Source organism: Streptomyces composti (genome assembly GCF_012034205.1).
In the GTDB taxonomy this organism is placed as follows: Bacteria; Actinomycetota; Actinomycetes; order Streptomycetales; family Streptomycetaceae; genus Streptomyces; species Streptomyces composti.
Window position 1 is genome coordinate 1 of record NZ_JAATEM010000018.1, and the last position, 115343, is coordinate 115343.

Genomic DNA, 115343 nt, shown 5'->3' on the forward strand with positions numbered 1-115343 from the left:
CGGCCGTCCTCGCCGACCAGCGGATCTCGCAGTCGGGCCGGCTCGCCGTCGCCATCAGCGGCGGCTCCGGTGCCCGGCTGCGGGAGCGGGTGGCGCCCTCGCTGCCCGGCGCGACCTGGTTCGAGGTGGGCGGCGGCACCATCGACGACGCCGTCCGGCTCGCCGACGAGATGAAGTCCGGGCGCTACGACGCGGTCGTGGGGCTCGGCGGCGGCAAGGTCATCGACTGCGCCAAGTACTCGGCGGCCCGCATCGGGCTGCCGATGGTCGCGGTGGCCACCAACCTCTCGCACGACGGCATCTGCTCGCCCGTGTCCATCCTGGACAACGACGCGGGCCGCGGCTCCTACGGGGTGCCGACGCCGATCGCGCTGCTCATCGACCTGGACGTGATCCGTGAGGCGCCGGTGCGCTTCGTGCGCTCCGGGATCGGCGACGCCATCTCCAACATCTCCGCGGTCGCCGACTGGGAGCTGTCCCACCGGGTCAACGGCGAGAAGGTCGACGGTCTGGCCGCGGCGATGGCCCGTCAGGCGGGCGAGGCGGTGCTGCGGCACCCCGGCGGCGCGGGCGACGACGGCTTCCTCACCGTGCTGTCCGAGGGCCTGGTGATGTCGGGCATCGCCATGTCCATCGCGGGGCACACCCGGCCGTCCTCCGGCGCCTGCCACGAGATCAGCCACGCGCTCGACCTGCTGTACCCCAGGCGGGCGGCGAGCCACGGCGAGCAGGTGGGCCTCGGCGCGGCGTTCGCCATGCATCTGCGCGGCGACCAGCAGGGCTCGCGGCTGATGGCCGGGACCCTGCGCCGGCACGGGCTTCCGGTGCTGGCGGAGGAGATCGGGTTCAGCGACGAGGAGTTCGTGAGGGCCGTGGAGTTCGCGCCGGAGACCCGGCCGGGCCGCTACACGATCCTGGAGCACCTCCAGCTGTCACCGGAGCAGATCAAGGGCGCCTACGCCGACTACCGGACGTCCCTCCTGGACGGCGCGGGCCCGGTTTGACCCCTCGGGTGCGGGCCCCGTACCCTTGACCGTCGGCGTGTCCATCGGGACCGCCACATCCCCGTAAACCTCTTCCTTCCGGGCACCGAGGTGTCCGGGAGAGGCCGTTCGCGTTTCCGCCGAGCGGCTGGCCTGCGGGGGTGCCGTTCTTCGAGCGAAAGAGAGATCGCGTGTACGCCATCGTGCGCAGCGGTGGTCGCCAGCACAAGGTTGCAGTGGGCGACATCGTCGAGGTTGACAAGATTTCCACCGCCAAGGTGGGCGACACGGTCGAGCTCTCGACCCTGCTCGTCGTCGACGGCGACTCCGTGACCAGTGACCCGTGGGTGCTGGCCGGCATCAAGGTCCGCGCAGAGGTCGTGGACCACCACAAGGGCCAGAAGATCGACATTCTGCGCTACAAGAACAAGACCGGCTACCGCCGCCGGCAGGGCCACCGCCAGCAGTACACGGCGATCAAGGTCACTGAGATCCCCACGGCTGCGAAGTAAGGGACTGAGGAGAGATGGCACACAAGAAGGGCGCATCGTCCACCCGTAACGGTCGCGACTCGAACGCCCAGCGGCTCGGCGTGAAGCGCTTCGGCGGTCAGGTCGTCAACGCGGGTGAGATCCTGGTCCGTCAGCGCGGCACCCACTTCCACCCGGGTGCCGGTGTCGGCCGTGGCGGCGACGACACTCTGTTCGCGCTTCAGGCCGGTGCGGTGCAGTTCGGCACCAGCCGTGGCCGCAAGGTCGTGAACATCGTCCCGGTCGCCTGATTCGCCTGATTCAGCGCCGGAACACCTCGCGAGGCGGACCTCACTTCCCGGGCGGGAAGGCGGGTCCGCCTTTCGCGTGTTAGGACGCGTAGGACGCGTCATGAGCTGCTGCGTGCGGGGGCGCGCGGCACGAGCCGCGTGCAAGGACGCGTGGCACGGATCAAGAATCTTCTGAACGTCTCTGGAGGCACCCCACCATGACCACCTTCGTGGACCGCGTCGAACTGCATGTCGCCGCGGGTAACGGAGGTCACGGCTGTGCCTCCGTCCACCGTGAGAAGTTCAAGCCGCTCGGCGGACCCGACGGCGGCAACGGCGGGCGCGGCGGCGATGTGATCCTCACCGTCGACCAGTCCGTGACCACCCTGCTCGACTACCACCACTCGCCGCACCGCAAGGCCACCAACGGCAAGCCCGGCGAGGGCGGCAACCGCAGCGGCAAGGACGGCCAGGACCTGGTCCTGCCCGTGCCGGACGGCACCGTGGTGCTGGACAAGGCCGGCAACGTGCTCGCCGACCTCGTCGGGCACGGCACCTCCTACGTCGCCGCCCAGGGCGGACGCGGCGGGCTCGGCAACGCCGCTCTCGCCTCCGCGCGCCGCAAGGCGCCCGGCTTCGCCCTGCTGGGCGAGCCGGGGGACGTGCGGGACATCGTCCTGGAGCTGAAGACCGTTGCCGATGTGGCGCTGGTCGGCTACCCGAGCGCCGGCAAGTCCTCGCTGATCTCCGTGCTCTCCGCCGCCAAGCCGAAGATCGCGGACTACCCCTTCACCACGCTGGTGCCGAATCTCGGCGTGGTCACCGCCGGGTCGACCGTCTACACCATCGCGGACGTCCCCGGCCTGATCCCGGGGGCCAGCCAGGGCCGCGGCCTCGGGCTGGAGTTCCTGCGGCACGTGGAGCGGTGCAGCGTGCTGGTGCACGTCCTGGACACCGCCACCCTCGAGTCGGACCGCGACCCGGTCTCCGACCTCGACGTCATCGAGGCGGAGCTGCGCGCGTACGGCGGGCTCGACGACCGTCCCCGCGTGGTCGTCCTCAACAAGATCGACGTGCCGGACGGCAAGGACCTCGCCGAGATGGTGCGGCCGGATCTCGAGGCGCGCGGCTACCGCGTCTTCGAGGTGTCCGCCGTCGCGCACATCGGGCTGAAGGAGCTGTCGTACGCGCTCGCCGAGCTGGTCGCGCAGGCGCGGGCGGCCAGGCCCAAGGAGGAGTCGACCCGCATCGTCATCCGGCCCAAGGCCGTGGACGACGCCGGCTTCACCGTCACCCGCGAGGCCGACGGCCTGTTCCGGGTGCGCGGCGAGAAGCCCGAACGCTGGGTGCGCCAGACCGACTTCAACAACGACGAGGCCGTCGGCTACCTCGCCGACCGGCTCAACCGCCTCGGCGTCGAGGAGGAGCTGGTGAAGGCCGGTGCCCGCGCCGGTGACGGCGTGGCCATCGGTCCCGAGGAGAACGCGGTCGTCTTCGACTGGGAGCCGTCCCTGTCCGCCGGTGCCGAGATGCTCGGCCGGCGCGGCGAGGACCACCGCTTCGAGGCACCCCGCCCGGCCGCCCAGCGCCGCCGCGACCGCCAGGCCGAACGCGACGAGGCCGAGCGGCAGTTCGACGACTTCGACCCCTTCTAGTCCGGCCCGGGCGCCCGCTCTCCCCGCCGCCGGCGCGGAAATGGCCGGAACGTGATCTTTGACTGGTGCAACCTTTGACCGCCTGAACCGATCAGAGCAGGTGCAAGCATCTGCGGGGCGGCGACCGGGGAGGGTCGCGCCCAGGGGAGGGGCTCGTTGTGAAGATCGCATTTCTGGTGCGCGACCTGTGCCACATGGGCGGGGTGGTCAGCGCCACGCAGAACCTCGCGGGCGCGCTGGCCGCGCGGCACGAGGTGGAGATCGTGGCGCTGCGCAAGGTCCGGGACGCCTCGTACTTCGCGCTCGACAGCCGGGTGACGGTCCGGTCGCTGACCGACTTGCGGCCCCACTCCCCGGCCTACGACGGGGACGATCCGCTCGCCCACGAGTTCCCGCTGCGCTACCCGTACCCGGAGGGCGAGAAGAAGCCGGTGGTCAGCCGCCTGGCCGAGAAGCGCCTGCTGGCCTACCTGGCCGGCACCGACGCGGATGTGGTGGTCAGCTCCAACCCGCGCATCACCACGCTGCTCGCCACGGCCTCGGGCCGGTACCTCAAGGTCGCCCAGGAGCACTCCATGCCGGGGATCTACCCGGCGTCCGTCAGGAAGATCCTGTTCGGCGAGTCGTACCCGAGGCTCGACGCCATCACCGTGCTCACCCCCGAGGAGCGCACCTCGCTCAGCGGTCTGGTCCCGGACGTGCAGGGCCGCATCCACGTGATGCCGAACTGCATCCCCGACCCCGGGGGCCGGCTCTCCGAGGGCAGCAGCAAGGTGGTCGTCGCCGCGGGCGTGTTCAAGCCGCACAAGAATTTCGACGGGCTGATCGACGCCTTCGCCACCGTGGCCGCGCGCCACCCCGACTGGCGGCTGCGCATCTACGGCAGCGGCCCCGAGGAGTCCGCCCTGCGCCGGCGCATCCAGGAGCGGGGGCTGTACAACCACGTGCATCTGATGGGGCCCGCGTTCCCGGTCACCGCCGAGTTCGCCAAGGGCTCGGTCTTCGTCCTGCCGTCGCTGCGCGAGCCGTTCGGCAACGTGACCGTGGAGGCGATGACCCGGAGGCTGCCGGTGGTCGCGCTGGACTGCGACCACGGGCCGCGCAACATCCTCACGCACGGCGAGGACGGACTGCTGGTCCCGCCCGGGGACACCGAGGCTCTGGCACAGGCGGTCATCGACCTGATCGAGGACGACGACCGGCGCAGGGCCATGGCCGAGAAGGCCCGGCGGACCTCCGAGCGGTACGGCCCCGGCCCCAGCGCCGATCGGTTCGAGGCGATCCTCACCCTGGCCGCGGCCGCCCGTGAACTGCCCGGCGCGGCCGACTGCACCGTACTGGCCGGCGGGGATCTCCAGGTACGTCTCCGCCCGCGGCAGCAGGCCGGCGCGGTCCCTGACGGGCTGTCGCTGCTCTGCCGCGACGTACAGGGCAGAAACGATCCGGTGACCCTCTCCTTCGTCGGCGGCACGGCGATCGTCCCGCGCCGCGGCACCCTGGCCGAGGGCACCTGGGAACTGGTGGTCGTCTCGGACCAGGGCCCGGAGAAGGTGCTGCGGGCCGGGCACTGCGACGCCGGGCATCTGGTCGCCCCCGACTGGGAGCCCGGCCCCGAGGGCCTCCACGTGCTGCTGCCCCACGCGGAGGAGGACGGCCGGCTCCGGGTGCGCAGCCGGGTCCGCGCGGAGCACGCCGAGGTCACCCGGCTCGAGGTGGGCGAGGACAGCGTCCTGGTGGAGTGCCGCTTCTGGGGCGCGGGCACGGTCGCCGCGGGCGATGTCGTCACCGCGGTCAACCGCGGGGACCGCGGCCGGGAACTGTCCTTCCCCGTGGTCCGGGCGGAGGGGACCCGGTTCCGGTTCGAGACCCCGCTGGACACCCTGGTCGCCGAGCACGCCGGCGAGGAGCAGATCTGGGACGTCTGGGTGCGGCCCGGAACCGCGGGCCGGGCCCGGGTCGGCATGCTGCTCACCGACATCCTGCATCCGTACAAGGTCTTCCGGTATCCGCGCCCGGTGCGCCGGCGCCCCGTCGTACGGACGGCGGGCGCCGGCCGCCCCCAGGGCCGCCGCTTCCTGCGCGCCGCCCGCGGCGACCTTGCGGTGGCGGTCCGGGAGCAGACCGGGGTCGAGATCCGGCCGTACTACACCACGGCCGCGCAACTGGCGTTCAAGACGGTCGCCGTCTAGGGGCCCGGCGTCGAAGGACACGGCGTCGGTCACATCCGGCGGTCGAAGCAACCGATCCGCGTGAAACCCCGTCAACTGGTGCAGCGGGGTCATCCACTGATGAATCACCGGAATCCGATCGCGGGCATCGCGCTGAACGGTGACCGGCCCGCCCGGCGCACAGGGCCCGACCAGCCCGTGCGCCGAGTCGAACGCCACCTTCTGCTCCGTGGGGGAAACACATGGGCGCCGAGCCCGTATCGGATCCGGCCGTGTCGGTGATCGTCCCGGTCTACAACGCCCGGGACCACCTGGAGGAATGCCTGGAGTCGATCGCCGGTCAGTCGATCGGTTTCGGCCAGGTCGAGATCATCGCCGTGGACGACGGGTCCACGGACGGCAGCGGGGCCCTGCTGGACGAGTGGGCCCGCCGGCACCCCGGACGCGTCCAGGTCGTGCACCAGGAGAACTCCGGCGCGCCGGGCGGCCCGCGCAACCGGGCCGTCGAGATGGCCACCGGGGAGTTCCTCTTCTTCGCCGACCCCGACGACTACCTCGGCGAGCAGGCCCTGGAGCGGCTGGTGGCCGCCGCCCGCCGCGACGGGGCCGATGTGGTGCTCGGCAGGATCAAGGGGGTGGGCCGCAAGGCACCCGTCACCCCGTTCCGCAGGAACGTGCGGGGCGGCGACATCCACAGCACGCGCGCGGTGTGGAGCCTCACCGCGCACAAGCTCTTCCGGCGCTCGCTCGTCACCGGTCACGAGCTGCGCTTCGCCGAGGGGCTGCGGCTGGCGGAGGAGCAGCCCTTCGTGGTGGCGGCCTATCTGTTCGCCCGGTCGATCTCCGTGGTGGCCGACTACGACTGCTACTACCTGGTCCGCCGCGAGGGCGCCGCGCATCTGACGCGGCAGGAGCCCGAGCCCGGTCCCTTCTACGCCAACGTCCGCGCCGTGCTGGACCTGGTGACGCGGCACGTGCCGCCCGGCCGCAAGCGCGACGACCTGGTCCACCGCTGGGTCGCCCTGGAGATCCTCGGCCGCTTCAACGAGCCCTTCGCCGGCCTGCCCGAGGACACCCAGGCGCTGCACGTGCGGCTCGCCGGGCGGCTCCTGGACGATTACGCCTCCGACGAGCTCGTCGCCCGGCTGCCGCCGCTGGCCCGGCTGCGCTGCCTGCTGATCCGCCAGGGGCTGGTGGAGGAGCTCGCCGCCCTCGCCACGCTCGCGCCCCGGCCGAAGGCCAGGTCGGCGAAGCCGCAGCCCAGGTCCGAGCACCAGGTGAGGGCGACGCCCGCGCCGCAGACGCACGGTTCGTCCCGCCCCGCGCCCCGGCGCGGAAGGACGACCGCGGCCACGCTGCGCCGGATGCGCAGGTGGCTGCGCCGCTGAAGCAACGTCCGGACGAGTACCCACGGCAACGACGGAGGGCCGGCCGGGAGAACCCGGCCGGCCCCTGTCATGCACGCCCCTCGAGCGGGCTCAGACCTCCTTGGCCTGCTCCAGCATCCGGTCCACGACCCGCTTGGCGGCGTGACCGTCGTCGAGGTCGCAGAACAGGTTCTGGAAGCGCTCGAAGCGCTCCTTGTACTGCTCGGACACCTCGTCGATGTTCCGGATCGCCGTGATCAGCTCCTCGGAGGTGGAGATCAGCGGCCCGGGGGAGTCGGCCTCGAAGTCGAAGTAGAAGCCGCGCAGCGTGTCCCGGTAGTGCTCCAGGTCGTAGGTGAAGAAGAGCATCGGCCGCCGCAGGTGGGCGTAGTCGAACATCACGGACGAGTAGTCCGTGATCATCATGTCCGCCACCAGGTAGAGCTCGGCGATGTCCGGGTACTCCGAGACGTCCCACACGAAGCCGTTGCCGGCGCCGGGAACCGCGTCCACCACGTTGGAGTGGCGGCGGATCAGCAGCACATGGTCCTCGCCCAGCCGCCTGCGCGCGTCCTCGAGGTCGATGCGCAGGTCGAACAGGTACTGGCCGGCGCTGTGCGACTGGTCGTCGCGCCAGGTCGGCGCGTAGAGCACGACCTTCTTGCCCTTGGGGATGCCGAGTGTCTCGCGCACCTTGTCCGCGATCTTGTCGCGGTCCGGCGAGTACAGGTAGTCGTTGCGCGGGTAGCCCGCCTCGAGGATCTCGCCGTCGTAGGAGAAGGCCCGCTTGAGGATCGGCGTGGAGAACCGGTTGGAGGACACGAGCAGGCTCCAGTTCTTCGCCTCGAGCTCCAGGCGGTTCTGGTACTCGCGGTCGAAGTGCAGCGTCTCGATGTCGTGGCCGATCTTCTTCAGCATGGTGCCGTGCCAGGTCTGCACGATCACCTGCCCCGGCCGGCGCTCCACCCACTCGGGCAGATGCCCGTTGGTGACGATGTACCGGGAGGTGGCGAGCGCCTCGAACCACTCGCGGCCCCACATGCGCACCTTCTCGGCGGTGGGCGGCAGCACCACCTGACCGTCGCGCACGGCCCACAGGAACTTCAGGTCGCTGCCCCGGCGCAGCAGCTCCTCGTGCATGGCGCGGGGGCTGTCGGAGTACTGCTTGCCGTTGTAGCTGAGGAAGAACACCTGGTCGCGCAGCGGCTGCCGGCGGCGGGGGTAGTACACCTCGCGGCGCAGCTGCAGCTGGCGGTACGGGCCGCGCTCCAGGTCGCTCAGCTCGGAGCGGCAGTTGAGCTGCGGGAAGTCGCTCCAGCGGTTCTCGAACCAGTAGCGGCGCCCGCCCAGCTCGGCGTGGAGCGGGAACTGGGGCAGGGCCAGCCGGTCGATGACGAACTTGGCGTCGGGCACCTCGGGGTCGGCGGAGCGCAGCACCAGGTTCCAGCGTCCGGCGCGCAGCGGCACCTGCCCGTTGCCGCCCATCACCGACGGGTCGAAGGCCACGGTGAAGGTGCCGTCCTCGCTCCAGTCGACGCTCGCCTTGCGTTCGTCGAAGCGGTTGGTCGCCTTCAGGATCAGGTCGGCGCCCTTGAGGGCCTCGGCGGCGCGGCCCCGCACGACGATCTTGCCGTTCTCCAGGCCGGTCCCGGTGAGCACGGCGTGGCGCACCCGGCCGATGATCTTCAGATAGCCGTTGTGGCCGGACATCACCGCGATCTCGCGGTGGGCGCCCGCCTCGCCGAAGGACTCGGGCAGGCCGAAGGAGAGGTCCTCGAGGCCCTCCCGGACCACGCTGCTGAACTGGCGTTCGCTGCCGTCCGCGGCGGTGGCCAGCAGCGCCGTGCTCCAGCGGCGTCGGTCGGGCTGCGCCTGGTCGTCCACGGCGGCGGTGCCGAGCAGTGCCACGTCCGCGATCGGCACCCGGGCGCGGAAGGTGGTCCGGCCGCCCTGCTGCGCCAGCTCGGTCGGGTACTTGCGCACCTCGCCGCTCTTGGCGTTGCTCAGCCGGAAGGTGAGCGTCTCACCGGGCTTGAGCGGCACCCGCAACTCGCCGCTGATCTCCAGCGCGTCGCCGTCGAGCCGGCGGTCGGTGATCAGGGCGCGGACCTTCTCCACGCGCAGCTTCAGCGCGCCGCGCTCCACGGAGGGCAGCAGCCGGAAGTCCTGATCGAGCCACTGGTAGGGCGGGAAGTTGGCGGCCGAGCCGCCGCGGGCCCAGATGCCGCTGCGCCGCACCAGGCCGGAGGCGTAGACGTTGATGCCGACGTGCCACAGACCCTCCTGCCAGCTGCCGCCCTTGCGCAGCTTGGCGGGGTCCAGCGTCAGCTCCCAGCCGGCCCAGTCGTAGTTGTAGCGCTGCTGGCCCGAGTCGGTGGTGCACTCCGGGCGGTGGACGTTCTTCGCCGGCAGGAACATGCGGCGCCGGGAGCCGTCCCGCTTCAGCTGGACGATCTTGACGCTGCTCCGCTTGGCCGACATGTCGATCTTGTCGATGTAGGCGTCGCCGGACAGGTGCAGCTTGCCGTCGCGCCACTCCACCGAGCGCAGCGGGGCGCGCAGGTCCAGGTCGTGGTCGATGCGCAGCGCCTGCTTGGGCAGTTCGAAGCCGCTCTCCTCGAGGGTGCGGAAGCTGGCGTACTTGCGGAACGTGCCGGAGACCTCGATCGGCTCCCTGCGGCGCTGCGAGGCCAGCAGGGCGATCAGCTCGGGCATGGCGTGCTTGCGCACCAGCAGCCACTGGACGCGCAGATCGGCCGGCAGCGCCATGACGATCTTCGGGTCCACCATGTCGAGGTAGCGGTTGGCGGCCTCCAGGAACGCCTCGTGGAACTCGGCGGTGGCGTCCGGCACCACCCGCAGGAACAGCCGCAGGTCGTCGCGGAGCACCCGGTCGTCGTACTGGCGCTTGTACTCTGCGAACTCCTCGCCGGGCTGCTGGGCGAGGAAGTCGCTGACCATGCTGACCGCGGTGACCCGGTCGCGGATGGCCTGCGGCTCCTTGCGGCGCTGGGTGATCGAGGGGGCCGACTCGCCCTCGCGCAGCCGCCAGTAGTAGGTGGGCTCGCCGATGATGTCGATGGCCTGCGCGCGGTAGTGCGCGGGCACCACCACGGGGATGTCCTCGTGCAGGATCCCCTCGGGGAAGGAGAAGCCCTCGCCTTCCCAGAAGGTGCGCCGGAACACCTTGTTGCAGGCGATGCGGTCGGCGATCAGCTTCGGGTTCCTCGAGATGTGGGTGCGCTTGCGGGCCTCACCGGCCAGCATCTTCAGCAGCGGCACCTGCCAGGACTTCTCGCCCTTGAGGTGGTGGACGTTGCCGGTGCAGAAGTCCGAGCCGGACTCGTCCAGGCTGGCGATCATCTGCCGGTAGGCGTCCGGAGGGATCACGTCGTCGCTGTCGACGAAGGTCAGGTACTCGGAGTCCGGGGACATGTGCGCGATGCCGGTGTTGCGGGCGGCTCCGAGCCCCGCGTTCTCCTTGCGTATGAGCCTGAAGCGCGCGTCGCGGCGTTCGTACTCGGCGGCTATGGAGGCGGAGTCGTCCGGTGAGCCGTCGTCGACCATCAGGACCTCGATGTCCTGGAACGTCTGCGCGGCGAGCGAGTCGAGACACGCGGGCAGGTAGCGCTCGACGTTGTAGATGGGGACGACGACACTGAGCCGAGGGGCCATGTGCGTGCGGTCTCCTTTCGGGGGTTCAGGCCCGCTCGACCAGTTCGAGCGCCTGGGCGGGAGTCGGTGCGTGGGGTCGTTCGGCGAACGGGACGAACGGCAGCATGTCCTTCTCACCCAGGAAGACGCGCCGGACCACCCTCTCGGATGCACGACCGTCGTCGAACTCACAGAACCGACGCCGGAACGCCGAGCGGCGCTCGGCGGCGTCCGGCCCGTCGTACTCACGCGAGCCGAGCAGCCTGATCAGTTCCGCCTGCGAGGTCGCCACCACGCCGGGCGGCTCCTGCAGCAGATCGAAGTACGTTCCGCGGACCGCGGAGTAGACGTCCCAGTCGGGTGCGTAGGTGATGATCGGCCGGTCCAGGACCGCGTAGTCGAACATCGCCGAGGAGTAGTCCGTGATCAGGGCGTCCGCGGCCAGGTACAGCTCCTCCACGGGGTGGTGCCCGGAGACGTCGACGATGCGGCCGCTGCGGCGCAGCTCGGCCACGTGCGGCGAGCTGCCGTAGAAGTAGTGGCCGCGCACCATCAGCGTGACGTCGGGACCGAGCTCGTCGGCGAGACGGCCGAGGTCGAGGCTCGGCACGAAGCCGGGCTGGTACTCGCGGTGGGTCGGCATGTACAGGAACGCCCGGGTGCCCGCGCCGAGGCCCAGCGCGGCCCGCGCCTTGCGGACGTCGGCGGCGGTGGCGTTCACCAGCACATCGTTGCGGGGGTAGCCGGTCTCCAGGGAGGTGTACGAGCACGGGTACACCCGCTCCCAGATCGCGGTGGAGAAGCGGTTGGAGCTGAGGCTGTAGTCCCAGCGGTCGCACCGCTCGAGGAGCTTGGCGAAGTCCATGTGGGTGGAGGCCGGGTACTTCTGCTGGTCCAGGCCCATGGTCTTCAGCGGCGTGCCGTGGTGGGTCTGCACATGGACCTGGCCCTCGCGCTTGACCACGGCGTCCGCGAAGTTGACGTTGTTGACCAGGTACTTGGCGCGGGCCAGCGCCGCCCAGTACTCGCGCGAGCCGACCCGGACGAACTCCACGCCCTCCGGCACCTGGTCCACGGCGTCCGGCCGGATGGCCCACACCCGGCGGATGTGCGGGGCGCGCCGGCCCAGCTCGGCGGCGATCGCCGCGGGGTTGCAGGAGACGCTGCGGCTCCAGTAGGCGGAGAACACGGCGAGGTTCTCGTCGATCGGCAGCCGCAGCTGCGACTGGTAGAAGGCGGCCACGGCGCTGCGCCGGGACCGGGTGACCGCGGTGCGGGCCCGCTTCTTCACCGCGCGCCGCACCTTGATCGCCGCGCTCGCTCCCACCCAGGCCGCGTACGCGTCCCGCTCGAGGAGCGCGTACTTGCGGCCGCGGCCGCCCTCCGGGCGGCGGAAGCCGGCGGGCAGGTAGGCGCGGTAGTCGGCGGCGGCGCGGTGGAAGAACTCCGCCCGCGCGTCCTGCGGCAGCCTGCCCGGACGCTCGAGGACGGTGAGGTAGTGGTCGACCATCTTGCGGAACAAGGGCTCCCGCCAGACGTCGAGTTGCTCACGCTCGGCGATGAAGTCGAAGACGCGGCGGTACTGGTCGAAGACGTCGAAGTGCTTGCGGCTGACCGTCTTGAGGATGTTGCCGCCCTGCCGGCGCTGCCGGTAGTGCACGCAGACCCGGTCGAGCACGGCGATGCGCTCGGCGCTGATCAGCGAGCAGTACGTCCAGGGGGCGTCCTCGTAGTACCCGGGCGGGAAGGTGAGGCCGGTACGGGTGATGAATTCGCGGCGGTAGGCCTTGTTCCAGACGATCTGGAGCAGCTCGAGCAGCTCCGGGCGGTCGGCGAGACGGAAGACGTCGGGGCCCTGCTGCTTCAGCAGATGCGCACGCTGATTGGCCAGAATCCGGTTGTCCCAGTAGGTGCGCGCATAGTCGAAGACAAGGATGTCGGGGTCCCCGGTGGCCTCCAGGCGTTCGGCCACCGCCTGCAGAGCGCCCTCCGACAACGTGTCGTCGCTGTCCAGAAAGAGGACGTAATCCCCTTGTGTCTTCTCCAGCCCCGCATTGCGCGCGCGCCCCAGACCCACATTTTCCGTGAGGTGAATCACATGTATTCGGGCGTCGTGCTCCGCGTACCGGTCGAGTATGGAACCGGAGTCGTCCGGTGAGCAGTCGTCGACCGCTATGACCTCGAAGTCCGTGTAGCTCTGCCCGAGGATGGAGTCCAGGCACTCGGACAGGTAGCCCTGCACCTTGTACACGGGAACAACGAGAGAGAGTCTGGGCATCCTTACAACCTGTTCCGAGAACGACCACGTGCGCACGGGCGGGGAGGGCCGAACGGGCTCCGGGCGTGCAACTGCCAGGAGGAATCGGCCACGTCAGTCCATCAGCGTAAAGGATTCGCGTGAACATTCTGTGGGCGAGGTGGCCGACCTGCGACGGGCCGGCCGGTGGCTGACCCACCCGAATCGGGGCGCCTTACGGGTGGTGCCATACCGCCCCTCACGAGTGGTTGATCTGGTGGCATTTCCTGAGGTGTGTACCATCTGCCGGACTCGATTTTCCACGGCCCGCACAAGAGGCTGCACGCAGTCAAGACGACCCTGGAGGCATGACAATGAGCTGGCTGGTCACGGGTGGGGCGGGCTACATCGGTGCGCATGTGGTGCGTGCTCTGACCGCCGGCGGCGAGTCCGTGGTCGTCTACGACGACCTGTCCACCGGAAGCGCGGACCGGGTGCCCCAGGGGGTGCCTTTCATTCAGGGCAGCGTCCTGGACCGGGAACTGCTGGAGCAGTCGATCCGTGACAAGGCTGTGACAGGCGTGGTGCATATCGCGGCCAAGAAACAGGTCGGCGAGTCCGTCGAGCGGCCGCTGCACTACTACCGCGAGAACGTCACCGGATTGCAGACGCTGCTCGAGGCGATGGCCGCGGCCGGCGCCGGCGAGCTCGTCTTCTCCTCGTCCGCGGCCGTGTACGGCATGCCCGATGTGGATCTCGTCACGGAGGACACCCCGTGCGCCCCGGTCAGCCCCTACGGCGAGACCAAGCTCGTGGGGGAGTGGCTCATCAAGGCGGCGGCCAGGGCCCACGGGCTGCGCACGGCGAGCCTGCGCTACTTCAACGTGGCCGGAGCCGCCTCGCCGGAGCTGTCCGACACCGGTGTGTTCAATCTGATCCCCATGGTCTTCGAGCGGCTCGAGGAGGGCCGGCCGCCGCGCATCTTCGGCGCCGACTACCCGACCCCGGACGGCACCTGCGTGCGCGACTACATCCACGTCGAGGACATCGCCTCCGCCCACCTGGCCGCCGCTCGGCGTCTTGCGGACGTCCCCGAGGGCACGGCGCTCACCCTCAACATCGGGCGCGGCGAGGGCAGTTCGGTCCGCGAGATGGTGGACCGCATCCTCAAGCTCACCGGCCACGAGCAGATGGAGCCCGAGATCACGGACCGCCGCCCCGGCGACCCGGCCCGCGTGGTGGCCGCCGCGGAGCGCATCCGGAGGGAACTGAACTGGACCGCGCGGTACGGCCTGGACGAGATGATCGAGTCGGCCTGGCGCGGCTGGCGCCACCGGCATCAGTGACGGTGAGAATCCGGTAAGAGCCGGCCGTGGCCGTCGGGAACTTGAGGAAACGGTAGGAGAAGCGAAACGGGTGAGGGCCCGCTCCGGACCACGGGGCGGGCCCTCACCCGTGGGCGAAGGCATTCCCGGAGGACCGGGAATGCCTTCCTGTATTCCGCGGGGATTGCCCGTCCGATCTCCCGGGCTGCTTTCCTGGATCGTCCCGTCGGGTGAGTTCACGAAAACCGCCCTGACTTCCCGCAGATCATGTGGTCCGTATGAAAGTTCCCGGTGTGCGGCGGCCCCGCCCGGCACATGCGCCCAGGATGCGGGTGACCTGGGGCTCGGCCTCTCGTTGGACCCGGTATGTTGCCGTCGCCGAGCCGCCCGCCGTGCGGTCGACCGGGTGCGCGGCCGGGGTTCCCCAGGAGCGGCCGGCGGTGCGTGGCGGTGCCGGATGCCCGGCCCGGCCGGGGGCGGCGGGGTGCGGGCGGCGAGCGGCCGGACCGCCGCGGGCGACCCGGACCGCGCGACACCTGTGAATGGCGGAGTGGTAGTTGAAGATCTCCCTCTGCTGATACACCCTGAAAGGCACAAACGCTGCCATCCGCTCGTGCTCGTCAAGTTCGGAATTTCCCGACCCATTGTCGTTGTTCATGGCAGCCCTGAGGGAGGTCGCCTGTGTCCCGCACGGACAAGCCCCGTACCACCGCAGTGATCCTGGCCGGCGGTACCGGACAGCGGGTGGGGCTGTCGATTCCCAAACAGCTGCTGAAGATCGCCGGTAAGGCGGTCATCGAGCACACCCTGAACACCTTTGAGAAAGCCGACTCGGTCGACGACATCCTGGTCCTGATGGCACCGGGCTACGTGCCCGAGGTCGAGAAGATCGTCGCCAGGGCCGGCTTCACCAAGGTCACCAAGGTCATCGAGGGCGGCGCCACCCGCAACGAGACCACCGAACGGGCCATCGCGGAGCTGAGCGCCTCCCTCGCCGAGGGCGAGGACCTCAACGTCCTCTTCCACGACGCCGTACGCCCCCTGCTGTCGCAGCGGGTCATCGACGACTGCGTGGCCGCCCTGGAGCGCTACCAGGCCGTCGACGTGGCCATCCCCTCCGCCGACACCATCATCGTCACCCGCACCCACGGCGACGACGGCGAGTTCATCACCGAGATCCCGGACCGCTCCCGGCTGCGCCGCGGCCAGACCCCCCAGGCCTTCAAGCTGTCCACCATCCGCCGGGCCTACGAGATCGCCGCCGAGGACCCCAACTTCCAGGCCACGGACGACTGCACCGTGGTGCTCAGATACCTGCCGAACGTGCCGATCCACGTCGTCGCGGGCGACGAGTACAACATGAAGGTCACCCAGCCCGTCGACGTCTTCATCGCCGACAAGCTGTTCCAGCTCGCCTCCACCGCGGCCCCCGAGCAGAACGACGAGCACGTCTACCGGGAGCTGCTCACCGGCCGCACCCTGGTCGTCTTCGGCGGCTCCTACGGCATCGGCCGGGACATCGCCGACCTCGCCCGCTCCTACGGCGCCACCGTGTACGCGCTGGGCCGCTCCACCACCGGCACTCATGTGGAGAACCCCCAGGACGTCGACGAGGCCCTCGCCAAGGCCTACGCCGACACCGGTCGCATCGACTACGTCGTCAACACCGCCGGAGTGCTGCGCATCGGAAGGCTCGCCGAGACCGACAACGCCACCATCGAGGAGGCGCTGAAGGTCAACTACCTCGCCCCCGTGCAGATCGCCCGCTCCGCCCACCGCTACCTGGCCAGGACCAAGGGGCAGCTGCTGCTCTACACCTCCAGCAGCTACACCCGAGGCCGCGCCGAGTACAGCCTGTACTCCTCGACCAAGGCCGCCATCGTCAACCTCACCCAGGCCCTGTCCGACGAGTGGGCCGCCGACGGCGTCCGCGTCAACTGCATCAACCCCGAACGCACGGCCACGCCGATGCGCACCAAGGCCTTCGGGCAGGAGCCCGCGGGCACCCTGCTGTCCTCCGAGGCGGTGGCCCGCACCTCGCTGGACGTGCTGCTGTCGGAACTCACCGGCCACGTCATCGACGTGCGCCAGCAGGACCCGACGGCGGGCGCCGCCCGCGCCTCCGGCTTCGAACAGGCGCTGGCCTCGGTACTGGACCGGCAGGACGGAGTGTGATTCTTGTCTTGAACAAGCTCCGGCAACCATCCATCCCAGAGCAGGTTTATCCGTGCTGACCACTGCAATTCGTGTCGCCCGGGTGGGCACCGCCGCCGAACTCGCCGCCGCGGTCCTCATGATGCTGGGCTTCGGCTGCCTGATGCCGGCCGCGCTGCTGCCGAGCGTCCCCGCCTTCGCCGCGGCGGCCGCCGTCACCTACCTCGCGGACCACTATCTGCACCGCAAGGGCAGCTATCTCATCAGCCGGCTCAGCAAGGTCAGGGCCGGCCTGTCCATCCGCTTCCTGATCCGCCAGCTGCTGCTGATCCTGCTGCTGGCCCGGCTCTCCCTCGCGGACGACCTGCTCTACTACGGCTCCATCGCCTGCTTCATCGCCTTCTACGGCCTCCAGGCCCCGCACGGCGCGCTCACCGTGCTGATCCGCAACCGGCGCCGCATGCCGGTCGTCGCCCGCAACGTGGATCTGGCCTCGCGCATCCGCATCCCGGACGCCCCGCCGCGCTTCCTGATGCACCGCGCGGCCGAGAAGATGCTCCATCTGGACGTCCCGGCGGTCGCCGGGATACTGCTGGCCGCGGCCACCGACGAGCCGCTGATCGGCTTCGTCTGCATGGCCGTCACGATACTGCTGGGCACCCTCTACGTCGCCGTCCTGATGCCCTGCCTGCGCCCCAGCAACATCCCGCCGAAGGCCGAGAAGGTCCTGGAGGCCGTCGACGACTGGCTGCGCGAGTACCGGCCCGAGACGGTGCTGTACTTCTCCGGCTCCAAGGAGTCCGCCTACCAGGTCAACATGTGGCTGGAGACCATGGAGCGGCTGGACACCCGCCCGCTGATCATCCTGCGCGAGCGGGTCATCCTGCAGAACCTCGCGCCCACCACGGTGCCCGTCCTCTGCGTGCCCGGCGGGGTGCACCTGATGAACCTGGACCTGTCCACGGTCCGGGTCGCGCTCTACGCGGCGAACGTCGGCAAGAACATCCACCTGCTGCGCGTGCCCACCATGAAGCACGTCTTCATCGGTCACGGCGACAGCGACAAGCTGGCCAGCGTCAACCCGTTCAGCAAGGTCTACGACGAGGTGTGGACCGCCGGCCGGGCCGGCCGCGACCGCTACGCCGTCGCCGACGTCGGCGTCCGCGACGAGGACATCGTCGAGGTCGGCCGCCCCCAGCTGGCCGCCATCCGGCCCTGGGAGGGCGTGTCGGAGGGCCGCATGCCCACCGTCCTGTACGCGCCCACCTGGGAGGGCTGGGACGACAACCCGGGCAACACCTCCATCCTGCGGGCCGGCGAGAACATCGTGCGGCGGCTGGTCACCGCCGAGCCCGCGGTGCGCGTCCTGTACAAGCCGCACCCCTTCACGGGCACCCGCAGCCCCGAGGCGAAGGCCGCCCACGAGCGGATCGCCGCCCTGGTCGAGCAGGCCGCCGCGGAGCGCGCCGCCGACCCGCGCTTCTCCGCCGACGAGGAGGCCCAGGCGCGGGCCCGGGCGGAACTGGCCCGGATCGAGGCGCGGCTGGCGGAGCTGACCGGGGACGACGAGAACGGCGACGAGGCGGAGGCGACCCGCGACGGGCTGGTCGACGTGGCCCGGCACGAGGAGATCGCCCGGCTGCGCGCCGAGTGGAACTCCGCGTACTGGCGTTCCTTCCCCGACTGGGAGCACCGGGTGATCACGGGCCCCGAACCGCCGCTGTACGACTGCTTCAACGTCTCCGACGCGCTGGTCTCCGACATCTCCAGCGTGGTCTCCGACTTCATCGCGAGCGGCAAGCCGTACGCGGTGACCGACTCCGCGGAGCTGGGCGCCGAGGAGTTCAAGCGGCAGAACACCGCGGTCCGCGCGGCGGTGATCCTCACCAACAGCGCGGCCGGCCTCGACGAGCTGCTGGACGCGGTCCGCTCCCCGGAGGCCGACCCGCTGGCCGCCGACCGGCGGGAGCTCAAGCGCTATCTGCTCGGCCCCGACGAGCCGCCGTCCATCGAGCAGTTCAACCACGCCGTGAAGCAGCTCGCGCTGCGGGCCGAGTCCCGCAACATCCGCCAGCGCTCCCAGTCGGCCGCCGCCGCACCGGAGGCCGAACTGGCGGAGGCGGTGCCGGTGCAGCGCGTCGCGGCGGCGGGGGACTCCGGCACGGACGGCGGCTGAGGCGGCCGGCAGCCCCGTAGAACGACACTGCCCGCCCCCGACGAAGGGGGGCGGGCAGACGCGTGTTCCAGGGCGCCTCGGTCAGCACCGGCCGACCGTGGCGGTCGCCTCGGTCACGGGGTCGCGCCGGTCACCTCGGTCACCGTCTCGCGGCGCTGGCTCGGCACCGCGTTGAGCCGCCGGGCCATGCGGGTGCGGTGCGCCTCCGCGGCCTCGTACAGGTTCTGCACGGCCGCGTTGAAGCGCTCCTGGGAGGGCGGCTCGGCGGGGCCCAGCAGGCGCAGCTTCAGCTCCCTGCGGGCCTCGGCCAGTTCGTCCTTCTCCGGGTCGCGGACGGCGGCGAGCAGACCGGGCACACCGGAGGCGTCCGGGGTGAGCACCGTCGCCGCCGTCACCGTCGGGAAGGCGGCCCGGAACTCCGGCTCGGACAGCCCGCTGGTGTTGACCACCGCATACGGCTTCTCGCTGGCCAGGAAGTCGCTGACCACGCTGGACACGTCGCTGATCAGCAGGTCGGACACGTTGAAGCAGGAGTACAGCGCCGGCCGGACGTCGGTGACGATCTGGTGCTCCCACTCCGGAAGCGACGCCCAGTACAGCTCCTCCCAGGCGGCCGTGGTCCGCTCCACCGCCTCGGCGCGGCCGGGCTCGGGGGCGGACTGCACCTGCATCCGCTCCACCTGGTCGGCGCTCGGCCGGAACACCGACGTGGTGAGCCGGTCCAGCTCGGTGGTGAGCCGGTCCAGCTCGGTGGTGAGCCGGTCCAGGTCCGCCGAGGGTGCCGGACGCGCCCCGGAGCGCTCACGGTTCGCGGCGCGGATCAGCTCCCGGATGCGGCGGTCCGCGGCCCCCGCCCGCGGGTCCACCGAACCGGTCAGCGGGTGCGGCTTGTACAGCAGGCGCACCCCCGGGTCGGCGAGCAGCGCGCGCACCACGTTCTCGCCGGCCTCGATCACCGAGGTGTTGCCCGGGTTGCCGTCCCAGCCCTCCCAGGTCGGTGCGTACAGCACGGTGGTGTAGTCACCGGCGGGCGGACCGGCGTACGGGCGCACGGCGTCCAGCTGCGGACGCCCGATCTCCACCACGTCCTTGTCCTCGACGCCCACGTCGGCGAGCGCGTACCGCTCCCGCGCGGCGGGACCGGCCACCCACACCTCGTCGTACGCCTTGGCGTACGGGTTGCAGGAGGACAGCTTGTCGGACTCGCCGTGGTTGACGAACGTGTGCTTGATCGTGGGGATCCGCAGGACCTGCGAGGTCTTGCCGGAGTTTGAGGGGTGGATGAGGACCCGCAGCGTGGAGTGCTCCAGGCGCATCAGCGTGGCGACCTTCGGCAGGCACACGATCGGGATGTCGGTCGCCGCGATCTTCGGCACCATGAAGCGCTCGCGCAGGATGATGACCGGCCGGCCGTCGAGCCTGGCGAGCGGCTCGAGCCACATGTTCGCCTGGTAGGCGGAGGAGACGCCGCCGGAGAAGTACAGGCCGACCGTGGGCCGGTACTCGGCCAGCCAGGCGTCGAACCAGTCGAGGACCGCCTGCTCGTCGACGGGCCGCCGAGAAGGCAGCAGCCGCGAGGTCAGCACGCCGAGGCCCACCAGGGCGACCACCGCCGAGAGCGCCACACCGGCCACCGCGGGGACGACGGAGCCGGTCGCAGCCGACGCGGCGAGACCGGCCGTCGCCGGCAGACCGAAGACCAGCAGCCGGTGGCCGGGGCGGCGCAGCAGCATGTGCGGGGCAGGGGAGAGCCGCAGTGCCGAGGCGTCGATGTTCCGGGTCACCACCGGCAGCGTCCGGGTGCGGCGGACCAGCACCGACACCGCCTGGATCGCGAAGTGCAGCGCGTAGAAGCCGAGCAGACCCACCAGAACCGGGGCGTACTGCGCCTCACCGTCCTGCTCGGCCGTCCGCAGCACGCCCGCCACCAGCAGCAGGTCCCGCAGCACATGCCGGACCGTGAGGTCGGCCTGTGACTTGGCGAACACCGACAGCAGCTCGGGCTGCCACCGGTACAGCACCCCTTCGACCACCAGCGACACGGCCGTCGCGGCGATCAGCAGCGGGACGTTGGGAGCGAGGGCGGCTAGCGCCTGGACGACGAAAGCGGCGGCCAGTAGCGCTGTGACGAGCGCTCGCGCCGGCATCCGGGACAGGGACGTGGGCACTGCGGTGACTCCAGGGTCGGGGGGAATTCGTGCGACCGGTTATAACGTGCGGCGGCCACCGTACGACACGCGGGTTCCCCGGACCCTCGCACAACCGTCGGAGCCCCGGCAGTCCCGCCCGACTGTGACGTATTCGTGCCAGCAGATCGGTCAGACGTTCGAGGCGGGGCTCGGACGTCCGGGGACTGGACCGGTGCGCCGCACGCCATCCGCTTCGCGTAGATTGCCAGGCGAGCGACGTATCGACAATGACGTGACCCGAGGGGACGGACCGCAAGGTGGCAGGGGCAAGGCAGGCCGTGCGAGAGGCGCGCAGGATCGTCGTCAAGGTCGGCTCCTCCTCGCTGACCACCGCCAGCGGCGGCCTGGACGCGGACCGCGTCGACGCGCTCGTCGACGTGCTCGCCAAGGTGCGCAGCCAGGGTGTGCCCCGCGCCACCCCCGCCGAGGGCGGCGAGAGGGGGCGCAACGGCGGACGCAACGGTGCATCGGAGCGGGAGATCGTGCTGGTCTCCTCCGGCGCCATCGCCGCCGGCCTCGCCCCGCTGGGCCTGCGCCGGCGCCCGAGGGACCTGGCCCGCCAGCAGGCCGCCGCCAGTGTCGGCCAGGGGCTGCTGGTCGCCCGCTACACCGCCTCCTTCGCCCGCTACGGGGTGCGGGTCGGGCAGGTGCTGCTCACCTCCGACGACATGAGCCGCCGCGCCCACCACCGCAACGCCTCCCGCACGCTGGACAAGCTGCTGGCGATGGGCGCGTTCCCGATCGTCAACGAGAACGACACGGTCGCCACCGACGAGATCCGCTTCGGCGACAACGACCGGCTCGCCGCCCTGGTCGCCCACCTGGTCCGCGCCGACCTGCTGGTGCTGCTCTCCGACGTCGACGGCGTCTACGACGGCGACCCGGGCAGGCCCGGCACCTCCCGGATAGCCGAGGTGCGCAGCCCGGCCGACCTCGCGCATGTCGAGATCGGCAGCGCCGGGAAGGCCGGCGTCGGCACCGGCGGCATGGTCACCAAGGTCGAGGCCGCCAGGATCGCCGCCGCGGCCGGCATCCCGGTGGTGCTGACCAGCGCGATCCACGCGGCCGACGCCCTCGGCGGCGAGGACACCGGCACCTACTTCCACCCCACCGGGCGCCGCTCCGCCGACCGGCTGCTGTGGCTGCAGCACGCCTCCACCCCGCAGGGCGCGCTCACCCTCGACGACGGGGCGGTGCGCGCGGTGGTGCACGGCCGCAAGTCGTTGCTGCCGGCCGGCATCGCCGGCGTCGAGGGCGACTTCAGCGCCGGCGACCCGGTGGAGCTGCGGGACGGCGAGGGACGCGCGGTGGCGCGCGGGCTCGTCAACTTCGACGCCAAGGAGATCCCCCTTCTGATAGGCCGCTCCACCCGCGAACTGGCCCGCGATCTCGGTCCTGCGTACGAACGTGAGGTCGTACACAGGGACGACCTGGTGGTCCTGCATCCGTAATGAGGGGAAACGTCCGCCCCCGGTGGTGGACGTTCCGCAAAATCGCCCCACGATCCCCCTGCGGCCTGCTGCACTTTGACCCGGGGACCCGCCCGGGCGAGGGCGTGTCCCGCTACGGCACGGGCAGCGTGAGAAGGAGGCCGACGTGAGGCGAGTGCGCCCGGGGACGACGTCCCGCGGTGGTGCCGGCTCCCGGGCGGCCGGCGCGGAACGGGGGCTCACCAGCGTCGCGACCGGCGACGCCGTCGCCGGAGGCGAGAGCGAGGACCTGCCCCGCCTGTGGCACATCACCCTCAGCGTCTCCGGCGAGCAGGCGCCGCTGAAGGAGGTCCGCAGGGCGCTGGAGCAGCTCGCCCACGACCACCCCTTCCTGCTGACCAGCCGCTACGCCGACGACCACGCGGAGATCCGCTACTGGGAGGAGGCCCGCGATCTGCACGACGCGGCGGCGGTGGCACTGCGCCTGTGGGGCGAGCACCGTCAGTCGGCGGGCCTGCCGCCCTGGGAGATCGTCGGCCTGGAGGTCATCGACCGGGCCACCTACCACCAGCGCATCGCCGAGGGGTACGGTCCGCCGCCGGCCAGTCCGGTCGGGGTGCACCCCTTCTGAGACCCCACCGCGTGCTGCCGCCGCGCGGAAGGCGGTGCCGGACGGTTTCCGGAATGTCTCGGTGTGCGGGACGGACGCCACCACCGGGGCCGGCCGCACTACCCTTCCCTCATGACCACGCTCTCGCCGTTCGACTCGATGTCCCCGGTCAACCAGGCCGCCTACCGCGCCAAGGCCGCCGCCGCGACCCTCGCGCCGCTGCCTCGCGCCGCCAAGGACGACGCGCTGCTCGCCATCGCCGACGCGCTGGAGGTCCGTACCGCCGAGATCGTCGAGGCCAACGCCCAGGACGTGGCCAAGGCGCGCGAGGCCGGCACCAGCGAGGGCATGATCGACCGGCTCACCCTCACCCCCGAGCGGGTCCGCGCCATCGCCTCCGACGTGCGCGACGTGGCCGCGCTGCCCGACCCGGTCGGCGAGGTCGTCCGCGGCTCCACCCTGCCCAACGGCATCGACCTGCGGCAGGTCAGGGTGCCGCTCGGCGTCGTCGGGATCATCTACGAGGGCCGGCCCAATGTCACCGTGGACGCCGCCGCCCTGTGCCTGAAGTCCGGCAACGCCGTCCTGCTGCGCGGCTCCTCCTCGGCGTACCAGTCGAACACCGCGCTGGTGAGGGTGCTGCGGGACGCCGTGGGCGGGGCCGGGCTGCCCGCCGACGCCGTGCAGCTGGTGCCCGGCGAGAGCCGCGACAGCGTGCGCGAGCTGATGCGCGCCCGCGGCCTGGTCGACGTGCTCATCCCGCGCGGCGGCGCCTCGCTGATCAACACCGTGGTGCAGGAGTCCACCGTCCCGGTGATCGAGACCGGCACCGGCAACTGCCACGTCTACGTCGACGCCCAGGCCGACCTCGACATGGCCGTGGAGATCCTGGTCAACTCCAAGGCCCAGCGGGTCGGCGTCTGCAACGCCGCGGAGACCCTCCTGGTCCACCAGGACATCGCGCCCGCCTTCCTGCCGCGCGCCCTGGACGCGCTGGCCGAGGCCGGGGTCACCGTGCACGCCGACGAGCGGGTCATGGCGTACGCCGAGGACTCCAAGGCCACCGTCGTCGAGGCCACGGCCGAGGACTGGGAGACCGAGTACCTCTCCTACGACATCGCCGCCGCGGTGGTCGACTCGCTCGACAAGGCCGTGGAGCACATCCGGCTGTGGACCTCCGGGCACACCGAGGCCATCGTCACCAGCTCCCAGGCCGCCGCCCGCCGGTTCACCCAGTTGGTGGATTCCACCACCGTCGCCGTGAACGCCTCCACCCGCTTCACCGACGGCGGCCAGTTCGGTTTCGGCGCGGAGATCGGCATCTCCACCCAGAAGCTGCACGCCCGTGGCCCCATGGGCCTGCCCGAGCTGACCAGCACCAAGTACATCGTGACCGGCGACGGGCACACCCGGCGCTGACCGGCCCCGGCACCTTGCCGGGGCGCCGGACGAATTTCCATACCGTCTGCCCAAATTGACCCCCCAGGTCTACTCTGGATCCGTGCCGGAGGACGTGGGGGGCACGCCGTTCCCTGACGGCTGGGAGCCCGACGACGACCACGACCGCGGGGTGTCGGACGAAGAGTTCGCCTCCGTGGTCTTCGACGAGGCCTTCGTACGTGCGGCCACGGTGCACGAGCCGACCGCCGTCGAGCGCCTCCTGGCCGCGGCGCAGGCCAGAGCCGAGGCCTCCGAGGCGGAGGCCCACCGCGCCCGCTCCGGAGGCGAGCGCTACGACGACGGCTACGGCCGCTACCGGGCCGACCCCGACCCCGACGACGAGGACGAGGACCTCGACGTCCTGGAGGACGGCTACGGCCACGCCGGCCCGTACGGCAGACAGGTGCGCTGGCACCGGCCGGTCGCCTGGGTGCTCGCCCTGGTCATGGGCATCGGCATGGTGGCGCTCGCCTTCACGGCGGTCTACCGCGGCGCCTCCTCGGGCCGCGAGGAGCAGGTGCCGCCGCCCGTCACCACCGAGCCGGCCCAGGGCGGCACGGCGGTGCCGTCGGCGTCCGCGGACCACTCCCCGCCGACCGTGCCGGTGCTCCCGCCCAGCCCCTGACGCAGGCCCGCGTGTACGCGCCGGACGCGTGCCGCGCAGCGCGCCGGACAGGGCCGGACGGAGGGTGCGTTCCGGGTGCCGTTCCGGGTGCGGTCCCGGGTGCATTTCTTGGTGAGAACCTGTCAGAACTTGTCGCCCGGCGGGGCGTTTACCCGGCGTCCCGCGGACCTACCCTGAAGATATGGAAGGGCCTGCGGACCCACCCGAGGGGAACCCCGAGGGCACCCCGAGAGGTGGCGAGGACGAGTACCGGTCCGTCGTCTTCGACGAGTCCTTCGTCCGTGCTGCCCGCCTTCAGGAGTACTCCGCCCAGGAACGCATCACCGACCACGCTCCCGCGGTCCGGCGCCGCCCGCCACTGCGCAGGGCGGGGCTCTCCCGGCAGGCGCTGGTCCTGGTCGTGCTGATCGCCCTCGCCTTCGGCACCGCCCTCTACATGGGCATACGCCACCCCTACCAGAGCCCCGCCGCGCGGGAGCCGGCCGAGCCGCTGCGGATGACGGTGGTGCCGCTCGCTCCCGAGGGCAAGGTGCCGGGACACACCGACGTCGAGCACCTCTACACCAGCAGCCCCGCGGCCCAGTTCCGGATCGGCGCCGAGGGCGTACCGCTGCCGGCCTCCCGGCGCACCGCGCACTTCTCCGAGAGCCAGGTGGTCTCCGCGCTGACCACGGCGAAGGACTACATCGTCCGCTCCTCGCTCGACCCCGAGGTGCTCACCGGCCGAGCGACCCGCTCGGTGCGGGTGCTGCTCGACCCCGACCAGCTGGACCAGTTCGACCGGAGCCTGGCCCGGCCCGCCGCGGACGGCCGGCACGCGCTCACCGGGTGGCTGGTCCGCCTCGACCCGGCCCAGGCCCAGCTGGCCGACCGCAAGGTGCGCGTCCAGGGCACCCTCCAGGCCACCGAGGCCGACTCCTCCACCCTGGAGGTCCTCTCCGACCACACCTTCGTCTACGCGCTGCGCCCGGCCGGCGCCGACCGTGACGCGCGGGCGTCGCTGTTCACCGTCCGGCGCGAGCTGCACTTCCGCTTCGACCGCGAGGACCTGCGGCTGCACCAGGCCGAGCTGGTCGTCTCGCACGTCCAGGCCGGCCCGATGTCCTGCGCCGAGGACTCCGCCGCCCGGCTGCGCCCGCTGCTCGCCGGGCAGACGGCCGACCAGCGCGGCCCGGCCGGCACCGACCCGTACGCAACCGGCGGCACGCCCGCCCTGTGCGGCGCCCTGGCACCGGCGGCGCAGCCGAAGCTCTAGCTCCGACGGACCCGGTCGCGACGGGCGACGGGCTCAGTCCTCGTCGCGGGGCGGCTGCTCGTCCTCGGGCCGGGGCGGCTGCTCGTCCTTGGGCCGGGGCGGCTTGGGCGAGGCGAACCCGCTGAACCCGCGCCAGACCCGTTCGCCCAGGTCACCGGCGCCGCCCGCGATGTCGTTGACCAGCTTCATCAGCGGGTCCTTGGAGGTCTTCACCTCGTCCGCGTAGGAGCCTGCCGACTCCCGCCAGGAGTCCCGCACCGAGGCGTCCTTGTCCTCGTCCCGGCGCGGGTAGTGGCCGTCCATGAGCCGCTGGTAGTCGCGGGAGGCCGCCCACTTCTTCAGCTCCGCCGCCCGCACGGTGGTGAACGGGTGGGAGCGGGGCAGCACATTGAGGATCTTCAGCACGGAGTCGCGCAGGTCGCCGCCCGCCTCGTACTCCTCGGCCTGTTCCAGGAAGGCGTCCACGTTCATCTCGTGCAGGTGGTTGCCGCCGGCGATCTTCATCAGGCCGCGCATCGAGGCGTGCACGTCCTGGCCGACCAGCAGCCCGGCGCGGTCCGCGGACAGCTCCGACTTGCGGAACCACTCCCGCAGCGCCGTCACGATCGCCATGATCGCGAAGTTGCCGAGCGGGATCCACGCCACCCGGACCGCGAGCGAGGTCAGGAACAGCAGGATCGTGCGGTAGACCGCGTGCCCGGACAGCGCGTGCCCGACCTCGTGGCCGACGACCGCCCGCATCTCCTCCTCGTCCAGCAGCTCCACCAGGCCCGTGGTGACCACGATGATCGGCTCGTCCATGCCGATGCACATGGCGTTCGGGACGGGGTCCTGCTTGACGTACATCGGCGGGACCTTCTCCAGGTCCAGGATGTAGCACGCGTCCCGCAGCATGTCGTTCAGATGGGCGAACTGGCGGTCGGAGACGCGCACCGAGTCCGACAGGAACAGCAGCCGCAGGCTGCGCTCCGGCAGCAGGCCGCTCAGCGCCTTGAAGACCGTGTCGAAGCCGCTGAGCTTGCGCAGCGCCACCAGGGCGGAGCGGTCGGCCGGATGCTCGTAGGCGCGCGAGGAGATCCCGGGGAAGCGCCTGCGCTGCCTGCCCGGCACGTGCTCGTGCCCGCTGTGCTGGTGGCCGTCGGACATGTTTCCCCCAAGTGCGTCGGGTGGTCCCGGGTCCCTGCGTGCCTCGGCCGTGCTCCCGGGGCCGAGGCCCAGCCTAGGCGGGTTTACCGTGGACGGGCAGTACGGCGCCGGACCCGCCAAGGAGACCCAGGTGATCAGGATCGCCCTCGTCGTGATGGTGGTGGGCTGTGCGCTCACCGCGTGGTTCCTGCTCCGCGGTTACAGGCAGAAGGACGACTGAGAGCACGCGAAGGTTGCCGCAAGCGCGGAGTCGGCGTGATCGTCACGAAGGCGCCCGCTTACGATGAGCCGACGTCTTTATCCCGCCCACACGCGATAGGTCCTGCCGAAGATGAGCTTCCACAGCACCGCTGCCCAGTTGGTCACCCTCGCTTCCGAAGGCGGAGAGGGCGGCAACCACGAGAGCCTCAGCCCCTACCTCACCGGTGGCGGCGCCCTGTTCGCGCTGCTGCTCCTGCTGTGGATCACCACCCGCTTCAACCGCGACCGCTGAGCCCCTCACGGGCGACCAGGGGAACTGGTGACCGAGACCCGCGGGCCGGGCCGGTAGGGTCTGCACGCATGGGACAGCAGGACATGCCTACCGGCCCCGGCTGCGGCCCCGTGAGGTCGGGCAAGCGCCGCCTCGGTGTCATGGGCGGCACCTTCGACCCGATCCACCACGGGCACCTGGTGGCGGCCAGCGAGGTCGCCGCCCAGTTCCACCTGGACGAGGTGGTCTTCGTCCCCACCGGGCAGCCGTGGCAGAAGAGCCACCGCTCGGTCTCCCCGGCCGAGGACCGCTACCTGATGACGGTCATCGCCACCGCCGAGAACCCGCAGTTCTCGGTGAGCCGCATCGACATCGACCGCGGCGGCCCCACCTACACCGTGGACACGCTGCGCGACCTGCGCGCACTCAACCCGGACACCGACCTGTTCTTCATCACCGGCGCCGACGCCCTCGCCCAGATCCTGACCTGGCGCGACAGCGAGGAGCTGTTCTCCCTGGCGCACTTCATCGGCGTCACCCGGCCCGGCCATCACCTCAGTGACCCCGGGCTGCCCGAGGGCGGGGTCACCCTGGTCGAGGTTCCGGCCCTCGCCATCTCCTCCACGGACTGCCGTGCGAGAGTCGCCAAGGGAGCACCCGTCTGGTATCTGGTGCCGGACGGAGTCGTGCGCTACATCGCCAAGCGAGCGCTGTACCGCGGCGAGTGAGCCGAGAGGGGCACCGGTGAACGACCGATACGACGCGGGCTACGGGACCGACGGGTCCGCCCCGTACGAGCTCGTCGGCTACGACGAGTACGGCCGGCCTGTTTACCGGCAGGCCCCGCCCCAGCAGGTTCACGACCCCTACCAGCAGCACGGACAGCAGGAGTACGGCTACGACCCGTACACCACCGGAGCCGGTCAGCCCGGGACCGGCTACGAACCCCAGAGCGGCTACGACCCCTCGGCGTTCCCGCCCGACCCGTCGGGCCAGTCCTACGGCGGCTACGGCGGCTACGACCCCTACGGCGTCCCTGGTCAGCCGCAGCAGCCGCAGCAGCAGCCCCGGCAGCCGCACATCCCCGCCCAGGCCCCGCCGCACGCCGCCCAGCCCCCGCAGGGCCAGTACGACCCCTATGGCGGCGGCCCGCAGACCGCGCACATCCCGCAGCAGCCCGGGCCCGTCGACGGGGAGCACCCGGGCCCCGGCGAGCCGGACGGGGCCGGGGAGCCGGAGCGCGAGTACCGCACGGAGCAGTTCGCCTTCGTCGAGGACCCGGACGACGCCTCCGAGGACGTCATCGACTGGCTGAAGTTCACCGAGAACCGCACCGAGCGCCGCGAGGAGGCCCGCCGCCGCGCCCGCAGCCGGCTCATCGCCCTGGCCGTGGTCTTCGCCCTGGTCGCCACCGGCGGCGTCGGCTACCTCTGGTACGCCGGAAAGCTGCCCGGCCTGTCCGGCTCCGGCACCGGCACGGGCACCACGACCGCCGCGGCGGCGCAGAAGCGCGACGTGATCGTGGTGCATCTGCACGACACCAAGAAGGGCGGCACCTCCACCGCGCTGCTGGTGGACAACACCACCACCAAGCAGGGCACCACCGTGCTGGTGCCCAACTCGCTGGCGCTGACCGCCGAGGACGGCACCACCACCACACTCGCCAAGTCCGTCGAGGACGACGGCTCCGAGGCCACCCGGACCGCCCTGGACACGGTCCTGGGCACCGAGATCGAGGGCACCTGGCGGCTGGACACGCCGTTCCTGCTCACCCTGGTCGACCTGGTCGGCAACATCGAGATCGACACCGACGCCGACGTGCCCGACCCGGACGCCAAGAAGAAGGGCCAGAGCCCGCTGGTCCGCAAGGGGGAGAAGCAGACCCTCAGCGGCAAGATGGCCGTCGCCTACGCCACCTACCGCGCGCCCGGCGAGTCCTCCGACGCCCAGCTCAAGCGGTTCGGGCAGGTGATGCACGGGGTCCTGCGCAAGATGACCTCCGACCCGGACGCCGCCACCACCACCGTGCAGACGCTGGGGCAGATCATCGAGCCGCCCCTGACCGACGCCGACCTCGGATCCTTCCTCGCCCGGCTCTCCGACCTCGCCAAGGGCGGCGACCACACGACCACGATGCTGCCGGTGCAGCAGGACGGCACGATCAGCGCCCGGGCCGGCGACGGCGTGGTCAAGAAGATCCTCGGCGGCACCGCCAAGAGTCCCGACAAGGACGCCGCCGTCAGCGTCAGCGTGCGCAACGCCACAGGGGTGAAGGACAACACCGAGAAGGCCCGGGTCACGCTGCTCAACGGCGGCTTCACCTTCCTGGAGGGCGGCAGCACCGGCGCCGCGGCGACGTCCAGGGTCGTCTACGCCGAGGCCGCCGACAAGGAGCACGCCACCGAGGTCGCCAAGACGCTGGGCCTGCCGGCGGGCTCCGTCACCAAGGGCGAGGTCTCAGCGGGCGCCAGGGTGTCGGTCGTCCTGGGCCAGGACTACGACCCCGGTTCGTAGCGGCCGGGCCGGCTGCGCGCGTAAATGCGTCAGGTGGCCCGGCCGGTCCGTGAGACCCTGGAGGGCGTAGTGTCCGCCGACCGAAAGCCTTGTAGTGACCGCAACCGACCGTTCCCTCGAGCTCGTCACCACCGCCGCCCAGGCGGCCGCCGACAAGCTCGCGCACGACATCGTCGCCTACGACGTCAGTGACGTGCTGTCCATCACCGACGCCTTCCTGCTCGCCTCCGCGCCCAACGACCGCCAGGTCAAGTCCATCGTGGACGAGATCGAGGAGCGGTTGCAGAAGGAGCTGGGCGCCAAGCCGGTCCGCCGTGAGGGCGACCGGGAGGCCCGCTGGGTCCTGCTCGACTACGTCGACATCGTCGTCCACGTCCAGCACAGCGAGGAGCGCGTCTTCTACGCCCTGGAACGGCTGTGGAAGGACTGCCCCGAGCTGGAGCTGCCCGAGGACGCCAAGGCGACCCGCGGCAAGGCCGCCGAGCACGCCCGGCAGCAGGAGGCCGAGGCCGCAGCGGAGACGGGCGGTGAGTGGCGGTGAGCACCACCGGAGAGGTGGGCGGCTCCCGGACGAAGGGCCGCCGCATCATCCTGTGGCGCCACGGCCAGACCCGCTGGAACGTGGAGCGCCGCTTCCAGGGCAGCACGGACGTGGAGCTCACCGAGACCGGCCGCGCCCAGGCCCGCCGGGCCGCCCGGCTGCTGGCCGGTCTGCGCCCGGACGCCATCATCGCCTCCGACCTCCGGCGCGCCGCGGACACCGCCGCGGAGCTGGCCGCGCTCACCGGCCTGGAGGTGACCCTCGACGAGGCCCTGCGGGAGACCTACGCGGGAGTCTGGCAGGGCCTGACGCACGACGAGATCATCGCCCGGTACGGCGACGAGTACGCCGCCTGGAAGCGCGGCGAGCCGGTGCGCCGGGGCGGCGGTGAGCTGGAGACCGAGGTCGCCGACCGGGCCGCCCCCGTGGTGCTCCGGCACGTGGAGAAGCTGCCGGAGGACGGCACTCTGGTCGTCGTCAGCCACGGTGGCACCATTCGTACGACCATCGGCCGGTTGCTGGGTCTCGATCCGCGCGACTGGGAGAGCCTCGGCGGTCTCACCAACTGCTGCTGGTCCGTCCTCGGCCAGGGCCTCCGCGGCTGGCGGCTGCTCGAGCACAACGCCGGCACGCTGCCCGAACCGGTGCTGGGCGACGACGACTGAGCGGCGACCGGCCAGGTCGCGCCGGGCCGGGACCCGGATTTCACTTTCCGGCAGGTCACAGGCTAAAGTTCTTCTTGTTCGCCCGCCGAGCGGGGGGCGGACAACATGCGGCTTGGCCGCGTGACCAAGCCAAGGGGCTATAGCTCAGTTGGTAGAGCGCCTGCATGGCATGCAGGAGGTCAGGAGTTCAATTCTCCTTAGCTCCACAGCTCGACAGAGAAGATCCCGTTCCCCTCAGGGGGGCGGGATTTTTTCGTTCCCCGGGTTGAGCAGACCGCGTCCGACAGGCGTATACCTCTACGAGGCGCCCATTCGTGTCCCGACCGGTACCACGGCGTCGCTGACCGTATTGGCCCGGTCGTGGCAGAATCAAACGGCCGGAAGGGGGCGCGGCCCGACGGGAGGGAGTTGCGATGCCTGTGAGCATCCGCGAGGAGGTCGGACACCTCCTCACAGCGGTGTTGACGCTACGGACCTCGACCCGCATCCACTGCCCTTCCTGCGGTTCCGCCCATGTCGCCCAGGTGCTCGGCGACAACGGTGGCATCTCGTACGTGTGCACGGCCTGCGGCCACAGCTGGAGCTGATCGATGGGTGCACACAGGCGGAAGTGCGACTGGTGCGGCAGCGGGACGCCGATCGTCCGCGACATGGAGCCGATCAACCCCGACTACCAGTACTGGTGCGAGGAATGCGCGCGGGCGCTGATCATAAAGGGCGACCCCATCGAGACGTACCGGGAACTCGAGGGGGAGCCGATCTACGGCCGGCTCCTGGAAGAGCACTGCACCCTCAAGCGGTTCTATTCCTTCGTGACCGCGTGACCGCGTGACCGCGGGGCCGCGGGGCCGTTCCAGGAGGCGTGACCTTCGAGGCGGCGGCCTCCTGCCCGCACGGCTCCTTGAGCGGGCCAGGCTCCCCGACCAAAGAACAAAGGCGCCAAATCGGGCACACCGGAAACGATTTGGTGTTGGGCCGGGGGGACCGTGTAATGTTGGCGTCGCCGCCGGGGAAACCCGGAAGGCGGACAACAAGGGGCTATAGCTCAGTTGGTAGAGCGCCTGCATGGCATGCAGGAGGTCAGGAGTTCAATTCTCCTTAGCTCCACAGAAAGATCCCCCGGTCCTGACGGACCGGGGGATCGTCGTTTGTGCGGGTGCGGGTGCGGGTGCGGGTGCGGGTGCGGGTGCGGGTGCGCGGGGCGCGTGGTGCGCAGTGGTCGTGTACGGGCCCTGGGCACCCGTCTGCGGGCCGGGGCGCGAGCCCCGGTGGCGTAACCGGGGCCCGCGCGCCGCAGGCGTGTCCTCAGCGCCCCAGGGCGCGCCGTCCGCGGCCCTGGGAGAGCACCGGCAGGTTCCGGCTCGGGGCCTTCGCCTGCGGCCCCTCCTCCTCGATGCGCAGGGCCAGCGCCGGGCAGCGGCGCACCGCCCGCATCGCCTTGGCCTCCGCATAGCGCGGCACCGGGGCCTGAGCCACCGTCGGGAAGCCGTCCGCGCCCAGCTGGAAGACCTCCGGCAGGATGTCCGCGCACAGGCCGTGACCCCGGCACAGCGTCCAGTCGACGAAGATCTTCTGACGGCTGGGGCCGTTCTCCTCCGACTGCCCGCCGCCCGGGATGCCCGTCGGTGCCCTGCCCCCCTCGAAGAGCGGCAGGACGCCGTGCACGGGCCGTCCGCAGCCGTTGCCGAGGACATGGGCGGCCAGGTCGTCGGTGAACGCCTTGACCGTCGACTCCAGGAACATCGCGGAGCCGTCCGGGTGCGAGCAGGCACCGCGGCGCTTCACGTTCTTGGCGACCTGCTTGAGCGCCTCGAGGGCGGCGGGACCGCCGCCGTTGAGGATGTCCTCCATGCCGCGCGCGGCGGCCGGCAGGCCCAGGTAGCAGGGGCCGCACTGGCCCGCGCTCTCCTCGGCCAGCCACTGCGCCACCCGCAGCGACTCGCCCAGCGGGCAGGTCTCCTGACTGATCGGCAGGATCGCGCCGGCGCCGAGCGAACCGCCCACCGCGTCCAGTGAGTTGCGGGAGACGATCGCCTCGTTGACGGTCGCCGCGTCGATCCACTTGCCGTGGTAGCCGCCGGTCAGCACGCCCTGCGGCACCGGCGGCGCCCCGGCGAGCTGCAGCACATAGCGCAGCGGCACGCCCGTCGGCACCTCGATCACCATGGGACGGGCCACCGCCCCGGACACCGTGAGCATCACGGTGCCCGGCTCGTCGTACAGGCCCGTGTTGCAGTAGCGCTCCGGGCCGATGCGGGCGGCGATGGCGAGCTGCGCGAACGTCTCGGCGTTGGAGAGCAGGGTGGGTGCGCCGCCGACGCCGCTCTTGGACGCGCTGATCTTGCGGCCGGGCGGGATCGCCGGGCCGCCGTCGATGGAGCGGATCAGGGAGGCGGCGGCGCCGGTCACCATGCGGACCGGGTTGCGCTGCACCCGTGCCCGCAGCGCCGAGCGGCGGCCGTTGCTCAGGCCGCGCTCGGCGAGCGCCTTCTCCATCGAGCGCTGGGTCGACTCACGGGTGACCCCCACCACGAGCGTGCGGGCTCCCATGGCCTCGGCGCACAGCAGCGCGCCGTCCAGGATCAGATGCGGGGCACGGTTGATCAGCACCGTGTCCTTGCGGCAGGCCGGTTCGTCCTCACTGCCGTTGACCACGACGACCGGCCGGACGCCGCGTTTGATCGCCGACTCGGCGACCGAGCGCAGCTTCTTGTGGAAGGGGAAGCCCGCGCCGCCGCGCCCCCTGAGATTGATGCGCTCGGCGAGCGACGCGAGTTGCTCGCCGCCCATCGGCTCGAGCGGCCCGTGCACCTTGAGGTGCATGGGCAGATCGAGCCGGTCCACAAGGTCGAAGCCCGACGTGAGCTGGGGAAGGCCGACGACGCGGACTTCGGGGACGTCGGGCAGGGCCTCGTTCACTTATAGCCTCCGGAAGGCATGTTCCAAGGTTCGCCCGAGCCCGGAGCGTCGAAGTCGTAGGACGAGGACGCACCGGGGAGTGTTTCAGTGGCGGGACCGCTGTTGTACGTGTCACTCGGGTTGTACGTCCCGGAGAGGGTGTTCGTCTCACCGGTGTCGTACACATCACTCGAGCCGTAGCCGGGTCCGCCCGGATTGTTGTAGGCCGGGATGGTGTATCCCGTGTCGTTGAGCGGGTCGTAGGCCGACGGCGGGGCCTCGCCGACCGGCGGCGGGGACGGGATCGGCCAGTTGCCCGAGGTGCTGGAGGGGGAGTCGACGCGCGGCATGCTCCCCGTGGAGTCCACCCGGGGCAGGCTGCCCGTGGAGTCCACCTGCGGGATGCCGCCCGTGGAGTCCATCCGCGGCATGCTCCCCGTGGAGTCCACCTGCGGCATGGTGCCGGTGGACTGCAGGTCCAGCGGGGACGTGGCGGTCTGGTCCGTGAACTGCGGCATCTGCTGGGTCTGGGGCGGCGCAGAGACCGCGCGGTAGGCGGCGGCGAACCCGTTCGCGGGCTCCGCCGCGGCCGGCCGCTCGGCCTTCTCGAAACGCGGGCCGTCGTCGCGCTTCGACCCGCCGGCGCGGCCCTCGTAGCCGGGCAGCGTGGCCTCCGCGGCCCGGGACCTGCTCTCCTCCAGCAGTTCCTCGCGCCGCGGCTGGTCCTCGGTGATGCCGAGGAAGCCGGTGATCCCGTCGGCGACCCTGCGCTTGACCGAGCGCGGGGAGGCGCGCAGCACCAGGGCCGCGGTGACGCCCAGCACCGACAGGCCGTAGAGGATCATGAAGATCGGCTTGGCCGCTCGACCCGCGTAGAGCCCGTGGACGAGCGCGGCGCACCAGGCCGGATAGGCCAGCATGTGCATGGCCCGCCAGCGGGCGGCGACGGGCGCCGGGGTGGCGAAGCGGTTGCGCAGGATGCCGGTGATGCCCACGAAGATCATCAGCATCGCGGCGATGGTGCCCAGGCCGATGAGAAAGGTCCGGCCCAGGACCACCTCGTCGTCGGTGAGGGCCAGGCCGAAGGGGATCACCGCGGCGATCCACGAGGTGTGGTCGAGGATCAGCTTGATGGCTATGTGCACCAGCAGGAACAGGATCGAGGCGACCGCCGTGGTGCGGTGCACCGCCTGCGCCATGATCCGCTGACGCACCCCGAGCAGCACCCGGTCCTGGGCGACCAGGCCCCAGATCACCGAGCAGCTCAGGCACACCAGCGACAGGACGCCCACGCCGAAGTTGAGGAACTCCAGGATCCAGTCGTCCGCCGTGCTGTCGTCCGGCCTCACTGCCTACCTCCCCGCGTCTCGGCGGCGGACGGGCACGGCGCATCGGCAGCCGGCCGGCCCCTCAGGGGCGGCGGGCTGCTGTGTGGAGGCAGGTTCATGGGGCAACTCCGAACGGTTCGGTAAAGCGGTCCCGCTGCCGCACTCTAAGCCCAGTGATACCGGTGGGTACGAGGTTTGAGTTATTGCGCTGTTATCAAAAGAGCATCTGGTCGTTGTAATGCCCCTTAGTGGCTGTTACGCGAAGTAACTTTTGAGCGGCGTTCAGGCGATACGCGCCGGGAAGTGCGTCGCGGGCGGCTCCGGCGCTGCGGTACCCTTGCGCCATGCGTGCCGTACGCCTTCTGCTTAGCGGGCCGCGCTGATCAGTCCCGGCCATCGCCCGAGAGCCGTTCGCATCGGGTGGCCGGAGTCGGCGCGGCGTCCCCTCCTGTGCGAGGGGATTTTTCATTTCCCGGAAGTCGCAGGTCGCAGGCAGAGACGATCGATGGAGCTTTGAGGACATGAGCGAGACGAACCCCGCTGCCGCCGCCGCGGAGGCCGCGCCGCACCGCTACACGGCCGCCCTGGCCGCCGAGATCGAGGCACGCTGGCAGGACTTCTGGGACGCCGAGGGCACCTACGCCGCCCCCAACCCCACCGGAGACCTGGCGGGCGACCCCGAGACGGTCGCCAAGCCCAAGAAGTTCATCATGGACATGTTCCCGTACCCCTCCGGTGCGGGCCTGCACGTCGGCCACCCCCTGGGCTACATCGCCACCGATGTCTACGCCCGGTTCCAGCGCATGACCGGCCACAACGTGCTGCACACCCTGGGCTTCGACGCCTTCGGCCTGCCCGCCGAGCAGTACGCGGTGCAGACCGGCACGCACCCGCGCGTGTCCACCGAGGCCAACATCGAGAATATGAAGACCCAGCTGCGCCGGCTGGGCCTGGGCCACGACAAGCGCCGGTCGTTCGCCACGATCGACCCCGACTACTACAAGTGGACCCAGTGGATCTTCCTGCAGATCTTCAACTCCTGGTACGACGACAAGGCCCGCAAGGCCCGCCCGATCTCCGAGCTGATCGCCGAGTTCGAGTCCGGTGAGCGCGAGGTACCGGGACACACCCGCCCCTGGAGCGAGCTGAGCGAGGCCGAGCGGGCCGACGTGCTGGGCGAGTTCCGCCTGGCCTACGCCTCCGACGCGCCGGTCAACTGGTGCCCCGGCCTGGGCACCGTGCTGGCCAACGAGGAGGTCACCGCCGAGGGCCGCTCCGAGCGCGGCAACTTCCCCGTCTTCAAGGCCAACCTGCGCCAGTGGAACATGCGCATCACCGCCTACGCGGACCGCCTGCTGGAGGACCTGGAGGCGCTGGACTGGCCCGAGGCCATCAAGCTGCAGCAGCGCAACTGGATCGGCCGCTCCGAGGGCGCCCGCGTCGACTTCCCGATCGACGGCGAGCGCATCACCGTCTTCACCACCCGCCCCGACACCCTGTTCGGCGCCACCTACATGGTGCTGGCGCCCGAGCACCCGCTGGTGGAGAAGTTCACCCCGCAGGAGTGGCCCGAGGGCACCCACCCGGCGTGGACCGGCGGCCACGCCGGCCCCGCCGAGGCCGTCGCCGCCTACCGCGCCCAGGCCGCCGCCAAGTCCGACGTCGAGCGGCAGGCCGAGGCCAAGGACAAGACCGGCGTCTTCATCGGCGCCTACGCCACCAACCCGGTCAACGGCGAGCAGGTGCCCGTCTTCATCGCCGACTACGTCCTGATGGGCTACGGCACCGGCGCCATCATGGCCGTCCCCGGCCACGACTCCCGCGACTTCGAGTTCGCCCGCGCCTTCGAACTGCCCGTCCGCTGCGTGGTCGAACCCACCGACGGCCGCGGCACCGACCCGGCCACGTGGGACGACGCCTTCGTCTCCCACGACGCCAAGATCGTGAACTCCTCGGGCGAGGACATCTCGCTGGACGGCCTGAACGTCACCGAGGCCAAGGCCCGCATCACCGAGTGGCTGGAGAGCAGGGGCTACGGCGAGGGCACCGTCAACTACCGGCTGCGTGACTGGCTGTTCAGCCGTCAGCGCTACTGGGGCGAGCCCTTCCCGATCGTCTACGACGAGGACGGCATCGCCCACGCCCTGCCCGAGTCGATGCTGCCGCTGGAACTGCCCGAGGTGGACGACTACTCGCCGCGCACCTTCGACCCGGACGACGCCGACACCCAGCCCGAGACGCCGCTGTCGCGCAACGAGGAGTGGGTCAACGTCACCCTGGACCTGGGCGACGGCAAGGGCCCGCGCCGCTTCCGGCGGGAGACCAACACCATGCCCAACTGGGCGGGTTCCTGCTGGTACGAGCTGCGCTACCTGGACCCGCACAACAGCGAGCAGCTGGTCGACCCGGAGATCGAGCGCTACTGGATGGGCCCGCGCGAGGGCATGCCGCACGGCGGCGTCGACCTGTACGTCGGCGGCTCCGAACACGCCGTGCTGCACCTGCTGTACGCGCGCTTCTGGTCCAAGGTCCTGCACGACCTGGGGCACATCTCCTCGGCGGAGCCGTTCCACAAGCTGTTCAACCAGGGCATGATCCAGGCCTACGTGTACCGCGACAGCCGCGGCATCGCGGTGCCGGCCGCCGAGGTGGAGGAGCGCGACGGCGCCTACTACTACCAGGGCGAGAAGGTCACCCGCCTGCTGGGCAAGATGGGCAAGTCCCTGAAGAACGCCGTCACCCCGGACGAGATCTGCGCCGAGTACGGCGCCGACACCCTGCGCCTGTACGAGATGGCGATGGGCCCGCTGGACGTCTCCCGGCCCTGGGACACGCGTGCGGTGGTCGGCCAGTTCCGGCTGCTGCAGCGCCTGTGGCGCAACATCGTCGACGAGGCCACCGGCGAGGTCACCGTCGTGGACGCCGAGCCCGACGAGGAGACGCTGCGCGCCCTGCACAAGGCGATCGACGGGGTCCGCCAGGACCTGGAGAACCTGCGCTTCAACACCGCCATCGCCAAGATCACCGAGCTGAACAACCACCTGACCAAGGCGGGCCGCCCGGTGCCGCGCTCGGTCGCCGAGCCGCTGGTGAAACTGATCGCGCCGCTGGCCCCGCACATCGCCGAGGAGCTGTGGCGCCGGCTGGGCCACGAGGAGACCGTGGTCTACCAGGACTTCCCGGTGGCCGACCCGGCCTACGTCGTCGACGAGACCGTCACCTGCGTGGTGCAGGTCAAGGGCAAGGTCAAGGCCCGCCTGGAGGTGTCGCCGGACATCTCCGAGCAGGAGCTGGAGCAGGCGGCCCTGGCCGACGAGAAGGTCGTCGCGGCGCTGGGCGGGGCCGGCATCCGCAAGGTGATCGTGCGGGCGCCGAAGCTGGTGAACATCGTTCCGGTCTGATCACCCCTGGCGGGGCCTGATCGTCCCTGGGGGCTGGTCCCCCAGGGACGGGCCGGTGTCCCCTACGGGTAGCCGGGCTCTCGTCTGCGGGCAGGTTCGGGGTTCCACCGGAACTCCGCCCCTGCCCGTTGCGTTTACCGTGGAAGAGCGGCGCGGAGCGTGCCGGTACAGGTGCTACGGCCCTCAGGAGGAGCCCCGTGGAGGCAGTGTTCGCAGTTGTCGCCCTGCTTTTCGTGCTCCTGATGGTGCTCGGCGTCTACGCCACGGTGAAGGTCGTCGGCGCCGCCAAGCGCACTGCCGACCGCCACATCACCCAGGCCCGCCGCACCGTCGAGGACCACACCCTGAAGGTCAAGTCCCTGGTCGCGCCCGGCCCCGCGGCCGAGGTCGCCCGACTCCGGCTCAAGCTGCGCACCTCCATGCGGGCCACCCAGGACACGCTCCAGGCGGCCGCCGCCGACGACGAGTCGGTCAAGGAGTCCCTCGCCCTCTTCGAGCGCCTCAGCGCCCACGGCCACGAGCTGGACGCGGAGCTGCGCCGCCTCGAGGCCGAGCCGGACCGGTCCGCCCTCGCCGGGCGGCTGCCCGGCCTGCGCGAGCGCACCGAGCGCATCACACAGTCGGCGGACTCCCTGCGCTGGGCCGCCCTCGACCGCGCCCGCCGCTTCGCCGAGGACGACCTGGAATCACTCAGCACACAGATCGACATGGAGGCCGGGGCCCTGCGGCACTGGATCACCGAGGAGCCGCCCGTGAGCGGGCAGACGCCGTCCGGGAGCGGGCCGGGCTCGTCGACCGCCGCGCCGTGGCCCGAGGCGCCCGCCCAGTCCCCGACAGCCGGTCAGACCTGGCCCGAGGAACCGGCCAAGGCACAGGAGCCGGAGGCCGGGCGGCAGCGGCCCGCCATCGCACCTTCCGCACCGCGCCCCGCCTACCCCTGGGAGAAGAAGCGCCGCCCCGAGAGCACCACATGATCCGGACACCGCAGCACTCCGCCCGCAGGGCCGGGCTGCCGTGCGGGCGGCGCGCCGGGTAACCTCCAGCTCATGTCCCGCCATGTCGCGATCGTCACCGATTCAACGGCCTACCTCCCGGCCCGGACGATGGAGCGGCACGGCATCACCTCGGTACCCCTGACCGTGGTCCTCGGCGACCGCGCGCTCGAGGAGGGCACCGAGATCTCCACCCGTTCCCTGGCCCAGGCGCTGCAGAAGCGCCGCCCGGTCACCACCTCACGGCCCGGCCCCGAGGTCTTCGCCGAGACCTACCGCAAGGTCGCCGAGGCCGGTGCCACCGGCATCGTCTCCCTGCACCTGTCCGCCGAGCTGTCCGGCACCCACGACGCGGCCGTCGTCGCCGCCCGGCAGGCGCCGGTGCCGGTGCGGGTCGTGGACACCGGCATGATCGCCATGGCGCTCGGCTTCTGCGCCCTGGCCGCGGCGCAAACCGCGGAGGCGGGCGGCACGGTGGACGAGGCGGTCACGGCAGCCGAGAAGCGCGCCGCGGGCACCTCCGCCTACTTCTACGTCGACACCCTGGACTATCTGCGCCGCGGCGGCCGGATCGGGGCGGCGCAGGCGCTGCTGGGCTCGGCCCTCGCCGTGAAACCGCTGCTGCAGCTGGCCGACGGGCGGATCGAGCCGCTGGAGAAGGTGCGCACGGCGTCGAAGGCGATCGCCCGTCTGGAGGAGATCGCGGCCGAGCGGGCGGGCGGCGCGGAGGTCGACATCGCCGTGCACCATCTGGCGGCGCCGGAACGGGCGGCGGCGCTCGCGGAGCGGCTGCGGGACCGGATCCCCGGGCTGGCGGATCTGCATGTCAGCGAGGTGGGGGCGGTGATCGGGGCGCACACCGGGCCCGGGCTGCTGGGGGTCGTGGTCTCGGCGCGGTGAGATGGCGCGCCGTGAGGGGCGTGGTGAGGTGGCGCCGTGAGACGACTGTCACCCTGCGGGTGACGGAGTTGTCCACAACCCGCGGGTAGTCCACGGAAACCGAGCAAGATCATCGCGGTTCCGGCGAGGCCCCCGATCCTCGTCGCATGGCACTTCGATCACGTACACGCACAGCCACTGCGAGCAGCGGTCCGGGCCGCGGTCCCGCCTCCGACGGCCGCGTCCGTCACCGGCGGCCCCGTCACGGTCTCCGGCACCGGCACGAGGACCGCGAAGCCCCGGCGGACGAACTCCGGCGGCGCGCTGAGGCGTTGTTCGGGGCGCGGGGCGGGCGCCGGGTGCCGAGCTGGGCAGACGCGCCAGGCGTCCCAGGCGTGCCGGTGACGCCGCCCGCCGCGACCGACGACGAGCGGGCGGACTCGGAGGAGGCCCCCGGCCCCGCGCCCGGTCCGCCCGGTCCCCCCAGCCGCCGGGAGCGCTGGGGTCTCGCTCTTCGCGAGCGGTTACCGCTGTGGATCCAGTCGCGGTGCGGGATGGAGCGCCGGAGCCTGATCGCTCTGTCGGTGGTGCTGGTGGTCGCGGTGGGCTTCGCCGTCCAGCACTTCTGGGCGGGACGGACTCAGCCGGTGGAGCCCCCCGAGGTGCTGCGCGCAGCCGCCTCACCGAGCGTTCCCGAGCCGGCCCCGCGCGCCGCGGCGGAGGTCCCGGCCTCCGCCGCGGCGGAGATCGTCGTGGACGTCAGCGGCAAGGTGCGAGACCCGGGCGTCCACCGCCTGCCGGCAGGCTCCCGCGTGGAGGACGCCCTGCGAGCGGCGGGCGGAGTACGCCCCGGGACGAAGACCGACGGCCTCAACCGGGCCCGCTTCCTGGTCGACGGGGAGCAGGTCGTCGTCGGAGGCCCGGCGCCCGGCGGGAACGGCACGACGGGCATGACGGCCGCCAACGGGACCGGGACGGCAGGTGCCGGGCCGACCGCTCCCGTCTCGCTGAGCACCGCCACACCCGAGCAACTGGACACCCTGCCCGGAGTCGGCCCCGTGCTGGCCCAGCACATCATCGAGTACCGCACCCGCAACGGAGGCTTCCGCTCGGTGGACGAACTGCGCGAGGTGAGCGGCATCGGTGACCGCCGCTTCGCGGAGCTGCGGGATCTCGTCCGGCCATGAACGCCGCGCTGGACACCCCCGGCCCCCGGTCTCCGGTGCACGCCCGCTCCGGGCACCGGCTGGGAGCCGCCCGGCCGCGCCAGGAAGGGCCGGCGGACCTCCGGCTGGTGCCACCGGCGCTGGCGGCCTGGGCCACGGCGGCGCTGCTGCTGCCCGCACCCTCCGGCGTCAGCGCAGGGGTGGTGCTCGTCGCCCTGCTCGCCGCGGGCGGGCTGCTCGCCCTCCGGCGGAGGAGCCGGCGCCCCGCACCGACACGGGTCTCCGCCTCGGCCGTGCTGGTGTGCGTCGCCGCGGCGGCTGCCTCGGCCGGACTCCACGGCGCGGATCTGCGCCGGGGCCCGGTACCGGCGCTGGCACGGGAGTTCGTGACCGTGACGGCCGAGGTCGAGGTCACCTCCGACCCCCGGCTCAGCCGCCCGCGCGTCAGCGGCGCCCACATGACCCCGCCGGTGGTGCTGATCGAGGGCGAGGTGCGCCGGCTCCGGCGAGCGGACGGCGGGCCCGAGCAGCTGACCCGGACCCCGGTCCTGCTGATCGTCGACCCCCGGGCGGGCAAGACCGGCGGGAGCAGAACCGGGACTTCGACGCCACCAACCCCGTCAACCTCACCGACTCCACCAGCCGGACGCCCACCTGACGCCCGCTCGGCCTGGCTGGGACTGCTGCCCTCCACCCGACTCGCGCTCGAGGGGCGGCTCGCGCCCGCGCTCGCGAGCGGGGACCGGTTCGCGGCCGTCCTGCGGGTCAAGGGCCGCAGCGGGCCTGTGGTCGCAGACGAACCGTCGGCCGTGCAGCGCTTCGCGGAACGGCTCCGTGCCGGTCTGCGCGAGGCGACCGACGGGCTCTCCGCCGACGCGCGAGCACTGCTGCCGGGGCTGGTGGTCGGGGACACCTCCCGGATCACGCCCGAGCTGGACGAGGCGTTCCGGGAGACCGACCTGACGCACACGCTCGCCGTCTCCGGCTCCAACTTCACCATCCTGCTCGCCCTGCTGCTCGGCCCTCCCGGTCTGGCCCAGCGCGCGGAGCGCCGCGGCCTGGCGCCCCGGCTCGGCATCCCCCTGCGGGCCACGGCGCTCCTGGGAGCCGTGCTCTGTCTCGGCTTCGTCGTGGTGTGCCGGCCGGACCCGAGCGTGCTGCGGGCGGCGGCCTGCGGATCCGTCGCCCTGCTGGCGCTCGCCACCGGGCGCCGCAGATCCCTGATCCCGGCGCTCGCCACGGCCGTCCTGCTGCTGGTCCTCCACGATCCCTGGCTCTCCCGCAGCTACGGCTTCCTGCTCTCCGTGCTCGCCACCGGCGCGCTGCTCACGCTGGCACCGCGCTGGAGCACGGCGCTGCAACGGCACGGGGTCCCGCCCCGGCTCGCGGAGGCGCTGGCCGCGGCCGGTGCGGCACAGGCCCTGTGCGCTCCGGTGGTCGCCGTGCTGTCCGCCCGGGTGAGCCTGGTCGCGGTGCCGTGCAATCTCCTCGCGGAATGCGCCCTGGCACCGGCCACCGTGCTGGGCTTCGGCGCACTGGCCACCGCACCCTGGGCCATGCCGGCCGCCAAGGCCTCGGCCTGGTGCGCGAGTTGGCCCGCCGAGTGGATCGCACAGATCGCCCGCACCGGTGCCGCCCTCCCCGGCGCGGGCGTGGACTGGCCCGGCAGCTGGACCGGCGCGGCCCTGCTCGGCGCGCTCACCCCGGCCGCGCTGCTCGCCGGCCGACGGCTGCTGCGGCACCCCTGGTGGTGCGGGGCGTGCGCGCTGCTGCTGGTGCTCGTGGTGCTGCGCCCGCCCCCGCTGACCCGGGCCGTCACCGGCTGGCCGCCACCGGACTGGCGGTTGGTGATGTGCGACGTGGGCCAGGGCGACGCACTGGTGCTGGCGGCGGGCGAGGGCACCGGCGTCGTCGTGGACACCGGCCCCGACCCCGAACCGATCGACCGCTGCCTGCACTCCCTCGGCATCACCACCATCCCCCTCGTCGTCCTCACCCACTTCCACGCCGACCACGTGGCAGGCCTGAGCGGAGTGCTGCGCGGGAGATCCGTGGGCGCCATCGAGACCACCGGCCTCCAGGAGCCCGAGGCGCAGGCGGCGTCGGTCCGCAGACTGGCGGCCGCCCGGGGCATCCCGCTGACCCGGGCCGCCGCCGGGGAGCAACGCCGCACGGGAGCACTGACCTGGGAGGTGCTGTGGCCGCCCCCGCCGGGAACCGCCCTCCCCGAACCCCTGGGCCCGAACGACGCCAGCGTGGCCCTCCTGGCCCGCACGGCCGGCCTGCGCATCCTCCTGCTCGGCGACCTGGAACCCCCCGCCCAGCGGGCCCTGGCCCGCTCACCGGCGGGCGCGGCCCTCGCCGGGGTGGACGTCCTGAAGGTCGCGCATCACGGCTCGGCCTACCAGGACCCCGACCTGCTGCGCCGTGCCGCACCCCGGCTGGCCCTGATCAGCGTCGGCGCGGACAACACCTACGGCCACCCCGCCCCCGGCACGGTCGCCGCCCTGCGCGCCCAGGGATCGATGGTGCTGCGCACCGACCACCACGGAGCCCTGGCGGTCACCGGCACACCCGGCGCCCTGCGCGTCGCCGAGGACTGAACGCACAGAACTGCCACGGCCCGGACCGAACACACCGGAGGGAGACTTGAAACGCATGGACGGGAGACTAAGTGCATGAACTCCGAAGAGATCGAGGCCTATCTCGGTCGGCTGGGCGTCGAGCGCCCCGCCCGGCCCACCGACGACGCCCTGCGCACGCTGCACCTGCGGCATCTGCAGACCGTGCCGTTCGAGAACCTCTCCATCCACCTCGGGGAGGAGATCGTGCTCGAGGAGAAGCCGCTGCTGGACAAGCTCGTGGGCGCGCGGCGGGGCGGCTTCTGCTACGAACTCAACGGTGCCTTCGGGGCGTTGCTCATGGCCCTGGGCTACGACGTCACCCTGCTCGCGGCGCGGGTCTACGGGGAGGGCGGCCGGCTGGGCATCCCGTACGACCATCTCGCGCTGCGGGTACGGACGGTGGACGGCGGCGACTGGCTGACCGACGTGGGCTTCGGCGCCCACAGCCACCACCCGCTGGCGCTGGAGGAGCGGGGCGACCAGGAGGACCCCGGAGGCACGTTCCGGATCGCCGAGGCCGGGCCGGACGCGGCCGGGGTGCGGGGCGGAGACGACGCCGGCGGGTCGGGGGACCTGGACGTGCTGCGCAACGGCAAGCCCGCGTACCGGCTGGAGCGGCGTCCGCGCGTGCTTGGGGACTTCGTGACCGGGGCCTGGTGGCACAGCACCTCGCCGAGCTCGCACTTCCGGCAGTCCCTGGTCTGCTCACGGGTCACCGAGGACGGCGGCCGGGTCACCCTCAGCGGCCGCAAGCTCGTCCTCACCAAAGCGGGCGCCGGCGAGCGCGAGGAGCGGCGACTGGGCACGGACGAGGAGGTGCTGACCGCCTACCGGGACCGTTTCGGCATCCGGCTCGACCGGGTGCCCGAGGTGCGGGAGGTGAGCCGGCCGTGAGGCGGCGTCCCGGGTGACCGGGACGCGCTGACCTGGCCTCTCGCGGCGGACCCGAGAATGGGTGCCGTGAGTGATGTGCGACATGTGCTGGTACTGCCGGACCGGGACGCCGCGGAGGAGGCCGTCGAGGCGCTCGCCGAGAGGTTCGGGGTGCACGAGGAGGTGCGGATCGTCCGTGACGCCCTGGCCGGGGAGGACGACGCGGAGGACGCCCAGTGGCTGGTGCCCCTGCGGGACGAGGACGAGCGCCTCGACCCCGAGGAGCTGGACCGGTTCGCGGGGGAGTGGGACGGCTGGCGCGAGGAGCCGTAGTTTTTGGAGGCCACCGGCCGGGCCGACGGTGGTGGTCTCCGGCCGGGCCGACGGTTGGTGGCCTCACGCCGGGCCGACGGTGGATCGGCGGGTGTGAGACAGCGGATCCAAGCCCCTTCTCCTCCGGCCGGCCCTCGCCGGTGGGACACACTCCGCCGGGACGGCGCCCCCGGTCGGAGCGCCCCCGGCCGGGACACCTCCCGGGCCAAGGCGCCCCCGGCCGGGACACCTCCCGGGCCAAGGCGCCCCCGGCCGGGACGGCGCACCGCCCTGTCAGTACCCCGTGTCATCCTTGTCGCGATGGCCAGGAAAGCTGCTCAAGACGATCCCCTCGCTCCGGTGACGCTCGCCGTCGGTCAGGAGGAACTGCTGCTCGACCGTGCCGTGCAGGAGGTCGTCGCCGCGGCGAAGGCCTCCGACGCCGACACGGACGTCCGTGACCTGACCCCGGACCAGCTCCAGCCGGGCACCCTCGCCGAGCTGACCAGTCCCTCGCTCTTCGCGGAGCGCAAGGTCGTGGTGGTGCGCAACGCCCAGGACCTGTCCGCGGACACCGTGAAGGACGTCAAGGCGTATCTCGCCTCGCCCGCCGAGGAGATCACGCTGGTGCTGCTGCACGCGGGCGGCGCCAAGGGCAAGGGCCTGCTGGACGCCGCGCGCAAGGCGGGTGCCCGCGAGGTGGCCTGCCCCAGGATGACCAAGCCGGCGGACCGGCTGGCGTTCGTGCGCGGCGAGTTCCGTGCCGCGGGCCGGTCGGCGACGCCGGAGGCGTGCCAGGCGCTGGTCGACGCCGTGGGCAGTGATCTGCGGGAGCTGGCCTCGGCGGTCTCCCAGCTGGTCGCGGACGTCGAGGGCACCATCGACGAGGCGATCGTCGGCCGGTACTACACCGGCCGCGCCGAGGCATCGAGCTTCACCGTCGCCGACCGGGCGGTGGAGGGGCGGGCCGCCGAGGCGCTGGAGGCGCTGCGCTGGTCGCTGGCGACCGGGGTCGTGCCGGTGCTGATCACCAGCGCGCTGGCGCAGGGTGTGCGGGCGATCGGGAAGCTGCAGTCGGCGCGTGGCGGCAGGCCCGGCGATCTGGCCCGTGAGCTGGGCATGCCGCCGTGGAAGATCGACCGGGTGCGGCAGCAGATGCGGGGCTGGACGCCGGACGGGGTGGCCGTGGCGCTGCGCGCGGTCGCCGAGGCGGACGCGGGGGTCAAGGGCGGCGGCGACGACCCGGAGTACGTGCTGGAGAAGGCGGTCGTCACCATCGCCCGCGCGGCCCGCTCCAGAGGCCGGGCATGAAACACCCGGCTGGCGCGCCGGCGAGGACCCTGAGGACCGGGGCTTCTGAGGACCGGGGCTCCTGGGAACCGGGGCTCCTGGGAACCGGGGCTTCTGAGGACCGGGGCTCCTGAGAACCGGGTCCCCTGAGACCCGAGGTCTCTGAGGAGCGAGAAGGGTCTGAAACACCGAGGACCCCGTCCATCACCCTGGGGAGGGGTGACGGACGGGGTCCTCGTTCACAGCTGATGAGCTCGTACCCGCGTGGCGAACGCAGGCCGCGTACGAACTCGGTGTGCCGGTCGGGGGCGGATGAGAGAGGGCCCGCCCTGGGTCCTTCCGGCGATCAGATCAGCAGATCGACCGGCTTCGGGAGCCGGTCAGCCCTTGAGGGCCGCGACCTTCTGAGCCAGGGCCGACTTCTTGTTGGCGGCCTGGTTCTTGTGAATGACGCCCTTGGAGGCGGCCTTGTCGAGCTGACGCGCGGCAGCGCGCTGGTACTCGACGGCCTTCTCGACGTCACCCGCGGCAACGGCCTCGCGAGTCTTGCGGATCGCGGTCTTCAGAGAGGACTTGACGGCCTTGTTGCGCAGCCGGGCCTTCTCGTTGGTCTTGTTCCGCTTGATCTGGGACTTGATGTTCGCCACGAATGAGCCTTTTCAGAGTTGTTCTGAGTTGTCTCAGGTGGTACCTGAGCCTTCTGGAGTGTCTCGTGCGAGAGGGCAGGAGACACAGCGCCCTAGACTACCAGCGGCTCTTTGCCCGGCCCAAACCGGTCGCCGCTCCCCACCCGTGGGACCATGGAGACTACGTATCGATCCGACCCGAGGCATAAGGCGCCTCAAGAGACAGGACCCTGCGTGCCCGCGACCCCTAACAATGTGCCCGAACCGAGCCGCACCGATCCGGCTCTGATCCGCAACTTCTGCATCATCGCGCACATCGACCACGGCAAGTCCACGCTCGCCGACCGGATGCTCCAGCTGACCGGGGTGGTCGAGCAGCGGCAGATGCGCGCTCAGTACCTCGACCGCATGGACATCGAGCGAGAGCGCGGCATCACGATCAAGTCCCAGGCCGTGCGGTTGCCGTGGGCGCCGACCCACGACAAGGGCAACACGCACATCCTCAACATGATCGACACCCCGGGGCACGTCGACTTCACCTACGAGGTGTCCAGGTCGCTCGCCGCGTGCGAGGGGACCATCCTCCTCGTCGACGCCGCCCAGGGCATCGAGGCGCAGACCCTCGCCAACCTCTACCTGGCGATGGAGAACGACCTCACGATCATCCCGGTGCTGAACAAGATCGACCTGCCGGCGGCGCAGCCCGAGAAGTTCGCCGAGGAGCTCGCCAACCTGGTCGGCTGCGAACCCGACGACGTGCTGAAGGTCTCCGCGAAGACCGGGCTCGGCGTCGAGGCGCTGCTGGACAGGGTGGTCGAGGAGATCCCCGCCCCGGTCGGCGTCAAGGACGCCCCGGCCCGCGCGATGATCTTCGACTCGGTGTACGACTCCTACCGCGGCGTGGTGACGTACGTCCGGGTCGTCGACGGCCAGCTCAACAAGCGCGAGCGGATCCGGATGATGTCCACCGGCGCCACCCACGAGCTGCTGGAGATCGGCACCAACTCCCCGGAGATGCTCCCGGCCGACGGCCTCGGCGTCGGCGAGGTGGGCTATCTGATCACCGGTGTGAAGGACGTCCGCCAGTCCAAGGTCGGTGACACCGTCACCACCCAGCAGAAGGGCGCCGAGGAGCCGCTGGGCGGCTACAAGGACCCCAAGCCGATGGTGTTCTCCGGCCTGTACCCGCTGGACGGCTCGGACTACCCGGAGCTGCGCGAGGCGCTGGACAAGCTCCAGCTCAACGACGCCGCCCTGGTCTACGAGCCGGAGACCTCCGCCGCACTGGGCTTCGGCTTCCGCGTCGGCTTCCTCGGCCTGCTGCACCTGGACGTGATCCGGGAGCGGCTGGAGCGCGAGTTCGGCCTCGCACTGATCGCCACCGCGCCCAACGTGGTCTACCGCGTGATCATGGAGGACGGCACCGAGCACACCGTCACCAACCCGAGCGAGTTCCCCGAGGGCAAGATCCACGAGGTGTACGAGCCGGTGGTGCGCGCCACCATCCTGGCGCCCTCGGAGTTCATCGGCGCGATCATGGAGCTGTGCCAGGCCCGCCGCGGCACGCTGCTCGGCATGGACTACCTCTCCGAGGACCGGGTCGAGATCCGCTACACCCTGCCGCTGGCGGAGATCGTCTTCGACTTCTTCGACCAGCTGAAGTCCAAGACGCGCGGCTACGCCTCCCTCGACTACGAGCCCACCGGCGAGCAGAGCAGCTCCCTGGTCAAGGTCGACATCCTGCTGCACGGCGACAAGGTGGACGCCTTCTCGGCGATCACCCACAAGGACCAGGCGTACGCGTACGGCGTACGGCTGGTCGCCAAGCTGAAGGAGCTGATCCCGCGGCAGAACTTCGAGGTGCCGGTGCAGGCCGCCATCGGCTCGCGGGTCATCGCCCGTGAGACCATCCGCGCCATCCGCAAGGACGTTCTCGCCAAGTGCTACGGCGGTGACATCTCCCGTAAGCGGAAGCTGCTGGAGAAGCAGAAGGAAGGCAAGAAGCGGATGAAGATGGTGGGTTCCGTGGAGGTTCCGCAGGAGGCCTTCATCGCTGTTCTGTCCAGTGACGACAGCGCGGGCACAGGTAAGGGCAAGAAGTAACCGGAAGCCGACCGAGGGTCACGGGCAAAGCGGGCGAAAACGGGGTCCGTCGCACGAAAGTGGGGCGGACCCTTTCGCGTCCACGGGGTACCTCTCTGTGCGAAGCGACAGGTCGCAAACCCTTACGCGCGGCCCTGTCGGCCTTTACTCTGTCCCTGCTCGTAGTTACTCGCGAGTTAAACAACGAATCGCGAGAGTAATCAGCCGCAATAGCCGCAATGAGCCAGCCGCACTGTCGCGGGCCCCGGAGGATGTCGTGAGCGACGCACAGACTTTGATCGAGAACCGTCCGCCGTCCGTGGCGGCCCTCTTCCTGGAGCGCGTGGCGGCCACACCGGACGCCGAGGCATACCGCTACCCCGTCCCGCCGGCCTCCGGCCAGGGACCGGACGAGTGGAAGTCCCTGACCTGGGCCCAGGCCGCCCAGCGGGTGAACGCCATCGCGGCGGGTCTGATCGAGCTCGGTGTGCGTCCGGAGGAGCGCGTCGCGCTGGCCTCGGCCACCCGGGTCGAATGGATCCTCGCCGACCTCGGCATCCTCTGTGCGGGCGCCGCCACCACCACGATCTACCCGCAGACCAACGCCGACGAGTCCGCGTACATCCTGGCCGACTCCGGCAGCAAGGTGCTCATCGCGGAGAACGCCGAGCAGGTCGCCAAGGCGGTCGAGAAGCGGGCCGAGCTGCCCGAGCTGACCCGGGTCGTGGTCATCGACCCGGCCGGCGTGCAGACCGACGACTGGGTGATCACCCTCACCGACCTGGAGACCCGCGGCGCCGCCCGGCTGGAGAAGGACACCGAGCTGATCAAGGAGCGGGTCTCCGCGATCACCAAGGACCAGCTCGCCACCCTGATCTACACCTCGGGCACCACCGGCCGCCCCAAGGGCGTGCGCCTGCCGCACGACAACTGGTCCTACATGGCCAAGGCGATCGCCGCCACCGGCCTGGTCCACAGCGACGACGTCCAGTACCTGTGGCTGCCGCTGGCGCACGTCTTCGGCAAGGTGCTCACCTCGGGCCAGATCGAGGTCGGCCACGTCACCGCCGTGGACGGCCGGGTCGACAAGATCGTCGAGAACCTCCCGGTGGTCCAGCCGACCTACATGGCGGCCGTGCCGCGCATCTTCGAGAAGGTCTACAACGGCGTCGCCGCCAAGGCGAAGGCCGGCGGCCCCGCCAAGTACAAGATCTTCCAGTGGGCCGCCGGCGTGGCCCGCGAGTACGCGCAGATCACCCAGGACAACTTCCGCCGCACCGGCACGGCCTCCGCGCCCACCGGCCTGAAGATCAAGCACGCCCTCGCCGACAAGCTCGTCTACGCCAAGATCCGCGAGGCCTTCGGCGGCCGGCTGCGCGCCTGCGTCTCCGGCTCGGCGGCCCTCGCCCCGGAGATCGGCTACTTCTTCTCCGGCGCCGGCATCCACATCCTCGAGGGCTACGGCCTCACCGAGTCCTCCGCGGCCTCCTTCGTCAACCCCGGCGAGGCCTACCGCACCGGCACGGTCGGCAAGCCGCTGCCCGGCACCGAGGTGCGCATCGCGGACGACGGCGAGATCCTGCTGCGCGGACCCGGCATCATGCAGGGCTACCACAACCTGCCGGACAAGACCGCCGAGGTGCTGGAGCCCGACGGCTGGCTGCACACCGGCGACATCGGCGAGCTGTCGCCCGACGGCTACCTGCGCATCACCGACCGCAAGAAGGACCTCATCAAGACCTCCGGCGGCAAGTACGTCGCCCCCGCCGAGGTCGAGGGCCAGTTCAAGGCCGTCTGCCCCTACGTCTCCAACATCCTGGTGCACGGCGCCGACCGGAACTACTGCACCGCCCTGATCGCCCTCGACGAGGCCGCCCTGCAGGGCTGGGCCGAGGAGAACGGCCTGGGCGGCAAGTCCTACGCGGAGATCGTGGCCGCCCCGGCCACCGTGGAGATGGTCCAGGGCTACGTCGACAAGCTCAACGAGAACCTCCAGCGCTGGCAGACCATCAAGAAGTTCCGCCTCCTGCCGCGCGACCTCGACGTCGAGCACGGCGAGATCACCCCGAGCCTGAAGCTCAAGCGCCCGGTGGTGGAGCGCGAGTACAAGCACCTCATCGAGGAGATGTACGAGGGCACCCGCGAGGCCTGACCCCCGCCCGCTCCGGCCCCGGAGACGACGTCCTGGTGATGTCGCTCCGGGGCCGTGGCGTGTCCGCGGCCGGACCGGGCGCGCGCGAGCACCGGGTGGCGCCCGGCGGGAGGCGGTCCTCGCGGGCGCCCGCGCGTGTGCACGCGTGCACGAAAACGACCGGTTGTGCAGTGGTTTCTGAGCGGTTGGGGAGCGGGGTTCCCACGGTTGGCGGGCTACTTCGGTAACTCGGTGCTTATGGGCGGGGTCGGTCTGTCACCCTGTCGGCAGCGATCGAGGTGCATTCGTACGACCTGCCCGGGGAGCTGCCCATGGGGGCCATTCCGACGCAACGGGAGACCGCCTCGCGTGCTGCCGAGGTACCGGAGTGCGCGCGGGCGCACGCCACCCTGTCCGGAAGCTCCCTCGCGCCGGGGTCCGCGCGCGCACTGGTACGGGCCGCGCTCGCCGAGTGGACCGAGCGGCGCCTGCCCGGCACCGAACACCTGACCGCGCGGGCCGCCGAGGACGCCACCCTGGTCGCCAGCGAACTCGTCACCAACGCCGTGGTGCACGCCGGCACGGACGTACAGCTGACCTGCCGGCTGGAGGGCGACACCGGCGCACTGGTGGTCGAGGTCACCGACCAGCACCCCGCCCGCGCCCCGCGCGAGGGCGCACCGGCGCTCGCGGCGGCGCAGGAGCCGGGCGAGGTCGGCCGCGGGCTGCGCCTGGTGGCCGCGCTCTCCGAGGCCTGGGGGATCACCTACCGCCCGGTCGCCAAGACGGTCTGGGCCCGCCTGCCCGCCGAGGGACGCACCCCGCTGGAGGAGAGCGGGGCGTACACCGGGGAGGCGGCTCATCTCCTCGCGTCCGCGCCGGGCAGGAGCGGGCAGAGCACCGCCGGGCCGGAGTGGGAGTCCGGGGCCGCGCAGAAGGGTGCGGGAGGTGCGGGACAGCGGCCGGAGACGCTGGACGCGGAAGGCGCGGAGGACTGGGCCGGGGCCTCCAAGGGGGTGCTCTTCGGGGACGACTGGCTGGAGGGACGGGCCCGGCGGGAGGGGGCCTGGCTGGGGCGGGGTGCGCTGTCCTTCCTGGCCGAGGCCTCCGATCTGCTGGCCGGGCAGCTGGACGAGGACCTGGTCGCCGCGCTCACCGGGCAGCTGATCGTGCCGCGCCTCGCGGACTGGTGCGCGGTCTGGCTGGAGGACGAGGCCGGCGGACACGGCGGCTGGAGCGCCACCGCCTGGAGCGGCGGCGCCCGTCTCGCCCGCGTCTGGCACGCCAGCGAGAACCGTATCGAGGGCCTGAGCCGCGCCCTGGAACAGCGGCCGCCCCACCCCGGCGACCCGTTACGCTCCGGCCCCGTGCCGTATCCGTGGCCGGGCGCAGCCCTGGACGGACCGGACGACGACGCGCCCGGTACACCGCCGGACGGCGGCGCCGGCACCGCTCTCGCCTACCGCCTCGTCGCGGGCGGGCGGCCGCTCGGGACGCTGGTGATCGGGCGGGGCGGGATCGACCGTTTCCCCGACGAGATCACCGGCCTCGTGGAGGACCTCGGCCGGCGGGTCGCCCTCGCCATCGGGGCCGCCCGGCAGTACGCCCGGCAGGCGACCATCAGCGCCGTGCTCCAGCGCGGTCTGCTGCCCGGCGCCGTCGCCGAGATCCCCGGCGTGCGCAGCGCCCTCGTCTACGAGCCCTGCGACAAGGGCGGCCCCAGCGGCGACTTCTACGACCTCTTCCCGGCCGGCCAGGGCCGCTGGTGCTTCGCCGTCGGTGACGTGCAGGGCAAGGGCCCGGAGGCGGCCGTCGTCATCGGCCTGGCCCGGCCCTGGCTGCGCCTGCTCGCCCGCGAGGGCTACCGCGTCGCCGACGTCCTCGACCGCCTCAACCAGCTCCTCCTCGACGACGCCACGGAGGCCGCCGACGCCGCCGCCCGCGCGCTGGTGGCCGCCGGCGCCCGCCCCACCGCCCCCGGCGACGGCCCTCAGACCCGCTTCCTGTCCCTCCTCTACGGCGAGCTCGTCCCCTTCCCCGGCGGCGTCCGCTGCACCCTCGCCTCCGCCGGACACCCCCTGCCCCTGCTGCTCGACCCCGACGGCGGCGTCCGCCCGGTGGCGCAGCCGCAGACCCTGCTCGGGGTGGTCGAGGATGCGGCGTACACCAGTGAGACCTTCGAGATGTACTCCGGCGACACCTTGCTCTGCGTCACCGACGGGGTCACCGAGCGGCGCTCGGGCTCCCGCCAGTTCGACGACGGCGACGGGCTCGCCACGGCCCTGGCGGGCTGCGCGGGGATGGAGGCCGAGCTGATAGCGGAACGGATCACCCAGCTCGTGCACGAGTTCGGCGCCCGGCCGCCCGCCGACGATCTCGCCCTGCTGGTGCTTCAGGCGGAGTGACCCGCCCGGTGCGGGACAATGGAACACATGCCTTCCGCACTCCCCGACGGCGAGCCCGTCCCCGCCGACGGCGCGCTGCCCGCGTCCGCGCTCGCCGGGGCCGCCGACCGCCCCCTCGGCTTCTACCTGCACGTCCCGTACTGCGCCACCCGCTGCGGCTACTGCGACTTCAACACCTACACCGCGACCGAGCTGCGCGGCACCGGCGGTGTGCTGGCCTCCCGCGACAACTACGCCGAGACCCTGATCGACGAGATCCGCCTGGCGCGCAAGGTGCTGGGCGACGACCCGCGGCCGGTCCGCACGGTGTTCGTCGGCGGCGGTACGCCGACCCTGCTCGCCGCCGGCGACCTGGTGCGGATGCTGGGGGCGATCCGGGAGGAGTTCGGGCTGGCGGCGGACGCGGAGGTGACGACGGAGGCGAACCCCGAGTCGGTCGACCCGGCGTATCTCGCGGCGCTGCGGGAGGGCGGCTTCAACCGGATCTCCTTCGGCATGCAGAGCGCCCGGCAGCACGTGCTGAAGGTGCTGGACCGCACCCACACCCCCGGGCGCCCGGAGGCGTGTGTCGCCGAGGCGCGGGCGGCGGGTTTCGAGCACGTCAACCTCGACCTGATCTACGGCACGCCGGGGGAGTCCGACGCGGACTGGCGGGCGTCCCTGGACGCGGCGGTCGGGGCCGGGCCGGACCACGTGAGCGCGTACGCGCTGATCGTGGAGGAGGGGACGCAGCTGGCGCGCCGGATCCGGCGGGGCGAGGTGCCGATGACGGACGACGACGTCCACGCCGACCGGTACCTGATCGCCGAGGAGATGCTGTCGGCGGCGGGTTTCCACTGGTACGAGGTGTCGAACTGGGCCACGTCGGACGCCGGCCGCTGTCTGCACAACGAGCTGTACTGGCGCGGCGCGGACTGGTGGGGCGCCGGCCCGGGCGCGCACTCGCACGTGGGCGGGGTGCGGTGGTGGAACGTCAAGCACCCGGGCGCGTACGCGGCGGCGCTGGCGGGCGGACGCTCGCCGGGAGCGGGCCGGGAGATCCTGTCGGACGAGGACCGGCGGGTCGAGCGGGTGCTGCTGGAGCTGCGGCTGGCGGAGGGGGTTCCGCTGTCGCTGCTGCGGCCGGAGGGGCTGAAGGCGGCCCGGCGGGCCCTGGACGAGGGGCTGCTGGCCGGGGGCCCCTACGGTGAGGGCCGCGCGGCCCTCACCCTGCGCGGGCGGCTGCTGGCGGACGCGGTGGTGCGGGACCTGGTCGACTGACCGGGGCGGGACGGGGCTCAGTCACCGGGGGCGAGGGCGCGCCAGCCGGACTCGAGCAGGTCGAAGGCGCGGACGACGGCCTCGCGGGGGTCGTCATGGCCGTGGGCGGCCCGGGGGGCTTCGAGCGCGAAGTGGGCGAGGGCGGTGCAGGCGGGGTCGTTGCCGGGCAGGCCGCTCTCCTCGGCGATGACCCGGGCCAGGGCGTCGGTGTGGCGCAGCCACATGGCCTGGGCGTAGTCGCGCAGGGCCGGCGTGCCGGCGACCAGCTCGCGGAACGCGGTGAAGCGGTCGTCGCCGTCCGCCGCCGCCATCCGGTGGCGCAGCGCGTGGTCGCGCAGCGCCGCGGGCACGGACCGGCCCTCGGGGCGGTCGCGCACGGCGGCGAGCAGGCTCGATTCCTGGTCGGCGTCCTCGTCGAAGACCAGGGCCTCCTTGACGGGGAAGTGCTTGAACAGCGTTGTCGTGGACACGTCGGCGGCGTCCGCGATCTCGCGGATGCCCACGGCGTCGTACCCCCGCTCCAGGAACAGGCGCAGCGCGGCGTCGGCGATGGCCCGGCGGGTGGCGGCCTTCTTGCGCTCACGGCGCCCCATCGGTGCGGGTGCGGCGCCGTTTCCGGTGTCGGTCATACCCGCGAGCCTAGCGCGTCGGTTGCTCAGCTTCAAAAGTGCATCCGTTGCACAAATTGAGTTGTTGTGCTCTTCTGGGGAGACGATGTGCCCCTCACGAACGGACAGCACCACCATGAACACCGCGACCACCCCCCGTGTCTCCGTCATCGGTGCCGGCCCCGGCGGGCTGACCTGCGCCCGCATCCTGCAGAAGCACGGCATCCCCGCCACCGTCTACGAGCGCGACCCGGCCCCCGACGCCCGCAACCAGGGCGGCAGCCTCGACCTGCACGCCGACGACGGCCAGCTCGCACTGCGCGAGGCGGGCCTGATCAAGCAGTTCTGGAAGGTGGCGCGCCCGGAAGGGCAGCAGATGCGCCGCTGGGACCCGGCCGGCAAGGTCCTCTTCGACCGGGTCCCGGACCCGGACGACCTCTACAAGCCGGAGATCGACCGAGGTCAGCTGCGCGACCTGCTCCTCGGCTCCCTCGCACCGGGCACGGTGCACTGGGGCCGCGCCCTCGCCTCGGTCGGCGGCCCCGCCGAAGGGCCGCGGATCCTGCGCTTCACCGACGGGACGAGCGTCGAGACCGATCTGGTCATCGGAGCGGACGGCGCGTTCTCCCGGGTCCGCCCGGCCGTCTCGGCGGCCCTCCCGCACTACTCCGGGGTCACCTTCACGGAAGCGTGGTTCGACGACGTCGAAGACCGCCACCCCGAGATCTCGGAGCTGGTCGGCAGCGGCAGCGGCACCGTGACCGACGGCGAGCGCGCCCTGTTCGCGCAGCGCAACAGCGGGGGGCACATCCGCGTCTACATCGTCCGGCGCGCCCCGGCCGACTGGATCACCGCGGCCGGACTGACCGCCGGGGACACCGCGGGCATCCGCGCCCACCTGCTGGACGAGTTCGCCGGATGGGCACCCGGCCTGCGGAGAATGATCAGCGACAACGACGGCCCCTACGCCGACCGGCCGCTGTACGTCCTGCCGGCACCGCACACCTGGGACCACGTGCCCACCGTGACGCTGCTCGGCGATGCCGCCCACCTCATGCCGCCGATCGGTGTGGGGGTCAATCTGGCCATGCTCGACGCCCATGACCTCGCGCTCGCCCTGGCCACGCACCCCACGGTCGGCGACGCCGTCCGTTCCTACGAGAAGACCATGCTGCCGCGCTCCAACGACCTCGCCGAAGCGCTCGCCGACGGCGCCGACTTCCTCCTGGAGGTGGACGAGCGGCCAGACGGCCGGGACGAGGCCCGCGCCCTGCAGCAAAGCCTCAAGGAGCACAGGGGCGTGGACGGAACCTGGGACCTCACCTTCCGCACCGGCGGCGGCGACGAGACCGGGGAACTCATTCTGGCCACTTCGGGCACGACCCTGGCCGGCACCTTCGGCGGCAGGCCGATCACCGACGGGCGCGTCGAGGGAACCACCGTGCGCTTCACCGCCGTCGTGACCTCACCGGTCAGGATGAAGATCAAGTGCACCGCCGAACTGGCCGGCGGCCGCCTGTCCGGCACGGCCAGGTCCCTGTTGCTGTCGCTCCCGTTCGAGGCCGTACGGCCTCCCGCGGACCCCTCGTCGGTCAGGCCGGCGCCGTGACGAAGTCGATCAGCTCTTCCACGCGGCCCAGGAGCTCCGGCTCCAGGTCCTTGTACGTGCGCACCGAGCCGAGGATCCGCTGCCACGCCTCGCCGGTGTGCGCCACGCGCCAGCCCAGCGCCGCGCACACCCCCGTCTTCCAGTCCTGCCCCCGCGGCACCCGGGGCCACGCCGGGATGCCGACCGACGCCGGCTTCACCGCCTCCCAGATATCGATGTAGGGGTGGCCCACCACCAGGGCGTGCTCGCTCGTCACCGACTCGGCGATGCGCCACTCCTTGGAGCCGGGGACCAGATGGTCCACCAGCACTCCCAGCCGCGCGTCCGGGCCCGGCGCGAAGTCCGCCACGATCGACGGCAGGTCGTCCACACCCTCCAGGTACTCCACGACCACCCCCTCGATCCGAAGGTCGTCGCCCCACACCTTCTCGACCAGCTCGGCGTCGTGCCGCCCCTCCACGTAGAGGCGCCCCGCGCGGGCCACCCGCGCCCGTGCGCCGGGAACGGCCACCGACCCCGACGCCGTACGGGCGGGCCGGGCCGGACCGGACGCCGGCCGCACCAGCGTCACCACGCGCCCCTCGAGCAGGAAACCCCGTGGCTCCAGCGGGAACACCCGGTGCTTGCCGAAGCGGTCCTCCAGGGTGACGGTGCCGGCCTCGCAGCGGATCACCGCGCCGCAGAAGCCGGTGGCGGGCTCCTCCACCACCAGGCCGGGGTCGGCGGGCACCTCGGGGACCGGCTGCGGCTTCTTCCACGGAGGGGTCAGATCGGCGGAGTACTGGCGCATTCTGATGACGATACGAGGAAGCGGGGCGCCGTGATCATCACGACACGCCGAACCTAGCCGCCAGCGCCTCGCGTTGGGCCCGTACGAACGCCGCGTCCACCACCGCCCCGTGACCGGGGACGTACGCCGCGTCCTCGCCGCCCAGCTCGAGGAGCCGGTCCAGCGCGGCGGGCCAGTGGGACGGCGCGGCGTCCGGCCCGGCCTGGGGCTCGCCCGACTCCTCCACCAGGTCGCCGCAGAAGACCACCTCGGGCTCGCCGGGCACCAGGACCACCAGGTCGTGGGCGGTGTGACCGGGGCCCACGTTCGCCAGCAGCACCTGCCGGCCGCCGCCCAGGTCGAGGGTCCGCTCGCCGCTCACCAGGTGCCTCGGGCGGATCAGCGCGTCCACGGCCTCCTCCGCCGCCCGCGGGTCGAGACCGTGCCGCACCGCGTCCGCGCGCAGCTCACCCCGGCCGTGCGCCAGCGCGGTGTCCAGGCCGACCGCGCCGAAGACCTCCGCGCCCGCGAAGGCGGCGGCGCCGAGGACATGGTCGAAGTGGGGGTGGGTGAGCGCGAGATGCGTCACACGGTGACCGGCGAGCGCCTGCGCCTCGGTGCGCAACCGCACGCCCTCGGCGAGACTCGAGCCCGCGTCGACCAGGAGCACCCCGTCCGCGCCGACCACGAGACCCGCCGTGCAGTCCCACACCGGCAGCCGGCACCGCCCCACCCCGGCCGCCACCCGCTCCCAGCCCGACTCTTCCCAAGTCACGGTCATACCGGCGACGCTAGCCGGGCGTGCCCGGCCTTGCCCGGGGTATACCTCCCGGCCGTACACTGGGCCGGGGAAGTCTGGCACTCGCGTGCGAAGAGTGCCAGAGACATGACCGGGCGGAAGGCTTCTGGAGGTGCGCCGTGCTCAGTGAACGCAGGCTCCAGGTGTTGCGCGCCATCGTCCAGGACTACGTCGGTACCGAGGAGCCCGTCGGCTCCAAGGCGCTCACCGAGCGGCACAATCTCGGCGTCTCCCCGGCCACCGTGCGCAACGACATGGCGGCTCTGGAGGAAGAGGGGTACATCGCCCAGCCGCACACCAGTGCGGGGCGCATCCCGACCGACAAGGGCTACCGGCTGTTCGTCGACAAGCTCGCCGGCGTCAAGCCGATGAGCCCGCCGGAGCGGCGGGCCATCCAGAACTTCCTCGAGGGAGCCGTCGACCTCGACGACGTGGTGGCGCGCACCGTCCGGCTGCTGGCCCAGCTCACCCGGCAGGTCGCCATCGTGCAGTACCCGTCGCTGACCCGGTCCACCGTGCGTCACGTGGAGCTGCTCTCGCTCGCGCCCGCCCGGGTGATGCTCGTCCTGATCACGGACACCGGCCGGGTGGAGCAGCGGGTGATCGACTGCCCGGCGCCCATCGGTGAGACATCGCTGGCGGACCTGCGCGCCCGGCTCAACAGCAGGGTCGCCGGCCGCCGCTTCACCGATGTGCCGAGCCTCGTCGAGGACCTCCCCGAGGCGTTCGAGGTCGAGGACCGCGGCACCGTCTCCACGGTGCTGTCCACCCTGCTGGAGACGCTCGTCGAGGAGAACGAGGAGCGGCTGATGATCGGCGGTACCGCCAATCTCACCCGCTTCGCCCACGACTTCCCCCTCACGATCCGGCCCGTCCTCGAGGCGCTGGAGGAGCAGGTGGTGCTCCTGAAGCTGCTCGGCGAGGCCAAGGATCCGGGCGTGACCGTCCGCATCGGTCATGAGAACGCCCATGAAGGACTCAACTCCACGTCCGTCGTGTCGGTGGGCTACGGTTCGGGCGGCGAGGCGGTTGCCAAGCTCGGCGTGGTCGGACCGACCCGCATGGACTACCCCGGAACGATGGGAGCGGTACGCGCAGTGGCACGGTACGTCGGACAGATCCTGGCGGAGTCGTAGTGGCCACGGACTACTACGCCGTACTCGGCGTGCGCCGCGACGCGTCGCAGGAAGAGATCAAGAAGGCCTTCCGGCGGCTCGCACGCGAGCTGCACCCGGACGTCAACCCCGACCCGAAGACCCAGGAGCGGTTCAAGGAGATCAACGCCGCCTACGAGGTGCTGTCGGACCCGCAGAAGAAGCAGGTCTACGACCTCGGCGGCGACCCGCTCTCGCAGTCCGCCGGCGGCGGCACGGGCGGCTTCGGTGCCGGTGGCTTCGGGAACTTCTCCGACATCATGGACGCGTTCTTCGGCACGGCGTCGCAGCGCGGCCCGCGCTCGCGCACCCGCCGGGGCCAGGACGCGATGATCCGCATCGACGTCGAGCTGGACGAGGCCGCGTTCGGCACGACCAAGGACATCCAGGTGGACACGGCCGTCGTGTGCACCACGTGCAACGGCGAGGGAGCCGCGCCCGGCACCAGCGCGCAGACCTGCGACATGTGCCGCGGCCGCGGTGAGGTCTCCCAGGTCACCCGGTCCTTCCTCGGCCAGGTCATGACCTCCCGCCCCTGCCCGCAGTGCCAGGGCTTCGGCACGGTCGTGCCGAACCCGTGCCCGGAGTGCGCGGGCGACGGCCGGGTCCGCTCGCGCCGCACGCTGACGGTGAAGATCCCCGCCGGCGTGGACAACGGCACCCGCATTCAGCTGGCCGGCGAGGGCGAGGTCGGCCCCGGTGGCGGTCCCCCCGGTGACCTGTACGTGGAGATCCACGAGCTGCCGCACCCCACCTTCCAGCGGCGCGGCGACGATCTGCACTGCACGGTCACCATCCCGATGACCGCGGCGGCGCTCGGCACCAAGGTGCCGCTGGAGACGCTGGACGGCATGGAGGAGGTCGACATCAGGCCCGGCACCCAGTCCGGCCAGTCGATCCCGCTGCGCGGCCGGGGCGTGACGCATCTGCGCGGCGGCGGCCGGGGCGACCTCATCGTGCACGTGGAGGTGCAGACGCCGACCAAGCTCGACCCGGAGCAGGAGCGGCTGCTGCGGGAGCTGGCCAAGCTGCGCGGCGAGGAGCGCCCGCAGGGGCAGTTCCAGCCGGGCCAGCAGGGGCTGTTCTCCCGGCTGAAGGACGCCTTCAACGGCCGCTGAACGAGCGTTCGGGACGGGCCGGCGCCACGGTGCCGGCCCGTCGCCGTGTCCGTCCGCGGGCATGAGGGCGGGACGGCCGAGTCCGGGCAAGCGGCGGTTTATGCCAGAGGAAAGGCTGATTCGGTGATGTTCCGAGGACATGGCACCATGCGGGCATGTCCTCCGCGCTGACCGGTCTTCTCCCGCACCCGATCGTGCAGGCCCCCATGGCGGGCGGCGTCTCCGTGCCGCAGCTCGCCGCGGCGGTCTGCGAGGCGGGCGGGCTCGGTTTCCTCGCCGCCGGGTACAAGACCGCGGACGGCATGTACCAGGAGATCAAGCAGCTGCGGGGACTGACCGGCCGCCCCTTCGGCGTCAACCTCTTCCTGCCGCAGCCGGAGACCGCCGACCCGGCCGCCGTGGACGTCTACGCCCACCAGCTGGCCGGCGAGGCCACCTGGTACGAGACCGAGCTGGGCGACCCGGACAGCGGCCGCGACGACGGCTACGACGCCAAGCTCGCCGTGCTCCTCGACGACCCGGTGCCGGTGGTGTCCTTCCACTTCGGCGTCCCGGCCCGGGAGGTCATCGACTCGCTGCACCGCGTCGGCACCTTCACCTTCGTCACCGCCACCACCGCCGAGGAGGCGCGGGCCGTGGAGCGCTGCGGCGCGGACGCGGTGATCGCACAGGGCATCGAGGCCGGCGGCCACCAGGGCACCCACCGCGACGTCCCCGAGGCGGACGGCGCCGGCGTCGGACTGCTCTCCCTGGTCGCCCAGGTACGGGAGGCCGTCAGCATCCCCGTCATCGCGGCCGGCGGCATCATGCGCGGCAGCCAGATAGCCGCCGTGCTCGCCGCCGGCGCCAGCGCCGCCCAGCTCGGGACCGCCTTCCTCGCCACCCACGAGTCCGGCGCCCACGCCCTGCACAAGCAGGCCCTCACCAACCCCCTCTTCGTCCGCACCGAGCTGACCCGCGCCTTCTCCGGCCGCCCGGCCCGCGGACTGGTCAACCGCTTCCTGCGCGAGCACGGCCCCTACGCGCCCGCCGCCTACCCCGACGTCCACCACCTCACCGCGCCGCTGCGCAAGGCCGCCGCCAAGGCGGGGGACGCCCAGGGGATGGCGCTCTGGGCGGGGCAGGGTCACCGGCTGGCGCGGGAGCTGCCCGCCGGGCAGCTGGTGGAGGTGCTGGCCGCCGAACTCGCCTCCGCCCGGACCGCGTTGTCGGCGGGAGGTGCCCTGTGACCGCGCCCGTGTTCGTCGTCGACCGCTTCGAGACCCTCGGCGGCGGCAGCTTCGTCCTGGACGGCCCCGAGGGCCGGCACGCCGTCTCCGTGAAGCGGCTGCGGCCCGGCGAGGCCGTCGTCCTCACCGACGGCGCCGGACGCTGGGCCGAGGGCGAGGTGGAGGCCGCCGAGGGCAAGGACCGGCTCGTGGTGCGCCTCGGCGAGGTCGAGGAGGAGCCCGCAGAGACCCCCACGATCACCGTGGTGCAGGCGCTGCCCAAGGGCGACCGGGGCGAGCTGGCCGTGGAGACCATGACCGAGGTCGGCGTCGACCGGATCGTCCCCTGGACGGCGTCCCGCTGCATCACCCAGTGGAAGGGCGAGCGCGGACTGAAGTCCCTCGGCAAGTGGCGGGCCACCGCCCGCGAGGCCGGCAAGCAGTCCCGCCGGGTGCGCTTCCCCGAGGTCGCCGACGCGGCGAGCACCAAGCAGGTTGCCTCACTTCTCGCCGAGGCCGGTTTCGCCGCCGTGCTGCACGAGAGCGGCACCGACCCGCTCGCCACCGCCGAACTCCCCGCCACCGGCGACATCGTGCTCGTCGTCGGTCCCGAGGGCGGCATCGCTCCCGACGAGCTGGCCCTCTTCGAGCAGTCCGGCGCCCGCGCCTACCGCCTGGGCCGCAGCGTGCTGCGCACCTCCACCGCCGGCACGGCGGCCGCGGCGCTGCTGCTGGGCCGCACCGGCCGCTGGTCCTGACCCGCGCCGGCACCCGCGGAGCACCAACCGCCGTAGGCGCACACCCGTAGAGCGCCAACCGCCGTGTGCGCAAGGGAGCATGACGGGGCGCACAGTGGCCGTATGCGCCCTACCGCCGCGCCGGTGACGGTGGCAGGCTGCCGTCCATGGGGGTGTGGCAGAAGCTGTGGGGCGCCACGCGGCTGCGGCGCACGGCCGTGGCGGCCGGTCTCGCCGTGGTGGCCGTGGGCGGTGTTGTGGCGTGCGAACCGGGGGCCGTGAGCTCCGCGACCGTGGCCTACACGGTCGACGAGACCGTCACCGACGAACTCAACCGGCAGAAGGCCGGGGTGCGCTGGCTCAGCTGCACCGCCTCCTTCGACGGCGACGGCGACGGGTCGGCCACCCGGTCGGCCCGGGAGCGGACCGTCGCCTCCGTCGACTGCCGGGGCGAGACGGAGGACGGCAAGGAGATCACCGTCACCGGCAAGGTCACCCACGCCCTCGACGGCGCCTGCGTGCGCGGCGACATCACCGCCAAGGTGGACGGGAAGCAGTGGTTCCGCGTCGACGGTCTGGGCGACTGCGACTCCGGCAGTCCGCCCCCGGTCGGCGGGCCCGCCCCGGACGGGCCCCGGCCCACCGTCACCGTGACCGTCACCACCACCGTCTGGTGCGACCGGTATCCCGACTGCCGCCCCGTCGAGGGCAAGTGATCGGAAGCCCTGGCCGGTCCGCCTCCCGCGTGCTTAGGGTGATCGGGTGACACAGCCTGCATCCGTCGCATCAGCCGCGTATCTCCGGTATCCGCACCCGCACGGCGATCTGGTCGCCTTCACCGCCGAGGACGATGTGTGGCTCGCCCCGCTCGACGGCGGCGGCCGGGCCTGGCGGGTCAGCGCCGACAACATGCCCGTCAACCACCCGCGCATCTCGCCCGACGGCACCACCGTCGCCTGGACCTCCACCCGCGACGGCGCACCCGAGGTGCACGTCGCGCCCGTCGACGGCGGCCCCGCCCGCCGCCTCACCTACTGGGGCAGTCCCAGAACACAGGTGCGCGGCTGGACCCCGGACGGCAGGGTCCTCGCGATCAGCGCGCACGGCCAGGCCAGCCTGCGCCGCACCTGGGCCCGCGCGGTCCCGCTCGACGGCGGACCCGCCGACACCCTGCCGTACGGGCCCGTCGGCGACGTCGCCCACGGCCCGCACACCGTGCTGCTGTCCGCCACCATGGGCCGCGAGGCGGCCACGTGGAAGCGCTACCGGGGCGGCACCGCCGGCAAGCTGTGGATCGACCGCGCCGGCCAGGACGGCCAGGACGGCCAGGACGGCCAGGACGGCCAGGACGGCGAGGACGGCGGAGAGTTCGTCCGGCTCCACGCCGACCTCGACGGCAACATCGAGTACCCGATGTGGGTCGGCGAGCGGATCGCGTTCCTCTCCGACCACGAGGGCACCGGAGCGCTCTACTCCTCCCTCGCCGACGGCTCCGACCTGCGCCGCCACACCCCGCTCGGCGGCTTCTACGCCCGCCACGCCGCCACCGACGGCACCCGCGTCGTCTACTCCAGCGCCGGCGAACTGTGGGTGCTGGACGACCTGGACGGCGCCGAACCGCGCCGGCTCGACATCCGGCTCGGCGGGCAGCGCGTCGACCTGCGGCCGTTCCCGCTGAACGCCGCCCGCTGGTTCGGCTCCGCCTCCCCCGACCACACCGCCCGCGGCAGCGCCGTCTGCGTCCGCGGCGCCGTCCACTGGGTCACCCACCGCTCGGGCCCCGCCCGAGCGCTCGCCGCCACCCCCGGGGTCCGGGCGCGCCGGCCCCGCACCTTCCGCGCCGACGGCGAGGAATGGGTGGTGTGGGTGACCGACGCCGAGGGTGACGACGCCCTGGAGTTCGCCCCGGCCACCGGACTCGCCCCCGGCGCCACCCCGCGCCGGATCGCCGCCGGGCGGCTCGGCCGGGTCCTCGACCTCGCCATGGCGCCCGACGGCAGCCGCGCCGCCGTCGCCTCGCACGACGGCCGGGTCCTGCTCGTCGAGCGCGAGACCGGGGAGGTCCGCGAGGTCGACCGCAGCGAGGACGGCGACGTCTCCGGGCTCACCTTCTCGCCCGACTCCGCCTGGCTGGCCTGGTCGCACCCCGGGCCGCGCCCGCTCAGCCAGATCCGCCTCGCCAGCACCACCGACCTGCAGGTCACCGAGGCGACCCCGCTGCGCTTCCAGGACTACGCGCCCGCCTTCACCCTCGATGGCAAGCACCTGGTGTTCCTGTCCACCCGCTCCTTCGACCCGGTCTACGACGAGCACGTCTTCGACCTGGCCTTCGTCGACAGCGTCCGGCCGTACCTGATCACGCTGGCGGCCACCACGCCGTCGCCGTTCGGCCCGCAGCGGCACGGGCGCGCCTTCGAGGCGGCCGACCGGGAGGAGACCCCCGACAGCGAGGGCACACCCACCACCCGCATCGACCTGGAGGGGTTCGCCGACCGGATCGTGCCGTTCCCGGTGGAGGCCGCCCGCTACTCCAACCTGCGCGCCGCCAAGGACGGCGTGCTCTGGCTGCGCCACCCGGTCACCGGCGTCCTCGGCGCCTCCCGGGCCACCCCGGACGACCCCGACCCGAAGACCGAGCTGGAGCGCTACGACCTCGCCCAGCAGCGCATCGAGCATCTCGCCGCCGACGCCGACCACTTCGAGGTCAGCGGCGACGGCAAGCGGGTGCTGCTGTGGACCGACGGGCGGCTGAAGGTGGTGCCCAGCGACCGGCGCGCCCCCGGCGACGACGACAGCGACTCCAACATCACCGTCGACCTGGGCCGGGTCCGCCAGATGATCGACCCGGCCGCGGAGTGGCGGCAGATGTTCGACGAGGCCGGGCGTCTGATGCGGGACAACTTCTGGCGCGCGGACATGAACGGCGTCGACTGGGACGGCGTGCTGGACCGCTACCGCCCGGTGCTCGACCGGCTCGCCACCCACGACGACCTGGTGGACCTGCTGTGGGAGGTGCAGGGCGAGCTGGGCACCTCGCACGCCTATGTCACCCCGCGCGGCGGCTGGGGCGACGGAGGCGCCCGGCAGGGGCTGCTCGGCGCCGACATCTCCCGGCACGAGGACGGCAGCTGGCGGGTCGACCGCATCCTGCCGTCGGAGACCTCCGACCCCGAGGCGCGCTCCCCGCTCGCCGCGCCGGGTGTGGCGATCCGGCCCGGGGACGCGATCGTGGCCGTGGCCGGGCAGCCGGTGGACCCGGTGACCGGACCCGCGCCCCTGCTCGTGGGGACGGCGGGCAAGCCGGTGGAGCTGACCGTGCTGCCCGCGGGCGGCGGGGAGCCGCGGCACGCGGTCGTGGTGCCGGTGGCCGACGAGGAGCCGCTGCGGTACCACGCCTGGGTCGGCGACCGGCGGGCGTACGTCCACGAGAAGTCCGGCGGACGCCTCGGGTATCTGCATGTGCCCGACATGATCGGCTCCGGGTGGGCCCAGCTGCACCGGGACCTGCGGGTGGAGGTCGCCCGGGAGGGGCTGGTGGTGGACGTCCGGGAGAACCGGGGCGGGCACACCTCGCAGCTGGTGGTGGAGAAGCTGGCGCGGCGGATCGTGGGATGGGACCTGCCGCGGGGCATGCGGCCGGAGAGCTATCCGCGGGACGCGCCCCGGGGGCCGGTGGTCACGGTGGCCAACGAGTTCTCCGGGTCGGACGGGGACATCGTCAACGCGGCGATCAAGGCGCTCGGCCTCGGCACGGTCGTCGGTACCCGGACGTGGGGCGGTGTCATCGGCATCGACAGCCGCTACCGGCTGGTGGACGGGACGTCCGTGACGCAGCCGAAGTACGCGTTCTGGCTGGAGGGTTACGGCTGGGACGTCGAGAACCACGGCGTCGACCCGGACGTCGAGGTCGTCCAACGCCCCCAGGACTACGCCGCGGGCAGGGATGTCCAGCTGGACGAGGCGATCCGCCTGGCCCTGGAGGCCCTGGAGCAGACCCCGGCGAAGGTTCCCCCGGCTGTGTCGTGAGCGTGCCGTGGCTGCGGGCTGCGGGGCCGGCCCGCAGCCGGGTCGGACAGCTGCCCGCAGCTCCGGTGGCTACGATGTTGCCGTAGGTGATCGGTTCGGTGAGGCGAGGAGGGCACATGGCCGGGGAGCCGCAGGACGACTGCTTGTTCTGCAAGATTGTCGCGGGAAGCATCCCGGCGACGATCGTCCGGGAGACCGAGACGACCATCGCGTTCCGGGACATCAACCCCCAGGCACCGACCCACGTCCTGGTGATCCCGAAGGAGCACCACCGCGACGCAGCCGCCCTGGCCGCCGCCGCTCCCCAGGTCGCCGCCGACGTCCTGCGCGAGACGCAGGCCGTCGCCGACGAGGACAAGCTGGAGAGCTACCGCATCGTCTTCAACACCGGCAGCGGCGCCGGCCAGACCGTCTGGCACGCGCACGCCCACGTCCTCGGCGGCCGCGGCCTCGAGTGGCCTCCCGGGTAAGCCGCCTTGTCCGTACGCGAACTGGTGGTGCTGGGCACCGCGAGTCAGGTCCCCACCCGGCACCGCAACCACAACGGCTACCTCCTGCGCTGGGACGGCGAGGGCTTCCTCTTCGACCCCGGCGAGGGCACCCAGCGGCAGATGCTGCGCGCCGGGGTCGCCGCGCACGACCTGAACCGGATCTGCGTCACCCACTTCCACGGTGACCACTCCCTCGGCCTCGCCGGGGTGATCCAGCGCATCAACCTGGACAAGGTGCCGCACCAGGTCACCGCGCACTATCCGCGGTCCGGGCAGCGGTTCTTCGACCGGCTGCGGTACGCCACCGCCTACCGGGAGACCGTCCCGCTCACCGAGGCTCCCGTGCACTCGGACGGCGTCCTCGCCGAGACCCCCGCCTACACGCTCGAGGCGCGCCGCCTCTCCCACCCCGTCGAGTCCTACGGCTACCGGATCACCGAGCCCGACGGGCGGCGCATGCTGCCCGAACGCCTGGCCGCGCACGGCATCAAGGGCCCGGACGTGGGCCGCCTCCAGCGCGAGGGCTCGCTGCGCGGGGTGACGCTTCAGGAGGTGAGCGAGGTGCGGCGCGGGCAGAAGTTCGCCTTCGTCATGGACACCCGGCTCTGCGACGGCGCCCGTGAGCTGGCTCAGGACTGCGACCTGCTGGTCATCGAGTCGACGTTCCTCGACGAGGACCGGGAACTCGCCGTCGAGCACGGGCATCTGACGGCGGGGCAGGCGGCCCGGGTGGCCCGCGACGGGGGCGTCAGGCATCTGGTGCTGACCCACTTCAGCCAGCGCTACGGCGACCCGTCCGTGTTCGAACGGCAGGCGCGGGCGGCGGGCTACGAGGGCGAGCTGACCGTGGCCCGCGATCTGCAGCGGGTTCCGCTCCCGAAGCGCCGCTGACCCGCGGTTGCCGTGCGCCGCTGACCCGGCTTACGCCGCTGACCTCGCCGTACGATGAAGTGATGGTCCTCCCGAAAGCCGAACTGCACCTCCACATCGAAGGCACCCTGGAGCCGGAGCTGGCCTTCGAACTGGCGCGACGCAACGGTGTCGAGCTGCCCTGGGCCGGTACCGAGGGGCTGCGCGAGGCGTACCGGTTCAGGGATCTGCAGTCCTTCCTGGACCTGTACTACGAGCTGATGGCGGTGCTGCGCACCGAGCGGGACTTCGAGGATCTCGCCGACGCCTACCTCGCCCGCGCCGCCGCCCAGGGCGTGCGGCACGCGGAGATCTTCTTCGACCCGCAGGCGCACCTCGCGCGGGGAGTCGGCATGGGCACGGTGGTCGAGGGGCTGTGGCGGGCGCTGGGCCGCAGTCCCGAGACGCACGGGGTGTCCACGCGGCTCATCATGTGTTTCCTGCGCGACGAGTCCGCCGAGTCGGCCATGGCCACCCTGGAGGCGGCCGAGCCGTATCTGGACCGGATCACCGGGGTGGGCCTGGACTCCGCCGAGGCCGGGCATCCGCCCGCCAAGTTCCGCGAGGTGTACGAGGCCGCCGCCGGGCTCGGACTGCGGCGCGTGGCGCACGCCGGGGAGGAGGGGCCGCCCGCGTACATCGCCGAGGCCCTGGACGTGCTCGGCGTGGAGCGGATCGACCACGGGCTGCGTTGCGTGGAGGACCCGGCGCTGGTGCGGCGGCTGGTGCGGGACCGCGTCCCGCTCACCCTCTGCCCCCTGTCCAACGTCCGCCTCCGGGCCGTGGACACCCTCGCCGACCACCCCCTGCCCGCCATGCTGGACGCCGGCCTGATGTGCACGGTCAACTCCGACGACCCGGCCTACTTCGGCGGCTACGCGGGCGACAACTTCGACGCCGTGCAGCGGGTGCTCGGCCTGTCCCGGGAGCGGCTGCGCGAGCTGGCCCGCAACTCGTTCCTGGCCTCCTTCCTGGAGGACGACGAGGAGCTGCGGGCCCGGTATCTCGCCGAGGTCGAGGCGTACCGATGGGAGGGCGTGGCGTGACGACGTGAGTGCTGTCGGTGCTGTGGTGCAGACTGGCCAGATCGGCACCACGTCAGGGAGCGCATCGTGAACGCGTCCACCGCGTCCCCCGCGTCGACCGGAGAGGGAGCGCACTCCCGCCAGGGCCAGGTCGACCCCCTCGCCCTGCTGCGCACTCCTCAGGACCCGCCCTGGGACGTCTATCTCACCGGCACCGTCTTCCTCGACATCATCTTCACCGGGCTGGACTCCGCCCCGGTGCGCGGGACCGAGTCCTGGGCGCGCGGCATGGGGTCGAGCCCCGGCGGGGTCGCCAACATGGCCACCGCCCTCGCCCGGCTCGGCCTGCGCACCTCGCTCGCGGGGGCGTTCGGCGACGATCACTACGGCGAGTACTGCTGGGACGCGCTGGCGCAGGGCGAGGGCATCGACCTGTCCCTGTCGCGCACGGTGCCGGGCTGGCACTCCCCGGTCACCGTCTCCATGGCCTACGAGGGGGAGCGGACGATGGTCTCCCACGGCCACGAGCCGCCGCCCGAGGAGCCGGCCCCCGACTGCCCGCCCCGGGCACGGGCCGCCGTCGCCGGCCTCACCCCGGGCCGCAGCTCCCCGTGGATCGCGCAGGCGGCGCGCAAGGGGGCGCTGATCTTCGGCGACGTGGGCTGGGACGACACCGGGGCCTGGGACCTGGCCGGTCTCGAGGACCTGCGCCACTGCGAGGCGTTCCTGCCGAACGCCGAGGAGGCGATGCGCTACACCCGCACGGAGAGCCCGCGCGCCGCCGCCCACGCGCTCACCGAGCACGTCCCGCTGGTCGTGGTCACGTGCGGAGCGGAGGGCGCCTACGCCGTGGACCGGCGGACCGGCGAGTGCGCGGAGGTGCCGGCGATCGAGGTGGAGGCGCTCGACCCGACGGGCGCCGGGGACGTCTTCGTCGCGGGCTTCGTCACCGGCACCCTGGCCGGCTGGCCGCTCGCCGACCGCCTCGCCTTCGCCGGCCTGACGGCGGCCCTGTCGGTGCAGGAGTTCGGCGGCTCCCTCTCCGCCCCCGGCTGGGCGGAGATCGGCGCCTGGTGGCGCAGGGTGCACTCCGTCCAGGGCCAGGATCCCGCCGCCCTGAGCCGCTACGCCTTCCTCGCCGACCTGATCCCCGAGGAGTCCACCCGCCGCTGGCCGCTCCGCCGGGCAGTGCCCACCATCGGCTTCCGCCGCTCGGCGTGACCCCGGGAGCGGGCGGGGCGGCTGCCGCCCCGGCCGTGTCGTGCAGCCACCGGTGCGGCCCGGTGGGTGCATGACGGGCGTGCCGCTGGACCGGCCCTCCTCGTGCGCGGCGGGCGAGCCGCACCACTGCAGCCGCGCCGAGAGGCAGCGGCCTCGCGCGGCGGGCGGCATCGCGTGGGGCGGATCCGCAGCCGCGGGGTGATCCCCGCGGGCGCGTGCGGAGGGGTGGGAGGCGGCGCGGCAGGCCCGCTCGATTTCCGGGTGGCGGCTTGCGGGTCCGTGGTGTGCGGACGGTCGTCGGGGCCGCCGGCCGGCGTGCGGGTGCGGGCGCGCGTGGGCCGGCGGCGGCCCGGCGGCCGTCCGGCCTGCCCGAACGGCAGCGTCGGTCCCGTCTCAGCGTCCCGCCGTCACCGGTCCGGGACGCCGGTGCCGGCGCCGGCGCCGCGGGCCTCCGGGGCCGGTGCGCCAAGTGGTGAGGCAGAGGCGCGGGGTGATGAGAGGAAAAGCCCTACGGGCTTGTCACACCCGCGTCGTACCCTGGGAGACGCGAGGCCGCCCTCAGCGATGCGGCCGTAACGAGGAGGAATCGCAGGCCAAGCGCCGGCCCATGACACAGACACCCACAGCTCACACCCCCGCGCAGGGGCAGGCGAGAGTGCAGCTCACCGTCCCCGCCCAGCACCCCATGGTGACCGTGCTGGGCTCCGGCGACTCCCTCCTGCGCGTGATCGAGAAGGCCTTCCCGGCGGCCGACATCCACGTCCGGGGCAATGAGATCACCGCGGTCGGCGATCCGGCCGAGGTCGCCCTGATCTCACGCGTGTTCGACGAGATGATGCTGGTGCTCCGCACCGGGCAGCCGATGACGGAGGACGCAGTGGAACGCTCGATCGCGATGCTCAGGGCGAGCGAGAACGCAGAGGGCGAGGTCCAGGAGACACCGGCCCAGGTGCTCACCCAGAACATCCTCTCCTCGCGCGGTCGCACGATCCGCCCCAAGACGCTCAACCAGAAGCGCTACGTCGACGCGATCGACCAGCACACCATCGTCTTCGGCATCGGCCCGGCCGGTACGGGCAAGACGTACCTGGCGATGGCCAAGGCGGTCCAGGCGCTGCAGTCCAAGCAGGTCAACCGCATCATCCTGACCCGCCCCGCGGTCGAGGCCGGTGAGCGGCTCGGCTTCCTGCCCGGCACGCTGTACGAGAAGATCGACCCGTATCTGCGCCCGCTGTACGACGCGCTGCACGACATGCTCGACCCGGATTCGATCCCGCGCCTGATGGCGGCCGGGACGATCGAGGTCGCACCGCTGGCGTACATGCGCGGACGCACGCTCAACGACGCCTTCATCATTCTCGACGAGGCCCAGAACACCAGCCCCGAGCAGATGAAGATGTTCCTGACGCGGCTCGGGTTCGACTCCAAGATCGTGATCACCGGTGACGTGACCCAGGTCGACCTGCCCGAGGGCACCAAGTCCGGTCTGCGGCAGGTGCAGGAGATCCTGGAGGGAGTGGAGGACGTCCACTTCTCCCGGCTGTCGTCCCACGATGTCGTCCGGCACAAGCTGGTGGGCCGTATCGTCGACGCGTACGACAGGTACGACAGCAAGCACGGCACCCAGAACGGCGCCCACAAGGGCGGCCGGGGCAAGTCCGGGCACAAGGGGAAGTAGACCGAGCACCAGATGTCGATCGACGTCAACAACGAGTCCGGAACCGAGGTCGACGAACAGGCGATCCTCGACATCGCCCGTTACGCCCTGGCACGGATGCGGATCCATCCGCTCTCCGAGCTCTCGGTGATCATCGTGGACGCCGGAGCCATGGAGCAGCTGCACATCCAGTGGATGGACCTGCCCGGTCCGACCGATGTGATGTCCTTCCCGATGGACGAGCTGCGGCCGCCGTCCAAGGACGACGAGGAGCCCCCGCAGGGGCTGCTCGGCGACATCGTGCTGTGCCCCGAGGTCGCCGCCAAGCAGGGGGCCGAGGCGCCGACGCAGCACACCATGGACGAGGAGCTGCAGCTGCTCACCGTCCACGGGGTGCTGCATCTGCTGGGCTACGACCACGAGGAGCCGGACGAGAAGGCCGAGATGTTCGGCCTGCAGGCCGCCATCGTGGACGGCTGGCGCGCGGAGCGGGGCCTGACCGGCCCGTCCCCGGCCCCCACCGTGTCATGAGCCCCGCACTCGTCCTGGGCGCGATCGCGCTGGTGGTCGTCGCCTGGCTGTTCGCCTGCGCGGAGACCGGCATCGCGCGGGTCTCCAGCTTCCGGGCCGAGGAGGCGGTGCGCTCCGGCCGCCGGGGCAGCGCCAAGCTGGCCCAGGTCGCCTCGGACCCGACCCGCTACCTGAATGTGGCGCTGCTGGTGCGCGTCGCCTGCGAGATGGCCGCCGCCGCGCTGATCACCTACGGCTGCCTGGAGGAGTTCGACAGCACCACCCAGGCGCTGCTGGTCGCCATCGCGATCATGGTCCTGGTCTCCTATGTCGCCGTGGGCGTCTCCCCGCGCACCATCGGCCGCCAGCACCCGCTGAACACGGCCACCGCCGCGGCCTATGTGCTGCTGCCGCTCGCCCGGATCATGGGCCCGGTCCCCTCGCTGCTGATCCTGATCGGTAATGCCCTCACCCCGGGCCAGGGTTTCCGGCGCGGCCCCTTCGCCTCCGAGGCGGAGCTGCGCGCCATGGTCGACCTGGCGGAGAAGGAGTCGCTGATCGAGGCCGAGGAACGCCGCATGGTGCACTCCGTCTTCGAGCTGGGCGACACCCTGGTGCGGGAGGTGATGGTCCCGCGCACCGACCTGGTGGTCATCGAGCGCTACAAGACCATCCGCCAGGCCCTGACCCTCGCCCTGCGCTCCGGGTTCTCCCGCATCCCGGTGACCGGGGAGAGCGAGGACGACATAGTCGGGATCGTCTATCTCAAGGACCTGGCCCGCAAGACGCACATCAACCGGGACGCGGAGAACGAGCTGGTCTCCACGGCGATGCGTCCGGCCATGTTCGTGCCCGACACCAAGAACGCCGGCGACCTGCTGCGCGAGATGCAGAAGGAGCGCAACCACGTCGCGGTCGCCGTCGACGAGTACGGCGGCACGGCCGGGATCGTCACCATCGAGGACATCCTGGAGGAGATCGTCGGCGAGATCACCGACGAGTACGACCGCGAGCTGCCGCCCGTCGAGGACCTCGGCGAGAACCGCTTCCGGGTCACCGCCCGCCTCGGCATCGGCGACCTGGGCGAGCTGTACGGTCTCGAGTCGTTCGACGACGAGGATGTGGAGACGGTCGGCGGGCTGCTCGCCAAGGCGCTCGGCCGGGTCCCGATCGCCGGCGCCTCCGTGCTCGTGGAGCTGCCCGATTCCCGCACCCTGCGGCTGACCGCGGAGGCCCCGGCCGGCCGCCGGAACAAGATCGTGACGGTGCTGGTGGAGCCGGTCGGCGACCCGTCCGGCGTCACGGAGGAGGAGGAACAGCCGGCGTGACACCGGGGGAGCTGCGCGACCTGTGCCTGTCCTTCAACGGGGCGGCGGAGGACTTCCCGTTCAACCCGGAGATCTCGGTCTTCAGGGTGCAGGGCAAGATGTTCGCCCTGACGAACCTGGACGCGCGGCCCCTGAAGGTCAACCTCAAGTGCGACCCGGAGGACGCCCTCCGCCTGCGCACCGAGTACGCGGGGCTGATCCTGCCCGGCTGGCACATGAACAAGCGGCACTGGAACACGGTCGTCGCAGGCGGCGCGGACGACGCCGGCGGCCCTCTGCCCGACGCCCTGGTGCGGGAGCTGGTCGAGGACTCCTACGACCTGGTCGTCGCCGGCCTGCCCCGGGCGGACCGCCTGCGCCTCGACCGGCCCCAGGGGCGAGGCCGTGCCCCTGGGGACCACCCCTGAAGACGCCGTCCGCGCCCTGAGAGCGGCGTTCCCGCGGGCAGGTCCGGGCCCCGCTGCGGGCGCGTCCTATGCTCGGATCATGACCGACAGCAGCGCGCTCGCCCCCGAAGACCGCAAGATCGTCACCCTGGCCCGCAGCGCCCGGGCCCGCAACCAGGTTCCCGAGGGGGCGGCCGTGCGTGACGAGACGGGCCGCACCTATGTCGCGGGGACCGTGGCGCTGGACTCGCTGAAGCTGAGCGCCCTGCAGACGGCGGTGGCGATGGCGGTGGCGTCCGGGGCGACCTCGCTGGAGGCCGCGGCGGTGGTGACCGAGGCCGAGTCGGCGGCGCCCGAGGACCGGGCGGCGGTACGGGACCTGGGCGGGCCCGGTACTCCGGTGCTGGTGGCCGGCCCGGACGGCACGGTGCGGCAGACGCTCACCGCGGGCTGACGGGACTCAGGTCCCGCCCGGAGCACGGCTCGTTACCGGCGGTAAGTCGGCCAGTTTTCCACCTTGCCGCGCCCTGCCCCGTGCGCATCAATGGGTACCGGCTTGTCTGACGATCCGTCAGGCACCGGCAGTTCCCCCCACACCGAAGGGACCCGGTACCCCATGAGAGTCACCAGAGGCAAGCGCATCGGAACGGGCATCTCCCTGCTGACGGCCGGTCTCGCCGTCACCGGACTCGCCCTCGCGCCCACGGCCGCCGCCGTCACCCCCGGCACCGCGACGATCACCGCGGACTGCGGAAGCTACGGCGGCGGCGAGGCCACCCTCACCGCCACCCAGGACGGCACCGCCGCCACCCTCACCCTGAGCACCACCGCGATGACCGCGCCCGTCGCGCTGGGGCAGGACTCGATCGTCTCCACCCTCACCATGGCCAGGACCGGCGGCGGCAGCGTCGTCTTCACGGGCACCAAGAACCCGGCCATGGCCACGGGCGACCCCGTCACCGTCGGTCCGCTCTCCGGCACCGTGGCCCCGGGCGACAGCCTGGAGGCCCACGGCGGCTCGCTGAAGATGACCGTCTTCGGCTTCATCACCATCACGTGCACCGCGACCGGACCCCAGTCGCCGGGACCGTTCGTCTTCGACTGATCCGCGCCGGCCTCCGGCGCCGCTGTCTCGGCGGCGACTTGGCGGCAGCGTTCCGCGGGCCGGACGCCCCTGGCGCCCGGCCCGCACCGTCCGTCCCGCCCGGCCCGCACCGGCCGTGGTGCCGAAGGGCTCCGGCGATCAGGGAGAATGGTCGCCATGAGCGTTCGTACCCAGTCATCCGAGCAGCCGGCCGACGCCGCGCACCGGGCCGGTTTCGCCTGCTTCGTGGGCCGCCCCAACGCGGGGAAGTCCACCCTCACGAACGCTCTGGTGGGGCAGAAGGTGGCCATCACCTCCAACCGGCCACAGACCACCCGGCACACCGTGCGCGGGATCGTGCACCGCCCGGACGCGCAGCTGATCCTGGTGGACACCCCCGGTCTGCACAAGCCGCGCACCCTGCTCGGCGAGCGCCTGAACGACGTGGTGCGCACCACCTGGGCCGAGGTCGATGTCATCGGATTCTGCCTGCCGGCCAACGAGAAGATCGGCCCCGGCGACCGCTTCATCGCCAAGGAGCTCGCCGGGATCAAGAAGACCCCGAAGGTCGCGGTGGTCACCAAGACCGACCTGGTGGACTCCAAGGCTCTGGCCGAGCAGCTGATCGCGGTCGACCAGCTCGGCAAGGAGCTGGGCATCGAGTGGGCGGAGATCGTCCCGGTCTCGGCGACCGCCAACAAGCAGGTCGATCTCCTCGGCGACCTGCTGATCCCGCTGCTGCCGGAGGGGCCCGCCCTCTACCCCGAGGGCGATCTCACCGACGAGCCCGAGCAGGTCATGGTCGCCGAGCTGATCCGCGAGGCCGCCCTGGAGGGTGTCCGCGACGAGCTGCCGCACTCCATCGCCGTGGTCGTGGAGGAGATGCTCCCCCGCGAGGACCGGCCCGCCGACAAGCCGCTGCTCGACATCCACGCCAACCTCTTCATCGAGCGCCCCAGTCAGAAGGGCATCATCATCGGCCCCAAGGGCAAGCGCCTGAAGGAGGTCGGCATCAAGTCCCGCAAGCAGATCGAGGCGCTGCTCGGCACCCCGGTCTTCCTCGATCTGCACGTCAAGGTCGCCAAGGACTGGCAGCGCGACCCCAAGCAGCTCAGGCGCCTCGGCTTCTGAGCCCGGCCGGCGCCGCGCCGGTCACCCGGCCCGGCGCTGGGCGAACAGGAAGCCCCGGTACCAGGCGTAGGACGCCTTCGGGGTGCGTTCCAGGGTCGCGTAGTCGACGTGGACCAGGCCGAAGCGGCGGGCGTACCCCTCCGCCCACTCGAAGTTGTCCAGCAGCGACCAGACGAAGTAGCCGCGCACGTCCACCCCTGCCCGGACCGCCTCGTGCAGCGCGCGCAGGTGGCCGTCCAGGTACGCGATGCGGTCCTGGTCGTCGAGACCCTCGTAGGAGCAGCCGTTCTCGGTGACGACCACGGGCGGCAGGCGGTCGCCGTAGCGGTCGCGGAAGCCGGTGAGCAGCTCGGTCAGCCCCTCGGGGACCACCGGCCAGCCGAAGTCGGTGCGCGGGCGGTCCTCGATCTCGCGCACCGAGAAGGGCAGTTCCGCCGGCATCCGCACCCCGCCGAAGTCGATCTCGGCGCCCTGCGGTGCGCCCACCTTCGTCGGGGCGTAGTAGTTGACGCCGTAGAAGTCGAGCGGCTCGGCGATGATTTTCAGGTCGTCGGCCGCGCCGTCCGGCATCAGCTCGCCGATGCCCTCCGGGTAGGCGCCCAGCAGCACCGGCTCGGCGAACATGCGGTTCAGCAGCACGTCGTAGAAGTCCGCCGCCTCGGTGTCGGCCGGCTCCGGCGAGGCAGGCCAGGTCGGGCCGTGCGAGTTGGTCAGACCGACCTCGGCGGCACCGGCCGCGCGCAGCGCCCGCACCGCCAGGCCGTGGGCGAGCAGCTGGTGGTGGGCCACCGGCAGTGCGTCGAACATCAGCCGCTCACCGGGTGCGTGGGTGCCCAGCGCATGCCCGAGCAGGGTGTGCTCGGCGGGCTCGTTGAGGGTGATCCACTGCCGCACCCGGTCGCCGAGACGGGCCGCGACCCGTGCCACGTAGGCGGCGAAGCGCTCGGCCGTGTCCCGCTCCCGCCAGCCGCCCGCCTCGTGCAGGGCCAGCGGAAGGTCCCAGTGGAACAGCGTCGGCACCGGGCGGATGCCGGCCCCGCACAGCTCGTCCACCAGCCGGTCGTAGAAGTCCAGACCGTCCTCGCGCAGCACCCTCGGCCAGGACACCGAGAAGCGGTAGGCGTTCACGCCCAGCCCCGCGAGCAGCGCCACGTCCTCGCGGTAGCGGTGATAGTGGTCGCAGGCCACCGCGGCGGTCGAGCCGTCCTTCACCCGCCCCGGCTGCTCGGTGAAGGCGTCCCACACCGACCGCTCGCGCAGCTCCGCCGCGCCCTCGATCTGGTGGGCGGAGGTGGACACGCCCCACAGGAAGCCGTCGGGGAAGCGGGGGAGGGGATGCGCGGTCGCCATGGCAGGGATCATCCGTACCCCGGGTGACGGAAGTCAACGGCCCGTCGGGCCCTCGACCGGCGGAGGTCGACGGCCCCTCGGGCGGGCTTCGCCGGCGCCGGCACGGCCCCGCCCCCCGTTCCACGCCCCCAGTTCCCCGGCCCCCTTGTTCTCTCAGGCCCCTTCCTTCAGCACCCGGCTGATCAGCCGGCGCTGCTCGTCGGTCAGCCGCGGGTCGGAGCAGTACACGGTCCGGCCGTCGACCGTGATCTGGTAGCTGAAGCCGTCGGGCACGCCGATGGGCGGGGTGCCCCGGCCCGCGGCCATCGCCTGCTCGGCCAGGGCGTGCCACTCGTCTGCATCGGCCCGGCCCGAGGTGTCGACCTCGGCCACCCGCTCGATGCCCGCGAAACCGCCGGTGCGTCTCACCTGGATGCGCATGGCTCCGTGTCTAGTACGGAACTACAGGGTCCGCACCCCGACCTGTTCCCAGGCCTTGTTCACCGCGTCCAGCTCCTCGCCCTCGCCGTAACGGGCGCGGGCCGCCGTCACGGTGAGCGTGGCGAAGTCGCTGAACGACGCGTCCTGCTGCAGCTCACCGCCGGTGAGCACGTCGTACCAGACCTGCCCGGCCCGCTCCCAGGCGTGCCCGCCCAGCTCGGTGGCCGCGAGGTAGAAGGCGTGGTTGGGGATGCCGGAGTTGATGTGCACCCCGCCGTTGTCCCGGCCGGTGTTCACATAGTCGTCCATGGTGGCCGGCTGCGGGTCCTTGCCGAGCACGTCGTCGTCGTAGGCGGTGCCCGGCGCCTTCATGGAGCGCAGCGCCTTGCCGGTGACGCGCGGGGCGAGCAGGCCGGCGCCGATCAGCCAGTCGGCCTCGTCGGCCGTCTGGCCCAGCGTGTACTGCTTGATCAGGGCGCCGAAGACGTCGGAGACGGACTCGTTGAGCGCGCCGGGCTGGCCGAAGTAGGTCAGGTTCGCCGTGTACTGGGTGACGCCGTGGGCGAGCTCGTGGCCGATGACGTCGATGGGGATGGTGAAGTCCAGGAAGATCTCCCCGTCGCCGTCCCCGAAGACCATCTGCTCGCCGTTCCAGAACGCGTTGTTGTACTCGCGGTCGTAGTGCACGGTCGCGTCCAGGGGCAGCCCGTGGCCGTCGATCGAGTCCCGCCCGTAGGCCTTGAGGAACAGCTCGAAGGTGGCGCCCAGGCCCGCGTAGGCGCGGTTGACGGTGGCGTCCTTGCCGGGTTCGTCGCCCTCGCCGCGGACCTTGCGGCCGGGCAGGTCGGTGCCGTTGCGGGCGTCGTACACCGTGCGGTGCGGCTTGCCGGGCTCGGCGGCGGCGAGCGGGGCGACGGCCCGGGCGCCGACCACGGTGGTCAGGCGGCGCTGGGTGCGCTCGTAGGCGTCGCGCTGGAGGGTGCGGCGGGCGGGACGGGCGAGGACGGGGTCGCCGGCCTGGGCGAGCCGGTCCAGGACGTGCGGCGGGACGATGGTGCAGAAGACGGGCGTGGTCATGTGCGGCACGATGGCACTGCGTGACGTCGATGTCACGGCATGCAACCATGATTGGTGAATTGTGCGGGCAATCCGCCACGGCGTCGCCGGGCGAAGTGGTATGCGGCACGTTTTGTCCAGTTCATCCCTCCCGTCCCGCATACTGATACATGCCCCCGCACCAAGCGCGGCTCGGATAAGCTGCGGAGCATCATGCGTTTCGGGCTGCTTCTCCTTAGCTGCCGCGGCGAGGGCCTGTAGTCGAGGCCGACCCCCTCCCCGCGGAGTTTGGCGCTGCGCCGTCGGCCGTCCATCCGGACCCCCGCGGACCATCGAGGAGCCCCAGGAAATGGCAAACCGCCAGCAGCCCAGCCCCATGCCGATCCACAAGTACGGCCGCTACGAGCAGGTCGACATCCCCGACCGCACCTGGCCGGACAAGCGGATCACCCAAGCCCCGCGCTGGCTGTCCACCGACCTGCGCGACGGCAACCAGGCCCTGATCGACCCCATGTCGCCCGCCCGCAAGCGCGCGATGTTCGACCTGCTGGTCAAGATGGGCTACAAGGAGATCGAGGTCGGCTTCCCCGCCTCCGGCCAGACCGACTTCGACTTCGTGCGCTCCATCATCGAGGAGCCCGGCGCCATCCCGGACGACGTCACCATCTCCGTCCTGACCCAGGCCCGTGAGGACCTGATCGAGCGGACCGTCGAGTCGCTGCAGGGCGCCAAGCGGGCCACCGTCCACCTGTACAACGCCACCGCCCCGGTCTTCCGCCGGGTGGTCTTCCGCGGCTCCAAGGACGACATCAAGCAGATCGCCGTCGACGGCACCCGCCTGGTGATGGAGTACGCCGAGAAGCTGCTGGGCGACGAGACCGAGTTCGGGTACCAGTACTCGCCGGAGATCTTCACCGACACCGAGCTGGACTTCGCGCTGGAGGTCTGCGAGGCGGTGATGGACGTCTGGCAGCCCGGCCCCGACCGGGAGATCATCCTGAACCTGCCGGCCACCGTCGAGCGCTCCACGCCCTCCACGCACGCCGACCGCTTCGAGTGGATGCACCGCAACCTCTCCCGCCGCGAGTACATCTGCCTGTCGGCCCACCCGCACAACGACCGCGGCACCGCCGTCGCCGCCGCCGAGCTGGCCGTGATGGCCGGCGCCGACCGCGTCGAGGGCTGCCTGTTCGGGCAGGGCGAGCGCACCGGCAACGTCGACCTGGTCACCCTGGGCATGAACCTGTTCTCCCAGGGCGTCGACCCGCAGATCGACTTCTCCGACATCGACGAGATCCGTCGCACGTGGGAGTACTGCAACCAGATGGAGGTCCACCCGCGCCACCCGTACGTGGGCGACCTGGTCTACACGTCCTTCTCCGGCTCCCACCAGGACGCCATCAAGAAGGGCTTCGACGCCATGGAGGCCGAGGCCGAGGCCAAGGGCGTCAGCGTCGACGACCTGGAGTGGGCCGTGCCGTACCTGCCCATCGACCCCAAGGACGTCGGCCGCTCCTACGAGGCGGTCATCCGGGTCAACTCGCAGTCCGGCAAGGGCGGTATCGCCTACGTCCTGAAGAACGACCACAACCTGGACCTGCCGCGCCGGATGCAGATCGAGTTCTCCAAGATCATCCAGGCGAAGACGGACGCCGAGGGCGGCGAGGTCACGCCGAAGGACATCTGGGAGATCTTCCAGGACGAGTACCTGCCCAACCCGGACAACCCCTGGGGCCGCATCCAGGTCAGGAACGGGCAGTCCACCACCGACCGGGACGGTGTGGACACGCTCACCGTCGAGGCCACCGTGGACGGTCAGGACACCGTGCTGACCGGCACCGGCAACGGTCCGATCTCGGCCTTCTTCGACGCGCTGCAGTCCATCGGCATCGACGTACGCCTGCTGGACTACCAGGAGCACACGATGAGCGAGGGCGCCTCCGCGCAGGCCGCCTCCTACATCGAGTGCGCCATCGGCGACAAGGTCCTGTGGGGCATCGGAATCGACGCGAACACCACGCGCGCCTCGCTGAAGGCGGTCGTCTCGGCCGTCAACCGGGCGGCTCGCTGAGCAGCCGGTTCGTGGGATGTGCGGGCTCCGTCCGCCTTTCGGGGCGGGCGGAGCCCCGTCGTATACCGGCCAACTCGCCGCAGAGGTCACGGAAAGGTCTCGTCCGGGGTGCTGACTCCACCCGGGGGATGTGGCTAACATCACGCAAGCGCGGCGACGATGCTGGGCTGATGGAGGTGCGACGTGCTGCCAGGACGGGGACCGAACGGCCGTGCCGCCGCGCTTGCGCGCCTTCTCGGCACCCGCATCGCCTGGACGCCGGTCGGTGACGGGGAGTTCTTCTGCCCCGGCTGCGGCGGCGACCGCAACTATCAGCGCCTCGCCGGGCATCGCCGCTTCTGTCTGCTGGGTGTGCCGGTGCTGCCGCGCGGCGAGACCGGCCCGGTCGTCGAGTGCGCCGCCTGCCGCCGCCACTTCGGCACCGACGTCCTCGACCACCCGACCACCACCCGCTTCTCCGCGATGCTCCGCGACGCCGTGCACACCGTCGCCCTCGCCGTGCTCGCCGCCGGCGGCACCACGTCCCGCGCCGCCCTGGAGACCGCCGCGAGCACCGTCCGCGCGGCCGGCTTCGAGGACTGCTCCACGGAGCAACTCGCCTCACTCGTCGACGCGCTGGCCGCCGACACCGGCCGCATCACCGGCGAGCCCTGCGCGGCCGGCCTCGCCATCGAGCTGCACGAGGCCCTCGATCCGCTCGCCCCGCACCTCGCCGCCCCCGGCCGCGAATCGATCCTGCTGCAGGCCGCCCGCATCGCCCTCGCCGACGGCCCCTACACCCCCGCCGAACGCGACACCCTCGCCACCGTCGGGGCGGCCCTGACCATCTGCACCGACGACATCACCCGCCTTCTGGAGTCGGCCCGCACGCCCTCCTGACCCGCACCACCCGATCACGAGCCGCAGCAACCGCCCCCGGGGGATGCTCCGGTGACGGTCCGTCCCGAGGGCTCCACCTGGACGACCCGCGGAGCGGGCGCGCAACAGCCGCCGCCCTCGAACTCCTGCGTCTCGGGGGCGTCGAACAGGCCCGCGCCGCCGCAGACCCCCGTCTCGGGGAGCGTCAGCTCCACGCGGTCGGCGGACTCCAGGTCACCGGCGATCGCCGCGGCGACGGAGCGGACCTGCTCGTATCCCGTCATCGCCAGGAACGTCGGGGCGCGGCCGTAGGACTTCATGCCCACCAGGTACACGCCCGGCTCGGGATGGGCGAGTTCGCGGTGGCCGTGGGGGTGGACGGTGCCGCAGGAGTGCTGGTTGGGGTCGATCAGGGGGGCCAGGGCGGCGGGGGCCTGGAGGCGTTCGTCCAGGCGCAGGCGCAACTCGTCCAGGAAGGACAGGTCGGGCCGGAAGCCGGTCAGCACGACCACCTCGTCGACCGGTTCCAGTCGGCGGCCGTCCTCGCCGGTCAGGACCAGGCGGCCGTCGGGGGCGCGTTCGATCGCCTCGGTGCGGAAGCCGGTGACCGCGTCCGCGTGACCCTCGTCCACGGCGGCCTTCGCGGCAAGGCCCAGGGCGCCCCGGGCGGGGAGCTGGTCGGCCTCGCCGCCGCCGAAGGTGGAGCCCGAGATGCCCCGGCGCAGGATCCACACGGCCTTCGTCCCCCTGCCGTCGCCGGACTGGGCCAGGTCGGCCAGGTACACCAGCGCGGTGAAGGCGGAGGCGCCGGAACCGATCACGGCGACGCGCCGGCCCGCGTACCGGGCGCGGATCGCGGGGACCTTCAGGTCCGGGACGCGGTAGGTGATCCGGTCCGCGGCGGCCTGCTCGCCGAGCGCGGGCAGACCGCTGCCCCCGGCCGGTGACGGTGTGCTCCAGGTGCCGGAGGCGTCGACGACGGCCCGGGCGAGCAGGCGTTCCTCGCGGCCGCCGGCGCGGGCGACCTGCACGACGAACGGCTGCCGCTCGCGGTCCGCGTCCACGATCCGGTCCCGGCCCGCTCGGGAGACACCGGTGACCCGGGCGCCGTAGCGCACCCGCTCGCCCAGGGCGTCGGCGAGCGGCTGGAGATACCGTTCCGCCCAGTCGCCACCGGAGGGACAGCCGGCCGGGTCGGGGCGGGACCAGCCCGTAGGGGCCAGGAGCTTCTCGGCGGCGGGATCGACCACCTCGCCCCAGGTGGAGAAGAGGCGCACGTGCGACCACTCGCGCACCGCGGCGCCGGCGGCGGACCCGGCCTCCAGGACCAGGGGCTCGATGCCCCGTTCGACCAGGTGAGCGGCGGCGGCCAGACCCACGGGTCCGGCCCCGATCACCACGACGGGCAACTCGGCGTCGACGGGCGCGTTCACGGCGGCTCCTCGAGTATTTCGACATCTGTCGATGACTTGCGCAGCCCAGCATGGCACCTGTATTGATGGGCGTCAACATAGACATTCATCAATATGGAGGGGATTGCTGATGGAGCAGCGTGATGTGGTGGTGATCGGTGGCGGCCAGTCCGGGCTCGCCACGGCGCATGCGCTGCTGCGGCGGAGGCTGCGGCCGGTGGTGCTGGAGGCGTCCGGCCGGGCGGCCGGGTCGTGGCCGCGCTACTATGACAGCCTCACGCTGTTCTCGCCGGCCCGCTACAGCTCACTGCCCGGGATGCCGTTCCCCGGAGCCGACCGCGACCGATATCCGCGCCGGGACGAGGTCGTCGCCTACCTCACCGCCTACGCCGAACGCCTGGATGCGGACATCCGCACCGGCTGCCGAGTCGGTGCCGTCCACCGCACGGGCGACACCTTCACGCTGGAACTTCAGGGGGGCGAGCGGCTGAGCGCACGGGCCGTCGTGGCCGCCTCAGGCGCGTTCGGGCGCCCGCACCGGCCCGCGCTGCCCGGCCTGGAGGAGTTCGAGGGCGAGGTGCTGCACGCCGCCGACTATCGCCGTCCGGCTCCGTTCACAGGCCGCCGGGTGGTCGTGGTCGGGGCCGGGAACTCTGCGGTCCAGATCGCCGCCGAGCTCGCCGGGACGGCGCGCGTCACGCTCGCCACCCGCGCACCGGTGAGGTTCGCCCCGCAGCGCATCCTTGGTCGTGACCTGCACTTCTGGCTGGCCCGTACCGGCTTGGACAGCGCCCCGCTCGGCCGGTTCCTGTCGCGCCCGCCCACCCAGCCGGTCCTGGACGACGGCCGTTACCGGGCCGCACTGGCCGCCGGACGGCCCGACCGGCGGCCGCTGTTCACGGAGGCCGACGGGTCCGAACTCCGCTGGCCGGACGGGCGGCGGGAGAAGGTCGACGCGATCGTGCTGGCCACCGGTTACCGCCCAGACCTGCCCTACTTGGCCGACCTGGACGGCGCGCTCGACGCCGAGGGGAACCCCCGGCACCGCGAGGGCATCGCCGTCGGCGTTCCGGGTCTGGCGTTCACCGGGCTGGAGTGGCAGCGCAGCCTGTCGTCGAACTCGCTGCGCGGCGTGGGGCGGGACGCAGGCCGCGTGGCCCGGCACCTTGCTGCCTACCTTGCGGGCCGGTGAAGGGAGCCTCGCGCAGCAGTGAGGGAACACGCGGTCTCCCGTAGCTGGTTCGACATGTGTCAACATAGACGTATGTCGAATGCCGAGGTGCTGCCGCTGCTCGGGCCCGCCGCCGACCAGGGCGTGACGCCGTGCTGCCCGCCGCTGACCGAGCGGCCGATGACCGCAGAGGAGGCCGAGACGGCCGCGCGGATGTTCAAGGCGCTGGGTGACCCCGTCCGGCTCCGGCTGTTCTCCGCGGTGGCCTCGCACGAGGGCGGCGAAGCCTGTGTGTGCGACATCTCCGACGTCGGCGTCTCCCAGCCCACGGTGTCCCACCACCTGAAGAAGCTCAAGGAAGCCGGACTGCTCACCTCGGAGCGGCGCGGGACCTGGGTCTACTACCGGGTCGAGCCGTCGGTGCTGGCCGCGATGGGCAGGCTGCTGGTCCCGTCGGCCGCCGCCTGAGCCCTGCGACCGGAAAGAGCGATCAGCGTGGCCGGCAAGCCCTCCGTCCTGTTCGTCTGCGTACACAACGCCGGCCGCTCCCAGATGGCCGCCGCGTGGCTGACTCATCTGGCCGGGGATCGCATCGAGGTCCGCTCCGCCGGCTCCGCCCCCGGCGACCGGGTCAACCCGGCCGCCGTCCAGGCCATGGCGGAGGCCGGCATCGACATCTCCCATCAGACGCCGAGGCTTCTCACCAGCGACGCCGTCCGCGAGTCGGACGTCTGCATCACCATGGGCTGCGGCGACACCTGCCCGGTCTTCCCCGGCAAGCGCTACCTCGACTGGAAGGTCGACGACCCCGCCGGTCAGGGCCTCGAGGCCGTGCGTACGATCCGCGACAAGATCAAGACCCTCGTGGAGGGCCTGATCGCCGAGATCATCGGGAGCAGCGAGGCCGACGAGCGGGGCCGGTGAGCACGTGCGGCCGCGCAGGCCGACGCGGCTGAGCGCAGGTCCGGCGGAGCGCCGTCGCCGCCGTTACTCCCCGGGGAGTACTCCCGCCCCCGTGCCGCCCGCGGCAGTACCCGGGAAGTCGGCCCCGCGCCCGACGAAACGGCCCCCGCGCGCCGGGAGTCTGGAGATGTTCCAGACACCGGACCGGAGGGAGTCCCGTTCATGGGGGCCGGAAGGACAGCTTCGCCGGGGCGGCGGGCGCTGCCGTGGGTGGTGGTCGGCCTGTGGCTGGCCGCGCTCGTGGTGCTCGGGCCGCTCGCCGGCAAGTTCAGTGACGCCCAGCAGAACCGCGCCGTCGACTATCTGCCCGACAGCGCCGACTCCACCCAGGTGGCGCGCATCCAGGACCAGCTGCCGGGCGGTGAGGCCACGGCACTGGTGGTGGTGTACCACCGGGACGGGGGACTCACGGGCCAGGACAAGCGGGTCGCGGGCGAGCAGATCGCCGAGATCAAGGAGACCTACCGGCTGGCGAACGAGCCGCAGGGTGTCCCCTCGAAGGACGGCAGCACCCTGATGTACCCGGTCTCCTCCACCGAGCCCGGCCAGGACGAGGAGGCCCGCGACGCCTTCGTCGACGGGGTGCGGGAGATCGCCGAGGGCGGCGGCGGGCTCAGTGCCGAGGTCGGCGGGGCGGGCGCCCTGAACACCGACATGGGCAAGGTGTTCGAGACCATCGACGGCACCCTGCTGCTGGCCACCCTCGCCGTGGTCACCGTGCTGCTGGTGCTGATCTACCGCAGCCCCTTCCTGTGGCTGGTGCCGCTCGCCGTCGCGGGCGTCGCCGCGGCGCTGGCGATGGCCGCCGCCTACGGGCTGCACGAACTGTTCGACGTCACCATCACCGGGCAGAGCGGCGGCATCATGACGGTGCTCGTCCTCGGCGCCGGCACCGACTACGCGCTGCTGCTGGTCTCCCGCTACCGCGAGGAGCTCCGCCGCCACGAGCGGCCCTACGACGCCATGCGCACAGCCCTGCGCGGCTGCGGGCCGGCGATCCTCGCCTCCTCCGGCACCGTCGCCGCCGGACTGCTCTGCCTGCTCGCCGCCGACCTCAACTCCAGCAGCGGCATGGGCCCGGTCGGCATGGTCGGCGTGCTCGCGGCGCTGGTCGCCATGACGACCCTGCTGCCCGCCGTCCTGGTCCTGCTCGGGCGCCGGGTGTTCTGGCCGCTGATCCCCGCCTACGGCAGCCGGCCCAAGGCCCGCCGCTCGCTGTTCGCCCTGATGGGCACCTCGGCCGCCCGGCGTCCCGCGGCCGTCCTCACCGGCGGTGCCGTGCTGCTCGGCGTGCTCGCCCTCGGCACGTTCAACCTCTCCGGCGACCTGAAGCAGGAGGACTCCTTCACCGACCGGCCCGAGTCCATCGCCGCGATGCGCACCCTCGCCGAGGAGTACCCGGAGCGCAGCAGCCGTCCGGTGACGGTGATGGCCCCCGCCGACCGCGCGGACACGGTGCTCGAGCAGGCCCGCGCAACCACCGGGGTCGCCGAGGCGGCCGCCGGGCGCAGCGGCGGCGGCTGGACCGAGATCGCCGTCTTTCCCGCCGCCGCACCGGAGTCGGCCGGCGAGACCAGGACCATCGAGGCCCTGCGTGCGGCACTCGACGACGACGGCGCCCACGTCGGCGGGCCCAGCGCCCAGCAGCTCGACCTCGCCGCCAGCGAGGCCCGCGACCGCAAGGTGATCGTGCCGCTGGTGCTCGCCGCCGTGTTCGTCATCCTGGTCGCCCTGCTGCGCAGCCTGGTCGCGCCGCTGCTGCTGCTCGCCGCGGTCGTGGCGGTCTGGGGCGCGGCCCTCGGCATCGGCGGACTGGTCTTCGAGCCGCTCTTCGGCTTCGCGGGCACCGACCCCGGACTCGGACTGCTGTCCTTCGTCTTCCTGGTCGCCCTCGGCGTCGACTACGGCATCTTCCTGATGCACCGGATGCGCGAGGAGTCCGTCAAGGGCGCCGAGCCGGAGGCCGCCGCGCTCACCGCGCTGCGCACCACCGGCGGGGTCATCGCCTCCGCGGGCATCGTGCTCGCCGCGACCTTCGCCGTCCTGACCACCCTGCCGCTGGTCCCGCTGGTGGAGCTCGGCTTCGTCATCGCCGTCGGCGTCCTGCTGGACACGTTCCTGGTGCGCACCTACCTGGTCACCACCGCCAGCGTGCTGCTGCGCCGCCGCATGTGGTGGCCGGGCCGCCTCTCCCGGGCCCCGCACCCGTCCGAGCCCGCGGAGCAGCGGCGGCAGCCGGAACCGGTGTGACGCCCGGGCGGCCCGACCGGTGCGATCGCCGGGTGACCCGACCGGTGTGACCGCCGAACGGCGCAACCGGTGTGATAGCCGGGCGACACCGCCGGCCGCTCCCGGCGCCCCTCCCTCCCGGAGGGGCGCCCTCGTCCCCGAGGATGGACCCGTGACCGCCGTGCAGGAAACGACCACCGCGGCCCCCGCACCGGGGCCGCCGCCTCCGCGTCCCCGCCTCGCCGAGCGGATCATCGCGGCCATCAACCGTGACCCGCTGACCGCCCCGCACGCCGTGCGCAACGACGCCCTGCTCGCCGTGGTCACCGCCACCCACGCGATCCTGGTGGCCCTGCTCACCGACGAGGGGCGCCGGCCCGACGCGCTCGGCTGGACGCTGCTGCTCGCCGCCCAGGTACCGCTGGCGTGGCGGCGCCGCCGCCCGATGCTGGTGCTCGTCGCCGTGGTCGCCCTGATCGGCCCCTACCACGCCCTCGACTTCAACCACCTCGCCCCCACCCCGGCGGCCTACGTCGCTCTTTACACCGTCGCCGCCACCAGCCGCCCGCTGCGCGCGATCGTCACCGGCGGCATCGTGCTCACCATCCCGCTGACCATCATGGTGGTGATCAACGCCCATGAGGCCGTCGAGCTGCTGCGCATCTCCGGCTGGGTGGTCGTGGTGCTGTTCGCCGGCATCGACATGCGCGTCTACCGGCACTACGTGGCCTCCATCGTGGAACGCGCCGAACGCGCCGAACGCACCCGCGAGGAGGAGGCCCGCCGCCGGGTCGCCGAGGAACGCCTGCGCATCGCCCGCGACCTGCACGACCTGCTCGCCCACAGCATCACCCTGATCGGCGTGCAGACCTCGGTCGCCGCGCACGTCCTGGCCGCCGACCCGGAACGCCTCGACCGCGACGCCGTCGCCAAGGCCCTCGACGACATCGCCGAGACCTGCCGCACCGCCCGCGGCGAACTGCGCACCACCCTGGAGGTGCTCCGCGAGGCCGGCACCTCCGCCGGGGGCCGCGATCCGCTGCCCTCCCTCGACGGGCTGCCCGACCTGGTGGAGGCCGCCCGCCTGGCCGGCGCCCGGGTCGAGCAGTCCGTACGCATCGGCCCGGTGCCGCCCGCCGTCGGCGCCGCCGCCTACCGCATCGTGCAGGAGGCTTTGACCAACGCCGTGCGGCACGCGGGACCCGAGCCGTCCGTCCGCGTCGACCTGCACGAGGAGGAGGGCGCCCTGCGGCTGTCCGTCACCGACGACGGCACCGGCCCCGCGCCCGGCGGCCCGCACGGATTCGGCCTGGTGGGCATGCGCGAGCGCGCCCGCAGCATCGGGGGCACCTTCGAGGCCGGGCCTCGCGAGACCGGCGGCTTCCAGGTCACCGCGACCCTGCCGCTGGCACCCCTGCCGACCGCCGACCCGGACCGAGGACATTCATGACCATCCGTGTGCTGCTCGCCGACGACCAGACGCTCGTCCGGGAGGCCTTCGCGCTGCTCGTCGAGTCGGCCCCCGGCATGGAGGTCGTCGGCCAGGCCGCCACCGGCCGCGAGGCGGTGGAACTGACCCGGGCCCGCCGGGCCGACCTCGTCGTCATGGACATCCGGATGCCCGACCTGGACGGCATCGAGGCGACCCGCCGCATCGCCGCCGACGACGACCTCGCCGGGGTGAAGGTCCTGATCCTCACCACCTACGACACCGACGAGAACATCGTGGAGGCGCTGCGCGCCGGTGCCTCCGGATTCCTGGTCAAGGACACCCGGCCCGCCGACCTGCTCGACGCCATCCGCACGGTCGCCGCCGGGGACGCGCTGCTCTCACCGGGCCCCACGGCCCGCCTGATCGAGCGCTTCTTGCGCAACCCCGCTCCGCCGGTCGCCGTGGCCGGCCCCGAGTGCCTGTCCTGCCGGGAGCGCGAGGTCCTCACCCTGGTCGCACGCGGTCTGAACAACACCGAGATCGCCGAGGCGCTGGGGCTGAGCCCGCTCACCGCGAAGACCCACGTCAGCCGCATGATGGGCAAGCTCGGCGCCCGGGACCGGGCCCAACTGGTCATCGTGGCCTACGAGTCTGGCCTGGTGGCACCGGGCTCGCGCTGAGCGGACCGGCCCGGCGCCGCGCTCAGGCCGCCCGCCGTCCGTGGTTCACAGCGCGTGGTACAGCCAGCGCTGAACCGTGGCCGTGATGCTGCCGGGCAGCGCGCTGAGGCTGTCGATGGCCTCACGGTCCTCGGGCCGCGGCGGGATGCCGGCGGCGGTGAGGGCGGCGTGCAGCTCCAGACGGCGCCGGTCGCGCGGGTCGATGCCCAGGTCCAGTTCGACGCGGTCCGCCGGGTTCGGCGGGGGCAGCAGGTAGTCGCCGTCGCGGTACTCGAACGTGGAGGCGGTCATGGCGGTCTCCTCACCCAGGGGTGTCGGTTGTGCTGGAGAGGAGGCCGGGGCGGGACGCGTCGGTTGCGATACCGGTGAAACGTCACGCCAAAGGAGCCATCGGCAGTTCATCGTCCGGTCCGACGAGCGGCGCGGCGGGAGGCGTCCGGGCGGCGGCCCTCGGCGCCCCGCCGTGGACCGCCGACCGGCGGGCACCGCCGCACGGCTCTGCTCCAAAGAACCCGTTGCAAAGAAATCCTTGCAACGGAATCTTTGCATCTCTACTCTCGTGTCATGGCAGATACTCGGGACCCGCAGGAGGTCCGCAGTCTCGACGCCCGCTCCCTGCGGGGTCTCGCCCACCCCCTGCGCATGGAGCTGCTGAACGCCCTGCGCCGGGGCGGCCCGGCGACGGCCTCCCAGCTCGCCGCGAAACTCGGCGAGTCCAGCGGCGCCACCAGCTATCACCTGCGTCAGCTCGCCGCGCACGGCTTCGTGGAGGACGTGCCGGAGCGGGGCAAGGGACGCGAGCGATGGTGGCGGGCGGTCCATGACGGCGTGCTCTTCGACGGCCGGCTCTTCGAGGACAGCGACCCCGAAGTACGCGGTGCCGCGGACCTGTTCGTGCACGAGGTGGCAGCGCTGCACACGCGTGAGCTGGCCACCTGGCTCGGTACCCGCGACGACTGGCCGGAGGAGTGGCAGCGGGCCTGGGACATGAGCGACTGGACACTCGACCTCACCCCGGAACTGGCGTGCGAGCTCCGGGAGAAGATGCACGACCTCGTGCAGAGCTACCGCGACCGGGCACCCGCCGGGGGAACGCCGGACACCGAGCAGGTCCGTCTGCACACCCACCTCATCCCCGTCCGCAAGGACGCCCGTACGGAGCGAGAGGCAGCACAGTGATGCACTCCGAGCCCGAGACACACCTCGTCCTGCACCGTCTCCGCACCGCCCAACTCCGCGGTCCCGCCCCGGTGGCGGCTCGTCGTCCCTCTCATGCCCCGGTGCGCACCCGGCTCGGCTGGACCCTGGTGGAGCTGGGCCTGCGGCTGGCCACCACCGATCACCGGGCACGGATGCGCACGGCGGTCACTGCGAGGGCCTTGTAGTGAGAGACGGTCAGGTGGCCGGCCCGTAGCGGCCGATGTGGACCAGCTCTTCGAGCACGACGGGGTACTGGCGTCCCGCCTGGGCGCGGCGGGGTGTCCCCGGCGATGACGGTACTCGGAGTGACGCGGCGTCCCTGCCCGACCTGATGGTCGAGCTGGAGGGCACGGCGGTCGCGTAGGGGTGCGGGTGCCTCCGGCGGTGACTGCTAACGGGGTTGCGTCGCGCCGCCGGTGGCCCCCACGGTACGTATGAACTCCGTCCACGCAGCCGACCCGACGACGATCACGGGACCATCGGTCACCTTGCCGTCCCGGACGGGCGCGACCCCGGCGACTCCGCCGGCGACTTCGACGCATTCGCCTTCGTTGCCGTCGCTGCAGGTGCTCTTGCGCCAGTGAGCGTTGCTCAGGTCGCACTCGCGCATCGTCTGTGGTCCTTCGCGGCGGATTCGATCAGGCCCAGGGACGCCTCAGGGGAGAGGGCGGCGGCTCTGAGCAGATCGTATGCCGAGTACGTGCGCTTCACTACGGCCGGATCGTCGAGCAGGGGTCCCGAATACACCGCTTCTGTACAGGCCGTTGGCGGGGTGTCCTCGAACTCCATGAGCTTCAATGATCCCGTCATCACGGCGTAGGCCCCGGCCATACAGGGCAGAACCTGAACCACCACTGCTCGATCCCGCGCCAAGCTCGCGACGTACTCACGTTGCTCGGCCATCACCTCGGGACCGCCGACCGGGACGCGGAGCACGTTCTCGTGGAGGATGCCCCAGTACGTCGGGCGCGTCGCGTCTTTGAGGATCCGGGCCCGCTCGATTCGGCCAGACACCCTCTCCTCGATGCTTTCGTCAGGTGTGCACGGGTTCATAGCCAACGTGACTGCGCGCGCGTACTCGGGGGTCTGCAAGAGACCCGGCGCCAACGCGGGAGCGAACTCGGAGATACTGATCGCCGGCGCTTCCGGTTCCGCCGCCTTGGCGAAGTAATCCGCATACCGCCGGTCATCAATCAGCTTCCTGCACAGCCGCTCGAAAATGCCATCGGTTTGCAGCACCTCGCCGATCCGCTGGGCCACATCCAATTGTGGTTTCCGAATCGCCTGTTCGAACTGGCCGGTACAACCGCCGGAGACAAAGACCCGCGCCCCCGGCACGACCTGCGTGAACCCCGCTTCCTCGCGCCGTCGCCTCGGTTCCGCACCGAAGAACTCCCACGCCGCCTGCCGTGAACCGTTGGCCATTGCTCAATCTCTTTGCGCAGCCTCGCAGTTGTAGTGCGCAAACCCTTCCCGAGTGTAGGCGGGCAACGCCACCGTGGGGGTGAGAAGAGTGAAACTCGAATAGCGAGGGGATCAGCGTGACGGCACGACACTCGGCGCTCTGCGCCGAAGAAGCGGAGGAAGTGGTGAAGGAATTGCGGGCAGCACTCGCGAAGGCCGGAATTGTTCTGCCCTCACTCGGTCTGGACCCGGTGAGTCTCGCGCGTGAGGCACCCTGCCCGCTGGTGGATTCGGGGCGCTGCCCGGTGGAGACCGACCGCCGGCTCGCCGGGGCGGTGGTGCGGTGAAGCCGCCGCTCGGAGCCTTCGTGGTCGACACCCGGACCGACCGGGTCGGGATCGTCATGGGCCACCAGGGGCCCTATGTCCAGCTCCGGCCGTACGGCGGCGGCAAGGAGTGGGACGCCGACCCGAGAGCCGTACGGCAGGCGACCCCGGCCGAGCGGCTGCGCGCGGCGACCGCGTACGCCAATGCCCGCAGCCGCGGTGAGGTGCCCTGAACGTGGGCGACAATGGGTGCCATGAGTCTGTTCCGCGACGACGGCATCGTGCTGCGCACCCAGAAGCTGGGTGAGGCGGACCGGATCATCACCTTGCTCACACGCGGTCACGGACGCGTACGCGCCGTGGCCAGGGGCGTGCGCCGGACGAAGTCGAAGTTCGGCGCACGCCTCGAACCGTTCTCGCACGTGGATGTGCAGTTCTTCGCCAAGGGCAGCGAGCTGGTCGGGCGGGGCCTGCCGCTGTGCACCCAGAGCGAGACGATCGCGCCCTACGGCGCCGGGATCGTCAGCGACTACGCCCGCTACACCGCCGGGACGGCCATGCTGGAGACCGCCGAGCGGTTCACCGACCACGAGGGCGAGCCGGCGGTGCAGCAGTATCTGCTGCTGGTCGGCGCCCTGCGCACGCTCGCCCGCGGCGAGCACGCTCCCGCCCTCGTCCTCGACGCCTTCCTGCTGCGCTCGCTCGCCGTCAACGGCTACGCCCCCAGCTTCGGCGACTGCGCGAAGTGCGGTATGCCCGGTCCGAACCGGTTCTTCTCGGTCGCCTCCGGCGGATCCCTCTGCGCCGACTGCCGGGTGCCCGGCAGCGTCGTACCCTCGCCCCAGACCCTGGAACTCCTCGGCGCACTGCTCACGGGAGACTGGGAGACCGCGGACGCGTGCGAGCCGCGGTATGTGCGGGAGGGCAGCGGGCTGGTCTCCGCCTACCTGCACTGGCATCTGGAGCGGGGGCTGCGCTCGCTCCGGTACGTCGAGAAGTAGCCGCAGCAGCCGTCCGGCGGCGCACGCACACCGCCGGGCGACAGCCACAGACATCACCACAGCCGTGAGGAGACGAGAGACACATGGCCGTACGCGACTTCCTGGGGCGCCAGCGCCGGGAGTACAGGACGCCGGAACCGCACCCGTCCGGCGCGCGGCCGCCGAAGCTCCCCGGCGAGCTGGTCCCGAACCATGTGGCGATCGTCATGGACGGCAACGGGCGCTGGGCCAAGGAGCGCGGGCTGCCGCGCACGGAGGGGCACAAGGTCGGCGCCGAGCGGGTGCTGGACGTGCTGCAGGGCGGCATCGAGATGGGCATCGGCGCGATCTCCCTGTACGCCTTCTCCACCGAGAACTGGAAGCGCTCGCCGGAAGAGGTGCGCTTCCTGATGAACTTCAACCGCGACTTCATCCGCAAGACCCGGGACCAGCTGGACGAGCTGGGGATCCAGGTGCGCTGGGTGGGGCGGATGCCCAAGCTGTGGAAGTCGGTCGCCAAGGAGCTCCAGGTCGCCCAGGAGCAGACCAAGGACAACGACCGGATGACGCTGTACTTCTGCATGAACTACGGCGGGCGCGCGGAGATCGCGGACGCGGCGAAGGCGCTCGCGGAGGACGTGCGGGCGGGACGGCTGGACCCGTCGAAGGTGACGGAGCGGACCTTCGCGAAGTACCTGTACTACCCGGACATGCCGGATGTGGATCTCTTCCTGCGGCCCAGCGGTGAGCAGCGCACCTCCAACTACCTGCTGTGGCAGAGCGCTTATGCCGAGCTGGTGTTCCAGGACGTGCTGTGGCCGGACTTCGACCGGCGCGACCTGTGGCGGGCGTGTGTGGAGTTCGCCTCCCGCGACCGCCGGTTCGGCGGCGCCATCCCGAACGAGGAGCTGCTGGCCATGGAGGGCCGGCAGTCGCAGTAGCCGCGGCCGGGGCAGGGGGAGGGCCCCGGAGCGCGGGGTGTCCGGTGTCCCGTATAGCCCACGCGTAGGCTCCGGCCGCGTGTCCGGGGCGGGCTGCGGGGTGACACGCGCGGCGCTGCCCACACTGGCGGCATGTCCGACGCTTCTGCTGTCTCCGCGAGCGATTACCGGCGGACGGCCGTCATGGGCCTGCTCACCGTGCTGGCGGGCGCCGTCGACGCCATCAGCTTCCTGACCATGGGGCACGTCTTCTGTGCGCTGGCGACCGGCAATGTGCTCTTCCTGGCGTTCGCGCTGGCGGGGGAGGGCGACGTGCCGGTGGCGCGGCCCGCGACGACGATCGCCGGTTTCGTGCTCGGGGCGGCCGTCTCGGGCGTGGTGCTGAAGCGGCTCGCCGACCGGGGGCGTCCCTGGTTCCCGGTCGGGCTGACGGGGGAGGCGCTGCTGCTGGCCGGCGGGGGCGCGGTGGTGCTGCTGCGGCACGGCACGGGCCCGGTCGGTGACACCTCCGACTTCTTCGGCATCGGGCTGGTGTCGCTGGCGATGGGTGTGCGCGCGTCCACCGCGCTGCGCATGCGGGTGCCGGGGATGCCGACCCTGCTGAGCCAGACCGCGATCGCCGAACTCGTCAACGACGTGCTGAACCGGCCCGCCGGCCTGCTGCGCGGGGCCTCGCCCCTGCAGCGGCTGGCGCGGACGCGGTGGACGGCGACCGTGGTGGGCATCTTCCTGGGCGGGGCGCTGTCCACCCTGCTGCTGGTGCCGCTGGGTACCGGTTGGGCGCTGCTGGTGATCGCCGTGCTGGTGGTGATCGTCGCGGTGTTCGCGATGCTCGTGCCGCTGGAGAAACGGCAGCAGGGCACGTAGGCGAGGAACGGGACAGAGGTGTCCGGTTCCCGGTGCGGTGCGGCCGGTCCTCCGCGACGGTCAGTCCTCGGCGGCGGCGCACTCCGCGCAGGTGCCGAAGATCTCCACCGTGTGGGCCACGTTCACATAGCCGTGCTCCGCCGCCACGGCCTCCGCCCACTTCTCCACGGCGGGGCCCTCCACCTCCACGGCCTTTCCGCAGTTCCGGCAAACCAGGTGGTGATGGTGCTCGCCGGTGGAGCAGCGGCGGTAGACGGACTCGCCGTCGGCGGTGCGCAGGACGTCCACCTCACCGGCGTCGGCGAGGGACTGCAGGGTGCGGTAGACCGTGGTGAGACCGACGGAGTCGCCCTTGTGCTTGAGCATGTCGTGGAGTTCCTGCGCGCTGCGGAACTCGTCGACCTCCTGGAGGGCGGCCGCCACTGCGGCACGCTGCCGGGTGGCGCGGCCCTTCACGGGCGGTCCTGCGGTCGTCACCGTTGCCTCCTCCGTACTGTCCGGGCCATGCCCGCGCCATTCTGCCAGCCCGGGCAGGGGCGGGGCAGGCGTCGCTCAGACGCCGGCCTCGTCCCCGGACCTCCGGGTGGCCGGAATGGCACACTCCGTGGGGTCCCCCGAGGGGTGGGCCGCGGCCAGGGCGGCCCGGGCGCGGCGGCGGGCCAGCGGCGCGGCCAGCGCGGTCAGTGCGATGAACGCGCCGATGGTCAGCAGCACGATCGTCGCGCCGGGCGGCACGTCCTGGTAGTACGAGGTGACCGTGCCGCCGAGGGAGACGCTCACGCCGATCGCGACGGCGATGGCGAAGGTGGCCGCGAAGCTGCGGCTGAGCTGCTGGGCCGCGGCCACCGGGACGACCATCAGCGCGGAGACCAGCAGCAGGCCCACCACCCGCATCGCCACCGTCACCGTCACCGCCGCCGTGACGGCCGTGAGCAGGTTCAGCAGCCGCACCGGCAGGCCGGTCACCCGCGCGAACTCCTCGTCCTGGCTCACCGCGAACAGCTGGCGGCGCAGCCCCACGGTGACCAGCACCACGAAGGCGGCGAGCAGGCAGATCGCGGTCACGTCGGACTGCGAGACCGTGGAGAGCGAGCCGAAGAGGAACGAGGTGAGGTTGGCGTTGGAGCCGCCCGGGGCGAGGTTGATGAACATCACGCCGCCCGCCATGCCGCCGTAGAACAGCATGGCGAGGGCGATGTCGCCGCGGGTGCGGCCGTACCAGCGGATCAGCTCCATCAGGACCGCGCCGAGGACGGACACCAGGGTGGCCATCCAGACGGGCGACCAGGACAGCAGGAAGCCGAGGCCCACACCGGTCATCGCCACATGCCCGATGCCGTCGCCCATCAGGGCCTGGCGGCGCTGCACCAGGTAGATGCCGACCGCGGGGGCGGTGATGCCGACCAGCACCGCCGCGAGCAGCGCGCGCTGCATGAAGGCGTAGTTCAGGATCTCCATCAGCTCAGCAGCCCCGTACGGATCGGTTCGGCACCCGCGGGCGCGTGCGGGTGGACATGGTCGTGGCCGGGCAGCGCGTGCTGGCCGACCGCCTTCGGCGGCGGGCCGTCGTGCACCACGCAGCCGTCGCGCAGCACGACCGCCCGGTCGATCAGCGGCTCCAGCGGGCCCAGTTCGTGCAGCACCAGCAGCACGGTCGCGCCGTCGGCGACCTGGCTGCGCAGGGTCTCGGCGAGCACCTCCTGGCTGGCCAGGTCCACGCCGGCCATCGGCTCGTCCATGATCAGCAGTTCGGGGGCGGCGGCGAGCGCGCGGGCGATCAGCACGCGCTGGTGCTGACCGCCGGAGAGCGCGTCCACCGGGTCCTTGACGCGGTCCGCCATGCCGACCTGCTCCAGGGCGCGCCGCACGGCGGCGCGGTCGGCGCTGCGGAAGAGGCCGAAGCGGGTGCGGGCCAGGCGGCCGGAGGCGACCACCTCGCCGACCGTCGCCGGGACCCCGCCGGCCGCGGTGGTGCGCTGCGGAACGTAGCCGACGCGCGCCCAGTCGCGGAAGCGGCGCCGCGGGGTGCCGAACAGCTCGATCTCGCCGGAGAGGACCGGCACCTGGCCGATGATGCTGCGCACCGCCGTCGACTTGCCGGAGCCGTTGGCGCCGAGCAGGGCGACGACCTCGCCGCGGTGCACGGTGAGGTCGATGCCGCGCAGGACGGGGCGCGAGCCCAGCTCGGCGCGGACGCCGCGCAGGGTGATGACGGGCTCGGTCATGCCGTCCTCCTCGGGGGTGTCACTCGGTGTGTCACGAGGCGTGTCACTGGTGCGGGCCGCCGGGCGGGTCACCGGGCGCCCAGGGCGGACCTCAGGGCGTGGAGGTTGGCCTCCATGACCTCGAAGTAGTCGTCGCCGCGGGAGTCGTCGGTGATGCCCTCGAGCGGGTCGAGCACATCGGTCTTCAGGCCGGCGTCCTCGGCCAGGGTCCTGGCGGTCCGGTCGCTGACGAGGGTCTCGTAGAAGACGGTGGTCACTCCGTCCTCCTTCGCGGTCCTCGACAGTTCCCTCACGCGGGCGCCGCTGGGCTCGGACTCGGGGTCGAGGCCGGCGATGGACTCCTCGACCAGGCCGTAGCGCTCGGCGAGGTAGCCGAAGGCGGAGTGGGTGGTGATGAAGACGTCGGTCTTCCGCTTCTCCAGGCCGGTGCGGAACTTCGCATCGAGGGCGGTCAGCTTCTTGACCAGGGCCTCGGTGTTCTCGCGGTAGTCGGAGGCGTGCTCCGGGTCGGCCTTCGCGAAGGCGGCGCCGACGCCCTCGGCGACCTCGGCGTACTTCACCGGGTCGAGCCAGATGTGCGGGTCCTTGCCGCCCTCGTGCGCATGATCGTGACCCTCGTGCTCTTCGCCGTGCTCCTCTGCGTGTCCCTCGTCGTGCTCCTCTTCGTGCACCTCGAGGGAGGTGAGGGCGGCGGCGTCGATCTTGGTCTTCACCGGGGACTGGCCGATGGCCTCGTCGACGGAGGGCTGGAGTCCCTTGAGGTAGAGGGCCGCGTCGGACTCCTCGAGCCGGGCCACCTGCCGGGCGCTGATCTCCAGGTCGTGCGGCTCCTGGCCCGGCTCGGTGAGGGTGGTGACGCTGACCTGATCGCCGCCGATCTGCTCGGCGAGGAAGGCCATCGGATAGAAGGAGGCGACGACGTCGAACTTCTCGGTGTCGCCCGCGGCGGCGCTGTCGCCGGCGCAGCCGGTCAGGGTGCCCAGGCCGAGAGCGGTGACCGTGGTGAAAGCGGCCGCGGATATCAGGCGTCGTCGTACGTTCATGAAAGTCATTTTCAAAGAAGATGGGAACCGTTGTCAACAAGCCTGGTGGGGGTGTGCGGCCGGGCGCTCCAGGGGGGGGCGATTTGGCCGTGGGGCAGGGCCCGCCGGTAACCTGAAGCATTCGCTGGAAGCATCTCGCTTCGTCGCCCGTCGTCGTAATGAAGAGAGCACCGTGGCCGCCGACAAGATCGACACCATCGTCAGCCTGAGCAAGCGCCGTGGCTTCGTATTCCCCTGCAGTGAGATCTACGGTGGCCAGCGGGCCGCCTGGGACTACGGGCCGCTGGGTGTCGAGCTCAAGGAGAACCTCAAGCGCCAGTGGTGGCGCTACATGGTGACGTCGCGCGAGGACGTGGTCGGCATCGACTCGTCCGTGATCCTGGCCCCCGAGGTGTGGGTGGCCTCCGGTCACGTCGCCACCTTCACGGACCCGCTCACCGAGTGCACCTCCTGTCACAAGCGGTTCCGAGCGGACCACCTGGAGGAGGCCTACGAGGCCAAGCACGGCAGGGCCCCGGAGAACGGCCTCGCCGACGTCAACTGCCCCAACTGCGGCAACAAGGGCCAGTTCACCGAGCCCAAGCAGTTCTCGGGCCTGCTGTCGACGCACCTCGGCCCGACGCAGGACTCCGGCTCCATCGCCTACCTGCGCCCCGAGACCGCACAGGGAATCTTCACCAACTTCACCCAGGTGCAGACCACCTCGCGCCGCAAGCCGCCGTTCGGCATCGCCCAGATGGGCAAGTCGTTCCGCAACGAGATCACGCCGGGCAACTTCATCTTCCGCACCCGCGAGTTCGAGCAGATGGAGATGGAGTTCTTCGTCAAGCCGGGCGAGGACGAGAAGTGGCACGAGTACTGGATGGAGCAGCGCTGGAACTGGTACACCGGCCTGGGTCTCCGTGAGGAGAACATGCGCTGGTACGAGCACCCCAAGGAGAAGCTCTCCCACTACTCCAAGCGCACCGCCGACATCGAGTACCGCTTCAACTTCGGCGGCAGCGAGTGGGGCGAGCTGGAGGGTGTCGCCAACCGCACCGACTTCGACCTCACCGCCCACTCCAAGGCCTCCGGCCAGGACCTGTCCTACTTCGACCAGGAGGCCGGCGAGCGCTGGACCCCCTACGTCATCGAGCCGGCGGCCGGTGTCGGCCGGGCCATGCTGGCCTTCCTGCTCGACGCCTACGTCGAGGACGAGGCGCCCAACGCCAAGGGCAAGATGGAGAAGCGCACCGTGCTGCGCCTCGACCACCGCCTCGCCCCGGTGAAGGTCGCCGTCCTGCCGCTGTCCCGCAACCCGCAGCTCTCCCCGAAGGCCAAGGGCCTCGCCCAGGCGCTGCGCCAGCACTGGAACATCGAGTTCGACGACGCCGGCGCCATCGGCCGCCGCTATCGCCGCCAGGACGAGATCGGCACGCCGTACTGCGTGACCGTCGACTTCGACACCCTGGACGACAACGCGGTGACCGTCCGCGAGCGCGACTCCATGAAGCAGGAGCGCGTCTCCCTCGACCAGATCGAGGGCTACCTGGCCGGCCGCCTGGTCGGCTGCTGACCGGCTTCGGGCCCGCTCAGGTTCACGACGCCCACCCGCCGCCCGGCACCGTCGGACGGCGGGTGGGCGCTTCCGTACCGTGGCGCGGCCGGGGTGCGGGGGCGCGGCCGTTGACGCGCAGGGTCTTCTCCGCGAAGTGGTCCTCGATACCGGCGGTCGAATGGACCTGTATCGGGGTCCGCGCCCTCAGCAGGCTGAGGGCATGAGTATCGCGTTTCTGCTGACCACGCTGGTCGTCGTCGTCACGCCCGGGACCGGAGTCGTCCACACCCTCGCCGCGGCGCTGGCATGGGGGCGGCGGGCCGGTGTCGTGGCCGCGTTCGGGTGCACGCTCGGGATCGTGCCGCACGTGGTGGCCGGCGTGACCGGGCTCGCCGCGCTGCTGCACGCCAGTGCCACCGCGTTCCAGGTCCTCAAGTACGCGGGGGTGGTCTATCTGCTGTACATGGCGTGGGCCACGCTGCGCGACCGGGAAGCGCCGGTATTCGGCCCGGAGGAGCAGCGGGAGGGGCAGGGTGGCGGGCACGTTCCGGCGGGGCGGGTGATCGCGCGGGGCGTGCTGGTCAACATCCTCAACCCCAAGCTGACGCTGTTCTTCTTCGCCTTCCTGCCGCAGTTCACCGACCGCGGGCAGCCCGACGCGCCGGTGCACATGCTGGTGCTGAGCGGGGTGTTCATGGCGGTGACGTTCCTGGTGTTCGCCGGGTACGGCGTGCTGGCCGCGTCCGTGCGCAGCCAGGTCGTCTCCCGTCCCCGGGTGATGACCTGGCTGCGGCGGGGGTTCGCCGGGTCCTTCCTGGCGCTGGGGGCGAAGCTGGCGTTCACGGCCCGGTAGGCCGCAGGGCCGGCTCGGCGGCGTGAGGAGTCAGCGGCCCTGGAGGGAGCGGACGTTGTCGCCGAAGGTCCAGTCCCTGGAGCCGTCCCAGTTGATCGACCAGGTCATCAGGCCCTTGAGGGCGCCGTTGTAGTGGTTCCAGGCCTGGGAGACCAGGCTCGGGGACATGTGGCCGCCGCCGGCGCCGGGCTGGGCGGGGAGGCCGGGGACCTGCTTGTCGTAGGGGACCCGGATGGTGGTGCCCTGGACGACCAGGCCGCGGTCGAGGCAGTCGGTCTGGGCGACGAAGCCCTCGACGGTGCCGGCGGGGTAGGAGTCGCCGGAGCAGCCGTACATGCTGCCGTTGTAGTACTGCATGTTCAGCCACCACAGGCGGCCGTTGTCCGCGTACTTCTTGATGATCGGCAGGTAGGCGCCCCAGATCGAGCCGTAGACCACGCTGCCGCCGGTGACGTAGGCGGTCTCCGGGGCCATGGTGAGGCCGAAGTTGTCCGGCATGCGGGCGAGGATGCCGTCGATGATCCGGATGAGGTTGGCCTGGGACGGGGAGAGGCGGTTGATGTCGCCGCTGCCGGTCAGGCCGGTCTCGATGTCGATGTCGATCCCGTCGAAGTTGTAGGTCTTCAGGATCGGGACGATCGTCTCGACGAAGCGGTCGGCCACCGCCTGCGAGCTGAGGTCGATGCCCGCGGTCGCACCGCCGATGGAGAGCAGGATCGTCTGGCCTGCCGCCTTCGCGGCGCACATCTCGGCGGGCGTCGCGACCTTCACGCCGGTGTCCATGCCGTCCTCCCACAGGGCCGTGCCGTCGGAGCGGATGACCGGGAAGGCGGCGTTGATCACGTTGTAGCCGTGGGCGGCGATCCGGGAGTCGGTGATCGGGGTCCAGCCGAAGGGCGGGTGGACGCCGTTGGCGGCGCCGTCCCAGTTCTCCCAGTAGCCCTGGAGGACCTTTCCGGCCGGCTTGGACTTCACGGGGCAGGTGTCGGCGGCCGGGGCGGCGGGGGCGGCGGCCGCGGTGGGGGTGAGCGAGGCGAGGAAGGTCAGGGCGAGCGCGGCGGTGAGTCTGCGGAGGGGGCGGAGCATGCGGAGGCCTCCCGGTGGGGGTCGGTGAGGTTGCCGGTGGGCGGATGTCGCAGGCATGACAGTCCTATGGTCCAGACCATTCGTCAAGAGGTCTGGACCGCTCAGAGCCGGGAAAGGGGCGGGTCGGTGACAGATGAATGAATGACAGATGTTGAAATCTGTCATCTGTCATGCCAGGGTGGAGGGCATGAGGACGAACACACGCACCCTCGGAAGCACCGGCCCCCGCGTCTTCCCCCTCGGCCTCGGCTGCATGGGCATGTCCGCGCTGTACGGAGAGGCGGACCGGGCCGAATCGATCGCGACCGTCCACGCCGCCCTGGAAGCCGGCGTGACCCTGCTCGACACCGGCGACTTCTACGCCATGGGCCACAACGAGCTGCTGATCGGCGAGGCGCTGCGCACCGCCCCCGCCGCCCGTCGCGAACAGGCCCTGCTCAGCGTGAAGTTCGGCGCCCTGCGCGACCCGGACGGCGACTGGGCCGGCTACGACGGACGCCCGGCCGCGGTGAAGAACTTCGCCGCCTACTCGCTCCAGCGCCTCGGCACCGACCACATCGACGTCTACCGCATCGCCCGCGCCGACCCGGACGTGCCGATCGAGGAGACCGTCGGCGCCATCGCCGAGCTGGTCGAGAAGGGGTACGTCCGGCACATCGGCCTCAGCGAGGTCGGCGCCGACACCATCCGCAGGGCCGCCGCGGTCGCGCCCATCAGCGACCTGCAGATCGAGTACTCGCTGATCTCCCGCGCCCTCGAGGAGGAGATCCTGCCCGCCACCCGTGAGCTGGGCATCGGCATCACCGCCTACGGGGTGCTCTCCCGCGGCCTGATCTCCGGCCACTTCACCGCGGACCGCAGGCTCGCCGCGAACGACTTCCGCGCCCACTCGCCCCGCTTCCAGGGCGACAACCTCCGGCACAACCTCGGTCTCGTCGACGCCCTGCGCAAGATCGCCGAGCACAAGGGCGTCACCGTCGCCCAGATCGCCATCGCCTGGGTGCTCTCCCGGGGCGAGGACATCGTGCCGCTGATCGGCGCCCGTACCCGCGAGCGGCTCGGCGAGTCGCTGGGCGCGCTGGACGTCACGCTCGGCGCGGACGACCTGGCCGCCATCGAGCGGGCCGTGCCGGCCGGTGCCGCCGCCGGCGCCCGCTACCCGGAACCGCAGATGGCGCACCTCGGAACGAAGGAGTGACCGAGGGAGTGGCCGGAGACGCGGCCCTCGCTCCAGGTACGGTCGAGGCATGGCAGCGACCGAGACCCTGACCGCCGAGCGCATCCTCGAAGCGACCGAGGAGGTGCTGCGCCGCCACGGCCCGGCGAAGGCGACCGTGGTGGACGTGGCCCGCGCGCTCGGCGTCAGCCACGGCAGCGTCTACCGGCACTTCCGCACCAAGGCGGCGCTCAGGGAGGCGGTCACCAAGCGCTGGCTCGACCGGACCTCCGAGGCACTGGCCGGGATCGTGGCCGACACCTCCCGCGACCCGGAGCGGCGGCTGCGCGACTGGCTCGCCGCGCTCTTCGAGGCCAAGCGCCACAAGGCGGGCGACGACCCCGAGCTGTTCGCCACCTATGTCGTGCTCACCGGCGAGCAGGGCAGGGCGGTCGCCGAGCATCTCGACGACCTGACGGGCCAGTTGACCCGCATCATCGAGGACGGCGTCGCGGCGGGCGTCTTCAGCAGTGACGACCCCGCGGCCACCGCCCGCGCCGTCTTCCACACCACGGGCCGCTTCCACGACCCGCAGTACGCGCCCGAGTGGAAGGACCCGCGTACGGACGCCGACTTCGCGGCGGTCGTGGACCTGGTACTGCGCGGGCTGCGCGCCTGAGCGGGCAACCGCCGTACGGCCGGCCGCGGTCCCTCATGCGGCGGTCGGATCGACGGTGGCCTGATGCGCCTCGGCCAGATGCTCCTCCGCCTTCAGCCAGGGCAGGAACTGCGCCCCTCTGCGCCAGCCGCAGGTCTCGCATCTGATGGTGCGCTGCACCCCGGTGCGCAGGACGTGCACCACATGCCGGCGCCCGTGCTGGTCGTAGCGGCTGACCTTGCTCGTGTCGATCTGCGGCATGACGCCTCCGGCATCCGTGCGGTCGCCTTCCCTGTCGTCCCGGTACCGGGACGACAAGGAGTGTGCAGCAAGACCAACATCAACAGGGGGCGCACGGCCGGGATTTCAGGCTTCGTACAACTGATCCGCGAACAAACGGGACATCGGGTACGGCGGGACGCCGGTCCACGGGGCGGCCGGTCCACGGGGCGCCCGGTCTGCGGGCGGCCGGTCCGGGGGCAGCCGTCAAGAACGGTTCCGGGAGCCGAGGTTCGCCGCCTCGTGGATCTCCCTGGACTCCAGGCGCTCGGCCGTGCGCAGGGCGGTGCGGCGGGCCCAGGGGCCGGAGGTGAGGGCGCCCACCAGGAGGACCGCCAGGCCGAAGGCGACCAGGATCCACCAGGCGGGGCGGGCCGCGGGCACGAAGGCGTCGGCGTAGGAGGAGGCGCCTACCCCGGCGGCCAGGACCGCCCCGATCACCGCGACACCGAGGGTCTGGCCGAGCTGGCGGCTGGTGGAGGCGACCGCGGAGGCCACACCGGCCTGGGCGCGGGGCATGCCGGAGACGGCGGTGTTGGTGATGGGTGCGTTGACGAAACCGAAGCCGATGCCGAAGAGGACGTAGCCGAGGAAGAGGGTGGTGGTGGAGGTCTCGGCCTCGAGGAGGGCGAAGAGGAGGGTGCCGGCGGTCATGGCGCCGCCGGCGATCAGCAGGGGCAGACGGGGGCCGCGGCTGCCGACCAGGCGGCCGGCCAGCGGGGCGCACAGGAACGTCGGGGCGGCCATCGGCAGCATCCACAGGCCGGCGTCCATGGGGCTCAGGCCGCGGACGTTCTGCAGGTAGAGCGTGGAGAGGAAGAGGAAGCCGCCGAGTGCGGCGAACGCGCTCACCGCGATCACCGTCGCCCCGCTGAACGGCGCCGAGCGGAAGAAGCGCAGGTCGATCAGGGGGTCGCGGCGGCGCGGCTCGTAGCGGAGCAGGGCCGTCAGGGCCACCAGGGCGAGGGCGGCGAACGGGGCGATGGCACCGGCGGTGGTGTGCGGGGCCTCGATGATCGCGTAGGTCAGCGAGCCGAAGAGGGTGATCACCAGGAGCTGGCCCACCGGGTCGGGGCGGCGGGCGGTGCCCGCGCGGGACTCGGGGACGAAGCGCAGGGTGAGCAGCAGGGCGGCGAGGCCCACCGGCAGGTTGACCCAGAAGATCGAGCGCCAGCCGACAGACTGCACCAGCAGCCCGCCCACCAGCGGGCCGGCGGCCATGGAGATGCCGACGACCGCACCCCACACACCGATCGCGCGGGCGCGCTCGCGGGGGTCGGTGAAGGTGTTGGTGATGATCGACATGGCCACCGGGTTGAGCATGGAGCCGCCCACCGCCTGGATCATCCGGAACGCGACCAGCGCCTCCAGGCTGGGGGCGAGGGAGCACAGCAGGGAGCCGAGGGTGAAGACCACCAGGCCCGCCTTGAAGACCCGCTTGCGGCCGATCCGGTCGGCGGTGGAGCCCGCCAGCATCAGCAGGGACGCCAGGACCAGGGTGTAGGCGTCGATGGCCCACTGCAGGCCCGAGGTGCCGGCGTTCAGGTCGCGCTGCAGGGAGGGGAGGGCGACGTTCAGCACGGTGTTGTCCAGGCTCACGATCAGCAGGCTCATGCAGCAGATCGCGAGCACCAGCAGCCGTCGGCGGGGGCTCAGCTCGGGCATGACCTCCACTGTACGCCGGTATCGATAGTGCGGCTAACTAATGAATTTTACGGTTTCATTGCATGGGCCATCCAGTGTCCGCGTTCCACGGAACGGGGCGTCCCGGCGGCACGGCACAATGGAGGAATGCCCACGCCCCTGCAGATCGGTGAGCACACCGTCCAGCCGCCCGTCGTCCTGGCCCCGATGGCCGGGATCACCAACGCGCCCTTCCGCACCCTGTGCCGGGAGTTCAGCGGAGGCAAGGGTCTGTTCGTCAGCGAGATGATCACCACCCGGGCGCTGGTCGAACGCAACGAGAAGACCATGCAGCTGATCCAGTTCGACGCGAGCGAGAAGCCGCGCTCCATCCAGCTGTACGGCGTCGACCCGGCGACCGTGGGCAAGGCCGTCCGCATGATCGCCGAGGAGGACCTCGCCGACCACATCGACCTCAACTTCGGCTGCCCCGTGCCCAAGGTCACCCGCAAGGGCGGCGGCTCGGCCCTCCCGTACAAGCGGAACCTGCTGCGCGCCATCCTGCGCGAGGCGGTCAGCGGCGCCGGGGACCTGCCGGTGACCATGAAGATGCGCAAGGGCATCGACGACGACCACCTCACCTACCTCGACGCCGGCCGCATCGCCGTGGAGGAGGGCGTCACCGCGATCGCGCTGCACGGCCGCACCACCGCCCAGCACTACGGCGGCACCGCCGACTGGGACGCCATCGCCCGCCTCAAGGAGCACGTGCCGGAGATACCGGTGCTCGGCAACGGCGACATCTGGTCGGCCGAGGACGCCCTGCGCATGGTGGAGCAGACCGGCTGCGACGGAGTCGTCGTGGGCCGCGGCTGCCTGGGCCGGCCGTGGCTCTTCGCCGACCTGGTCGCGGCCTTCGAGGGGCGCACCGACGAGCTGATGCGGCCCACCCTGCGCGAGGTGGCCGATGTGATGGTGCGGCACGCCACCCTGCTCGGCGAGTGGATCGGCGACCCGTCCCGCGGCGTGATCGACTTCCGCAAGCACGTCGCCTGGTACCTCAAGGGCTTCGCGGTCGGCTCCGAGATGCGCAAGCGGCTGGCCGTCACCTCCTCGCTCGAGGAGCTGCGGGCCGGGCTCGACGAGCTGGACCTCGACCAGCCCTGGCCGGCCGGCGCCGACGGCCCGCGCGGGCGCACCTCTGGCAACAACCGGGTGGTGCTGCCGGACGGCTGGCTGAAGGACCCCTACGACTGCGCGGGCGTCGGCGAGGACGCCGAACTGGACACCTCCGGCGGCTGATCACCGCGCCGGCGGGGTGCACACCTCCGGTGGCTGATCGTTCCGGGCGCACACCTCCGGCGGCTGATCACTCCTTCGTCGGGTGCGGTGTGGAGCCGAACGCGGTCAGGAAGCGGTCGCGGAAGTCGCTCATCTTCCACACTGGCGCCTTCTCCGCCGGCCTGAGCCCCTCCGTCCACTTCCAGTCGTCGATCTGCTCCAGCACCTTCGGGTCCTTGGCGACGATCGTGACGGGCACGTCACGGTTCGCGTTGAGGCCGCTGACCCTGGGCCTGGGCTGGTGGTCGCCCAGGAACACCAGCACGGTGTCGTCGGTGCCGTAGCGCTCCAGCCACTGCACCAGGCTGGTCACCGAGTAGCGGATGGACTTGCCGTACTCCTCCCGGGACCCGTCCGGGTCGGCCAGGACCTCCTCGGGCGACTTCCCGGCCGCCTCGATCTCCTTGAAGACCGAGCCGTCGCCCAGGTCCTCCCAGTCGACGAGCTCCGGGATCGGCGCCCAGGGCTGGTGGCTGGAGGTGAGGATGATCTCCGCCATCAGCGGCTTGTCCCGCTTCTTGCCGTGCTCGAGCCGCTGGAACGCCTCGAGCGCGTACTGGTCGGGCATGGTCGACCAGCTGAACTTCGGGCCCTTGTAACCGAGCTGGAAGGCGTTGTAGACCTTCTCCAGCCCGTACCACTCGGCCTCCGGCCAGCCCTTCTGCACACCGGGCATGATCCCCACGGTGTCCCAGGCACCGGTCTTCTGGAACGCCTTGGTGAGCGTCAGATGATTGCCGCTGGTCACGGTCCGGTACCGCTGCTGGTTGTCGACCCAGAGGCCGGACAGCGCGGTGGAGTGGCCCAGCCAGCTGCTGCCGCCGTAGGTCGCCGAGGTCAGCCAGCCGCTGCGGGCCTGGTAGCCGGCCTCGGCGAGAGACTCGGTGCCGGCGTCCAGCGCGGGCGTCACGGTGGGCGCGATCACGGGGTCCTCGATGGCGCTGCGCCCGTAGCTCTCGATGAAGGTGATCAGGACGTCCTTGCCACGCAGCTCGGGCACCAGCTGGTCGGGCGGCGTACCGCCGAAGGTGTCGGACCGCGCCTCCCGGGCGAAGGCCGCCTCGTCCCGCAGGGTGCCCACCACCCGGTCGGACTGCTCCCTGATCGCATCGGCCGTCCGTTCCGAGGCGATGGGCATTCCGGCCAGCTTCAGATGCAGCACGGCGCAGGCGATCCACGCGATCGCCGCGATCGCCGTGCCCCGCGAGGCACGGGGGCGGTGCCGGGCCAGCAGATGGGCCAGCCGGACGGTGGCGAGCGCGGTCAGCACCACCAGAAGCACGGAGAGGACGATCGCGCCGATGCCGGCGGCGGTCGCGGCGGTGCCGCCCATCGCGTCCGAGACGTAGGACTGGGCGTCGTCCAGAAGCTCCCAGTCGAGGACGAGGTTGAAGCCCCGGCCCAGGAACTCGTTGAAGCCCATGTCCAGCAGATTGAGCACGGTCAGCGCACCGAGCCCCGCGCCGCAGAGCGCGGCCACGGCGGTCCTCAGGCGGCGCCGGGGGAGCGCCAGCAGCACGACGACGGCGAGGATGCCCTCACCGGGGATCCGGGTGAACCGGTTGAGGCGCAGCGCGTCGAGCGAGCTGGGCAGCAGCAGAGCGCCCAGGACGAGGACCGCGGCGAGGACGTGGAGGGTGACGCGGGCGGCGGGGGACTTCGTGAGCCGCGCGCCGGGGAGCCGGAAGCGGGGCGTCGGAGCGGGTGCCCCGGTGTCCTCGGTGCCCTCCGGTTCTGGTCCCGGTTCCGGTGTCGCTTCCGGTCCCGGCTCGGCGGACGGCTGGTCCGGCTTCTCGCGGGCCTCTGAGTCCTTCGGAGCCTCCGCGTCCTTCGGGGCCTGCGCGTCCTTCGGGGCCTGCGCGTCCTTCGGGGCCTGCGCGTCGTCCGGCTCCTCCAGCTCCTCCGAGTCCTTCGGGTTCTCCGCGTTCTCCGGCTTCTCTGCGTGTTCCGAGCCCTTCAACTCCTCCTGCTCATCCGGATCGTCCGGCTTCTCCGGGTGTTCCGAGCCCTCCGGGTCGGCCGGGCCGTCCGCCGTCTCTGCGTTCCTCGCGTTCTCCTCGCTCTGTGCCTTCTGAGCCGGCTCTGCGTTCTCCGGCATCCGGTGCAGGCGTGTGTTGACAGGCAACCCGGAGGTCCTTCCGTACCCGTGACTCGGTGAGAGCGGCGGACCCGGCGTGGGGGCCCGGGTCCGCCACAGGTCCGTACGGGCGCGCTGACCGGTGCGTTCAGCGTGTGCCGTGCCGGCTCGGCAAACACCTGGCAAATACCCGGCCCCGCGAAGGACATCCCTGCGCCGCACTGTCCGCCGGCAGCCGCTCGGGGAGCCCGGGGGAGGGGCACCGGTCCGCCGGAGAAGGTGAGGATCTCGGCGTCTCCCCGCCGGCCGGCTCGGCCGGTCAGGGCGCCGGCCGTTCGTAGCGGGGCGCACCGTCGACGCGGTACGTCTGCAGGATCAGGCCGCCCGGGGTCGACCACAGGTCGGTCAGGGTCAGGCCGAGGTCGGGGCCGGTGCTGGGGAACAGACGGGGCCCTGGCCGACGACAACGGGGTGGACGAGCAGGACGAGTTCGTCGACGAGGCCGTGCGCGAGCAGCGTGCGGATCAGGGTGCCGCTGCCCCAGACCTGCAGCTCGCCGCCCGGCTCGGCCTTGAGCGCCCGGACGGCGTCGGGGACGTCGCCGGACAGGACGGTGGTGCCCGGCCAGTCCGGGTCGGTGAGGGTGGTGGAGACGACGTACTTGGGGCGGCCGTCGAGTGCCTGGCCGACGGGATTGCCCGGGTCCATGCCCGCGCCCCAGGAGGCGGCGAAGCTCTCGTAGGTGCGGCGGCCGAACAGGAACGCACCGGCGTTCAGGAAGGTCCGGCCGATGAACCCGGACGCCTCCTCGTCCAGCAGCGGCGGGGCCCAGCCGAACCGCGCGAAGCCGCCGCGGGCCTCCTGCTCTGCCGTGCCTGCCACCCGGATCCAGCGGTGCCCCTGGGTCACGCCGTCGACAAAGATGTTGGTGATCGTCCTGAGCCTCATGCCGTGCTTCCTTCCGCACCGGAGTCCGCCCGGAGCCCGCGCCGGATGTCCGGAGCCCGCGCCGGATGCCGGTGCCCGACGCCGGACTTCGCTCGGAGTCGTCCCCGGAGCCGTCGTCGGATGGGACCGGTTCGCGGAGCGGATCTCATCGGTGCCCGCATGGTGAAACGGCGGCCCCTGCGACAGCGTGATTCTCGCCACCCTTGATAGGTCTTGCGCTCAGATGAGCGGATCTTGGGCGGCTGCACTTCCGGAAGACATGGCACTCAGTGCCATCGGGCGATCGTTCATCGAGCAAAATCAGACGTGCCGAAGAGCGCTCATCTGAGCGCCCACCGGCCTTCGTGCGAGTGTCCGCGTTCAAGAAGTGAAAACATCGGCCCGTGGTTGCTTGCCCATCCTTGACTTTCGATCCACTGGCCGACGCGCGGTTACAGGCACATGACGCGAGACTGGACGTACCCAGAGGCCTTTGATCTGGGTACATTCCTCGCCGTCAGGGCAGCCACCGCGTCCTCGAGGAGTCGAGACCCGTGTCGGAAAACAAAGATCCCCACGTAGCTCAGTCGGGCACGAGCGTTGAGGGCGTGAAGTTCGTTTACGACTTCACCGAGGGCAACAAGGACCTCAAGGACCTCCTCGGCGGCAAGGGCGCCAACCTCGCCGAGATGACCAACCTCGGTCTCCCCGTGCCACCCGGCTTCACGATCACCACGGAGGCCTGCAAGGTCTACCTGGAGAGCGGTGAGGAGCCGGCCGAGCTGCGCGACGAGGTGAGTGCGCACCTCGAGGCCCTCGAGAAGAAGATGGGCAAGAAGCTCGGGCAGGCCGACAACCCCCTCCTCGTGTCGGTCCGTTCCGGGGCGAAGTTCTCCATGCCGGGCATGATGGACACCGTCCTCAACATCGGTCTGTCCGACAAGTCCGTGCAGGGCCTCGCCAAGCAGGCCGGCGACGACCGGTTCGCGTGGGACTCCTACCGTCGCCTGATCCAGATGTTCGGCAAGACCGTCCTCGGCGTCGACGGCGAGCTGTTCGAGGACGCGCTGGAGGCCGCCAAGGCCGCCAAGAAGGTCACCGACGACACCGAGCTGGAGGCCGCCGACCTCAAGAAGCTCGTCACCAAGTTCAAGAAGATCGTCAAGGCGGAGGCCGGCCGGGAGTTCCCGCAGGACCCGCGCGAGCAGATGGACCTCGCCATCAAGGCGGTCTTCGACTCGTGGAACGGCGAGCGCGCCAAGCTCTACCGCCGCCAGGAGCGCATCCCGCACGACCTCGGCACGGCCGTCAACGTCTGCTCGATGGTCTTCGGCAACCTCGGCCCGGACTCCGGTACCGGTGTCGCCTTCACCCGCGACCCCGCCTCCGGCCAGCAGGGCGTCTACGGCGACTACCTGCAGAACGCGCAGGGCGAGGACGTCGTCGCGGGCATCCGCAACACGGTCCCGCTCGCCGAGCTGGAGAAGATCGACAAGAAGTCGTACGACCAGCTCATGCAGATCATGGAGACCCTGGAGAATCACTACAAGGATCTCTGTGACATCGAGTTCACCATCGAGCGCGGCCAGCTGTGGATGCTGCAGACCCGCGTCGGCAAGCGCACCGCCGGTGCCGCCTTCCGCATCGCCACGCAGCTGGTGGACCAGGGCCTGATCGACGAGGCCGAGGCGCTCACCCGCGTCAACGGTGCCCAGCTCGCCCAGCTGATGTTCCCCCGCTTCGACGAGAGCGCCAAGGTCGAGCAGATCGGGCGCGGCATCGCGGCCTCGCCGGGTGCGGCGGTCGGCAAGGCGGTCTTCGACTCCTACACCGCCGTGAAGTGGTCCCGCTCCGGCGAGAAGGTCATCCTGATCCGCCGCGAGACCAACCCCGACGACCTGGACGGCATGATCGCCGCCGAGGGCATCCTCACCTCGCGCGGCGGCAAGACCTCCCACGCGGCCGTGGTCGCCCGCGGCATGGGCAAGACCTGTGTGTGCGGCGCCGAGGAGCTGGAGGTCGACACCAAGCGCCGCCGGATGACGGTGCCCGGCGGGCACGTCGTCGAGGAGGGCGACGTGATCTCCATCGACGGCTCCAGCGGCAAGGTCTACCTGGGCGAGGTCCCGGTCGTGCCGTCGCCGGTCGTGGAGTACTTCGAGGGCCGGATGCACCCGGGCGCCGACGACGCCGACGAGCTGGTCGAAGCCGTGCACCGGATGATGTCCTTCGCCGACCGCAAGCGCCGGCTGCGGGTGCGGGCCAACGCCGACAACGCCGAGGACGCGCTGCGCGCCCGCCGGTTCGGCGCCCAGGGCATCGGCCTGTGCCGCACCGAGCACATGTTCCTCGGCGACCGGCGCGAGCTGGTGGAGCGGCTGATCCTGGCCGACACCGAGGAGGAGCGCGAGGAGTCCCTGAAGGCCCTGCTGCCGCTGCAGAAGCAGGACTTCGTGGAGTTGTTCGAGGCGATGGACGGCCTGCCGGTCACCATCCGCCTGCTCGACCCGCCGCTGCACGAGTTCCTGCCGGACATCACCGAGCTGTCGGTCCGGGTGGCGCTGGCCGAGGCCCGCCAGGAGCCGCACGAGAACGACCTGCGGCTGCTCCAGGCCGTCCACCGGCTGCACGAGCAGAACCCGATGCTGGGTCTGCGCGGTGTCCGGCTCGGCCTGGTCATCCCCGGACTGTTCACCATGCAGGTGCGGGCCATCGCGGAGGCCGCGGCCGAGCGGCGCAACGCCAAGGGCGACCCGCGGGCGGAGATCATGATTCCGCTGGTCGGCACGGTGCAGGAGCTGGAGTTCGTCCGCGAGGAGGCCGACAAGGTCATCGCCGAGGTCGAGGCCGCGGCGGGCGTCAGCCTGAAGCTCGCCATCGGCACCATGATCGAGCTGCCGCGCGCCGCGCTGACCGCCGGTCAGATCGCCGAGGCCGCCGAGTTCTTCTCCTTCGGCACCAACGACCTCACCCAGACGGTGTGGGGCTTCAGCCGGGACGACGTGGAGGCGAGCTTCTTCACCGCGTACCTGGAGAAGGGCATCTTCGGCGTCTCCCCGTTCGAGACGATCGACAAGGACGGTGTGGGCTCCCTGGTGAAGCTGGCCGCCAAGGCCGGCCGGGAGACCCGCCCCGACCTGAAGCTCGGCGTCTGCGGCGAGCACGGCGGCGACCCGGAGTCCGTCCACTTCTTCCACGAGGTGGGCCTGGACTACGTCTCCTGCTCCCCGTTCCGCGTCCCCGTCGCCCGCCTCGAGGCCGGCCGCGCCGCGGTCACCGCGCAGGGCAGCGACCACCGCTAGGAGCCGCGGAGCGTCAAGTCCCCGGAGCCGTTGTCTGTCACCCGACCACCCTCACCGATCGGCATCGGCTCCGGACCGCGAAAAGGAGGGCGGGCACCCGTGCGGGGGTGCCCGCCCTCTCTTCGCGCCGCCCGCAACGCCGGTGCCCGGGCGGACGGCGGGTCAGCGGGCGTCGCGGCGCTTGCGGGCGGCGATGAGCAGGCCGCCGCCCGCGAGGACCACGACCGCGCCGGCCCCGGCGATGTACGGGGTGGCGTCATTGCCGCCGGTCTCGGCGAGGTCGGTGCCGGAGCCGCCCTCGGCCCCGGTGCCGGAGGACTCCTTCGCACCGGTGCCGCTGCCCTCCGACTCGCCCTGGTCGCCGCGGGGCTTGAAGCCGGCCGGCGGCTTGTCGCAGCCGATGCCGTCGCCGTCCCGGTCCAGTCGCTTGGCGTAGTGCTCGTCGCCCTCCGGGATGTTGGAGTACCCGTTGTT

98 protein-coding genes, 2 tRNA genes and 1 pseudogene (1 of these 101 running past the window's edge) are annotated in these 115343 nt (G+C 71.9%); 74 read left to right on the forward strand and 27 right to left on the reverse strand.

Annotated features, from left to right (window positions below; translation table 11 throughout):
• The 6 genes from HCJ93_RS16115 to HCJ93_RS16140 all read left to right on the forward strand — a co-directional run.
• On the forward strand, positions 1-1004 hold a 1004-nt coding region (locus HCJ93_RS16115), incomplete at its 5' end, for an iron-containing alcohol dehydrogenase family protein (RefSeq protein WP_167996412.1).
• A 170-nt stretch (positions 1005-1174) separates the two neighbouring features.
• Entirely contained in the window at positions 1175-1495 is a 321-nt protein-coding gene (gene rplU / locus HCJ93_RS16120) for a 50S ribosomal protein L21 (RefSeq protein WP_167996413.1), read from the forward strand.
• A 14-nt stretch (positions 1496-1509) separates the two neighbouring features.
• The gene (gene rpmA, locus HCJ93_RS16125; RefSeq protein WP_073938528.1) at positions 1510-1764 is read left to right on the forward strand and encodes a 50S ribosomal protein L27; all 255 of its coding nucleotides are present in this window, start codon (positions 1510-1512) and stop codon (positions 1762-1764) included.
• A gap of 197 nt (positions 1765-1961) precedes the next feature.
• A complete protein-coding gene (gene obgE, locus HCJ93_RS16130) occupies positions 1962-3398 on the forward strand; it encodes a GTPase ObgE (RefSeq protein WP_167996414.1) in 1437 nt (478 codons plus the stop codon).
• A gap of 158 nt (positions 3399-3556) precedes the next feature.
• The gene (locus tag HCJ93_RS29875) at positions 3557-5587 is read left to right on the forward strand and encodes a glycosyltransferase family 4 protein (RefSeq protein WP_309141419.1); all 2031 of its coding nucleotides are present in this window, start codon (positions 3557-3559) and stop codon (positions 5585-5587) included.
• Between the two features lie 251 nt (positions 5588-5838).
• The gene (locus HCJ93_RS16140) at positions 5839-6954 is read left to right on the forward strand and encodes a glycosyltransferase family 2 protein (protein ID WP_309141420.1); all 1116 of its coding nucleotides are present in this window, start codon (positions 5839-5841) and stop codon (positions 6952-6954) included.
• A gap of 90 nt (positions 6955-7044) precedes the next feature.
• Here HCJ93_RS16140 and HCJ93_RS16145 read toward each other — a convergent pair whose 3' ends face one another.
• Positions 7045-10608, reverse strand: coding sequence for a bifunctional glycosyltransferase/CDP-glycerol:glycerophosphate glycerophosphotransferase (locus HCJ93_RS16145; protein ID WP_167996416.1), 3564 nt, complete (start codon positions 10606-10608; stop codon positions 7045-7047).
• Positions 10609-10633: 25 nt separating this feature from the next.
• Positions 10634-12865, reverse strand: coding sequence for a bifunctional glycosyltransferase/CDP-glycerol:glycerophosphate glycerophosphotransferase (locus HCJ93_RS16150; protein ID WP_167996417.1), 2232 nt, complete (start codon positions 12863-12865; stop codon positions 10634-10636).
• A 332-nt stretch (positions 12866-13197) separates the two neighbouring features.
• Here HCJ93_RS16150 and galE point away from each other — a divergent pair, with 332 nt between their 5' ends.
• The 3 genes from galE to HCJ93_RS16165 all read left to right on the forward strand — a co-directional run bounded on the left by galE (position 13198) and on the right by HCJ93_RS16165 (position 18478).
• On the forward strand, positions 13198-14169 hold the full coding sequence (gene galE / locus HCJ93_RS16155; protein ID WP_167996524.1) for a UDP-glucose 4-epimerase GalE: 972 nt from the start codon (positions 13198-13200) through the stop codon (positions 14167-14169).
• A 660-nt stretch (positions 14170-14829) separates the two neighbouring features.
• On the forward strand, positions 14830-16323 hold the full coding sequence (locus tag HCJ93_RS16160) for a bifunctional cytidylyltransferase/SDR family oxidoreductase (protein ID WP_167996418.1): 1494 nt from the start codon (positions 14830-14832) through the stop codon (positions 16321-16323).
• A gap of 52 nt (positions 16324-16375) precedes the next feature.
• Positions 16376-18478 carry a CDP-glycerol glycerophosphotransferase family protein gene (locus HCJ93_RS16165; protein WP_309141421.1) on the forward strand — a complete coding sequence of 701 codons (2103 nt, stop codon included), beginning with the start codon at positions 16376-16378 and terminating at the stop codon, positions 18476-18478.
• A gap of 113 nt (positions 18479-18591) precedes the next feature.
• Here HCJ93_RS16165 and HCJ93_RS16170 read toward each other — a convergent pair whose 3' ends face one another.
• Positions 18592-20625, reverse strand: a complete 2034-nt coding sequence (locus tag HCJ93_RS16170; protein WP_167996525.1) for a CDP-glycerol glycerophosphotransferase family protein — start codon at positions 20623-20625, stop codon at positions 18592-18594.
• A gap of 299 nt (positions 20626-20924) precedes the next feature.
• On the opposite strand from HCJ93_RS16170, the gene proB reads away from it, so the two are divergent.
• From proB to HCJ93_RS16195, 5 genes are all read left to right on the forward strand, one after another.
• The gene (gene proB, locus HCJ93_RS16175) at positions 20925-22118 is read left to right on the forward strand and encodes a glutamate 5-kinase (protein WP_167996419.1); all 1194 of its coding nucleotides are present in this window, start codon (positions 20925-20927) and stop codon (positions 22116-22118) included.
• Between the two features lie 145 nt (positions 22119-22263).
• Positions 22264-22728 (forward strand): DUF8830 family protein, encoded by a 465-nt coding sequence (locus HCJ93_RS16180; protein WP_167996420.1) that lies wholly within the window; start codon positions 22264-22266, stop codon positions 22726-22728.
• A gap of 111 nt (positions 22729-22839) precedes the next feature.
• On the forward strand, positions 22840-24126 hold the full coding sequence (locus HCJ93_RS16185; RefSeq protein WP_167996421.1) for a glutamate-5-semialdehyde dehydrogenase: 1287 nt from the start codon (positions 22840-22842) through the stop codon (positions 24124-24126).
• Between the two features lie 82 nt (positions 24127-24208).
• Positions 24209-24772, forward strand: a complete 564-nt coding sequence (locus tag HCJ93_RS16190; RefSeq protein ID WP_444875655.1) for an SCO2584 family spore wall biosynthesis protein — start codon at positions 24209-24211, stop codon at positions 24770-24772.
• A 181-nt stretch (positions 24773-24953) separates the two neighbouring features.
• Positions 24954-26027 carry an SCO2583 family membrane protein gene (locus HCJ93_RS16195; protein WP_167996423.1) on the forward strand — a complete coding sequence of 358 codons (1074 nt, stop codon included), beginning with the start codon at positions 24954-24956 and terminating at the stop codon, positions 26025-26027.
• Positions 26028-26060: 33 nt separating this feature from the next.
• On the opposite strand, the gene HCJ93_RS16200 is transcribed toward HCJ93_RS16195, so the two are convergent.
• Positions 26061-27173 carry a M48 family metallopeptidase gene (locus HCJ93_RS16200; protein ID WP_167996424.1) on the reverse strand — a complete coding sequence of 371 codons (1113 nt, stop codon included), beginning with the start codon at positions 27171-27173 and terminating at the stop codon, positions 26061-26063.
• Between the two features lie 88 nt (positions 27174-27261).
• Here HCJ93_RS16200 and HCJ93_RS29880 point away from each other — a divergent pair, with 88 nt between their 5' ends.
• The 10 genes from HCJ93_RS29880 to HCJ93_RS16245 all read left to right on the forward strand — a co-directional run bounded on the left by HCJ93_RS29880 (position 27262) and on the right by HCJ93_RS16245 (position 32472).
• Positions 27262-27393: a hypothetical protein gene (locus HCJ93_RS29880; RefSeq protein ID WP_277350730.1), complete on the forward strand. Its 132-nt coding sequence runs from the start codon at positions 27262-27264 to the stop codon at positions 27391-27393.
• A gap of 111 nt (positions 27394-27504) precedes the next feature.
• On the forward strand, positions 27505-27666 hold the full coding sequence (locus tag HCJ93_RS16205) for a hypothetical protein (RefSeq protein ID WP_167996425.1): 162 nt from the start codon (positions 27505-27507) through the stop codon (positions 27664-27666).
• A gap of 68 nt (positions 27667-27734) precedes the next feature.
• Positions 27735-28373: a nicotinate-nucleotide adenylyltransferase gene (nadD, locus tag HCJ93_RS16210; RefSeq protein ID WP_167996426.1), complete on the forward strand. Its 639-nt coding sequence runs from the start codon at positions 27735-27737 to the stop codon at positions 28371-28373.
• Between the two features lie 16 nt (positions 28374-28389).
• Positions 28390-30159, forward strand: a complete 1770-nt coding sequence (locus tag HCJ93_RS16215; RefSeq protein ID WP_167996427.1) for an LCP family protein — start codon at positions 28390-28392, stop codon at positions 30157-30159.
• 94 nt (positions 30160-30253) lie between these two features.
• Positions 30254-30700, forward strand: coding sequence for a ribosome silencing factor (rsfS, locus tag HCJ93_RS16220; RefSeq protein WP_167996428.1), 447 nt, complete (start codon positions 30254-30256; stop codon positions 30698-30700).
• Positions 30697-31365: a histidine phosphatase family protein gene (locus HCJ93_RS16225; RefSeq protein WP_167996429.1), complete on the forward strand. Its 669-nt coding sequence runs from the start codon at positions 30697-30699 to the stop codon at positions 31363-31365. Before rsfS ends, HCJ93_RS16225 begins: the two co-directional genes overlap by 4 nt.
• A gap of 133 nt (positions 31366-31498) precedes the next feature.
• A tRNA-Ala gene (locus tag HCJ93_RS16230) sits at positions 31499-31571 on the forward strand.
• Between the two features lie 207 nt (positions 31572-31778).
• Positions 31779-31952, forward strand: coding sequence for a hypothetical protein (locus HCJ93_RS16235; RefSeq protein ID WP_167996430.1), 174 nt, complete (start codon positions 31779-31781; stop codon positions 31950-31952).
• A gap of 3 nt (positions 31953-31955) precedes the next feature.
• Positions 31956-32189, forward strand: coding sequence for a hypothetical protein (locus tag HCJ93_RS16240; RefSeq protein ID WP_006136074.1), 234 nt, complete (start codon positions 31956-31958; stop codon positions 32187-32189).
• 210 nt (positions 32190-32399) lie between these two features.
• A tRNA-Ala gene (locus HCJ93_RS16245) sits at positions 32400-32472 on the forward strand.
• A 198-nt stretch (positions 32473-32670) separates the two neighbouring features.
• Here the strand turns inward: HCJ93_RS16245 and HCJ93_RS16250 are convergent.
• Together HCJ93_RS16250 and HCJ93_RS16255 are read right to left on the reverse strand one after the other, a co-directional pair.
• Positions 32671-34284 (reverse strand): NADH-quinone oxidoreductase subunit NuoF family protein, encoded by a 1614-nt coding sequence (locus HCJ93_RS16250; protein ID WP_167996431.1) that lies wholly within the window; start codon positions 34282-34284, stop codon positions 32671-32673.
• On the reverse strand, positions 34281-35612 hold the full coding sequence (locus HCJ93_RS16255; protein ID WP_167996432.1) for a ferric reductase-like transmembrane domain-containing protein: 1332 nt from the start codon (positions 35610-35612) through the stop codon (positions 34281-34283). Before HCJ93_RS16255 ends, HCJ93_RS16250 begins: the two co-directional genes overlap by 4 nt.
• A gap of 500 nt (positions 35613-36112) precedes the next feature.
• Here HCJ93_RS16255 and leuS point away from each other — a divergent pair, with 500 nt between their 5' ends.
• The 8 genes from leuS (at position 36113) to holA (ending at position 47149) form a co-directional block, all read left to right on the forward strand.
• Positions 36113-38992: a leucine--tRNA ligase gene (leuS, locus tag HCJ93_RS16260; RefSeq protein ID WP_167996433.1), complete on the forward strand. Its 2880-nt coding sequence runs from the start codon at positions 36113-36115 to the stop codon at positions 38990-38992.
• 197 nt (positions 38993-39189) lie between these two features.
• A complete protein-coding gene (locus tag HCJ93_RS16265) occupies positions 39190-39966 on the forward strand; it encodes a hypothetical protein (protein ID WP_167996434.1) in 777 nt (258 codons plus the stop codon).
• Positions 39967-40038: 72 nt separating this feature from the next.
• A complete protein-coding gene (locus HCJ93_RS16270) occupies positions 40039-40884 on the forward strand; it encodes a DegV family protein (RefSeq protein ID WP_167996435.1) in 846 nt (281 codons plus the stop codon).
• Between the two features lie 380 nt (positions 40885-41264).
• Positions 41265-42050: a ComEA family DNA-binding protein gene (locus tag HCJ93_RS16275; protein WP_373563586.1), complete on the forward strand. Its 786-nt coding sequence runs from the start codon at positions 41265-41267 to the stop codon at positions 42048-42050.
• The gene (locus tag HCJ93_RS16280; RefSeq protein ID WP_167996437.1) at positions 42047-44632 is read left to right on the forward strand and encodes a ComEC/Rec2 family competence protein; all 2586 of its coding nucleotides are present in this window, start codon (positions 42047-42049) and stop codon (positions 44630-44632) included. The genes HCJ93_RS16275 and HCJ93_RS16280 overlap by 4 nt, the downstream gene beginning before the upstream one ends.
• Positions 44633-44707: 75 nt before the next feature.
• Complete coding sequence (locus HCJ93_RS16285; RefSeq protein WP_167996438.1) at positions 44708-45547, forward strand: arylamine N-acetyltransferase family protein; 840 nt, start codon at positions 44708-44710, stop codon at positions 45545-45547.
• A gap of 66 nt (positions 45548-45613) precedes the next feature.
• Entirely contained in the window at positions 45614-45859 is a 246-nt protein-coding gene (locus HCJ93_RS16290) for a hypothetical protein (protein ID WP_167996439.1), read from the forward strand.
• A 300-nt stretch (positions 45860-46159) separates the two neighbouring features.
• Positions 46160-47149 (forward strand): DNA polymerase III subunit delta, encoded by a 990-nt coding sequence (holA, locus tag HCJ93_RS16295; protein ID WP_206317512.1) that lies wholly within the window; start codon positions 46160-46162, stop codon positions 47147-47149.
• Between the two features lie 359 nt (positions 47150-47508).
• On the opposite strand, the gene rpsT is transcribed toward holA, so the two are convergent.
• Positions 47509-47775, reverse strand: coding sequence for a 30S ribosomal protein S20 (rpsT, locus tag HCJ93_RS16300; RefSeq protein WP_167996440.1), 267 nt, complete (start codon positions 47773-47775; stop codon positions 47509-47511).
• Positions 47776-47988: 213 nt separating this feature from the next.
• Here rpsT and lepA point away from each other — a divergent pair, with 213 nt between their 5' ends.
• The 4 genes from lepA to hemW all read left to right on the forward strand — a co-directional run bounded on the left by lepA (position 47989) and on the right by hemW (position 55632).
• Positions 47989-49857 carry a translation elongation factor 4 gene (gene lepA / locus HCJ93_RS16305; protein WP_167996441.1) on the forward strand — a complete coding sequence of 623 codons (1869 nt, stop codon included), beginning with the start codon at positions 47989-47991 and terminating at the stop codon, positions 49855-49857.
• A 256-nt stretch (positions 49858-50113) separates the two neighbouring features.
• A complete protein-coding gene (locus HCJ93_RS16310; RefSeq protein WP_167996442.1) occupies positions 50114-51988 on the forward strand; it encodes an AMP-dependent synthetase/ligase in 1875 nt (624 codons plus the stop codon).
• A gap of 311 nt (positions 51989-52299) precedes the next feature.
• Positions 52300-54372 (forward strand): SpoIIE family protein phosphatase, encoded by a 2073-nt coding sequence (locus tag HCJ93_RS16315; protein WP_206317514.1) that lies wholly within the window; start codon positions 52300-52302, stop codon positions 54370-54372.
• 27 nt (positions 54373-54399) lie between these two features.
• Positions 54400-55632 (forward strand): radical SAM family heme chaperone HemW, encoded by a 1233-nt coding sequence (gene hemW / locus HCJ93_RS16320; RefSeq protein WP_125506557.1) that lies wholly within the window; start codon positions 54400-54402, stop codon positions 55630-55632.
• A gap of 17 nt (positions 55633-55649) precedes the next feature.
• Here hemW and HCJ93_RS16325 read toward each other — a convergent pair whose 3' ends face one another.
• On the reverse strand, positions 55650-56261 hold the full coding sequence (locus HCJ93_RS16325; RefSeq protein WP_125506558.1) for a TetR/AcrR family transcriptional regulator: 612 nt from the start codon (positions 56259-56261) through the stop codon (positions 55650-55652).
• Between the two features lie 115 nt (positions 56262-56376).
• Between HCJ93_RS16325 and HCJ93_RS16330 the strand changes: the two are divergent.
• Positions 56377-57498 (forward strand): annotated as a pseudogene (locus HCJ93_RS16330) (FAD-dependent oxidoreductase); the annotation flags it as partial.
• A gap of 334 nt (positions 57499-57832) precedes the next feature.
• Here the strand turns inward: HCJ93_RS16330 and HCJ93_RS16335 are convergent.
• Positions 57833-58639, reverse strand: a complete 807-nt coding sequence (locus HCJ93_RS16335; protein ID WP_167996444.1) for a DUF3097 domain-containing protein — start codon at positions 58637-58639, stop codon at positions 57833-57835.
• A 37-nt stretch (positions 58640-58676) separates the two neighbouring features.
• Positions 58677-59399 (reverse strand): MBL fold metallo-hydrolase, encoded by a 723-nt coding sequence (locus HCJ93_RS16340; protein ID WP_167996445.1) that lies wholly within the window; start codon positions 59397-59399, stop codon positions 58677-58679.
• Positions 59400-59536: 137 nt separating this feature from the next.
• Between HCJ93_RS16340 and hrcA the strand changes: the two genes are divergently transcribed.
• From hrcA to era, 17 genes are all read left to right on the forward strand, one after another.
• On the forward strand, positions 59537-60553 hold the full coding sequence (gene hrcA, locus HCJ93_RS16345) for a heat-inducible transcriptional repressor HrcA (protein WP_167996446.1): 1017 nt from the start codon (positions 59537-59539) through the stop codon (positions 60551-60553).
• Positions 60553-61689: a molecular chaperone DnaJ gene (gene dnaJ / locus HCJ93_RS16350; RefSeq protein ID WP_167996447.1), complete on the forward strand. Its 1137-nt coding sequence runs from the start codon at positions 60553-60555 to the stop codon at positions 61687-61689. Before hrcA ends, dnaJ begins: the two co-directional genes overlap by 1 nt.
• 155 nt (positions 61690-61844) lie before the next feature.
• Positions 61845-62918 carry a nitronate monooxygenase gene (locus HCJ93_RS16355; RefSeq protein ID WP_167996448.1) on the forward strand — a complete coding sequence of 358 codons (1074 nt, stop codon included), beginning with the start codon at positions 61845-61847 and terminating at the stop codon, positions 62916-62918.
• On the forward strand, positions 62915-63655 hold the full coding sequence (locus tag HCJ93_RS16360; protein WP_167996449.1) for a 16S rRNA (uracil(1498)-N(3))-methyltransferase: 741 nt from the start codon (positions 62915-62917) through the stop codon (positions 63653-63655). Before HCJ93_RS16355 ends, HCJ93_RS16360 begins: the two co-directional genes overlap by 4 nt.
• Positions 63656-63801: 146 nt before the next feature.
• The gene (locus HCJ93_RS16365; protein ID WP_167996450.1) at positions 63802-64350 is read left to right on the forward strand and encodes a hypothetical protein; all 549 of its coding nucleotides are present in this window, start codon (positions 63802-63804) and stop codon (positions 64348-64350) included.
• Positions 64351-64396: 46 nt separating this feature from the next.
• The gene (locus tag HCJ93_RS16370) at positions 64397-67660 is read left to right on the forward strand and encodes a S41 family peptidase (RefSeq protein ID WP_167996451.1); all 3264 of its coding nucleotides are present in this window, start codon (positions 64397-64399) and stop codon (positions 67658-67660) included.
• Positions 67661-67776: 116 nt separating this feature from the next.
• Positions 67777-68130, forward strand: coding sequence for a histidine triad nucleotide-binding protein (locus tag HCJ93_RS16375; protein WP_167996452.1), 354 nt, complete (start codon positions 67777-67779; stop codon positions 68128-68130).
• 6 nt (positions 68131-68136) lie between these two features.
• The gene (locus HCJ93_RS16380) at positions 68137-69042 is read left to right on the forward strand and encodes a ribonuclease Z (RefSeq protein ID WP_167996453.1); all 906 of its coding nucleotides are present in this window, start codon (positions 68137-68139) and stop codon (positions 69040-69042) included.
• 62 nt (positions 69043-69104) lie between these two features.
• Positions 69105-70106, forward strand: coding sequence for an adenosine deaminase (locus HCJ93_RS16385; protein ID WP_167996454.1), 1002 nt, complete (start codon positions 69105-69107; stop codon positions 70104-70106).
• Between the two features lie 66 nt (positions 70107-70172).
• Positions 70173-71306 carry a carbohydrate kinase family protein gene (locus HCJ93_RS16390; RefSeq protein WP_167996455.1) on the forward strand — a complete coding sequence of 378 codons (1134 nt, stop codon included), beginning with the start codon at positions 70173-70175 and terminating at the stop codon, positions 71304-71306.
• A 607-nt stretch (positions 71307-71913) separates the two neighbouring features.
• The gene (locus tag HCJ93_RS16395) at positions 71914-72984 is read left to right on the forward strand and encodes a PhoH family protein (RefSeq protein WP_167996456.1); all 1071 of its coding nucleotides are present in this window, start codon (positions 71914-71916) and stop codon (positions 72982-72984) included.
• Positions 72985-72996: 12 nt separating this feature from the next.
• On the forward strand, positions 72997-73494 hold the full coding sequence (gene ybeY / locus HCJ93_RS16400; RefSeq protein WP_167996457.1) for an rRNA maturation RNase YbeY: 498 nt from the start codon (positions 72997-72999) through the stop codon (positions 73492-73494).
• On the forward strand, positions 73491-74801 hold the full coding sequence (locus HCJ93_RS16405) for a hemolysin family protein (RefSeq protein WP_167996458.1): 1311 nt from the start codon (positions 73491-73493) through the stop codon (positions 74799-74801). Before ybeY ends, HCJ93_RS16405 begins: the two co-directional genes overlap by 4 nt.
• On the forward strand, positions 74798-75208 hold the full coding sequence (locus HCJ93_RS16410) for an MmcQ/YjbR family DNA-binding protein (RefSeq protein ID WP_167996459.1): 411 nt from the start codon (positions 74798-74800) through the stop codon (positions 75206-75208). The genes HCJ93_RS16405 and HCJ93_RS16410 overlap by 4 nt, the downstream gene beginning before the upstream one ends.
• A gap of 79 nt (positions 75209-75287) precedes the next feature.
• Positions 75288-75641 carry a cytidine deaminase-like protein gene (locus tag HCJ93_RS16415; RefSeq protein ID WP_167996460.1) on the forward strand — a complete coding sequence of 118 codons (354 nt, stop codon included), beginning with the start codon at positions 75288-75290 and terminating at the stop codon, positions 75639-75641.
• A gap of 162 nt (positions 75642-75803) precedes the next feature.
• Positions 75804-76292: a hypothetical protein gene (locus tag HCJ93_RS16420; protein ID WP_167996461.1), complete on the forward strand. Its 489-nt coding sequence runs from the start codon at positions 75804-75806 to the stop codon at positions 76290-76292.
• A gap of 156 nt (positions 76293-76448) precedes the next feature.
• Positions 76449-77402, forward strand: coding sequence for a GTPase Era (gene era, locus HCJ93_RS16425; RefSeq protein ID WP_167996462.1), 954 nt, complete (start codon positions 76449-76451; stop codon positions 77400-77402).
• Positions 77403-77423: 21 nt separating this feature from the next.
• On the opposite strand, the gene HCJ93_RS16430 is transcribed toward era, so the two are convergent.
• The 3 genes from HCJ93_RS16430 to HCJ93_RS16440 form a co-directional block, all read right to left on the reverse strand.
• A complete protein-coding gene (locus HCJ93_RS16430) occupies positions 77424-78764 on the reverse strand; it encodes a GH1 family beta-glucosidase (RefSeq protein ID WP_373563587.1) in 1341 nt (446 codons plus the stop codon).
• 141 nt (positions 78765-78905) lie between these two features.
• Positions 78906-79172 (reverse strand): protealysin inhibitor emfourin, encoded by a 267-nt coding sequence (locus HCJ93_RS16435; protein WP_167996464.1) that lies wholly within the window; start codon positions 79170-79172, stop codon positions 78906-78908.
• Between the two features lie 21 nt (positions 79173-79193).
• Complete coding sequence (locus tag HCJ93_RS16440) at positions 79194-80249, reverse strand: M4 family metallopeptidase (RefSeq protein WP_167996465.1); 1056 nt, start codon at positions 80247-80249, stop codon at positions 79194-79196.
• 328 nt (positions 80250-80577) lie between these two features.
• Here HCJ93_RS16440 and leuA point away from each other — a divergent pair, with 328 nt between their 5' ends.
• Together leuA and HCJ93_RS16450 are read left to right on the forward strand one after the other, a co-directional pair.
• Positions 80578-82299: a 2-isopropylmalate synthase gene (gene leuA, locus HCJ93_RS16445; protein ID WP_167996466.1), complete on the forward strand. Its 1722-nt coding sequence runs from the start codon at positions 80578-80580 to the stop codon at positions 82297-82299.
• A gap of 183 nt (positions 82300-82482) precedes the next feature.
• Complete coding sequence (locus tag HCJ93_RS16450) at positions 82483-83178, forward strand: TerB family tellurite resistance protein (protein ID WP_167996467.1); 696 nt, start codon at positions 82483-82485, stop codon at positions 83176-83178.
• Between the two features lie 14 nt (positions 83179-83192).
• Here HCJ93_RS16450 and HCJ93_RS16455 read toward each other — a convergent pair whose 3' ends face one another.
• Positions 83193-84590, reverse strand: coding sequence for an NAD(P)-binding domain-containing protein (locus HCJ93_RS16455; protein WP_167996468.1), 1398 nt, complete (start codon positions 84588-84590; stop codon positions 83193-83195).
• A 109-nt stretch (positions 84591-84699) separates the two neighbouring features.
• Between HCJ93_RS16455 and HCJ93_RS16460 the strand changes: the two genes are divergently transcribed.
• The 6 genes from HCJ93_RS16460 (at position 84700) to HCJ93_RS16485 (ending at position 91044) form a co-directional block, all read left to right on the forward strand.
• Positions 84700-85761 carry a flavin-containing monooxygenase gene (locus tag HCJ93_RS16460; protein ID WP_167996469.1) on the forward strand — a complete coding sequence of 354 codons (1062 nt, stop codon included), beginning with the start codon at positions 84700-84702 and terminating at the stop codon, positions 85759-85761.
• Between the two features lie 72 nt (positions 85762-85833).
• Positions 85834-86208, forward strand: coding sequence for an ArsR/SmtB family transcription factor (locus tag HCJ93_RS16465; protein ID WP_167996470.1), 375 nt, complete (start codon positions 85834-85836; stop codon positions 86206-86208).
• Positions 86209-86235: 27 nt separating this feature from the next.
• Positions 86236-86664 carry an arsenate reductase ArsC gene (locus HCJ93_RS16470; RefSeq protein WP_167996471.1) on the forward strand — a complete coding sequence of 143 codons (429 nt, stop codon included), beginning with the start codon at positions 86236-86238 and terminating at the stop codon, positions 86662-86664.
• Positions 86665-86865: 201 nt separating this feature from the next.
• Positions 86866-88953, forward strand: a complete 2088-nt coding sequence (locus tag HCJ93_RS16475; protein WP_167996472.1) for an MMPL family transporter — start codon at positions 86866-86868, stop codon at positions 88951-88953.
• A gap of 151 nt (positions 88954-89104) precedes the next feature.
• Positions 89105-90382, forward strand: coding sequence for a sensor histidine kinase (locus HCJ93_RS16480; protein WP_309141422.1), 1278 nt, complete (start codon positions 89105-89107; stop codon positions 90380-90382).
• Complete coding sequence (locus HCJ93_RS16485) at positions 90379-91044, forward strand: response regulator transcription factor (protein ID WP_167996474.1); 666 nt, start codon at positions 90379-90381, stop codon at positions 91042-91044. The genes HCJ93_RS16480 and HCJ93_RS16485 overlap by 4 nt, the downstream gene beginning before the upstream one ends.
• A 45-nt stretch (positions 91045-91089) precedes the next feature.
• On the opposite strand, the gene HCJ93_RS16490 is transcribed toward HCJ93_RS16485, so the two are convergent.
• Positions 91090-91335 carry a hypothetical protein gene (locus HCJ93_RS16490; RefSeq protein WP_167996475.1) on the reverse strand — a complete coding sequence of 82 codons (246 nt, stop codon included), beginning with the start codon at positions 91333-91335 and terminating at the stop codon, positions 91090-91092.
• A gap of 273 nt (positions 91336-91608) precedes the next feature.
• Here HCJ93_RS16490 and HCJ93_RS16495 point away from each other — a divergent pair, with 273 nt between their 5' ends.
• Positions 91609-92223, forward strand: a complete 615-nt coding sequence (locus HCJ93_RS16495; protein ID WP_167996476.1) for an ArsR/SmtB family transcription factor — start codon at positions 91609-91611, stop codon at positions 92221-92223.
• 412 nt (positions 92224-92635) lie between these two features.
• On the opposite strand, the gene HCJ93_RS16505 is transcribed toward HCJ93_RS16495, so the two are convergent.
• On the reverse strand, positions 92636-92854 hold the full coding sequence (locus tag HCJ93_RS16505; protein ID WP_167996478.1) for a DUF397 domain-containing protein: 219 nt from the start codon (positions 92852-92854) through the stop codon (positions 92636-92638).
• Positions 92836-93669 carry a DUF5753 domain-containing protein gene (locus HCJ93_RS16510; RefSeq protein ID WP_167996479.1) on the reverse strand — a complete coding sequence of 278 codons (834 nt, stop codon included), beginning with the start codon at positions 93667-93669 and terminating at the stop codon, positions 92836-92838. The genes HCJ93_RS16505 and HCJ93_RS16510 overlap by 19 nt, the downstream gene beginning before the upstream one ends.
• Before the next feature lie 116 nt (positions 93670-93785).
• Between HCJ93_RS16510 and HCJ93_RS16515 the strand changes: the two genes are divergently transcribed.
• The 5 genes from HCJ93_RS16515 (at position 93786) to HCJ93_RS16535 (ending at position 96762) form a co-directional block, all read left to right on the forward strand.
• Entirely contained in the window at positions 93786-93995 is a 210-nt protein-coding gene (locus HCJ93_RS16515) for a hypothetical protein (RefSeq protein WP_167996480.1), read from the forward strand.
• Positions 93992-94207 carry a hypothetical protein gene (locus HCJ93_RS16520; RefSeq protein ID WP_167996481.1) on the forward strand — a complete coding sequence of 72 codons (216 nt, stop codon included), beginning with the start codon at positions 93992-93994 and terminating at the stop codon, positions 94205-94207. The genes HCJ93_RS16515 and HCJ93_RS16520 overlap by 4 nt, the downstream gene beginning before the upstream one ends.
• Positions 94208-94228: 21 nt before the next feature.
• Positions 94229-94975, forward strand: a complete 747-nt coding sequence (gene recO, locus HCJ93_RS16525) for a DNA repair protein RecO (protein ID WP_167996482.1) — start codon at positions 94229-94231, stop codon at positions 94973-94975.
• Between the two features lie 83 nt (positions 94976-95058).
• Positions 95059-95895 carry an isoprenyl transferase gene (locus HCJ93_RS16530; protein WP_167996483.1) on the forward strand — a complete coding sequence of 279 codons (837 nt, stop codon included), beginning with the start codon at positions 95059-95061 and terminating at the stop codon, positions 95893-95895.
• A 132-nt stretch (positions 95896-96027) separates the two neighbouring features.
• A complete protein-coding gene (locus tag HCJ93_RS16535; RefSeq protein ID WP_167996484.1) occupies positions 96028-96762 on the forward strand; it encodes a YoaK family protein in 735 nt (244 codons plus the stop codon).
• 60 nt (positions 96763-96822) lie between these two features.
• Here HCJ93_RS16535 and HCJ93_RS16540 read toward each other — a convergent pair whose 3' ends face one another.
• From HCJ93_RS16540 to HCJ93_RS16555, 4 genes are all read right to left on the reverse strand, one after another.
• Complete coding sequence (locus HCJ93_RS16540) at positions 96823-97239, reverse strand: Fur family transcriptional regulator (protein ID WP_167996485.1); 417 nt, start codon at positions 97237-97239, stop codon at positions 96823-96825.
• Between the two features lie 75 nt (positions 97240-97314).
• A complete protein-coding gene (locus tag HCJ93_RS16545; RefSeq protein ID WP_167996486.1) occupies positions 97315-98220 on the reverse strand; it encodes a metal ABC transporter permease in 906 nt (301 codons plus the stop codon).
• Positions 98220-98987 carry a metal ABC transporter ATP-binding protein gene (locus HCJ93_RS16550; protein WP_167996487.1) on the reverse strand — a complete coding sequence of 256 codons (768 nt, stop codon included), beginning with the start codon at positions 98985-98987 and terminating at the stop codon, positions 98220-98222. The genes HCJ93_RS16545 and HCJ93_RS16550 overlap by 1 nt, the downstream gene beginning before the upstream one ends.
• 68 nt (positions 98988-99055) lie before the next feature.
• On the reverse strand, positions 99056-100030 hold the full coding sequence (locus HCJ93_RS16555) for a metal ABC transporter substrate-binding protein (protein WP_167996488.1): 975 nt from the start codon (positions 100028-100030) through the stop codon (positions 99056-99058).
• 172 nt (positions 100031-100202) lie between these two features.
• Here HCJ93_RS16555 and HCJ93_RS16560 point away from each other — a divergent pair, with 172 nt between their 5' ends.
• Positions 100203-101585: a glycine--tRNA ligase gene (locus tag HCJ93_RS16560; protein ID WP_167996489.1), complete on the forward strand. Its 1383-nt coding sequence runs from the start codon at positions 100203-100205 to the stop codon at positions 101583-101585.
• Between the two features lie 202 nt (positions 101586-101787).
• Complete coding sequence (locus HCJ93_RS16565; protein WP_167996490.1) at positions 101788-102420, forward strand: LysE family translocator; 633 nt, start codon at positions 101788-101790, stop codon at positions 102418-102420.
• 30 nt (positions 102421-102450) lie between these two features.
• Here the strand turns inward: HCJ93_RS16565 and HCJ93_RS16570 are convergent, their stop codons facing one another.
• On the reverse strand, positions 102451-103506 hold the full coding sequence (locus HCJ93_RS16570) for a chitinase (RefSeq protein WP_167996491.1): 1056 nt from the start codon (positions 103504-103506) through the stop codon (positions 102451-102453).
• A 187-nt stretch (positions 103507-103693) separates the two neighbouring features.
• Here HCJ93_RS16570 and HCJ93_RS16575 point away from each other — a divergent pair, with 187 nt between their 5' ends.
• Positions 103694-104704: an aldo/keto reductase gene (locus HCJ93_RS16575; protein WP_167996492.1), complete on the forward strand. Its 1011-nt coding sequence runs from the start codon at positions 103694-103696 to the stop codon at positions 104702-104704.
• Positions 104705-104753: 49 nt separating this feature from the next.
• Positions 104754-105341 carry a TetR/AcrR family transcriptional regulator gene (locus tag HCJ93_RS16580; protein WP_167996493.1) on the forward strand — a complete coding sequence of 196 codons (588 nt, stop codon included), beginning with the start codon at positions 104754-104756 and terminating at the stop codon, positions 105339-105341.
• 33 nt (positions 105342-105374) lie between these two features.
• Here HCJ93_RS16580 and HCJ93_RS16585 read toward each other — a convergent pair whose 3' ends face one another.
• Both HCJ93_RS16585 and HCJ93_RS16590 read right to left on the reverse strand, forming a co-directional pair.
• Positions 105375-105581, reverse strand: a complete 207-nt coding sequence (locus HCJ93_RS16585; RefSeq protein ID WP_167996494.1) for a hypothetical protein — start codon at positions 105579-105581, stop codon at positions 105375-105377.
• 225 nt (positions 105582-105806) lie between these two features.
• A complete protein-coding gene (locus tag HCJ93_RS16590) occupies positions 105807-107264 on the reverse strand; it encodes an MFS transporter (protein ID WP_167996495.1) in 1458 nt (485 codons plus the stop codon).
• Positions 107265-107390: 126 nt separating this feature from the next.
• Between HCJ93_RS16590 and dusB the strand changes: the two genes are divergently transcribed.
• Entirely contained in the window at positions 107391-108524 is a 1134-nt protein-coding gene (dusB, locus tag HCJ93_RS16595) for a tRNA dihydrouridine synthase DusB (RefSeq protein WP_167996496.1), read from the forward strand.
• A gap of 67 nt (positions 108525-108591) precedes the next feature.
• On the opposite strand, the gene HCJ93_RS16600 is transcribed toward dusB, so the two are convergent.
• The gene (locus HCJ93_RS16600) at positions 108592-110688 is read right to left on the reverse strand and encodes a CDP-alcohol phosphatidyltransferase (protein ID WP_240967638.1); all 2097 of its coding nucleotides are present in this window, start codon (positions 110686-110688) and stop codon (positions 108592-108594) included.
• A gap of 363 nt (positions 110689-111051) precedes the next feature.
• Positions 111052-111588: a dihydrofolate reductase family protein gene (locus HCJ93_RS16605; protein ID WP_240967639.1), complete on the reverse strand. Its 537-nt coding sequence runs from the start codon at positions 111586-111588 to the stop codon at positions 111052-111054.
• A gap of 533 nt (positions 111589-112121) precedes the next feature.
• Between HCJ93_RS16605 and ppdK the strand changes: the two genes are divergently transcribed.
• Positions 112122-114869: a pyruvate, phosphate dikinase gene (gene ppdK / locus HCJ93_RS16610; protein ID WP_167996497.1), complete on the forward strand. Its 2748-nt coding sequence runs from the start codon at positions 112122-112124 to the stop codon at positions 114867-114869.
• A 162-nt stretch (positions 114870-115031) separates the two neighbouring features.
• On the opposite strand, the gene HCJ93_RS16615 is transcribed toward ppdK, so the two are convergent.
• Positions 115032-115343, reverse strand: the 3' portion of a protein-coding gene (locus HCJ93_RS16615; protein WP_206317515.1) for an excalibur calcium-binding domain-containing protein. Its footprint extends 129 nt past the window's final position; the window shows 312 of its 441 coding nt (coding positions 130-441); the start codon falls outside the window, past its right edge; its stop codon occupies positions 115032-115034.

Excerpts from the sequence above, each read along its gene's own strand:
- rpmA (WP_073938528.1), top strand. The coding sequence starts at position 1,510 with ATGGCACACAAGAAGGGCGCATCGTCCACCCGTAACGGTCGCGACTCG.
- obgE (WP_167996414.1), top strand. The coding sequence starts at position 1,962 with ATGACCACCTTCGTGGACCGCGTCGAACTGCATGTCGCCGCGGGTAAC.
- HCJ93_RS16145 (WP_167996416.1), bottom strand. The coding sequence starts at position 10,608 with ATGGCCCCTCGGCTCAGTGTCGTCGTCCCCATCTACAACGTCGAGCGC.
- HCJ93_RS16150 (WP_167996417.1), bottom strand. The coding sequence starts at position 12,865 with ATGCCCAGACTCTCTCTCGTTGTTCCCGTGTACAAGGTGCAGGGCTAC.
- galE (WP_167996524.1), top strand. The coding sequence starts at position 13,198 with ATGAGCTGGCTGGTCACGGGTGGGGCGGGCTACATCGGTGCGCATGTG.
- HCJ93_RS16170 (WP_167996525.1), bottom strand. The coding sequence starts at position 20,625 with ATGCCGGCGCGAGCGCTCGTCACAGCGCTACTGGCCGCCGCTTTCGTC.
- HCJ93_RS16185 (WP_167996421.1), top strand. The coding sequence starts at position 22,840 with ATGACCACGCTCTCGCCGTTCGACTCGATGTCCCCGGTCAACCAGGCC.
- HCJ93_RS16195 (WP_167996423.1), top strand. The coding sequence starts at position 24,954 with ATGGAAGGGCCTGCGGACCCACCCGAGGGGAACCCCGAGGGCACCCCG.
- HCJ93_RS16200 (WP_167996424.1), bottom strand. The coding sequence starts at position 27,173 with ATGTCCGACGGCCACCAGCACAGCGGGCACGAGCACGTGCCGGGCAGG.
- HCJ93_RS16205 (WP_167996425.1), top strand. The coding sequence starts at position 27,505 with ATGAGCTTCCACAGCACCGCTGCCCAGTTGGTCACCCTCGCTTCCGAA.
- nadD (WP_167996426.1), top strand. The coding sequence starts at position 27,735 with ATGGGACAGCAGGACATGCCTACCGGCCCCGGCTGCGGCCCCGTGAGG.
- HCJ93_RS16235 (WP_167996430.1), top strand. The coding sequence starts at position 31,779 with ATGCCTGTGAGCATCCGCGAGGAGGTCGGACACCTCCTCACAGCGGTG.
- HCJ93_RS16240 (WP_006136074.1), top strand. The coding sequence starts at position 31,956 with ATGGGTGCACACAGGCGGAAGTGCGACTGGTGCGGCAGCGGGACGCCG.
- leuS (WP_167996433.1), top strand. The coding sequence starts at position 36,113 with ATGAGCGAGACGAACCCCGCTGCCGCCGCCGCGGAGGCCGCGCCGCAC.
- HCJ93_RS16270 (WP_167996435.1), top strand. The coding sequence starts at position 40,039 with ATGTCCCGCCATGTCGCGATCGTCACCGATTCAACGGCCTACCTCCCG.
- HCJ93_RS16280 (WP_167996437.1), top strand. The coding sequence starts at position 42,047 with ATGAACGCCGCGCTGGACACCCCCGGCCCCCGGTCTCCGGTGCACGCC.
- HCJ93_RS16285 (WP_167996438.1), top strand. The coding sequence starts at position 44,708 with ATGAACTCCGAAGAGATCGAGGCCTATCTCGGTCGGCTGGGCGTCGAG.
- holA (WP_206317512.1), top strand. The coding sequence starts at position 46,160 with ATGGCCAGGAAAGCTGCTCAAGACGATCCCCTCGCTCCGGTGACGCTC.
- HCJ93_RS16315 (WP_206317514.1), top strand. The coding sequence starts at position 52,300 with ATGGGGGCCATTCCGACGCAACGGGAGACCGCCTCGCGTGCTGCCGAG.
- hemW (WP_125506557.1), top strand. The coding sequence starts at position 54,400 with ATGCCTTCCGCACTCCCCGACGGCGAGCCCGTCCCCGCCGACGGCGCG.
- HCJ93_RS16325 (WP_125506558.1), bottom strand. The coding sequence starts at position 56,261 with ATGACCGACACCGGAAACGGCGCCGCACCCGCACCGATGGGGCGCCGT.
- HCJ93_RS16335 (WP_167996444.1), bottom strand. The coding sequence starts at position 58,639 with ATGCGCCAGTACTCCGCCGATCTGACCCCTCCGTGGAAGAAGCCGCAG.
- HCJ93_RS16340 (WP_167996445.1), bottom strand. The coding sequence starts at position 59,399 with ATGACCGTGACTTGGGAAGAGTCGGGCTGGGAGCGGGTGGCGGCCGGG.
- HCJ93_RS16355 (WP_167996448.1), top strand. The coding sequence starts at position 61,845 with ATGTCCTCCGCGCTGACCGGTCTTCTCCCGCACCCGATCGTGCAGGCC.
- HCJ93_RS16365 (WP_167996450.1), top strand. The coding sequence starts at position 63,802 with ATGGGGGTGTGGCAGAAGCTGTGGGGCGCCACGCGGCTGCGGCGCACG.
- HCJ93_RS16375 (WP_167996452.1), top strand. The coding sequence starts at position 67,777 with ATGGCCGGGGAGCCGCAGGACGACTGCTTGTTCTGCAAGATTGTCGCG.
- HCJ93_RS16385 (WP_167996454.1), top strand. The coding sequence starts at position 69,105 with ATGGTCCTCCCGAAAGCCGAACTGCACCTCCACATCGAAGGCACCCTG.
- HCJ93_RS16395 (WP_167996456.1), top strand. The coding sequence starts at position 71,914 with ATGACACAGACACCCACAGCTCACACCCCCGCGCAGGGGCAGGCGAGA.
- ybeY (WP_167996457.1), top strand. The coding sequence starts at position 72,997 with ATGTCGATCGACGTCAACAACGAGTCCGGAACCGAGGTCGACGAACAG.
- HCJ93_RS16405 (WP_167996458.1), top strand. The coding sequence starts at position 73,491 with ATGAGCCCCGCACTCGTCCTGGGCGCGATCGCGCTGGTGGTCGTCGCC.
- HCJ93_RS16415 (WP_167996460.1), top strand. The coding sequence starts at position 75,288 with ATGACCGACAGCAGCGCGCTCGCCCCCGAAGACCGCAAGATCGTCACC.
- HCJ93_RS16420 (WP_167996461.1), top strand. The coding sequence starts at position 75,804 with ATGAGAGTCACCAGAGGCAAGCGCATCGGAACGGGCATCTCCCTGCTG.
- era (WP_167996462.1), top strand. The coding sequence starts at position 76,449 with ATGAGCGTTCGTACCCAGTCATCCGAGCAGCCGGCCGACGCCGCGCAC.
- HCJ93_RS16430 (WP_373563587.1), bottom strand. The coding sequence starts at position 78,764 with ATGATCCCTGCCATGGCGACCGCGCATCCCCTCCCCCGCTTCCCCGAC.
- HCJ93_RS16435 (WP_167996464.1), bottom strand. The coding sequence starts at position 79,172 with ATGCGCATCCAGGTGAGACGCACCGGCGGTTTCGCGGGCATCGAGCGG.
- HCJ93_RS16440 (WP_167996465.1), bottom strand. The coding sequence starts at position 80,249 with ATGACCACGCCCGTCTTCTGCACCATCGTCCCGCCGCACGTCCTGGAC.
- leuA (WP_167996466.1), top strand. The coding sequence starts at position 80,578 with ATGGCAAACCGCCAGCAGCCCAGCCCCATGCCGATCCACAAGTACGGC.
- HCJ93_RS16460 (WP_167996469.1), top strand. The coding sequence starts at position 84,700 with ATGGAGCAGCGTGATGTGGTGGTGATCGGTGGCGGCCAGTCCGGGCTC.
- HCJ93_RS16465 (WP_167996470.1), top strand. The coding sequence starts at position 85,834 with ATGTCGAATGCCGAGGTGCTGCCGCTGCTCGGGCCCGCCGCCGACCAG.
- HCJ93_RS16475 (WP_167996472.1), top strand. The coding sequence starts at position 86,866 with ATGGGGGCCGGAAGGACAGCTTCGCCGGGGCGGCGGGCGCTGCCGTGG.
- HCJ93_RS16485 (WP_167996474.1), top strand. The coding sequence starts at position 90,379 with ATGACCATCCGTGTGCTGCTCGCCGACGACCAGACGCTCGTCCGGGAG.
- HCJ93_RS16490 (WP_167996475.1), bottom strand. The coding sequence starts at position 91,335 with ATGACCGCCTCCACGTTCGAGTACCGCGACGGCGACTACCTGCTGCCC.
- HCJ93_RS16495 (WP_167996476.1), top strand. The coding sequence starts at position 91,609 with ATGGCAGATACTCGGGACCCGCAGGAGGTCCGCAGTCTCGACGCCCGC.
- HCJ93_RS16505 (WP_167996478.1), bottom strand. The coding sequence starts at position 92,854 with ATGCGCGAGTGCGACCTGAGCAACGCTCACTGGCGCAAGAGCACCTGC.
- HCJ93_RS16510 (WP_167996479.1), bottom strand. The coding sequence starts at position 93,669 with ATGGCCAACGGTTCACGGCAGGCGGCGTGGGAGTTCTTCGGTGCGGAA.
- recO (WP_167996482.1), top strand. The coding sequence starts at position 94,229 with ATGAGTCTGTTCCGCGACGACGGCATCGTGCTGCGCACCCAGAAGCTG.
- HCJ93_RS16530 (WP_167996483.1), top strand. The coding sequence starts at position 95,059 with ATGGCCGTACGCGACTTCCTGGGGCGCCAGCGCCGGGAGTACAGGACG.
- HCJ93_RS16535 (WP_167996484.1), top strand. The coding sequence starts at position 96,028 with ATGTCCGACGCTTCTGCTGTCTCCGCGAGCGATTACCGGCGGACGGCC.
- HCJ93_RS16545 (WP_167996486.1), bottom strand. The coding sequence starts at position 98,220 with ATGGAGATCCTGAACTACGCCTTCATGCAGCGCGCGCTGCTCGCGGCG.
- HCJ93_RS16550 (WP_167996487.1), bottom strand. The coding sequence starts at position 98,987 with ATGACCGAGCCCGTCATCACCCTGCGCGGCGTCCGCGCCGAGCTGGGC.
- HCJ93_RS16555 (WP_167996488.1), bottom strand. The coding sequence starts at position 100,030 with ATGAACGTACGACGACGCCTGATATCCGCGGCCGCTTTCACCACGGTC.
- HCJ93_RS16565 (WP_167996490.1), top strand. The coding sequence starts at position 101,788 with ATGAGTATCGCGTTTCTGCTGACCACGCTGGTCGTCGTCGTCACGCCC.
- HCJ93_RS16570 (WP_167996491.1), bottom strand. The coding sequence starts at position 103,506 with ATGCTCCGCCCCCTCCGCAGACTCACCGCCGCGCTCGCCCTGACCTTC.
- HCJ93_RS16575 (WP_167996492.1), top strand. The coding sequence starts at position 103,694 with ATGAGGACGAACACACGCACCCTCGGAAGCACCGGCCCCCGCGTCTTC.
- HCJ93_RS16580 (WP_167996493.1), top strand. The coding sequence starts at position 104,754 with ATGGCAGCGACCGAGACCCTGACCGCCGAGCGCATCCTCGAAGCGACC.
- HCJ93_RS16585 (WP_167996494.1), bottom strand. The coding sequence starts at position 105,581 with ATGCCGCAGATCGACACGAGCAAGGTCAGCCGCTACGACCAGCACGGG.
- HCJ93_RS16590 (WP_167996495.1), bottom strand. The coding sequence starts at position 107,264 with ATGCCCGAGCTGAGCCCCCGCCGACGGCTGCTGGTGCTCGCGATCTGC.
- dusB (WP_167996496.1), top strand. The coding sequence starts at position 107,391 with ATGCCCACGCCCCTGCAGATCGGTGAGCACACCGTCCAGCCGCCCGTC.
- HCJ93_RS16605 (WP_240967639.1), bottom strand. The coding sequence starts at position 111,588 with ATGAGGCTCAGGACGATCACCAACATCTTTGTCGACGGCGTGACCCAG.